Below are 115343 nucleotides of genomic sequence, written 5' to 3'. Positions count from 1 at the left end.
GATTTGGAATGCCACCAATCATTGGCAATGAATATTTTCCGAAATTATCCAGTTATTTTATTAAATCTCAGCTAATGGACCAAATTGAGATTACAGATGGTGGCTCGAGAGATTTGTATGGCATGATCCACCAAGGAAGAATCGATTTAGCGATCCTAGGCTCCACTCAACCAATTATCGATCAAAAATTAGAGATCGAATTACTTTTAGACAAGCGATTCATGATTGTCGTTGCTCCTACTCATCCTTTCGCTGACCGACAAATGATTTCTTTTAGCGACCTAACAGCTGAACAATTCGTTTTATTGAACGAGCATTACGTTCATCCTGCAGCTTTTAAAAAGTTAGCTAAACAGGCACATATTGAACCTAAAGTTGTTTACCAAAGCAATGACTTAGCCATATTGAAAAGCATGATTCGAGAAAATATCGGGATTGGTTTTTTAACTGAAATTGCTATTCACCCTGAAGATCATCTCGTGTCGATCCCTCTTTCCGATCAGCTCCAGCCGCACTTTCTGATTTCACTCGCTAAGCGTACTCAGCAAATTCCGACTCCTTTACAAGAAAATGTGGTTGAGGTCATCCAACAATTTATGAAAACTCAAAAGAAGAACAAATCTTAATTGAATGGCTATTAATAGAAATGAATAATAATTAACACTTTTGAATAAACAATAAATTATGATTGGACGGTAGTCTGCTGGTCCTCTCTAATTGACACCTTAGGTAACATCAGAAAAATTTCGTTTTAAACCCGTAGACTAAACACTAGAACGATCATTCTGCCACAATGAATGTTGTCTCATGATCCCTCTAAAAATCAACAAAAAAAGGATAAGACCTAGGTCTTATCCTTTTTTGATGATCAGCGAAGCCAATTAGATTGCTGTTGTTTCGCCACGGTATACAATACCACGACGTGAGTCTACAGTTACTAACTCGCCATCAGTGATTGTTGAAGTTGCATCTTGTGCACCAACGATTACAGGAATGTCTTGTGCAATTCCTACAACTGCTGCGTGTGAAGTCAATCCGCCTTCTTCAACGATAACTGCTGCTGCTTTTTCAATTGCAGGCATATATTCTTTATCAGTTGTTGGAACAACTAAAACCATGCCGTCTTTTGCTTTTTTGATTGCTTCTTCAGCTGATGAAGCAACAACTGCATTTGCAACGACTGATTTTTGACCAACGCCTTGAGCTTCTAATAATTTTGAACCAATCATTTGAATTTTCATTACGTTAGTTGTTCCACGTTCACCAACTGGTACACCAGCAGTGATCAAGATCAAATCGCCTTCTGAAGCAAAGCCTAAGTCAACTGCTTTTTGAGCAGCTAATTCAAACATTTCGTCAGTTGTTGTTGGTTTTTCAGCAACTGTTGGGTAAACACCCCAGTTAAGCATCAAACCACGTTTTGTACGTTCGTCAAAAGTAACAGCCAAGATGTCAGCATCTGGACGGTATTTTGAGATCATTTTAGCTGTATAACCAGATTCAGTTGCAGCTACGATTGTTTTAACGCCTAAGTTTTTAGCAGCGCGTGCTACAGATAGACCGATTGTTTCAGTCACATCAGTTTTATCAAATTCGTTTAATTGGAAAGTACCTAATTCTGATAATGCATTTTCAGCTTGTTGGTCAATACGAGCCATTGTTGCAACAGCTTCTACAGGGTAGTCACCGTTTGCTGATTCTCCTGATAACATTGTTGCATCAGTTCCGTCAAATACGGCATTGGCAACGTCAGAAGCTTCTGCACGTGTTGGACGTGGGTTTTCTTGCATTGATTCCAACATTTGTGTTGCTGTGATTACTGGGATACCAGCTGCATTACATTTTTTGATAATGCGTTTTTGAACCATTGGAACTAATTCGGCAGGAATTTCAACACCCATGTCACCACGAGCGATCATTACACCATCAGAAACTTTGATGATTTCGTCGATGTTGTCGATTCCTTCTTGTGATTCAATTTTAGGGAAGATTTGAACGTGTGTCATATCTTTTTCTTCTAAAATTTCACGAATATCTAAAACGTCTTGCGCTTTACGAACAAAACTTGCAGCGATAAAGTCGATATCGTTATCTAGACCAAAACGAATATCATCTGCATCTTTAGGAGTAATCCCTGGTAAGCTGATTGAAACGCCTGGTGCATTAACCCCTTTACGAGATCCTAGCATTCCAGCATTCTTCACTTCTACAACTAATTCACGAGTTGCTTCGTCTTTTTCAATGATTTCCATATCGATCAAGCCATCATCGAATAAAATGTGTCCACCTACATGAACGTCTTCAAATAGTCCAGGGTAAGTAACAGCGATTTTTTCTTTTGAACCTACATGTTCAGGATCCATTGAGATACGAGTTTTATCTCCTACTTCAAATTTGATGTATCCTGCACGACCAAAATCAGCTTCAGTTGTGCCTTGAACAGTTGTACGAATTTCAGCACCTTTTGTATCTAAAAGGATACCTACATCTTTACCTGTTTTTTTAACTGCTTCACGGACCATTGTCATACGTGATAATTGTTCTTCATGATCACCATGTGAAAAGTTAAAGCGGAAGACATTTGCCCCAGATTCAATCAATTTAGAAATAGTTTCTACTGAATTACTTGCTGGTCCTAATGTACTAACGATTTTGGTTTTTTTCATTTTACAAAACTCTCCCATTCAATTTTGTTTATTTAAAGCTGGTTAAAGCCTAAATACAAAGATAACAAGCTATACCTATTTTTAACTATAGCTTAAATTTCAAATAACAGGCTTTCAATCTTAGAATGAAAGTGAGTTATTTAAGTCATAAAGTGATAAGTCTGGTTTGTGTTTGTTGCTTTCTAGTGTTTCGATGATATCTGCAGCGACCATTTCATTGTCGCGGATACCCACACATAGACCACCTTTACCTGCACGAAGCAAGTCAACAGCATAAGCACCAAATTTGCTTGCTAACACACGGTCACGTGCGCTAGGTGAGCCACCACGTACTACGTGTCCTAAAATGGATACACGTGTATGGTAATCACCATATTCAGAAAGTTTTTCGGCAAATTCATTTCCGCCCATTACGCCTTCTGCTAAGATGATCAAGCAATGTTTTTTACCACGATCGCGACCTTCTTGGATTTTTTTAGCCACAGATGCCATATCAAAATCATGTTCAGGAATGATAATTTCATCTGCGCCACCGGCAACACCTGACCATAATGCGATATCGCCAGCGTTACGTCCCATTACTTCAATAACAAACGTACGAACGTGTGAAGTTGCTGTATCACGAATGCGGTCGATTGATTCTAAAACTGTGTTGATTGCTGTATCAAAACCGATTGTGAAATCAGTTCCTGGAATATCGTTGTCAATTGTTCCTGGAACACCAACAGCTGGAAATCCACGTCTTGTCAATGCCATTGCTCCATGGTAAGAGCCATCTCCACCGATAACAACTAAACCTTCGATACCGAATTTTTTCAATTGTTCGATCCCTTTTAATTGACCTTCTTCAGTCGCAAATTCAGGGTAACGTGCAGAGTACAAGAATGTCCCACCACGTTGGATTTTATCACCCACATCTGCAACATCTAGACGACGAATATCTCCTGCAACTAATCCAGCAAATCCATAGTTGATTCCATATACTTCGAGCCCTTCATAAATCCCTTTACGAACAACGGCACGAATAGCAGCATTCATTCCAGGTGCGTCTCCGCCACTGGTCAAAATTCCAATGCGTTTCATAATAATCATTCACCTCATTAAAATACTTTATCCTAAGCAATGCTTAGGTTAATAACCTTCTTTGCGTTAACCACGACTAACATTCTAACATTATTTTTAGCAATTGTCTTGATTTACTGATAAAAAAATGAAAAAAAATGAAAGCAAATAGTATATTTTACCGTAAGTTATTTGAAAACAACATTTTCTGGTTGGAGCAAGTAAGCTAATTGACTCTTCAAGCTCTTACTTCCATCGACCCAATAAGCTTCTGCCAGCACTACTTTCCGTTGATTCTTTTCATGGTACATCACGACTGGAATGTACCCAGAATGTTTCTGAAAAATAGTTTGCAATTGTTTCATCGTTTGCGGATTATCAAATTCTTCTTTGATTCGTAAGTAGCAAGTCTGATCTTGATATTGTTCTTCTAATTCTACAGGATCAGCAAAATTTTCGCCAATCAATTGCAACTCTTGGTTGTATTTACTCGTTTCTGTTCGTCCTTGAACAAAGATCACTTTATTCAACTCAAACAATGAACGAAATTGTCGATAGGATTTGGGGAATACAGTGATCGTGATTTCTCCACTGATATCTGTTCCTTCAACAAAAGCCATCAACTCCCCTTTTTTAGTTCTGATTTCACGGATATTTTTAATCATCACTAATACACTGACTGTTTGTTTCGGAATAACTTCAGTAATTAACCGGATTTTTTTAGCTAATTTCAAGCGTTCATAGCCTTCTGTTGGGTGCCCTGAAAGATAAATGCCTAAATATTCCTCTTCTAATTGCAGCTTTTCTTCTAAAGAATAGTCAGCCACTTCTTCTTCTTTTAAAGCCATGATCCCTAGGAGATCTAAGCTTCCACCACTATAAATAATGTTTTGTATTTTTCCTTCTAAATCGAGCATCAATTGTTTTCGATTCGGTGCCAATTCATCAAATACGCCCACTGCTACTAATGACTGGATCAACTCTAATTTTAGCCAGCGTTTATCTAAACGAATCAAGAATTGATCCACTGATTGATAAGCGCCATTTTCTTTTCGATCTTTTAAGATATCCTCAATGAAGTCTTTTCGGACACCTTTGATCGCAGTTAGACCAAAACGAATCTCTTCTGGATTAATCAGCTCAAAGCCATAATAGCTCTGATTAATGGAAGGTGCTGCTAGTTTTAATTTTTTCTTTCTTGCCTCAGCGATGTATTCTTTTAATTTGGTCGTATTGTGTCGAACCGAATTTAGTAAACTAACAAAAAATGCGCCTGGATGGTGGGCTTTGAGGTACGCCATTTGAAACCCAACAAATGAATAAGCAAACGCATGCGAGCGATTGAAACCATAATTGGCAAAACGTTCGATATAGTCATAGACTTCGACCGCTTTTTCTTTCGAATGGCCCTGACTTACTGCCCCACTGACAAAGTGTTCCCGCTCTTTGTCAATCACTTCTTTTTTCTTTTTACTGATTGCTCGACGCAAAATATCCGATTGGCCCAAAGAAAAACCAGCCATCTTTGCAGCGATTTGCATAATCTGTTCCTGATACACGATGACACCATATGTGTTTTTTAAAATAGGCATTAAGGAATCATCAGGATAATGGATCGTTTCTTTTCCTTTTTTGCGGGAAATAAACGTATCGATATTTTGCATTGGTCCTGGACGATATAACGCATTGACCGCCGCAATATCTTCAATTGTTTCTGGTCCTAATCGGCGTAAAACATTGCGAATACCTGCCGATTCAAATTGGAAAACCCCTGTAGTGTCTCCTTGTTGAAAGAGAAAAAGTGTCTTAGGATCATTTAAAGGAATTTGTTTCAATTGAATTTCTTTCTTTTCTACTTTTTTAATAGCTTTCAATGCGTAATCAATGATCGAAAGATTTCGCAATCCTAAAAAATCCATTTTGAGTAGTCCGATTGCTTCCACGTCATTCATCGTATATTGAGTTAAAAATGCTTCATCTGATCCTTTTTGTAATGGAACCAGATCTAATAGATTCTTATCACTGATCACAACACCCGCTGCGTGAGTCGAGACATGTCGAGGCAATCCTTCTAAAATCGAAGCTGTTTTAAATAGTAATTGATTTTTTTCACTTAACTGAACTAACTCCACTAAGGGTTTCGATGTCCGATATGCTTCGGGTAAGGTAATTTTCAACTGATTAGGGATCGCCTTTGACCATCGATTGGCTTCGCTTTGTGATAAACCAAAGACACGAGCCACGTCCCTTAACACCATCTTAGCCGCCATCGTCCCAAACGTTGCAATTTGCGCCATATGGTATTGTCCATATTTTTCTCTGACATAATTCAAGACTTCTTCTCTACGATTATCAGGGATATCCAAATCGATATCTGGCATCGTATAACGTTCTGGGTTTAAGAAACGCTCAAAAAGCAAATCATATTGCAACGGATCGACATCGGTGATCTCCAAGATATATGCAACTAATGAACCAGCCGCTGATCCTCGTCCAGCGCCAGTCACGATTTTTTCTCGATGAGCAAACGCCATGACGTCCCACACGATCAAGAAATAATCATCAAAGCCCATTTGATGGATAATCGACAACTCATATGCTAGGCGCTCTTGATATTCAGGAGTAATTTCTTCGACTCGCTCTGCTAATTTTGCGTGGCACAATTCATCAAGGTACTGACCAGCACTTTTCTGATCTGGTACTGGATAATGAGGTAGCAGCTTTTGATGAAATTGAAATTCAAAGGAAACCGATTGAGCTAAACGTTGCGCACCCTCTAGCGCATCAACCAACTGTGCTTCATTAAACCGTTGGATCATTTCATTTTCAGCAAGTAAAAAACCTGTTTTCGTTTCTATCTTTTGTTGGTTGATTGCTTCCATAGAAAGTTGGCTCCCAGCTCGAAGATGTTTCATCGTCTCAAGCGCAAACAGTTCTTCTTGTCTTAAGCTGGCAATAGGTTGTAATGCACATAAGGAATAATTGTTTTCTGCTAGGAACGTTACCCAACCACTTGGTAGTTCTGAGAAACTTTCAGTGATTCCAACATAAAAATCTTGTCGACCTACTTTTTCTTTGAGTGCTTGCCAATGGGCAGTAAAGGTCTCTGTTTGATTAAATTCAGCTACCACAGAATGTTGGGGAGGAACGACGAAAATCAAATGATCTGATTCTGTAAATTCTGATAATGCGAGACTTTCTTGAATCATTTTTTTACTCGACAGCTTCATCAATTGCTGGTAGCCAACGCCATCTTTCGCATATACCAATAAATCAAAAGCTTGGGACTCATAAGTATAAGTAAGGAGCATGCCGACAATTGGCTTTATTCCTTCTTTGATACATGTTTGATAAAACTCGGGTATCCCATACAGTACATCTTGATCAGTTATTCCTAGGACTGTATAACCTAGTGCTTTTGCCTTTTGGACATAATCTTGGATCCTGATCGTGCTTTGCAACAGCGAATAGGAGGTTTTTGTATATAATTGTGGGAAAAACATGGTCATTCCACCTTTTGTATAGTTAGACAATTAATCAATGCGTTCATTTATCTACTATGAGTATAGGATAAACGACAACGCATTTGTAATCATTCTCTTTGATTTGCATTTTTATTATTTTATCACATGGACTGGTTAAATCATAAAACTTGTTTTTTTACAACTAGCTTTCTTTACATTCAGCAAAATTCTGGTAAACTAAGCTTAGAAAAGAGGTGTTCTTTATGCGATATATCGTCACATTATTTTGGTCATTTGTCTTAGGTCAAGTCGTAGGTTACATTGGTGGGGCTCTTACAAGCGGTGGCTATGATTTTACTTTAACAACGATTATTTCATTGGTTGCAGGCGTTGTTGTCATTTTACTTGGTGCATTGGCAACTCCTAGAAAAGAAGCCTCATCACATTCATAAAAGCCAAATGAGGGTGGGACGCAGTCTCATCCTTTTTATGTATTTTGATAAAATCATTTCGCTTTCCATTAACTTTTTGGAGTGGAAAAGTTAAGCCTGGGACAAAAGGTCGTCCCGGGCTCTTTATCATGCGCAAAAATGAATAATTGTTGTTCCTTGAAATAAGCCTGAATTTCTCAAAACATGAGCGGTTATTTCAACAAATTCTTCCCTAGTGTCATCGGAGTTGCGAGGTTTTAACGAAAGCGACACACGATCTTTTCATCATCTGATCAGAAGCGTTGTCGAAGAACTTTTCTGAAGTTAAATAAAGATAATAAGATATTAGATAAAACAAAGAGACTTGTAGCAATGAACACTGCGCGATAGTTAAAGGCATGCGCAACCGTCGAGCCCACCATCGGTCCAAAGACTTGTCCAAAATTACTACACATTTGATTGTAACTATAGATTCGACTCACTCCTTCTGGCGGCGTGATCTTACTGATGAGTGTATTGATGGATGGCATTAACGCTCCCGTTGAAAAACCAAGAATAAACCGTAAGATCCCCAACTGTAAAGGGGTCGCTACAATAGCCATGGGCAAGTAGCAACAAAAAGATAAGGTTAGCCCTGCAAGCAGTACTTTTTGGTTCCCTATTTTATCCCCTAATTTCCCTAGTTTAGGAGATGAAAAAACTGCAGACACACCTGAAACCGAAACGATTAACCCACTAACAAATAAAATATTTCCTGAATTCCCGCTTAGCTCACGAATATATAAGGTCAAAATAGGACTGATAGTTGTGATACCAATTTGAAGAATCAAAGTGGTCACAAATAATCCGATCAGAATGGATAAATGATCCATTTTGGCAAAGATTTCTTTTGTACTGATCATATCATTTTTTTCTACTGGTTGAAAATCTTCTTTTACCAAGAAAATGGTTAAAAGTGTTGTTACAAGTAATAATACCCCAGTAATCAAGAAAACATTCTCCATACCAAACCACTGTGCCAGCGCACCTCCCATAGATGGCCCGATCAAACTGCCGGCAATCGCTCCAGTCGATAAAGTTCCTAATGCCCAACCACTTTTTTCTTTTGGCGCTTGTGAAGCAATCATCGCAGTCGCGTTAGGAATATAACCTGATAAAATGCCATTTAAAAAACGCATGACCAGTAACCAATACGCATTGGGAACAAAGGCCAACGATCCCATCGTTACCGTCATCCCTGCGGCAGCTCGGATCATCATGAGCTTTCGTCCTTTACGATCTGCCAAATTCCCCCATATTGGCGCTACGATAGCTGAAGCAAAGGCAGTAACAGATATCGCTAGACCGGAAAACAACTCAACTTGATCACTTGGTGTACCCAATTGTTCTACATATACAGGAATAAATGGCATAACTAAACTAAAACTAGCCCCTGTAAAAAAGCAGCCGATCCAAGCCACGAATAAATTTTTCTTCCATTGTATCTTCATTGATCATCCTCATTTCTTTATGTTTCTTTGCAAAAAATTTCTTTTTGAAACAGCATAAATTATGTATTGTTACTATATAGACGAAAGGTTTTGTTCCGAGCAGTACTATCTTCTACTTATTTACTATCTTAACAGTGAAAATCTTATGTTACAAAAAAACACTCTTAACAACTATATAAAATCGTTAAGAGTGCAAATACTACTTTTTTCGAATCATTCAAATGGTGATGGCAAAAAGCGTTTTTTCTTATTAAATTTGTGCTACTTTTTATTGTAAACTTACTCATGTTGCTGTTTCCTGACTTTTTAGCTGGTTCTTTAAGAAAATAGTTCAGCTACCAGTTGGGCTGGTTTACATCGTTGCTAAAATAATAAAGTTAAGGATAAACAAGACCACAACGATCCATAATGGAATTGAAATTTCTTTGAATTTCCCTTTGATTACTTTGACGATCGTGTAAAAAATGAAGCCGACAGCAATCCCATAAGAGATGCTATAACATAATCCCATAAAGATTGAAGCAAAGAATGCTGGTAGTGCTTCTTCCAGGTCAAGCCAATTGATATCTGTGAATGAAGCCATCATCATCACACCAACTAAAATCAATGCAGGTGCAGTTGCTTGAGTTGGAACGATAGAAATCAATGGTGAAAAGAAACTACTTAATGCAAATAAGACTGCAACCACTACTGAGGTCAAACCTGTTCGTCCACCAGCACCGATACCTGCAGCAGATTCTACATAAGTCGTCGTATTTGATGTTCCAAAGATTGCTCCTACAGATGTCGCAATGGCATCGGCAAAGAGCGCTTTATCCATTTTTGTCTTGAAACCTTTGCCATCTTCTAATGCTTCTTCATCTTCTTTTGAGAAGATCCCCGTACGGCGACCTGTTCCAATGAACGTCCCAATCGTATCAAATGTATCCGATAAACTAAACGCAATGATTGTCATGATTACTTGTGGAATCTTTGAAGAATCACTAAATAATGATTGCATCCCCTCTGGTCCAAAAGCAGCACCAAAAGTCGTGCCTAATTCTTTGAATGAACTTCCTAATGAATTAGCTTGCCAATCAATCGTACTTAAATCAACGACCCCCATCATAATCCCTAAGATAGTGGTTGCCACGATCCCGATCAACATCGCACCACGAACATTTTTTACCACCAGGATCGCTGTTAAAATCAAACCGATCACAGCTAATAAAATCGGTGCATTATTGAAGTTGGCTAAAGCTGGAACGATCCCACCATTGATTGTGACATTCGTTGCCTTGCCTCCGTCAACCACCGAACTAGTGATTGCTGCCTGATCAGCTGAAAAAGAGAGAAATCCTGCATTTTTGATCCCAACATAAGCGACAAAGATCCCGATCCCGCCTCCAATCGCATGTTGTAGACTTTCAGGAATGGAATGAATGATCAATTTTCGTATTTTGGTCACAGTAATAAAAATGTTGACCATCCCACAAATAAAGACCATCGCTAAAGCTTGTTGCCAAGAATAACCTAATCCAAAAACTACTGTAAAAGTAAAAAAGGCATTTAATCCCATTCCAGGTGCTTGCGCATACGGTACATTTGCAAACAACCCCATTACCAAAGTACCAATGATCGAAGCGATGATTGTTGCTAAGAACACTGCCTGAAAAGGCATCCCTGATGCTGACAAAATGGTTGGATTTACAAATAAGATATAACTCATTGCAAAGAATGTCGTAACCCCAGCCATGATTTCTGTTGGTACATTTGTCTTATTTTTCTTTAATTGGAAAAACTTTTCCATAAAAAATTTCCACTCCCTGAATTTTTTTGACGTAAAATCAAATAATAAAATAAAATAAGTCAACTATTCCGTTTACGTCGAACAATTATTGATTATAATTATAATTCGTTCGCTTTTCAATAAAATGATTAAAAAAAGCAATAAAAAAATGCTTAATGTTCGTGTTTTACTTTATAAATGGTTATTGAACAAAATGTATCCATTCTCTTTAATTTAAAAAAGACTTCTTTTTCCCTTACATTTGCACCTTGTTAAAAAAAATATATGTGCTAGACTGAAACACATACTAGCATTGAAAGGAATGACATTTTTGAATAGAAAGCTCATTGCCATTGATTTAGACGGAACAACTTTAAATCCCGATTCAATCATTACTTCAAAAACTGAAGAAACATTAAAAAAAGCGATTAACGCTGGTCACCATGTCAGTATTGCTACTGGGCGCCCCTTCCGAATGAGTTATCATTATTATCAGCAATTAGGATTGTCTACACCGATGGTCAACTTTAACGGTGCTTTAGTACATATCCCTAATCAATATTGGGCTCATGAAAAAGAAACCTCGATCGATAAACGCATCGTATTCGAGATTTTAGCTCAAAAACGCCAATTGAATTTAGATTTCATTGCTGCAGAAAATCGTGAAACTTATTTTATTGACAGCTTTGATTTTTTTGATGAAAAAATTTTTGCTGCATCAAATCCTAGCCCTCAAAATTTATTATCGCCTAAAAATCTGACAACTGATCCAACCTCTTTACTGGTTCGAACAGAAAAATGCTATGCTGAACAAGTTTCAGCTGAATTAACCCGTCAATTCGGTCATTTTGTTGATGTTCGTACTTGGGGAGGACCAATGGCTATTTTAGAAATCGTTTCTAAAGGAATTGAAAAAGCCAAAGGCGTTCATCGCATTGCCAATTACCTTGATATCGATCAAAAAGATGTCATTGCTTTTGGTGACGAACATAACGATTTGGAACTATTAGAATATGCTGGCTGGGGAGTTGCAATGAAAAATGGTACCGATCAATTAAAAGGCGTTGCTAACGATGTCACTGAACACACCAACCAAGAAGATGGCTTAGCTACGTATCTAGAAGACTTATTAGCCCTTTAAAATCAAAAAAGACCGTTCCAGAGAAAACAAATTGTATTTCTCTGGAACGGTCTTTTTAGTTGTTGGTCTTTTTATTTTGCCATGAACATATCGTAGTAAGTGTCCATGATTTCTTTTGCAATGACTAGATTCATATGATCTTTTTCATCTAATAAGTTCGGTAGAACGACACTAATTGCAATTTGTGGGTTATCACTCGGACCATAGGCCACGATATTACTATTTACTGTGGTAATATCTGGATGACCTTCAGCTACAGTTTCGGCTGTACCAGTCTTAGCAGACAAATCCATTTTTGCACTAGCTAAAGGTTTAGCTGTCGTATACGCATCTGTTCCATGAACAACTTGATGGAATCCTTCACGAAGGATCGACATATCAGCTGGAGAAATATCAACGGTATCTTCGACTTTTGTTTCCAGCTCTTTTTTCACCGGACCAAGGTTCCCATTTTCATCATTTCCATAGATTCCCTTGACTAAACGAGGTTGGATTCTCTTACCACCATTGGCTACAGTTGAAGCATATTGCGCTAATTGGATCGGTGTATAGGTATCAAACTGACCAAAAGCTAAGTCAGTAAAGTTACCTGGTGTGTACCATTGAGCACCATTATCTGCATTAAATTTCTTCATAAAATCAACAGAACGAGAAATCCCTGGTGATTCATTTGGTAGATCAATCCCAGTTTTTGTTCCTAAGCCAAACTGTTTGAACGCTTTACGTAATTCTTCATAGGCTTTTGACTCTTCATTTAGTGAAGGAAGTCCCATATTTGGTGTATATTCCAATCCCAGCATTTTCAACGCAACTTTGATCATATACGTATTCGATGATAGTTCAAGTGCTTTGACTGCATTGATTGCAATACGCCCGCTTCGATTAAAGACCGAACTCTTTTCAGAAGAGCCTTGTAATTTGATTGGCTCATCGACTAACACTTGGTTACCTGAGATCACATTCGTTTGCCAACCAGCAGTTAACGTACCTGCTTTGACTACTGACCCTGGAGTAAAGGCGCTAGTAATATTCCCCAAAGCATTTTCTGTCAACTCTTTGGACCCTTCTTGGTGACTAAATCCTGTCATAGCCAATATTTCACCGGTTTGTGGATTCATCGCTACTGCATACGCCCCTGGCGAATAAGTCGCTTTTCCACTATCCACTAATTTTTGGTAGTTTGTCTTTAAGATATTTTCGACTTTGGCTTGGAAATCAGCGTTAAGAGACAACATGAGGTTGGACCCTTTTTCACCAGCAAAGATTTCTTTTTGATTCGTTACATTCCCATTACTATCGAGGGTTACTTCATATTGGGTTTTTGTTCCTTGTAAAACATCTTCATATTGCTTTTCAAGGTAACTTTGTCCCACACGATCATTACGAGAATAGCCTTTAGCTAAGTATTCATCTACTTCATCAGCTGGTAAACCTTGTTTTTCTGTTGTCACACTACCTAAAATACTTTTGATTGAGTCAGCAGCCGTGTATTGACGTGTCCAGTCGGTTCCTGTGGATACTCCAGGTAGTTCTGAAGCATGTTCGGAAACAACCGCTAATTCTTGATCAGTCACACCTGAATTTTTGATAAATACCGTGTTCAATTCATACGCACTATTCATGCGTTTAAAAATTGTCGCGATTTTTAATTGTTCTTCATTGAAGTTGATTTCACTATCAGTTACTTTGTCAACTAACGCTTTGTATTGATCGCTGGAATCAAGTTGTTTTTCCTTTGCTGTTAAGCGTTCCGTTGCTTCTTTCAAATGCTTAGGATCAGCTAACCAAAAGTCTTTTTTATCTCGTTCAGTTAAATTTTCATCAACTGGCACATTGATTAATTGATTTAGTCTTGTCGCTACTTTAAGCAGATCCTCTGCCGTCATTTTTGTTCCTCTGGTGAAAGTAATTGCTTGATTCGCTTGGTTCGTCACCAATGGTTTACCTGTCGAATCGTAAATCATCCCCCTCGGAGAACTGGTTTGGATCGTTAGTGTCGATGATGATTTCACTTTGGCTTCCATTGCTTCGCCATTAACGATTTGTAGATAACCTAATCGTGCAATCAATGCGACGAATAATGTAAATATGATGAAAAAAAGAAAATTCAACCGAAAAGGGACATGGGAACGTCGAAATGTTTTGTTTTTCGGCTCTTGTGCACCTTTTTTCAATTTATCCATCCATGAATTGTTTAATAGTTTTTTCATAAACTCTCTCATCATTCCTATCTTTTTCCTACTTACTGTTATGTTTCATTGTACCTAAATTTCTTGAAATAAAAAAGAAGAAACGAAAATCACTAATAAATTCTTTAACTTATTTCAAGTTGATATTCTTTTTTTGTTTCACAGGATAAAATCGTGTCAAGTTTTCAAACAATTCAAACCTTTAAAAAATAAAGTTTTTTATTTAATTCATCATTTTCTTATCGTGAAACACAACAAATGATATTTTTACTGTGGAAAACTTTTTATAATGTTCTTACCGTTTTGAACCAAAGTATCCTTTAATTACTTGTCTGGTTTCACGAACTTTTTCCCCCAACTGTTCATTCTTTGTCATATATAAATAAAAAATAATATCGATAGTAACAAACTGAGCCAGCAAAGAATTTGTAGCAGCGCTTCGATTGGTAATTTCCTTTGGACGTGAGGTTTGTACAACAACATCCGCCAACTTACTTAAAGGATTATTTCCAAATTGCGTTAAAGCAATTACCTCAATGCCTAAATCTTTTGCGATTTCTCCAACTGCTACGACATCCGCGCTACTACCAGAATTGGAGACTAACCATAATACTTTTTTGGTTTCATTGCTTACTAATTGAGGAAGTAAAACATGGATATCTTTTTCAAAAATAATGGGTTTGCCTACTCTAGACCATTTTTGCAAAATGTCTTCCACCACTAAAGATGAAGCGCCCACGCCATATAAAAAGACTGTTTCAGCACTTTCCAGGGTCTCAACCACTTCTTGAATTTTTTCTTCATTTAAAATGTCCACCGTTTCTTTGATTGCCACTTGCGCATTATTTCCCAAAATGTGTTTGATCGAATAAAATGATTCGTTTGGATGAATATCACTGAAGCCTTCAACGATACCGGTTTGTAACTCGGTCGAAATATTTATTTTGAAGTCAGTCAAACTTTGAAACCCAATTTTTTTGGAAAATCGGACAACTGTGGGCGCACTTAACCCAGCAGCTTCTGCTAACTCGTTCGCAGTCATCGTGGGAATTTTTTCTACATTTTTGATGATATAATCAGCGAGCTTTTTTTCAGTTGAAGAATACTCCTCCATCATGCTCTCAATACGGCTAATAACGCTCATTTGTCTCACTTCCTTTTTCTCTTCCAGTCTAGCTAAGTATACCATATCCCACTAATAAGATCGTGACGTCTGACAATAAAATTTTGTCATCATCTGTAAATAAATGTTGGAGAAAAAGTATGAGGCTAAAAAATAATTGATGAGGTTCAGCTACAGCAATAAAGCCCAAGGCAAGCCTTGGACTCTTAGATAAAAGATTAATTTTTCAAGAAGAATGGACGATTGCAGCTCCTGGTTATCCTATCATTCATATGATAGTTGCACTCTTTATCATGAAAATTTTGTTGTCTCACGTTGAATACTCTTGATAGAAGTCACGAGTATTGAACTCCAATTTATAAATGGATGTCATGACATAAGTTTTAGAGTTGGTGTTCCGCATGTGCTGCTCCTAATTGATTCCTAGAAGTTGAGAAGTTCATAGCATGTTGGATTTTCTCACTTATTTGTGCTAGTCTTTCTTCCTTAGTATTCTCGAATGGTTGTATTGATCGACTGAAAAGTTGTTCTGGCATATCATTTCTATTTGACGATCTTGCTAATATTTGTTCCATTGTTAACAACACTTGTTTTTCTTCATATTTTTCTTGCTGTATTTTTTCTACTACTATTTTATTCAAGTCTTGATTCCGCATTTTTTGGCTATTGGAATATAACAGTCGGTTGAAAAACTGCTTAAACAAATTTTTTCTGAGACCAAGTTTTGTCTGCTCTTCATTTCTTTGTTTCATTTTGATTTTCGTTATAGGTAAAATATTCTCCATTTCAGTCTTAGCACGAGGAGCTATTTCGATTTGATTCGTAAAATTACTTTTATGAGGAATCAAAGTTGTTTTGAACGCACGAATTTTTGTTGCCATTCTTTTCCGATCGTTTCTTATGTAACTGATCATTTTTATTCTGAAAGAGCGGTCAAGCTTATGGATTTCCTGGTAAGTATTATTTAGTATTTTCTCAAGCATAGAAAAATCTCGCCTAATCAATTCCAACATTCGTTTAGCGGGACCAACGGACTTCGAATTTTTTTGATTTGTGGATTTATGTTGACTCCTTTGTTTAATCGCATGTTCAATTTTTACGATTAAATTTACTGCTAAGTTCTTTTTTTTACGATTGGCTTGTTTTGACTGCATTTCATTTGTTTGCTCGCTTAACTCATTTTGAGCTACGTTATTTCCTTTTTTATTTAGCCTTTTATTTGTAAAAAAAGTTCCCATTTTCAGCCCTCCTTTTTTCCTTTTCAACCTAATAATAGCATAAGATGAAAGGCTTGCTTATTCATCTTTTCGTAATTTCAGAAAAAAAGATTCTCATTATCGCTTTGTTGTTTCAAATTGCACGATTTAGCTTTAACTCTTAAAAAGATATGGGAGAAGCGTAACAATCCGCTTAGTAAAAAACCGATGGTATCAAAAATCGTTTTCGATTTTCGACACCATCGGTTTGATCTTACATTCTAGGGTAGTCAGGTCACTTTTCCAACTATTGAAATTAACCTTGTCTACTATAATTTTGGACTTCAGCAACCATCGCATCAACGAACATGTTGAGATCTTCTACTGAAGTTTCTTTGCTACCATATCGGCGAATATTGACCGTTGCATCAGCCACTTCTTTATCACCAACGACTAGTTGATATGGTATTTTTTGTGTTTGTGATGCACGAATCTTATAACCCATTTTTTCATTACGATCATCTACTTCGACACGTAGCCCTTTCATTTGTAGACGTTCCTTGATTTCATAAGCATAGTCACTATGCGCTTCAACTGAAACAGGAATGATCGTTGCTTGGATCGGTGCTAACCAAGTTGGGAAAGCTCCTTTGTAAACTTCAGTTAAATAAGCAACAAAACGTTCCATCGTTGAAACGATCCCACGGTGGATAACTACTGGACGATGTGTATTTTCACCATCTTCACCAACATAAGTTAAATCAAAGCGTTCTGGAAGCAAGAAGTCTAATTGGATCGTTGATAATGTTTCTTCTGTTCCTAAAGCTGTTTTGACCTGAACATCCAATTTTGGACCATAGAAAGCAGCTTCTCCTTCTGCTTCGAAGTAATCCAATTCCAATTCATCCATTGCGGCTTTTAACATCACTTGCGCTTTTTCCCACATAGCATCATCATCAAAATATTTATCCGTGTTGTTCGGATCGCGATAGCTCAAACGGAAACGATAGTCTGTAATATTGAAGTCAGCGTAAACTGCGACCATCAATTCCAACGTACGTTTAAACTCATCTTTGATTTGATCAGGACGTACAAAGGTATGCCCATCGTTCAATGTCATTTCACGAACACGCTGTAAACCTGATAGCGCACCTGATTTTTCGTAACGGTGCATCATGCCTAGTTCAGCGATACGGATTGGTAATTCGCGGTAGGAATGGATCGCATTTTTATAGACCATCATATGATGCGGACAGTTCATCGGACGAAGAACTAACATTTCACCATCACCCATATCCATTGGTGGGAACATGTCTTCTTGGTAATGATCCCAGTGACCTGATGTTTTATACAATTCTACATCTCCCATGATTGGTGTGTAGACATGTTGGTAACCTAAGCTGATTTCTTTATCAACGATATAACGTTCAATTGTTCGACGAATCGTTGCACCTTTAGGTAACCAGAATGGTAAGCCTGAGCCAACTTGTGGTGATACCATAAATAGATCTAGTTCTTTTCCTAATTTACGGTGGTCTCTTTCTTTTGCTTCTTCACGTAGACGAATAAATTCTTTTAAGTCTTTTTTATCAAAGAATGCTGTCCCATAGACACGTTGCATCATTTGATTGTTTGAATTTCCACGCCAGTAAGCTCCAGCTACAGATAATAGTTTGAAGACTTGGATACGACCGGTTGATGGGACATGTGGTCCACGGCATAAATCGATAAATTCTCCTTGTTGATAAGCAGTGATTACTTCCTCATCTGGTAATTCACTGATCAATTCTACTTTATAAGGATCACTTGCAAAGATTTCCAGAGCTTCTTCTTTAGAAAGAACTTTACGTTCGATCGGTAAGTTTTCTTTCACGATTTTCATCATTTCTGCTTCGATTGCTGGAAGATCTTCGGCACTGATTTGGTTTTCACCGTTGTCTGTGTCATAGTAAAATCCTGAATCGATTGCTGGTCCGACACCGAAATGGATATTTGGGTACAAGCGTCTCATAGCTTGTGCCATCAAGTGTGCGGTTGAGTGACGTACCAATGCTAATGCATCTTCGTGGTCAGGTGTAACGATCTCGATTGATGCATCTTCTTCGATGCCACGATTCAAGTCAATCAATTGACCGTTCACTTTACCGGCTAATGCTTTTTTAGCTAAACTTTTAGAAATACCTGCAGCAATCTCAGCAGTCGTGATTCCCGCATCAAACTCTTTCACTGCGCCATCTGGAAAAGTAATTTTTATCATTAAAATAGCCTCCTTTGATTTTTTGATTGAATGAGTTGACACCAATAAAAAAGTCCCAGCACCTCATAAAAGAGATACTAGGACGAAAGATTCGTGGTTCCACCTAATTTCGAACGTTTACACGTTCCTTGAGCGTTATAACGGTACGACCGCCTTTGTTTCAACAAAGGTTTCGAAAGTGGTCATCCTTTGGTTTTCTTCTGGAAAAGTTTCAGCCTGGCTTTTCCTCTCTTATCGAAGACTCTCAAATTCAGTTGTCTTTCTCATCAATCAACTATGTGTTTATTTAACCACTAATAAAAAGAAAAATCAAGTGTGGGTGTGACTTATTTTTTCCATTCACCATTTACACCATAAGTGCCTTTTTTCATTTCATTGATAATCACATGGATATGTTCTTTTGGTGCTTGGGTATTTTTATGAACAGCTTCTGTAATATCTTTCATCATATTTTCTAATTGTTCTGGACTACGTCCTTCAACTAGTTCTACGTGTACAAATGGCATTGTCTCGTCTCCTTTTAATGATTGCTATCTTAAATGTAAGTGGTCTTTTCAAACCTTCTTCTATGCTATGATCATACCGCAAAAAAAGCAAAGAGAAAAGGTCTTTTCTGATGTTACGTGTGGGATCGCTCATTTTTAGCCCGCAACGCACTTAAAATCGAAACAGTGTCTACCACTTCTTGGAGAACCGCTCCAAACAAAGCGGGGATTACACCCGTACTAGCAACCAGCATTAAAAAAACACAAATAAAAATACCGATTAAAACAGATTGTTTCGCTACTTTCATCGTATCTCTGGAAATCGTTATAGCAGTAGCAACTTTTGTCAAATCATCTTTTAGTATCACCGCATCAGCACTTTCACTAGCTGCCGTTGATCCGTGTGCGCCCATGGCTATTCCAACATCTGCGATCGTCAAAGCTGGAGCATCGTTGACCCCATCGCCCACCATCGTTACGGGACGTTCACTTTCGGGAATACTCTCAAGGATATTCAATTTGTCCTGCGGCAAACAACGAGCATGAACAGCCGTGAGCCCAACCTCCTTTGCAATTGATTCAGCGATAGCCGGTCCATCCCCTGTGATCATCATCAAATCCGCTACACCCATTGTTTTCAATTGTTCAATCGTTGCTTGTGCTTCTGGACGCAGCACGTCTGAAAATAAGATCGTACCCGAAAAATGGTCATCAATTGCAACATAGATAGCTGTTTTAGTAGATTGGCTTTCTTTGGCACCGACAAATGAAGCTCTGCCAACTTTAACGAAATGTCCATCTACTCTAGCTTGTATTCCTTGCCCCGTGATTTCTTTTAATTCATTCACTGGCAATAATTTTTCGCTATCGACTTCATGGACTAGTGATCGAGCTAATATATGACTTGATTCTTGTTCCGCACTTGCCGCATAGACCAAGAGCGTTTCTGATGTTACACCAGCTTCTGGATGAATACTTGCTACTTCGAGGACCCCTTTAGTGATGGTACCCGTTTTATCAAATGCAACTGTCTTGGTTCGTGCTAATTTTTCCAAGGCAGTTCCTGTTTTGATGACGATTCCGTTTTTACTTGAACGACTCATTCCAGCCACTAAAGCAATCGGTGCAGCTAAAATCAAAGGACAAGGTGAAGCAACAACGAGAACTTCTGCGAAACGAACAGGATTCTTCGTGACCCACCAGGAAATACTTCCGATTAAATAAGCGATCAATGTAAAAGGCACCGCATAGCGATCCGCTAAGCGAACAAAATGAGCTGGTTTTTCTTTTGATTCTTCGACCAATTTAATAATTTGTTGGTATTGACTATCAGCTGCTCTTCTTTCAACGATCATTTGAACGGAACCGTCCCCATTGACTGAGCCAGACATCAGTTCATCGCCTGCTTTTTTTAATACAAGTTTGGCTTCACCCGTTAATGAAGACTCATCAAATTGCGACTCACCTTTCACTACCTTTCCGTCAACGGGCACTAATTCTCCTGGTTTCACCACTAATAAATCATTGATCTCAACAGCTTCTACTGGAATATCTTTCAATTGGTCATTCATCAATTGATGCGCTGTGCGTGGTGTATTGTCCAATAACGTTTGCAATTCTCGACTAGCTTTTTTATTGGCATAGTCTTCCAAACTGTCTCCGCCAGTCAACATGATCAGGATCATCAAACTGGCCCAGTACTCTCCTACCACTAATGTCGCAACAATCGCTGTGATAGCAAGAATGTCCACACCATATTTACCTGAACGTAATGTTTTGATCATTTCAATAAACATAAAGAAAGCCAAAATACCACCCGTGATCGCGATAATCAGAAATGCAAGTGTGGGTCGTTTAAAAATAAATTCGCAAATAAGTGCAGTCATTCCAATCAAAACGGTGATTAAAAATTTTTTAAAATGTGTCATATTGTTCACTCCCTACAATTTTAGGATACTGACTTAGAACTAGAATGAAAACTATTTACACTTAACTGAAAACAACTCTCACTCTCATTGATTTTCTTCTTTCACTTTCCTTCAAACGAATAGTCAAAGATACCTTTTTCTCACTTTTTGTGCTATACTTTTAATTCGTTATTTACGGCGGAAGGAGTAATATACGCAATGAATGAAAGACAACTAGAACAACAACACGTGGATGAAACCATTCAGTTGATCCAGCTTGAACAAAAGCTATTAAACACTAAACAACAATCTCTTACCCAAGAGATGCAAGATTCTACGAAAGACACCGCCAGCCATAAAATCAGAGGTGGGTCTAATGAATCCTTTTATGAATCAGCTGTCGAATACCGCCAACATGAGCAAGAATTGCTTTTAAAATACCATACGCTTGAATCGCAGCAAAAAAGGCTCCAAACGTTAACAGTTATGGAAGACAACCCTTACTTTGCCCGAATCGATTTTAAAGAAGAAACAGACGCAGAGACACTTTATCTAGGAATCGCTTCTTTAAGAGATCTCTCTGAAGAAACAATCGTAATCGACTGGCGTGCCCCAATTGCTAACCTTTATTACGAAGGGGAAATTGGACCAGCCTTCTATGAAACAGATACTGAAAAAATCAATGTTGAATTACTGCTGAAACGTCAGTTTAAAATCTTAGACGGAAAAATTATTTCGATGGTGGATACTTCTGAAGTGATCAACGATGATTTCTTACTAGAGATCCTAGACGATGCCTCAAGTGCGCATATGAAAAATATCGTCTCTACGATCCAAAAAGCCCAAAATGCCATTATTCGTGATACAACAAGTCAAGTGATGTTGATCGAAGGAATCGCTGGTAGTGGAAAAACATCCGCTTTATTACAACGGATCGCCTTTTTACTTTATCACAATCGAAAATGGTTAGATGCCGAGAACGTTTTACTTTTTTCTCCTAATCATCTTTTCTCTGACTATATTTCGACTGTTTTGCCTTCTTTAGGTGAAAGTGGTGTACCTACGCAAACCTTCAAGTCTTATTTGGAACAGTTATTACCTGAATTTTCATTGTTAGAAGAAGAGCAACAAGAAGTTGGTTTTTTATCTGGAGACAAGGACCCGATCCAAACCTTCAAAAGCGGTCTTCAACTAATCCATCAGATTGATCGTTATATCGATCATATTACTGGTTTTGGTCCCTTGTTTAGAGATATGAAAATTAACGGTCGGACGATTTTAGCAAAAGAATCGATCCGCAAATGGTATCAAGAAACCAATGAACTCTTACCGTTACATCAACGTCTCTCCTTGTTGCAAACAAAATTATTAAAAAAATTGGGTGGACTCCAAAAAGATGAGATGCGTCAAAAATGGGTCAAAGAATTAGCAGAAGAACAATTGCAAGACTTATATGCGAATGATCCGAACCTTGAGTATACGGAGCAAAAAGAACAGTCTTTACGGAAAAAACTAGCGAATCAAATCGTGAAGAAAAGATTCCGTCGAATCTACCGCGGAATCAATCAGTTTCAATTTGTCAATTTGACCAAACAATACCTTCACTTTTTACAAACCGTACCTCAGGCGCTGTTGGCTAAAAATGACATTAGCGCAACGATGTGGAACGATCATTCATCCTTATTAAAAGAGAAGCTTCGTCAACGAGAACTACGACAAGAAGATGCAGTATTATTCTTCTTGCTGATGCGTCGCATCCATCCAGTGTCTGTGATGCAAAAAGCTCGCTATATCTTTATCGATGAAATGCAAGATTTCGCTCCCGCTCAGGTAGCTCTTTTACAAGCGATCTATCCAAAAGCTAATCTCACTTTTTGTGGTGATCTAAATCAAAATGTTTTCGGCAATGAAACGATTACTGGCTCTTTGGATCAACTATTTAAAGACCAAGAAATCACACACTTCCAGTTAACGACCAGCTATCGTTCAACAAAAGAGATCACGGATTTTGCGAATCATTTTCTTACTGAGGAAAACCAAGTAGAAACGACGGCTCGCAAAGGTACGCTTCCTTCTATCGTGAAAGGTTCCTCCTTAGAAGAACGATTAAATTGGTTAAAAACTACGCTTGAAACGGCTCAAGAAAATACCCGTTACTGGCGTACCGCAATCATTTGTAAAACACAGACTGAGTGTGAACAACTCTATGAACAGTTGCCCGATTACTTAAAAGATCGTGTCCAATTGATTTCTGATGAAACAGATTTTATGAAACGACAAATCGTCCTACTACCAGCATTCTTGGCAAAAGGGCTCGAGTTTGATCGCGTTTTCTTATGGGGAATCGATGATACAAACTTTGCCACTGACCAAGATCAATTAGTTCTTTACACCATGTGTACAAGAGCCATGCACGAACTCGTTTTAGTTACTTCTGAATCTGAAAGTCCTTTGATTGAATCCATGGACCCAGCATTATATACCACTATCAATATATAAAAATAAAGGGTTGTGACAAAATTTTTGTCACAGCCCTTTATTCTTAATAAACGGTGTTAAAGAAGTAGCTTCAAGAATAAGAAGCTAACCACTTAGTCACAACCTCGCCTTTTAAACAAATGATTCAGTATCTGGATACTTTAATTTAACTAATGAAATAATCATTCGCAATTCTTCTATATTTTCAGGATACTCAGGATCAAAGACTTTACTATGACGCCCAATCCCCCCGTTATCTATCAGCCGATAAATTCGATTCCAATCAATAAACTGTTCGATTGATCGGAAGTTACTGATCGGATAGCCTCCACTATCAAGGATTTCTGATAAACGAAAAGCTAGATAAGCACTGTCGATCACTTTTACTTTTTTAGAATCATATTTTTCATTTTTTTCAATTAAGATTTTTGTTGGTTGATGTTTTAAGCTCCATTCTAACAAACGAAAGAAAGCTTCCATACGATAATTTTCTTCAAATAATCGAAAGGTTGAATCTGAACGTCTAAAAAGTAAAGGGATTAAATAATTTCTTTTATAAATCAACATGGGGACGCGATCAACCATACATTCCAAATAGCGATTAAGGTAACCAGTACCTACGTAATTTCCTAAACGATAACCTTCTACACCATAATGGGCATATTTTTTTGCTAATTTTGAACAGTCCGTGATATTCACAGCTAACTCTTCGATCTTTTGGTAACCGCTTAAAATACGTTCAAAAGGCTCTAAACTAATTTTTGCTTCCATAAAATTTCCCCGCCTACATCCACATTCCTATGTATCATTTTTCCAATAATACGTCTATATCAATAATAACACAGGACGAAACAGAATAAAAAATAAAACATACGAAAAAAAGATAAAATCATTGATTCGTCATAAACTACTGTTTTTTCAGAACGAATAATCTTCTTTTAAGCATAAAAAAATAGTCTGAGAGACGAATCGTCCCAGACTATTAGCAGGTGTAAAAACAAAAAACGGATAAATCGCAAGTCGAAAGCTATCCGATGCTTTCACAACCTTCATTCGTTTTTATCGTTTAGTCTTCCAATGCTACATTATGGAAAACATGTTGAACATCTTCCAACTCTTCCAACGCATCAATCATTTTTTCAAATGTTTCTTGGTCTTCTGGTGAAAGTGTCACTTCATTTTGAGGAATCATTTGGATCTCAGCAATTGAAAAATCAGTGATTCCTTTTTCTTTCAATGCTTCTTGGATACTGTGGAAGTCAGCAACTTCACCATAAACGATGATTTGTCCATCTTCTTCCATGACATCACGTACATCAATCTCTTTATCCATCAAATATTCAAGGATCTCATCTGCATCATCGCCAGCAAAACCAAAAATCGCTGTATTGTCGAACATGTAAGAAACAGCTCCAGAAACACCCATATTTCCGCCGTTTTTACCAAAAGCAGCACGTACATCAGCAGCTGTACGGTTCACGTTGTTTGTTAAGGTATCAACGATGACCATTGAGCCATTTGGTCCGAATCCCTCATAACGTAATTCAGAATAAGTTTCATCTCCCGCACCTTTTGCTTTTTCAATTGCACGGTCAATAATATGTTTAGGTACATTATAAGTTTTCGCGCGTTCAATGACGAAACGTAGTTTTTGGTTAGCGTGTGGGTCTGGATCACCTGATTTTGCTGCTGCATAGATTTCAATCCCGAATTTTGCATAAACTCGGCTATTATTTGCATCTTTTGCGGTTTTTTTCGCTACGATGTTTGCCCATTTACGTCCCATATTCTCACTTCGCTTTCTAATTTTGATCGTTCATTTCTGATAGTGGTTAAGCACAAAAACGTCCTGTTCCATTATACTTGTGAATCTGGATTCTGTGAAGTATTTTTTCTAAATCTAGTCATTTTTTAGGGAGGTGTTTCCTTGTATGATCGATTATAGTCGTCTCTTGGAATAGCTACTCAACAAGCTAGACAAAGAATTTTTTACAAAGCGACATATTCAAAATATTGAACTAAACTTTCATTCAGATTAGTCATTTCACTTTGTTCCCACCAACCAGGTTTATTTCGAAACATAAGGTCTTCTTCCAAAATTTTGTTCAGGTATCGCCCCACCGAGTTGATAGATTTGATCACTCCGAACCAAAAGGTGTGCCAATTCTGCTTCTTTTTTGCCGATTTTTGAGATCAAGGGTATTTCTTTCTTTTCTTTTAAAAACTGTTGTCCTGCCTTGGTGAATCCTAAAATATTCAAGTAACATTTAGCTTGTTGGTCATGGATTTCCTCATGATGGATGTTCAATAATACGTAACAAGCTAAACGTTGGATTCTCGTCCAAGTATATCTTTTCGTCTTGACTAAAGTGACAAATTCCTCGAAAGAACTGGCTTTCTTCGCAGCCGATTGCATTCTCACTTCAAGTCCTTCCGTCATCTGATAGATAGTTTTCAAATTGGCTAGCTCCGTAGAAAGCAAACGATAACGTAACAAGGGCCAGTAATTCGCCCATGTTTGTTGCGAACCTGCTTCGATCATCGCTGCGGTGGCAGCAGGTATAAAATTCGTTACGGAGCGTTGTTCACTGAGCGCTTTGCGAATAGCGGTCGCACTTGCGATGGAGGAACTGCTCCATTCTTCATCGTGATAACCAGCACTTTTTCTGGTAATCGGTACTAATTTCATTGGCTGGGCATACTGGGCATTTTCTTTCGCATAGCTTAACCCTAAAATGTGATTAGGAGAAGAAAAATCGAGAGCGATTTCTGGATAAAGTGTGTTGAACACTGCTGTCATCTTCTGCGGATAGCTCATTCCTTGGTCAGATAAACGTTGAAATTCACGGTCAATCCTTAATTGGTTTTGCTGTACAAATTTCCCAAAAGCTTCGTAATTAAATGTCGACTCTTCTTCTGTACCAAAACAAAGATGTGTACAGCCGAGCATCTGTAATAATCGCACAGCTCCTTTGGCAAAGTAATCTGCTGATTGCACAGACCATTCTATCGGTAGTTCAATGACCAAATCCACTCCGTTTTGGAGGGCAGCAGTTGCTCTGGACCATTTGTCGATAATTGCAGGCTCACCACGCTGTAAAAAATTTCCACTCATCACTGCTATCACGATATCTGCGCCCGTTTGTTCACGAGCCATTTCCGCATGGTAGCGATGCCCATTATGGAAAGGATTATATTCAACAATAATGCCACAAATTTTCATCGCATTTCCTCCATTTCTTAATAGGAATAAAACAAACAGTTCATTCTTTCGGTCAATCCTAAAATGATCAATTTGGTTTTTAACTGTAAAAAAATAAGCAGGAGAAATCGAAAAATCGTTTCTCCTGCTTTTTAAATGACGCTTCAGCTTATTTTTCATCAAGATATTTCTAAAGTATTTTTTTCGTTTTTTAGCAGAAAAACGTCACTATTTGGCGCAGACTTTGTTGATGATTTACTCGTCTTGGCCATTATTCGTTACTTTTATACTATTATAATACTATCTGAAACAACGCGATTCACAGCAGTTTTTTTTGCGATTACACCTCGCGATAAGGTAATATTTCGTATTCAACAAAAGACTTTTTTCGTGTCCTATTCCTTATATGCCACAAAAAAGAGACGTTTTGTATCTTCTTTTGGTTGTTCATCGGTGAAATCACCAAACGCTTCTACCTTAGAAAAGCCACTGTTTTCTAACATTCTTAAATAATTATCCAAAGAATAAGTTTGTTCTTGATGCAGTTCGTCTTCTCGAATAAACTTACCTGCTTCTTCGGGATCTTCCACAAAGAAAGTCAAGAAATGTTCAATACTGTGCTTTACCTTGCCTGGGTAGCTATCCCATAAAAAGGCAAACTGATCATTTTGATAATGGTAACTATATTCAGGAAAAACCGTGTCAATTTGATAGATAGAATGAACATCGAATATAAATCGTCCATTTTCTTCCAGCGCTTGATACACTTCGTCAAATACTTGCTGCACTTCTTGCTCATTCTTCATATAGCACAAAGAATCTGAGAAACATGTGATTGCTTGGTATTGACCAATTTCTGACAGATCAAGCATGTTTCCTTCAACAAATTGGATTGGTGTTTCCTCTTCAAAGGCACGTTGGCTAGCAATCATCAACATCTCTTCTGAAAGATCTAACCCTGTGACATGGTACCCAGCTTTAGCAAAGGCAACAGCTAGAGCACCTGTTCCGCAAGCTAATTCTAAAATATTACATGTTTCACTTGGTAAGTGTCGTTTTGAGAAATCTAACCATTGTTGATATAAGGTTTCATCCATTACCTCATCATAAACGAAAGCAAATGTTTCGTAAGCCATATTAATCGATCCATTCATTTAGGTCAACAAGTGGTGCATCTGACCATAATTTTTCTAAATTATAGAAACTTCTTTCTGGCGCATGGAAAACATGGATGATCAGATCTCCTAAGTCGATCAGGATCCATTTTCCGCCTTCTTTTCCTTCGATACGTTTTACTTCGTAATTGTTTTCTTCTTCTTTTTCAATGATTTCTTCTGTAATTGCATTTAGTTGTCGTTCACTGTTTGCCGAACAAATCATGAAGTAATCTGCTAGTAAAGATACTTCTCTCACATCTAAAGCAACGATATCTTCTGCACGTTTTGAATCGGCAGCTTGCACTGCAATTTGTAGTTGTTCTTTGCTATTTATAGTAATTTCCTCCTAATGGGTAGAGATTATTTTTTAGCTACCCAATGATTATATGTTTCAATTGTTTTTGGATAAATCTGTTGTTCTTGTTCAATCAAGTGAGCTAATGTGTGCTTTGTCTCAAAAGCTACCGCTTCGTCTAAATCAAGCAACGCTATTTCACGCGCATCTTGGACTCCAGGAAACGAGCGACCAGGTTCAATATAATCTGCTACATAGATGATTTTATCTAATAAAGACATTTCAGCCGCACCAGTGGTATGAACTCGAATGGCATGAAGGATCTCTTCATCTGTGATACCAAGCTCTCTTTCAACAAAAGAGGCGCCAACTAAACCATGCCAAATCGCATTTCCATAATGAAGAAGCGCTGGGTCATAGCCATCTCGCTTGATAACTAAAATAAATTCATCATCAGGCCGTTCTTTCGCATAATCATGTGTCAAAGCAGCAATACTAGCTTTTTCTAATGAACAGCCGTATTTGCCGGCAAGGGCAATCGCCGTCTCTTCCACCCCAAGAACATGCTTGAAACGTCGTTCACTCATTCGCATTTGGACTTTTTGCATCAACTCTTCTCTTGAGTAAGTTGTGTATTTATTACTATAGTCCATCTTGATATAGCCCTTCTTTCTCGATATACTCAATGACCTTATCAGGTACTAGATAACGAACGGAACAACCTTGCTGGATCTTCTGCCGTATTTTAGTTGAGCTGATATCAATGGTTGGCACATCGACCCAAATCACTGGGTAAGGCGTTTCGGTTGAGTAACCTGCTCGACGAATACCAACAAAATTGACCATTGTCACTAGTTCATCGATTTTATACCATTTTGGTAGATATTCTACCATGTCGCCACCGATAATAAAATAGTAATCGGTATTAGGGTTGTTTTGTGTCAGAGCTTTCATCGTATCATAAGTATAGCTTTTGCCTTTTCGAGATAACTCGATCGGTTCAATAGCTAAAAAAGGATTATCTGCTATCGCAAGTTCAAGCATGTTTAAGCGATGTTTGGCAGCGATTGTCGTTTTTTCATCCACATGTGGTGGTTGATAAGAGGGCATTAGATAGACCTCATCCAACCCTAAATTTTTCCCTGCCTGTTCTGCCATAACTAAGTGTGCCAGGTGAACTGGATTAAAAGTACCACCTAAAATCCCCACCTGTTTGCGTTTTTCAAAAATTTGAGGCATCTCTTGAGGAAATACTTGAGATTCGACAAAAGCTTCCGCTTGCGATTTCATATTAACCACTCCTTAAATTGCGTTTACTTCTTTAGAGATACGTTGATATTTTTCCTTTGAAGAGGGTTTGTATAATACAAGAACTCGTCCAATGATTTGAACAACTTGACATCTGACTGTTTCTTCTAAAATACCAGCTACCTCTTCAGGAATCTCATCGGTATTTTGTAATAACGTTACTTTGATTAACTCACGTTTTTCCAGCGCTTCTTCAATCTGAACCATCATGGCAGAATTGATTCCACCTTTACCAATTTGAAAAATCGGTTGTAAGTGGTGTGCCTGGCTTCGTAAAAATCTTTTTTGTTTTCCTCTTAAAGTCATATTCTTCCTTCTTCCTTAAATCAAGGCCTTTCGTTTCATCACATTCACACCTTTTGGCGCCCAACCTGCTACGACTGCCGGTTGTGTCACTGTGATCCATCCTAAGCCAGCAAATACGATATCTGTTTTTTCTTTTACCGAAAATTCAAAACGAACCAATTCGGGAAATTCATTTACTTCATCGGGACGAGGTGGTTGTAATAATCCACCGACGTGTTTCACATAAAATTCATCGGCTTTTGCTAATTTCGTTCGATGAATAGTGACATCATTTGAAACATAAGCAATAAATGAACCGCGTTGCCCACTGATAAAATCAAACCTTGCTAAACCGCCGAGAAAGAGTGTCTGTCCTTCATTCAATTGGTATCCTTTAGGCTTGATTTCTTTCGTTGGTGCAATGATTCTTAAATCTTTTTTCCCAAGATAATGCGCCATTTGATGTCGATGGATAATCCCAGGAGTATCAATCAAGAAGTGCCCATCATCTAAAGGAATCTCGATCTTATCTAAAGTTGTCCCTGGAAATTGAGAAGTCGTAATCACATCTTTGACACCTGCTGTGTTCTTGATGATTTGATTGATCAATGTCGATTTACCGACATTTGTCACACCAACGATATAGACGTCACGACCTTCACGATACTCTTCGATTTTTTTGAGTAGATTTTCCATTTCATTCGCTTTTTTTGCGCTTGTCAATAATACTTCAACCGGACGCAATCCAGCTTCATGTGCACGCTCTTTCATCCATTGGATCATTTTTGGTTTCTTCAGTGATTTAGGTAAAATATCCACTTTGTTTCCGACCAAGAGCACCGGGTTATTACCTACAAAGCGATGTAGTCCAGGGATCAAAGAACCATTAAAATCAAAGATATCGACAACATTGACGATCAAGGCATCTTCTTGTCCTAGTTCATTCAGCAGGCGCAAAAAATCATCATCTGTCAGTGAAACATCTTGGATCTCATTATAATGTCTTAACCGGAAACAACGTTGGCAATAGACCTCACCTGATTCTAGTCCTTTTTCTAATGCTGCTTTTGGTGTATACCCTAATTCATTAGGATGGTCGGTTTGGATCGTTGCTCCACACCCAATACACTGTAGTTCTTCGTTCATTCAATTCCACCTCGCCAGCCCATATCAGGATTGTGTGCTAATAAATAGGCCATGATTTTGCGTTCCCAAAAACGATTGAATCGTGTTTTCCAACTATCCGTTTCAATAATTGGTTTAACCAAGATACTTCTGATACCCGAACGATTAGCTGCTCGGATATCTGTCATGATTTGGTCACCAATCATCACAATTTCATCATCTGAAAGATTCAACATTTTTTTTGCTCGATTCATTCCTACGGCTAAAGGTTTTAATGCCCGAGCAACATACGTCAATTCAAATTTATCGATCGCTCGTGCTACTCGTTCAGAGCTATTGTTTGAAACAACCACTACTGGAATACCAGCATTTCTCATTTCTAAGATCCAGTCGAGTAATTCCTCTGTTCCATCAGGATTGTTCCAAGCGATCAACGTATTGTCCAAGTCAGTCAAAACTGCTTTAATCCCTAAGTTTTTTAATTGTGCAGGGGTTATCTTGTAGATGGCATCGACCATCCATGTTGGTTTATATTTTGAAAACATTTTGTCTCCTCATCTGCAAAAAATGAAGGAGCACGAAATGTACTCCTCAGCCCTATATTATACTTCATTCTTTCCAAAAAAACTACCTCTACACCTGAATCCTTCTGAATAAACAACTATTAACCTGAAATGATGAACAGACCGAAGTCACCAAACATTTTTAAAAGAGAAGAAATCATCCGTTTTACTACACTGATAAAATAAAAACTCTCCAAACACGAGAAACTGTTTCGAGAGTTTTTATTCGATTTTTTATTCTTTGGATGTTACTGACTTTTATAATATTTTGGATAAAAATGCGACTGTTCGTGGATGACTGGTTTGTTCAAAAATAGCCGTCGGTGTACCTTCTTCAAGAATGGTTCCTCCATCCATAAATAGAACTCGATCACTAACTTCTTTTGCAAAGCCTATTTCGTGAGTCACAATGATCATAGTCATCCCTTCACGAGCTAATTGCAGCATGATTTCTAACACTTCTCCGACCATTTCCGGATCAAGAGCTGAAGTCGGCTCATCAAATAGCATGACGTCGGGTTGCATGGCTAAAGCTCTCGCAATGGCGACCCGTTGTTGTTGCCCCCCAGATAAAGACTGAGGATAAGTATCGGCTTTTTCTAGCAGTCCTACTTTCTTTAGCAAATCTCTTGCAATCTTTGTTGCTTCTTCTTTTGATTGCTTTTTGACTTTGATTGGTGACAAAGTGATGTTTTCTAAAACCGTCATATTAGGGAATAGATTAAACTGTTGGAAAACCATTCCCATTTTTTCTCTTGTTTTAAAAATATCATTTTGCTTGTCGGTAATTGTCATTCCTTCAAACTTGATTTCACCAGAAGTTGGTATCTCTAATAAGTTGATGCATCTTAGTAAAGTGCTTTTTCCCGAGCCTGATGGTCCTAAAAGTACCACGACTTCTCCTGGATAAATTTCAGCGGAAACGTCTTTCAGTACTTCCTGTTCACCGAATTTTTTATTTAAATGTGTAATTTTGATCAATGATTTGGCCATTTATTTTCACCCTTCATCCTTGGTATCCTTTACCTAATTTTTTCTCCCAGCGATTTAGTAACCGAGAAGTAGCAAACGTCATGATGAAATAAACGGCTGCTGCTATAAAATAAGGCTCTAATGGAACATACGAATTGGATATGACGATTTGCGCCGCTCCCATCAGTTCATTGATTCCGATCGCAGTCAACAGGGAAGAATCTTTAATCAACGTAATAAATTCATTGCCTAAAGGGGGCAAAATGTTTCTTAATGCTTGTGGCAAGATCACGTAACGCATCGTTTGTGCTGGACGCAACCCTAATGAATAGGAGGCTTCTGTTTGACCGTGGTACACTGCTAAGATCCCCCCGCGGATGATCTCTGCAACATAGGCACCAGAATTTAAAGATAACACGATCATTCCTGGAAGCAGGCGACCAAGATCAACAGTTAAAACACCAACTTCCAGATTTTTGGAAGGAAAAAATCCTTGAAGCAATAAAAAGCCGATCATGATCTGTAAAAGCATTGGTGTTCCTCGTAATACTTCGATATAGATATTAGCTAAAACATTCAACGGTTTCTTTTTGGACAATTTTAGCAACGCCATAAGTAACCCGATACCCGTTCCCAAGATCACTGTGACGATCGAAATCATGATTGTTATTCCTGTACCTGATAAAAAATAAGGGAAATATTTATCTAAAAAAGAAAAATCCACTCTGCCTGACCTCTATTCTGCCGCTGTTTTTTCAGCTAATTCGTTATTTTGTTGAATAAATTCTTCAATTTTCCCTTCATCATTCAACTTTTTGATAATTTGGTTTAATTCTTTTTGTAGTTGACTGCTTTCTTTAGGTAACGCAATAGCAAAGGCTTCATCAGGAGCTGGCTCAAGTGAAATATCAGCGATCATCAGATCAGGATTTTGGGCGATATATGATTCGGCGATCGTTTTTTCAACGACTGTCGCAGCTAATGAGCCTTGGTTAACTTCAACGATCATGTTGGGAACTTTGTCGATTGTCACAAGCTTCGCACCTTTCAGTTGCGTCTTAACTAATTCCTCTTGAATGGATCCCTTTTGAGCACCCACATTTTTATCTTTTAGGTCATTCGCATTGCGATAGATTTCTTTATTTTTTTTGTTGATGATCACCACTTGTGGTGGGTTGTAATAATTGTCTGTGAAGTCAAATTGTTGTTTTCTTTCATCTGTGGCAGAAATCGCAGAAATAGCAAGATCTGCTTTACCTTCTTTTAAGGAAGCTAAAACGGTATTGAAATTCATATCTGATACTTCAGCTTTTACTCCTAGTTCTTTCGCGATTGCTTTAGCTAAGTCAATATCAGATCCTACGATTTTATCTTTCCCGTCAACCATCGTATGAAACTCAAACGGCGCGTAATCAGCCGACGTAGCTACTTTTAGTACCCCGCTTTTTTTAATCGCTGCTAACTGATCCTTTTCCTGACCTTGAGCAGTCGTATTGCTGCTGCCACATGCACCTAAAGTCGCTAGTGCAAACAGTACCGTTAACATCCCAAAGAATTTTTTCATGTCATTTTCCTCCTACGTTAAAACTTTTGTATTAAGTGAAGTAATTATAGCATGAAAATTTCAAAAAAAAAGCATTTTTTGTATATTTATTTAAAAAAATGTATTTTAAGGCGAATATATTGTATATAAAACAAATAAAAGAATAATTATTTTAGAATAATTTCCAATAAAATGAAAAAGAGCTAAGAACGAAAAAGTCATCTTAGCTCTTTTAAAGGTGTAACCACAGATAAGGTTAGTTAATCTCCTGCAAGAAGATAAAAGTCATCAAACATTCAAGAAGGAAATTTTGGAAATTCTACTTCTTGATGCGAAACACTCTTTATGTGCAAATAATATTTATCAGAGTTCAATTAGATCTGGGAATCAAATTCCATGTCTGATTACTAGTATTTTTCATTGTTCTACTGATAATAGGATTAAAATCAGTTAGATTATTGTCTTCTAGATCCTATCTACACTCACATTAGAATCCTTATTTTGATAACAAAAACAGCGGGAATCTAGTCCGTTATAACCGCCGTTCACTCTGAGTGTATTCTAGTCTGCAGTTGGATTGTTTGCGCAAAATTCATTCACACTATAGGAATGCTAGTAGAACCTTGCACTTATCCAAAGAAAAGAAACGGAGACAAAAGTAGCATCTTCGGAAAATTAGTCGGAATTAATTGATACTAAACATGTTTGTTTCAACCCCTTCTGTGCTCAACTAAGTTTCCTATTCTAAGTAATTCACAATCAGCTTGTTTGACCAACTAATTATGCAACTGATTAATTCTAAATAATCTTAGAATCATCGTATGGTCTCTAAACAGATCTTATTTTACTAAATATAAACCTCTGTACACATTCCGGTATTCCTCATTTAGCTCAACCTGTTTGAATTTTGAGCGTATCTTAAATCAAGAAAACTGAGACATTGATCAGATTTTTTCTAATCAATGCCCCAGTTTTTAGACTTACATGAATTTGTTTTTTCCTTAATTAACAGAAACTGTTTGGTTTTCAGCCAATAAGTTGCCACTTCCATCATAGAAATTCATTGTTACTTGATCATCAGCTTTGATTAGGTCTGGCTTCACATAATAACTGATTGCCCCATCCTTAAAGCTCCCACCTTTACTGATCAGTTTACCATTGACAAACAAGTGTCCTTGGTGAACTTGGGTATCAGAACCATAGGCTCCTTTGATCGTTTGTGTGCCGATTTTATAAGTCAATTCGTTGATTTCAGCTGTTGGTGTTTGAATAGTGACCCCAATCTCTGATCCCGGAATTTGCTGTCCTCGATTGTTGGCACCCATCAAGACTACCTGATCGTCTTCTGATACTTTAAGGTTTCCTACATAATAACTGAACTTGCCATCTTTGAAGCTACCGCCTTGACTAACTTTTTCGCCATTGACCAATAAGATTCCTTGGTAAACATCGCCGGTGTAGCTTCCTTCGATCACTGTACTGATTCCCACACGATGGGCTTCTGTTAATTGACCCAGTTGTTCTCCTATAGTTACCGGTTGTGGATCACCTAGTGGTGTATCGAATTTATCATAGCCTTGAATCGTTGCTTGATCCCCTGCTTTGATGATTTGAGAGTTCACATAATAGCTAAACTTACCATCTTTATAGGTTCCGCCCCAGCTAACGACTTCTCCGTTCACTACTAGTTTTCCTTTATGGATATCCCCCGTGTAAGTTCCAGTAATGGTTGAATCACCTAGCTTATAAGTGTCCACCTGATCAATTGATCCTGAAGATTCGGAAATCACTTCAATCTCTTTGGAATCCATCAATTTCTTCTCTTTGTTGTAGCCATCTAATACGACTTTGTCGCCGACTTTTAATTTGCCAGCACCGACATAATAACTGAATTGACCATCTTTGAAGCTACCGCCCCAGCTAACAACTTTGCCATTAACGGTTAATCGGCCGAGAGACATATCCCCTGTGTAAGTTCCAGTAATATTGACATCTCCTACATGATATTCTTGTGGTTTCAACTCACTTTTCACTAGTTCTGCCACATAAGTTCCTGCCGTTAAATCCCCAGTTCCGTAATTTGTCATAAAGTCAGCAGGTGAATAGCCTTTGGACTGACCATCTTCACGAATCCAATTTCCTGTCAGCTGATCCCCATCGTTCAATGCTTTCGGTGCTGATAAACCAGTGTCTCCAACCGCTTTAAAGTGATCGCCTAGTGTTAATTTAGCAAGAGGTGTATTCTTAAACATACTTCCCATCGTTGTTACTTTGCTAGTGTCAAAGCTACTTACATCTAGACTTGTTAAGTTATCCATATCGTAAAACATTGTACTCATATCTGTTACATTACTAGTATCAAAGCCACTTACATCTAGGCTTGTTAAGTTCCCCATCTCTCTAAACATCTCGCGCATAGTTGTTACGTTACAAGTATCAAAACCACTTAAATCTAGACTTGTTACGCTACTCATACCGGAAAACATACCATACATACTTGTCACGTTACTAGTATTCCAACCATTTACATCCAAATTTGTTATGTTTTTCATACCCAGAAACATATAACTCATAACTGTGACTTTACTGGTATCAAAGCCACTTACATCTAAACTTGTTACGCCGTTCCTATAAAACATATAAGACATATCTGTTACTTTGCTGGTGTCAAAGCTACTTACATCTAAACTTGTTAAGTTACTCATCTCTTTAAACATCTCGCGCATGTTTGTTACGTTACTAGTATCCAGTTGATTTAACCCTTCAATTTCAGTTAAATTATTAAGATACTTGGATCCGGTAAGATCACTACTAAATAAGTAGGCAGAATCTTCCGGAGCAACTACTTTTCCAGCCAAGACAATTTTCTTGATGGCTGTACTATCCACTTTTTTGCTGTTCCATGGCGATTCTCCATAGCTACTTAACTCACCTGCTTCGATCGTCAATACCCCTGTATTTTCATCAAACATATACGGACTAGTGCCCCACGTGCCTGTTTCAACGGAAACATACGTGCCAGCAGTCAGATCACCGGTGCCATAGTTTTTCATGAAATCTTCTGCTGTATAAACCTTCCCTGTGCCATCTTCTCGCTTCCAGGCAGAAGTAAGTTTTGCATTTTCGGAGCCTGATTCTACAAATTTAAAGGTATCTCCTAGAATTAATTTCTTAAGTGGAGTATCAACAAACATCTCACGCATATCTGTCACTTTGTGAGTGTCAAAGTTGCTTAAATCTAGACTTGTTACACGACTTAAACCTTGAAACATCGTATACATACCTGTTACATTACTGGTATCAAACCCACTTACATCTAGGCTTGTTATGCTACTCATATTTTTAAACATATAATTCATAGATGTTACGTTACTAGTATCAAACCCACTTACATCTAGATTTATTACGCTACGCATATCGGAAAACATACAACGCATATCTGTTACGTTACTGGTATCTAGTTGACTCAACCCTTCGATTTCAGTTACATTCTTAAGTTGCTTACCAGTGTAAGTTGAACTAAACAAATAGCCAGAATATTTTGGAGCCACTACTTTCCCAGACAAGACAATTTTTTTGATTGCTTCATAATCCACTGTTTCGCTGTTCCATGGTGATTTTTCATAGCCACTTAACTCACCTGCTTCGATCGTCAATGTCCCTGTGTTTTCATCAAAATTATACGGACTGGTACCCCACCATCCTGTAGCAGAAACGTACGTGCCAGCAGTCAAGTCACCGGTGCCATAGTTATTCATGAAATCTGCTGCTGTATAAACCTTCCCTTTACCATCTGCTCGCTTCCAGGCAGAAGTAAGTTTTGCATTTTCGGAGCCTGATTCTACAAATTTAAAGGTATCTCCTAGAATTAATTTCTTAAGTGGAGTATCAGCAAACATAGTACCCATATCTGTCACTTTGCTAGTGTCAAAGTTGCTTAAATCTAGACTAGTTAAACTGCTCATACGGCGAAACATATCACCCATATATGCTACGTTACTGGTATCAAAGCCACTTATATCTAGACTGGTTAAACTTTGCATACCGAAAAACATAGAGTCCATCACTGTTACTTTACTGGTATCAAAGCTATTTAAATCTAGACTTGTTAATCTACTCATACTGTCAAACATAAACGCCATTTCTGTTACTTTACTGGTATCGAAGCCACTTACATCTAGACTTGTTACGTTGTTCATACTGTAAAACATAGCATCCATATTTGTTACGTTACTGGTATCAAAACCACTTACATCTAGACTTGTTACGCTGCGCATACCGTGAAACATATACTCCATATTTGTTACGTTACTGGTATCCAGTTGACTCAATCCTTCGATTTCAGTTACATTTGCAAGGTACGAATAAGAAAATAGGCGTCTAGAATCTTCCGGAGCAACTACTTTTCCAGACAAGACAATTTTCTTGATGGATTTAGCATCTACTTTTTTGCTGTTCCATGGTGATTCTTTATAGCCACTTAACTCACCTGCTCCGATCGTCAATACCCCTGTATTTTCATCAAAAGTATACGGACTGGTACCCCACGTACCTGTTATCTCGGAGGTAGCTGCCACGTTCGCTTTTTGCGCTACTTTTGGCGCTTCAGCTGTTGGATTAGTTGCATCCCCTTCACTTTCGGCAGTCGCTGCTGTTGCTTGTTCTTGTTCTGTTGCTTGGTCTTGGGTGTCATCCGTTGTTTCATCAGTTTGTGCTAATGAATCACTAGTTGTAGTGGTTGAATCCGTTGGGTTTACTAACGGCTCTGTGACGTTTTGTATCGTTTGATCGATGACTTCTTTTGCTTCATTCGCCTGTGTTTGTTCAGTAGCAGTTTCAGCTGTTGGTGACAAAGTATCCGCTAATGCCATCGTTGGTGCGATCCCAGCATTTCCCATCACACCAGCCACCGCAAACATCGTTAATAGCTGTTTTTTACGTTTTGCTGTTAATTTTTTCTTACTCATTTTTACTCCTTTTTTGCTCTTATTTTTGATCATTATTTTTTCATCAATACCACTTCATCAGCTTTAGGTGTTTTCTCTGTTTTCAATTGATATCTCTTTCCAATGTCCATTTTGTTACCGAAGCAGACAAAATCGTATGAATCATCTCCCCTGTAGGATTTATTTTACTTGTTCTAATCAAGAGTAAACGCTCAATATTCCCAATTAATATTCTTGAATTTTGATCGTTTACCATAACTGTTTTGTTGTATGTATTTTTTTCATTGATTGAGGAAATCAATCAAGCTTTCTCTACTACTTATCATCTGAAGAAATTTTTCACCTACATGTTACGATTTATGTAAAGGTTCATAAGTGGCAGAATAATCTGCAACCTTTTAGACAGGAGAAAGATTTAAATACATCAAAAAAGGAAGTGGAGACAAAAGTAGTTAGCATCAAGAAATAAGAAGAGATTCCCAAAAATTGACAAGAAACACAAAAACTAGTTTTTTGCTGTTGATTGTTACCTACTTGGTGCTTCTCAAATTTTTGGTAAATTTCAGCAGATTTTCCGAAGACGCTGCTTTTGTCTCATGTTTATTTGTTTTTTAGAGATACTAGATGAGACTGAGACAAGTTCTGTCCCAGTCTCCTTGAAAAATTATAGAGCCCATATTCATGCCAACCAAATGGTAGACACATGATTATATTCAACAGAGCGATTATCGCATTCCCATTTATAAAATCTCTGATGAATGATAGAGGATAATCTCCAATCCTTGTATTCCAATGTTTTTTAAAAAAGCAGACAGGTTAATAAAAAAACTATCAACGTGAACTAACAAAAAATCTGAGACAGAATGAGATTCATTCTGACCCAGATTTGATTTCACACCATTCATCAGTCCTTAATGACAAAGAGTCGAAAAACTCAAAAAGCAATCGACCTCCAAAGCTACTCCTGTCATCTAACAGGAAACGGTGGGTAGGTCGATTGCTTTATTCATTCAATTTGGTGCATAACTGTTTGTTTTATTCTTTATAACTGTTTAAAATTTACGGAATCTTTGATAACGTCGTTCAAGCAACTCTTCAGTGGAAGTTTGACATAGTTCGGTCAATTTTTCAATCAATGATTTTTGTAACATTCGACTGACTTTTTCTTTACTTAAAGCTTGCCCATTTACTGTTTCCGGTATCACACGATCGATGACATCTAATTCTAATAATTCAGCTGCCGCAACTTTCATTAATTCAGCCGCTTCAGCTGCTCGACTACCATCTTTCCACAAAATCGATGCAAAACCTTCAGGAGATAAGACAGCATAAATCGTCTGTTCAAGCATCCAAACTTCATCAGCTAAGCCAAGAGCCAATGCTCCTCCGCTTCCACCTTCACCGATGATGATTGCAATGATCGGTACTTTTAGATCAGACATCTCTAATAGGTTTCTGGCAATCGCTTCTCCTTCACCACGTTCTTCTGCACCGACACCACAATAGGCACCAGCAGTATTAATCAGTGTGATAATAGGACGATGGAATTTTTCTGCCTGTTTCATCAGACGAAGTGCTTTACGATAGCCTTCTGGATGAGGCGAACCAAAATTTCTGCGAATATTTTCTTGAAGGTCTCGTCCTTTTTGGATCCCAATAACTGTGACAGGTTTTCCATCTAATTTGGCAACCCCACCAACGACTGCTTCGTCGTCTCCAAATAAACGATCGCCATGAAATTCTTGAAACCCTTCAAAGATATCTTCAAAAAAATCAAGACTCGTCCAACGATCCTTTTCACGCGCCAGTTGAACGATCTCATGTGCTGTTTTATCCATGATTTATCCAACCTTTCTGCGTATGCATTTCCAACAAATGATGGATCGTTTCTTTTAGTTCTTTTCTAGGAACGATTTGATCAACAAATCCATGGGTAAGTAGAAATTCTGCTTTTTGGAAATCTTCCGGTAATTCTTGTTTGATCGTTTGTTCGATCACTCGTCTACCGGCAAAACCAATCAAGCTTTGGGGTTCAGCCAGGATCACGTCGCCTTCCATTGCAAAACTCGCTGTTACGCCGCCTGTAGTTGGATCGGTCAATACTGTGAGATAAAACAAACCGGCATTGCTATGACGTTTGACAGCTGCTGAGATTTTTGCCATCTGCATCAAAGAAAAAATACCTTCTTGCATTCTGGCTCCTCCAGAAGCAGTGAACAAGACAACGGGTAAGCCAGCTTTTTCAGCCCGTTCAAACAAACGGGTGATTTTCTCCCCTACAACGGTTCCCATACTGCCCATGATGAAATTAGAATCCATGACACCTATCGCAAATGGCAGACCGTGAATCGTTGCTGTTCCTGTCAATACCGCTTCATGCAATCCTGTTTTTGCTTGCATAGTTTGGATCTTTTCTTGATAATCAGGGAAGTTCAAGGGATCTTTCGTTACTAAGTCCGTGTCCCATTCTTCTAAACTTTTTTCATCGATGATCAATGCTAATCGTTGCCAAGCACCAATACGAAAGTTATAACTACAATGAGGGCAAACCTTCTCATCACCAATATCTTTTGTATAAATGATGTGTTTACAATTAGGGCATTTAGCCCACATATTATCTGGAATAGACGGCGCATTCGTTGGTTGTTCTGCTCGATTAGGATTAATTCGAATGTATTTTTTCTTTTTGAATAAAGCCATCTACTCTTCTCCTATCTCTGTTTCAGGTGTCCAGTTCGGTAAAAAATCTTCTTGTAAAAAGGCGGTACTATAGTCCCCTGCGATGACTGCTGGATGACTGATTAAATCCATTTGGAACTCCGCGTTCGTGATCACTCCATCGGTAACCACTTCGCTTAACGCTCGTTGCATTTTCATCAATGCCTCAAAGCGAGTGTCTGCATGAACGATCACCTTAGCGATCATTGAATCATAATAAGGTGGAATCGTATAACCAGAATAAACGGCACTATCAACTCGAACGCCCATGCCTCCTGCTGGTAACAAAAGGTTTTTGATTGTTCCAGGTGATGGTGCAAAATGAAAAGCCGGATTTTCTGCATTGATTCGACACTCAATGGCGTGACCAGAGAATCGCACATCTTCTTGTTTGATTTCCAACGGTTGCCCCGCAGCAATTTCAATTTGTTTTTTTACCAAGTCAATGTTTGTAACCATCTCAGTTACCGGATGTTCGACTTGGATCCGCGTATTCATTTCCATGAAATAAAATTCTCCCGCTTCATCCATTAAAAATTCAATCGTTCCAGCATTTTCATAATTAACCGCTTTGGCTGCACGAACTGCCGCAGCTCCTAATTCTTCTCTTTTATTCTGAGAGATGACCACTGAAGGGGATTCTTCTAATACTTTTTGATTATTTCGTTGAAGAGAACAATCTCGTTCGCCTAAATGAAGGACATGCCCATAATGATCACCAAGGATCTGTACTTCAATATGTCTTGCTGGATAAATGATTTTTTCTAAATACATTTCATCATTTCCAAAAGCCGCTGCTGCTTCTTGCTGCGCAGAAGAAAAATGTTGCGGTAATTCTTCTTTTGATAAAACTTTACGAATCCCTTTTCCGCCACCGCCAGCGGCAGCTTTAAGCATGACCGGATAACCAATCTTATCCGCTACTGTTAGTGCTTCTTCAACTGTTGATAATACGCCATCACTTCCTGGAATAACAGGTACATTGGCTTCTTGCATCAAGCGACGTGCATTGATTTTATTCCCCATCGCATCGATCGTTCGACTCTTTGGACCAATAAAAGCAATATTACATTCTTCACACATAGAAGCAAAACGGCTATTTTCAGATAAGAACCCAAAACCTGGATGAATCGCTTCTGCTTTGGTCACGATGGCTGCACTCAAAACTGCTTGGACATTCAAATAGGAGTCCGTCGCTTTTGCAGGACCAATACAAATTGCTTCATCTGCCAATTGAGTATGCAATGCGTCAGCATCTGCTTGTGAGTAAACAGCAACAGTCTGAATACCAAGCTCACGACAAGCGCGAATAATTCGTACGGCGATTTCGCCACGATTAGCTATCAAAACTTTTGAAAACATAACTCACCTATCCAATCATAAAAGTTAATTCAGCTTCAGCAACTTTTTTGCCATCCACTTTTGCAATTCCTTTACCAATACCAGCAGAAGATTTGATTTTCGTAATTTCTACTTCAAGATACAGTGTATCCCCTGGAGTGACTTTTCGACGGAATTTTGCTTTGTCTAAACCACCAAAATAAGCAGTCTTTCCTTTAAATTGTTCCAAGGATAATAACGCAACTGCTCCTGCTTGTGCCATCGCTTCAACGATCAAAACACCTGGCATCACAGGTTCTTCTGGAAAGTGACCTTGGAAAAATGGTTCGTTGATCGTCACATTTTTCTTTGCAATGATTCGTTCGCCTTCCACCATTTCTTCGACACGATCAATCAGCAATAGCGGATAACGATGTGGTATGATTTCTTTAATTTCTTGAATGTTCATATTGCTCCTCTTTCCTCTTTTGCTTAATTTGGTTGAATTCTAAATAGTGGTTGATCGTATTCAACAACCGCTTCATTTTCAACAAGAATCTCAACGATTTTCCCATCGACTTCGCTTGTGATTTCATTCATCAATTTCATTGCTTCAATGATACAAATCACTTCACCTTTTTTGACACTATCTCCCACTGACTTAAATTGTGGTTTATCAGGGGCAGGTTGTAAGTAGACGATTCCAACAATCGGTGATTTTACCTCGACACCTTCGAAACTTTCTTGTGATGCTTCGACAGATGCTTGAGGTGCTTCACTAACTGGCGTTTGTTGGATTGGTGTTTGAGGTACTACCGTATCTCTAGGCGCTTCTGTAGCTACTGGCATTGGAGCCATTGTTCCCATTCCACGACTAGATTCATTTTTATTCATATATAATTCAAATTGACCTTCTCTTAAATCAAATTCAGTTAAAGTAGATTGATCGAATTGACTGACTAATTCCTTGATCTCATTGATATTCAAGATTATTCCTCCCAGCGTTTCATACACAAGACCGCATTGTGACCACCAAAGCCTAACGAATTGCTCATTGCATAAGTCAATTGCGCTGGTTTGCTTTCATTGATGACAACGTTCAAGTCAATTTCCGGATCTTGTTTTTGGACATTGATGTTTGGTGGAATAAATTGATGTTCCAGCGCCATTAAAGTAGCTAACGCTTCAATCCCTCCAGCTGCACCTAATAAGTGTCCAGTCATGGATTTCGTACTGCTGACATATGTTTCTTTGAATGAATCACCTAATGCCAGTTGGATCGCTTTTGCTTCTGCTTGATCATTAGCGGGTGTACTTGTCCCATGGGCATTGATATAGCCAACATCTTCTGGCTTAATACCCGCTTCATCCATGGCTAATTTCATTGCTTTGGCAGCGCCTGAACCATCTGGTGTAGGAGCAGTCATATGGAACGCATCACAATTAGCGCCGTAACCAACGATTTCTCCATAGATTTTTGCACCACGAGCTTGAGCATGTTCTAAAGATTCGATCACTAAGATACCCGCTCCTTCGCCCATCACAAAACCGTTACGTTCTTCATCAAAAGGAATCGAACCACGAGTAGGGTCTTCAGCATTCGATAGAGCTGTTAGTGCAGCAAAGCCAGCAATTCCCATTTCACAAATTGTTGCTTCTGCCCCACCAGCTAGAATGACATCTGAATAACCATGTTTGATATTGCGGTAAGCTTCACCAATAGCATTCGTTCCACTCGCACAAGCAGTAACGATTGCTGTACAAATCCCTTTAGCACCTACACGTAGTGCAATGTTGCCGGCAGCCATATTTGCAATAGCCATTGGAACAAACATTGGTGAGACACGTTGCGCGCCTTTTTCGTGTAACCGGATCACTTGGTTTTCGATCGTTGGCAATCCGCCGATACCGGAACCAACAATGACACCAAAACGATCTTGATCGATTTTCTCTTTATCTAGACCGCTCATCCCTAATGCTTCTAGTGCTGCATAGATCCCATAAATCGAGAACATGTCCATCCGTTTGCTGTCTTTTTTTACAAAATATTTATCGTATGGAAAATCTTTGACTTCACCTGCTAGTGTGATTCCAGTTTCTGTGGCGTCAAATTTAGTAATAGGAGCAATCCCATTCGTTCCTTTTTGCAAACTATCTAAAAAGCTTTCAGCATCATTACCGATTGGTGAAGTGACACCATAGCCTGTAATTACTACTCGATTCATTATTGTTTTCCTCCTTTTTATCCGTGCATCACGAGACCGCCATCAACATTGATGACCTGTCCTGTGATATAAGGACTCTCTGCTAAGAAAATCGCAGCATTCGCAACATCTTCCACGCTGCCAAAACGTTGCATTGGAATTTGTTTTACTACTTGCTCTTTGACTTTATCAGATAACACTTCGGTCATATCCGTAGCGATAAAACCAGGAGCAATGGCATTACATGTAACACCGCGTGCAGCTGCCTCACGAGCAACAGATTTTGTAAAACCAACGACACCAGCTTTGCTTGCTGCGTAATTTGCTTGTCCGACGTTACCAATCAAGCCTGAAACACTTGACAAGTTGATAATTGCACCTTCACGTTTTTTCATCATTTTCTTTAAAACGTGTTGTGTCATATTGAATGTTCCTGTTAGGTTGATATCTAAACAAGCTTTAAAATCTTCTGCTGACATGCGCATCAATAATTTATCGTTCGTAATCCCTGCATTATTGATTAGAATATCGATTGATCCTAATTGTTTTTCTGCTTCTTCTACCATCAAACCAGCTTTTTCATAATCTGAGATATCGCCAGAAACACCGATGCAGTTCACACCTTGAGCTTTGATCTCATTGATTTTTTCTTCTGGAATTGCTTTTCGTCCATTTAAAACGATGTTTGCGCCTGCTTTTGCAAAAGCTAGCGCCACAGCAGCACCAATTCCTCTTGTGCTACCTGTAATAAATACGTTTTTTCCTGTTAGCTCCATAACATGCCTCCGATACTTGTCATTGTTTCTTCTAAAGTTTGTTGATTTTCTACTCTTAAAACCGGAATCGTTTTATCGATTTTCTTCATAAAGCCACTTAATACTTTACCTGGTCCAACTTCGATCACGCGTTCCACACCAAGTTCTTTTAATTGATGGATGCTTTCATAAAAATGTACCGGCTTCATCACTTGTTGTTCAAGCAGAGTCGGTATCCGATCTTTGTTCATGATTTCAGTTGTCGTATTACTGATGACAGGGATTGCTGGCTCATTAAAAGTGATCGTTTTTAGCTCAACGGCTAATTTTTTTGCTGCTGGCGCTAAGATTGCTGTATGAAACGGACCACTCACATTAAGTGGAATCATTCGTTTGATGCCTTTTTCTTGCATGATTCTTACTGCTTCATCCACTGCTTGTTCTTCACCGCCAATTACGATTTGTTGGGGTGTATTATAATTTGCAGGCGAAACAATTCCTAATCGTTGAGCTTCCAAACAGCTTTCTTCAATCACTTCTACAGGTGCATTCATAACAGCTACCATTTTCCCACTACCAAGTGGTGCAGCTTCAGTCATATAAGCCCCTCGTTTTGCCACTAAAGCGACTGCTTCACTAAATGACAAAGCTCCACTAGCTACTAAAGCGGAATATTCGCCTAAACTTAATCCTAGAGCAGCTTGAGGTGTAATCCCTCTTTCTTTCAACAAACGATAAAAAGCAATGCTGACCGTTAAGATTGCTGGTTGCGTATAAGCGGTTTGATTGAGTCGTTCATTTTCTGAAAAACACAATTCCGCCATATCATAGCCTAGAATATCACTTGCTTCATTAAACGTTTCTTTGACGATAGTTTCTTGATAGAGATCCTGTCCCATGCCTGGATACTGAGCGCCTTGTCCGCTAAATAAAAATGCTGTCTTCATGTATTTTCTCCAATATTTTTAGGATATATGCTCATGTCTTGATTTATTAAAAAGGACCAAGACACTCCTATTTAAGGAAAATGTCCCAGCCCCCAACCTAATCTTAATGATTATGCAGTTTGTTTTTCAACATAAGTTACTAAATCTTGAACTGTTTTGATGCCGTCTTCTGTTTCGATTTTCACGTCAAATTCGTCTTCGATTTCATTAATGATTTGGAATAAATCCAAGCTATCAGCTTCTAAGTCTTCTTGGATGTTTGTTGTTAATTTGATTTCTTCTGTTTCTTTTCCTAACTCTTCTGCAATAATTTCTTGAATTTTTTCGAATACCATACTATATATTCCTCCGATATTGTTTACAATTTTATGTTTTATCAGCTTACAGTTCCATGAGGATACTTCCCCATGTTAAACCTCCACCGTAACCTGTAAATACTACTTTTTGTTTTTTTCCTAAAGTGATTTGCCCACTAGCTACCGCTTCATCTAATAGGATTGGAATACTTGCAGCAGAGGTATTTCCGTATTTATCCATATTGGTTAAGAATTTTTCTTGCGGTATTTTTACCTTGCGTGCAATTTTCTCAATGATTCTAAGATTTGCTTGATGTAAAAGCAGATAATCAACTGACACATTTTGAGTGATGTCTTTAATGTTTTTTGCAACGTCTCTTACAGCAAAATCAAAGATATCTCTTCCTATCATTGATAAATAAAAAGAGCCTTTTGCATCCTTTACATACACCGGTGATCCGTTCGAATGATAGCCAGCTGTGAGTGACGATCCTCGAGTGCCATCTGCTTCCAGATGTTCTGCAATTATTTTCTGCTCTGTACCAGCTTCAAGTAACACACCACCAGCACCATCACCAAACAGGACAGCCGTTGAACGATCAGACCAATCGATTAATTTGGATAATGTCTCGCCACCAATCACTAATCCTTTATTTGAACCGCACCGAATCATTTTCTCTGCCATGCTTAAAGCATAAACAAAGCCTGAACATGCTGCACTAAGATCAAATGCAATTGCATTTGTTGCACCAAGTTTACCTTGAACCTGGACAGCCACAGAGGGTGTCGTAAAATCAGGAGACATGGTTGCTACAAGAATGAAGTCAAGTTCTGTCGGATCGATGTTCTTTTTTTTGATGAGCTTTTCTGCTACTAAATAGCAAAGATCAGAAGTTTCTTGATCTGTGACGCAACGCCTTTGTTTGATACCTGTTCGCGATGAAATCCATTCATCTGAAGTGTCCATCATTTTGGAAAGATCATCATTGGTAATGATTTTTTCGGGAAGGACACTAGCTGTTGCTGTGATCGTTCCAAATTGTTCCATTAAAAATCCTCACTTGTAATCTCGCAAAAAATCATGCAAGTTTTTCAATGCAGCCAGTAAAGCTTGCTGTTCGTCGGTAGCCATGCCATCCAAGATATTTTTGACCATTTCACGATGAAAGTGCTGATGGACACGATATAAAAGTTTGCCTTTTTTTGTCAGTCCTAATTTCACCACTCGTCGATCATCTTCACTTCGAATGCGTTCAACATAGTCTTTCTTTACTAACTTATTGATAGCAGTGGTCAAGGTCCCAACAGTAATCGACAGTTCTTTGGCTACTTCTGAAGTCGTTTTTTTCTTGTACATACCGATTGCCTCGATCGTATGCATCTCTGTAATTGACAAATCTTTGAACTGAGATTTTTTTAATTCAGATTCTTCGATTGTCAAAATATCATTGAAGACACTAACAAGATAATCATTTACTGTTTTCAAATCTGGTTCCATGTTCCACCATCCACTAATTAGTTTGATTATCAAATCATTTGATGTTCAAACTATATCTTAACTTTTTTCAAAATGCAACCTAAAAAGCTCATTTTTTTCGATTATGAACTTTTTCTAAGAAAAAATTCATTTTAAAATCCTATTAAATCAACAATCACCCATTTAAACATTAAAAATATTTCTCAAATAAATATTTTGATTATCAAACTATTTTTACTTAAGACTCAGCAAACGAAAAGGTTGTTCCTTTGCCGTAAATTTGATATAGTATTTTTTGATAAAAAAGGAGAAAGAACGTTGAAAGAAAAAGTAAAAAAACTCCCCTTGCTTCCTGGGGTATACTTGATGAAAGATCATACCGGAACTGTGATTTACGTTGGAAAAGCGAAACAATTAAAAAATCGTGTAAGTAGTTATTTTCGTCATAGTAAACAACATTCAAAAAAAGTTCGCCGATTGATTCATCATATCGCTGACTTTGATTTTGTCGTCGTGGATACTGAATTAGATGCACTATTGTTAGAATGTCAATTAATCCAGTACTACCGCCCTTTTTACAACCGTCAAATGAACTATTTTAGTAACTATAATTATTTACATATTACAAATAATGGTTTTTCCCTTTCAGATATGCCACTTGCCCGTACTTACGGTCCCTTTCGACTTTACAAAAAAATGCCGGCTATTTTACGCATCATTGAAGAAACCTATCAGATGCCGTGGCTATCTGAAATCATCCTTTTAGCTTTAAATACACAATTACCGGAAATGAATCAGTTGTCATTTGAACAAAAGAAAAAAGAGATTCAAAACCTGCTGCAAGGGCGCAATAAAAAACTAATCACTTACTTGAAGAAAAGGCAAAATCATTTTATCGAACAATTGAATTTTGAAAAAGCTGCCCAAATCCAACAAGATATTGAGTTATCGACAGCTTTCATTAAAAGAATACAGACGCAGAAACTATTTCTAAGGACACCTAAAATCACTTTCCATTTACCTCTGGCAGCGGACGAAACGAAACAAAAACATTATTTGATTTGTTACGGTCAACTGGCTGAAACGGCCATTACGTCTAATGATGAATCTCCTTATTTTTATTATGAAAATGCAAAAGCTGGTTTGTCCTTGAAGCGACAGTTGCAAAAAGAAGAAATTGACCCCGTCCTTATACTAATGAGTTACCATAAGAAAATTCTCGCCCAAAATGAATTGTAAAATAAAAAGAAACCTTGAACTACCAAACATTGGTCTACAGTTCACGGTTTCTTTTCGTTGTTTTATCCATTTAACCAATTATTCCCCTAATCTCCTCACTAGCCGAAAAAAATCTAAGGAAAAATAGGCGCCACACGCTTTCACCTGTTCATCGGAGCAATCTCTTGCTGATACGAACGCTTGCGGATAGAACACGCCCATCCTGGTCACTTCAAGAAGACTTCTTACGAACGAAGCTTGATCCATTAAGCTATAAAAAAAGCAGCTCTAAAGCACCAAGAGAAGATTTTCTAAAAAATCCACTCTTGGTTGCTCAGAGCTGAACGCTTCTTTCATGATCTTTTATTGGATCAAGTCATAAATTTCCATTGCAACGATATCGATATTGTCAAATTCATATTGTTGATGTGAATCTGTTTCAGTTAATTCAAATGTTTCAGTTGCTTTGTCATAAGTAACTGTACATTTTTCAACGCCCTCTTTTTCAAAACGACGGACTTGCAGTTCATTATCTGCTGATTCGACCATTGCCTCCAGTCGTTTAATGATTGCAACTAATTGTGAATGTGCCATCGGAGGTCCTCCTTTTCTTATTTCTGTTATATTGTAACAAAAGCACAGACGACTTGCATTGATTTTCTCCAAAAAAAGCGAGTTTTTTAAGATTTTTTTTCTGGGTTCTTTCCTTCAGGCCACCAAAGCTTAATCAATGCTTGAGTACCGTCATTTTCAAATCCCTGATCTGCTAATTGTTCATATAATTTTAAAGCTTGCGTTGTCGCTGGTAACTTCAATGCCATTTTATCTGCTTCATCTAACGCAATTTTCAAATCTTTAATAAAATGTTTAACAAAAAATCCTGGCGTATAATCCTCTTTTAAAATACGAGGAGCATAATTACTTAATGACCAGTTTGCAGCACTGCCTCCTGAGACTGTTTCAATGACTTTTTCAAAGTCAAGTCCTGCTTTTGAAGCATAAGCAAGTAACTCGGTCATGCCTGTCATAGTCCCTGCAATCATGATTTGATTTGCCATTTTCGCATGTTGTCCTTTCCCTGCTGTCCCATGTAAAGTAAAAGTAGATCCCATCACTTGAAACAAAGGTAAAACTTTTTCATAGACACTTTTTTCACCACCAACCATGATTGTCAAAGTGGCATTCTTCGCACCCAGATCTCCACCTGAAACTGGTGCATCTAAAGCAGCTGCACCTTTTTCTGTGGCTGTTTTTGCAATTTTTTCTGCAAGCGTTGGGGTACTAGTTGTTAGATCAACCAAAATTCGATCTTGGACATCCGTTGCAAAGATCCCATTTTTGCCATAGTAAATTTCTTCTACATCTTGGGGATAACCAACCATCGAAAAGATGATCTCACTATTTTTAGTGACATCTTTAGGTGTTTCAGCCCAAATGGCTCCCTTTTTGACTAGCTCATCCGTTTTTGCTTTTGTTCGATTATAGACAGTTACTTCATGTCCTGCGTTCATAAGATGCTCAGTGATTGCGCGTCCCATGACTCCTGTCCCGATAAAACCTAATTTCATATTCGTGACCTCCTAAAAATCAAAAAATCTTTGTCTCTATGCTAAGTATACGCCAGAAACAAAGATTTTTTTAGGATAAATACCTAAATTTATCGTTTAAATGAATTTAATTTGATTTTTATTCTTTCGATGGATGCCTCTTCTTCTTTTCGTTGCATTTCTTTTTCATGATAGATAATCATATCTTCATAAAATTCAATCATCGCTTCGCCAAAGTGCGTAGAGGAAATATCATATAATTTTGATTCCAATACTTTTTGGTCACGAGGGACTTCACTTTTTATATAATCAATAAGTGCTGGTGCGAAATCCTCATCGGTTTCAAATGTTTTCCCAAGGGAGGGATGATCAAACAAACGATTAAGATAAGCATTTCCCTCAATTACACAAGGTGTCCCTGAAGCCATTGCTTCCGTATAAGTTAAACCTTGTGTTTCTGAAGTTGAGGCACTAACAAAGTAATCAGCTGCTTTATAATACAATGCCACATCTTCGTTATCGACTTCTCCAGTAAATTGGACAAATTCATCCAATGCTAGTTCGTTGATTAGCTCTTGCAACTCTTCAAGGTAAGGCCCTTTGCCAACGATCACCATTCGTGCATTGGGATATGCTTTTAGAACTTGGGGAAACCCCTGAACCAATGCTTGAATATTTTTTTCATAAGAGATACGACTTAAAGATAAGATCATTAACTCATCATCTTTGATATTCAGCGATCCTCTGATTTCTTTGATAGCTTTTTGCGTGATTCCTTCCCTTTTAAATTTCTCAATATCGATCCCTGTAGGAATCACTCGAAGTGGTGCGACAACACCATAACTTCTTAATGTATCAATTACTCGTTCACTGGGACAGACAACTCCTGTTGTATGGTTAACAAATAAGCGGGAGAGATATCTGACATGAGATTGACGTATCACTTTGCCTTTAGCAATATAGTGTAGATAATCTTCATACATCGTATGATACGTATGGATCAATGGTATTTTCAGCTTTTTAGCAACCATTTTACCTAAAATCCCTGCACCAAATTCTGTATGAGTATGAATCAGTTCTAATTCAAGTTCCTTCGCTACTAAATAAGCGTACCACATACCTCGTACCACTATTCGCCGATCTTTAAAGGAAACGAATGGAACACTCGGCATACGAATGACATCTTTTTCTATTTTATCAGCATTTGGATCGGTTGTCGTAAAAATATAGACTTCATGTCCATGTTTTTCTAGTTCATTTTTTAAGGTTTTGATCGATGTAGCAACTCCGCTTACCTGCGGAAAATAGGTATCGGTAAAAAAGCCAATTTTCATGATTTTTTGCCTCCAAACTACCCTTTATTATTTTGTCTTTCATTTATGGAAGAATCTGCTTCTTCTAACACTTGTGTATACACCAGTTTCAGTTGCTCACCAATTTTCTCAATACTTCGTGCTTGGGCAGTCTGATATCCGGCTGCCACTAGACTAGGAACTTCTTCTTCCACGATCTTTTTGATCAATACGGTAAATTCTTCATTAGAGCGACCCATGTAACAATTTTTTTTATCTTCTAACCAGCCATCATAGACTGGAATGTCTCGTACAAGAACATTCTGCTTACTTGCTAGTGCCTCTAATACTACAATTCCTTCTGTTTCTTCATAAGATGGGAAGAAAAAAAGGTCAGCGCCTGAGTATGCACCCTCAATAATTTCTCCCCGAATATATCCCGGAAAGATCACATTATCTGGGTGTTCTTCTTTCACAATCTGTCGGATATTTTTTGGGATCGAATACATAGGTACATGTCCAAACCAAATAAATGTATATTCTGGGAGTTTTTTTGCAATTTCTACAAAATCAATGATCCCTTTACGAGCAAAAAAAAGGCCAACACAGATAATCACTTTCTGATCTGGTGATAATTTGAAATAGTCGCGAAATTTTTGTTCTTTGATTGGATCTGGTTGATATTTTTTTAGATCAATCCCATTTGATATCGATTGGATCGGTAAATCTATGCCGTAACTTTCCAGTAATCGTTTAGAATATGGCGTAGGTGTGATGAGATAATCCGCCTTTTGATATAATCCCACTAAATATTTTTTTACTAATGGCGATAATTGATTAGAGCCAATAAATGAGTTACGAAAATCTTCCTCTGTTGAGTGAGCATGATAGACGATCTTCTTGCCGTCTTTTCTTGCTTTATTGACCATATTGTGACTATTGATACCATATGTATTGATGTGTAAGATATCATAGTCATCTTTACTATCTAGCGTGTAGGGAATCCCCATTTCTTTTAGAGCACGTTTTTGGTGGTCAAGCGCTCGTCCAATACCAGATTTCGCAAGTATTTTTTCACTTTCAAAATATAATAATACCTTCACCTTACGTCCTCCTTCATTTATATAGTATAACATAGCGCTGAACCTGTCACTCAAACTTAAGCCCTATTTTAAAATAACTCTATTTTTCATTCCTTATTTTTACCTATATGTAAAAATCCCATTGTAAAAAGCTGATACAGCTACTATCGCTGTACCAGCTTTTACTCGTATTATTATTTTACGTATTCATTTACAAGTTCAACGACTTCTTCCATCGTGTCACATTCTTTCAAAGCACGATCAGCAAGTTCTGCCATCTTCGTTGTATCTAAACGTTTCATTAAACTACGTGTTTTCAAGATTGATGTTGCACTCATTGAGAATTCATCTAATCCCATACCTACAAGTAGCGGAACTGCGGTTTGATCCCCAGCCATTTCGCCACACATACCAGCCCATTTACCTTCAGCATGCGCTGCATCGATCACGTTTTTAATCAAACGTAGGATTGATGGGTTGTAAGGTTGATACAAGTATGAAACACGTTCGTTCATACGGTCAGCTGCCATAGTGTATTGGATCAAGTCATTCGTTCCTACTGAGAAGAAGTCAACTTCCTTAGCAAACTTGTCAGCTAAGACAGCTGCTGCTGGAATTTCGATCATGATGCCGACTTGGATCGTATCAGATACTTCCACGCCTTCATTCAATAATTTTTGTTTTTCGTCTTCAAAGATTGCTTTTGCAGCACGGAATTCTTTAAGAGTCGCTACCATTGGGAACATGATACGTAAGTTTCCATGAACAGATGCACGTAATAATGCGCGCATTTGCGTACGGAACATTTCGTCACCTTGTTCTGACAAGCTGATTCGTAATGCACGATAGCCTAAGAATGGGTTCATTTCATGAGGCAATTGTAAGTAAGGTAATTCTTTATCGCCACCGATATCCATCGTACGCACGACAACCGGTTTACCTTCCATACCTTCAAGAACTGCTTTATATGCTTCATATTGGTCATCTTCAGTTGGGAAATCAGGAGAATCCATGTACAAGAATTCTGTACGGTAAAGACCAACCGCTTCCCCGCCGTTATTATGAACACCAACTAAATCTTTTGGTGTACCAATATTTGCTGCTAATTCAAAATGTTTGCCATCAGCAGTAACAGTTTCAGCATTTTTTAATTTTTCCCATTCTGCTTTTTGAGCAGCGTATTCAGCACCGATTTTTTCAAATTCAGCTTTTTGTTCAGCTGTAGGATCAACGATTACATCGCCTTCAATCCCGTTAACAGCTAACATGTCGCCTTCTTTGACTTTAGCAGTGATTTCTTTTGTACCTACGATCGCTGGGATTTCTAAAGAACGTGCCATGATCGCTGAGTGTGAAGTACGTCCGCCGATGTCAGTTACAAACGCTTTAACAAAATTGCGATCTAATTGAGCAGTATCACTTGGTGTCAAATCATGAGCAACAACAACTACTTCTTCGTTAATCATTGATGGATTTGGTAATGTCACACCTAGTAAATGCGCTAAAATACGTTTCGCAACGTCGCGGATATCAGCCGCACGTTCTTGCATATAAGCGTTGTCTTCCATAGCTTCGAACATACTGATATACATATCAGTTACTTCTTTTAATGCTGATTCAGCGTTTACGCTGTTATCATTAATGTTTTGTTTAATTTGACCAACCATTTCTGGATCAGACAGAACCATCAAGTGTGCGTCAAATACTTGCGCTTCTGCTTCACCTAAGCTTTGCGCTGCTTTTTCACGAATTTGTTGCAATTCTTCAGTAGATTTTGCTAAAGCATCATCTAAACGAGATGCTTCAGCTGCTGTATCTTCTACTGTTGTCTTACTGAATGTTAAATCCGGTTGAACTAGCAGGTAAGCTTTTGCAACGGCAACGCCGTCACTAGCGGCAATCCCTTTTAGCATTTCAACCATTATTCAGATAATCCTTCTTTCTTCATTGTATCAACGATAGCTGCCATTGCGTCTGCTTCGTCAGCACCTTCAGCTGTGATTGTAACGTCAGAACCTTGACCCACACCTAAAGACATAACGCCCATGATAGATTTCAAGTTTACTGATTTACCTTTATACTCTAAGTTTACATCAGAGTTAAATTTGCTTGCTGTTTGTACTAATAATGTAGCTGGACGTGCGTGGATTCCAGTTTCTGCTACTACGTGAAATTCTTTCTTTTCCATATTAATCGGTCTCCTTTAAGTGAGTGTTGTTTTTATGTGAGGGTTTTCTTTTTTAGCAGTTTACTAAGAACACTAATAAGTAGTACCCTTTCATTTGTAAAGATTACCATTTTTTCCCGATAGATACAACAGTTTTCATTTAAATTCAACTAAAAGTGTGGAAAATAATTAGCACTACTTTTAAAAATATGAATACATAGGATAACAACCGTATTCATTCTACCTCACTTCTTTTTTTAGTTGCTTTGATTTTCTTTACTGATCCCTCAGTAAAGAAGCAAACAAAACTAGACTCTGCCAAGCGAAATATCTCCTTCTATTTATCATTTTATCGAAGAACGACTTATTCATTTCTTCATTTATTTTGAAAAACTAAATACTTGCACGCGTCCTAAAATTTAGTATAATTATAGCCAAAGGTCAATAATGGTCAATAACATTTTTTGCCTTTTCAACTTTTGAGTAAATGAGGGTTATTCTTTTACCTTCGTAGTCACGCGTTGTAAAATAGAATGGAAACATGTGAATCATGTGAAAGGACGTGAATCATTTATGCTTTGTCAAAATTGTGGGAAAAATGAAGCAACGATCCACTTATATGCAACAGTAAACGGACAGAGAACGCAACTTGATTACTGCCAAAGTTGCTATCAAAAAATTAAAAATCAACAAAATGGAGGTCTGACTAGTATGGCTCAAAATGATCCTTTTGGTTTTGGCAGCTTGGACGACTTATTCCGCTCCATGTCCCGCCAAATGCAACAGCAAGGAAACTATGAACAAACTCCTCCAACCCAATTTGGTGGTAACAACAACTTTAACGGCGGTCAACCACCGCAACAAGGAAATTCCGAAGGTCTTTTAGGAGAATACGGAATCAACATCACCGAACAAGCTCGTCAAGGTGACATTGATCCTGTGATCGGCCGTGATGATGAAATCAAACGTGTGATCGAGATTTTAAACCGTCGAACAAAAAACAATCCGGTATTAATCGGTGAGCCTGGTGTTGGTAAAACTGCCGTAGTTGAAGGACTTGCACAAAAAATCGTAGATGGCGATGTGCCGCAAAAATTAATGGATAAAGAAGTGATTCGTTTAGATGTGGTTTCTTTGGTTCAAGGAACTGGTATCCGTGGACAATTTGAAGAACGGATGCAAAAATTGATCGAAGAAATTAAGCAGGCTGAAAATGTCATATTATTCATTGATGAAGTCCATGAAATTGTCGGTGCTGGTTCTGCTGGTGATGGGAACATGGATGCGGGAAATATTTTAAAACCAGCTCTAGCTCGTGGCGAACTACAAATGGTTGGTGCCACTACATTAAATGAATACCGCATCATCGAGAAAGATGCAGCTTTAGAAAGACGGATGCAACCGGTTCGGGTCGTTGAACCTTCTGTTGAGGAAACAATCAGTATCTTAAAAGGATTGCAAAAACGCTACGAAGACTACCATCACGTCAAATATACCGATGAAGCAATCGAAGCTGCAGCTATTCTCTCAAATCGTTATGTTCAAGATCGTTTCTTACCAGATAAAGCGATTGACTTGCTTGATGAAACTGGCTCAAAGAAAAACTTAACGATTCAAATCGTTGATCCTAAAACCATTGATAAAAAACTTGAAGAAGCACAGGAACAAAAAATCCAAGCTTCTAAAGAAGAAGACTTTGAGAAAGCCGCTTATTATCGTGACCAAATCAGTAAATTAGAAAAGATGAAAGAACGTCAATTAACGGATGAAGAAACGCCTGTTATCACAGAAAAAGATATGGAAAAAATTGTGGAAGAACGTACGGGCATCCCCGTTGGCGATCTAAAAGAAAAAGAGCAAACACAATTGAAGAATCTTGCGACTGATCTAAAAGCACATGTGATTGGACAAGACGATGCCGTAGATCGTGTGGCAAAAGCTATTCGTCGTAATCGGGTTGGCTTAAACAAGAAAAACCGCCCTATCGGATCATTTTTATTCGTAGGTCCAACTGGTGTCGGCAAAACTGAATTAGCCAAGCAACTGGCATTTGAATTATTCGGTTCCGAAGATTCAATGATTCGTTTTGATATGTCTGAATACATGGAAAAACACAGTGTATCTAAATTGATTGGTTCTCCTCCTGGCTATGTGGGCTATGAAGAGGCAGGTCAACTTACTGAAAAAGTACGTCGTAATCCTTATAGCTTGATTTTATTGGATGAAGTGGAAAAAGCACATCCTGATGTGTTACACATGTTCCTCCAAATTTTGGATGATGGCCGTTTGACTGACGCACAAGGTCGGACAGTAAGCTTTAAAGATACGATCATCATTATGACAAGTAATGCTGGTACAGGTAAAGTCGAAGCAAATGTCGGTTTTGGAGCAGCTCGTGAAGGGGTTACTCGTTCTGTTTTAAACCAACTAAACAATTACTTCACACCTGAATTCTTGAACCGTTTCGATGGAATCATCGAATTTAGTGCGCTATCAAAAGAAAACTTAATGACCATCGTTACCTTGATGCTAGATGAAGTCAATGAAATGTTAGCAGCACAACAACTGCATATCGAAGTGCCGACAAATGTCAAAGAAAAACTTGTTGACTTAGGCTATGACCCAGCAATGGGCGCACGCCCTCTTCGTCGAACGATCCAAGAACAAATCGAAGATGGAATTGCTGAATTTTATTTAGACCATCCTTCAATCCATGAACTAAAAGCAAAATTGGATAAAGAAGAAAAAATTGTGATCACTTCTAAACCAGAACGTTTAGTCAAAGAAACGACAAACGAGCCAACAAACTAAACATCTGACAAAAACTTCGCTTTGCGACTGATAAAAAATGAAGCACCCATGAAAAAGCGACAGCTTTTCTCACGGGTGCTTCATTGCTCAAAGCGGATTTTTGATTGTTTTTTGACAAAAAGCAAAATACTGTTCTTTTCATTAGAAAAAAATTATAATGAAATTAAGTTGTATCTAAAATCTACATAAAAGAGGTGAGCGCCATGAAATTTGTCAATGTAACGAATAGTCATTCACGTTTGGTTTTAAACCAATTGGAAAATACAGATGCTCATATGGTGAAGGTTTACACTGCAGGCAATACAATGATTGTTTACACTGAAGCACCGGAACATAACGAGATTTTACTGATTAATGAAAAACGAAAAATACAACCCAAAGAAATTGAAGAAGTCAAAACGTACTTCCTCAATAAAATCCATGACGCCCTATATCAAGAAAACGAAATCCAAGTAATTGAATTAGATGACTTAGTTGAAATCTCGATTCCGAAACATCATCCCCACACTGAGGTTGCAATGTGATGATTACAAATAAACAAAAAAAAAGAAACCTTTTTTAGAAGGATTGAAGGATAATGTTTGATTTTATCCTTGATCCAGCTCATTTATAGAGCTGGATCTTCTAAGATTGATTGGTTTCTTTTTTTGGTGTTTTTCCTAGCCGAACGATTGCTCTTACTTCGTTAACGATCGATTCATTATGCTCCCAACCTTCAACATCTAACAACCTGCATAAACGCTGCATTTCTAACTTTTTTCTTGCTTTACGTTGTTTTCGTTGCTCCAGTGTTTCCATCCAACTCCCCCTTTTTTCTTTTTATATGTACACATCTTTATTTTAATTCATTTTATTTCAAAGAATTTACCAATTTTTTCTTTAAAATAAAAAAAACTTTCCACCAAAATTGTTGGAAAGTTTTTTTTGCTTTTTTGGTAACCTGTAATCAATGAAATGAGGCTGCGATAGCCTCTAAGATTCGTTGACTTGCGTAACCATCTCCATAAGGATTTTTTGCTTGTGCCATCTTTTCATAAGCCTTTACATCAGTTAACAATTGTTTTGTCTCGTCATAAACTGTCTCTTCGTCTGTACCAACGAGTTTTAAAGTTCCGGCTTTTACACCTTCCGGTCGTTCAGTGGTATCACGTAAGACAAGAACCGGAACACCTAAAGAAGGTGCCTCTTCTTGAACTCCGCCTGAATCAGTTAATATAAGATAACTTTTGGCTGCACAATTGTGAAAATCAATGACATCTAATGGTTCGATCAGCTGAACATTCTCATATTGTCCTAAAATAGTATCAGCTAATTCTCGTACTTTAGGATTTTTATGCATCGGAAAAATAATGGATACATCAGAAAATTCTTCAGCAATCCTTCCTAATGCTTGAAAAACGTTCGCCATTGGCTCGCCTAGGTTCTCACGTCGATGCATTGTTACTAATAATTGTTTAGTGGAGCTGCTCGAAAGATGATCGCTTTTTTGATCCGCCACGATCGTATACCTCATCGCATCGATCGCCGTATTGCCAGTAACGAAGATGTTTGCTTCATCGTGGTGCTCTCTTCTAAGATTATCAGCACTTTCATTGGTTGGCGCAAAGTAGAGATCCGCTAAAACATCTGTGGCTTGCCGATTGATTTCTTCAGGAAACGGTGACCATTTGTTCCAAGTTCGTAATCCTGCTTCGACATGTCCGACTTTAATTTGTTGATAAAATGCTGCGGTCGCTGCAGCAAATGTTGTGGTCGTATCTCCATGAACTAAGACGATATCAGGCTGTTCTGCTTGTAAGATTGGTTCTAATGATAAAAGAACTTTCGTTGTAATAGCGGTGAGTGTTTGATTGACACTCATCACATCTAGATCGTGATCAGGAGTAATTTCAAACACTTCTAACACTTGGTCTAACATTTCACGGTGCTGGCCTGTAACCGTCACGATTGATTCAAAGCGCTCATCTTTTTCCAGCGCTTTGATCAAAGGTGCCATTTTTATTGCTTCTGGACGTGTTCCAAAGATCGACATTACTTTAATCATCATTAAATTCCTCCGGATTATTTAGTTATTCTCTCCCGGCTATTTTCATAGTACTCCCAAAGCACCACCATGTGATGAGCGCTTTACATTAAACTTTTTAATTTGACATTTGGGTACTTGTCAGCAAACCAACGTTCAGCAAATTGGTTTTCGAACAAGAATAATGGCTGATCAAAACGGTCACGTGCCAAGATATTACGACTAGAACTCATCTTCTCATCTAAATCTTCGGGCTCGATCCAACGGGCAATTTTATGACCCATAGGAGACATAATCACTTCTGCATTGTATTCATTTAGCATCCGGTATTGGAATACTTCAAATTGAAGTTGTCCAACTGCGCCAATGATGTATTCTTCCGTCAAATAAGTTTTATAGAGTTGGATCGCACCTTCTTGGACTAACTGATAGATACCTTTATGGAATGATTTTTGTTTCATCACATTTTTAGCAGTGACTTTCATAAATAATTCCGGAGTAAAGGATGGTAACTCTTCATACGCCACCTTCAATTTCCCTTCATAAAGAGTATCGCCAATTTGATAATTTCCTGTATCATAGACCCCGATAATATCCCCTGCTACAGCATTCTCGACATTCTCTCTTGAGTCAGCCATAAACTGCGTCACATTACTTAATTTCAATTTTTTACCTGTTCGTTCTAATTGAACATCCATTCCACGTTCAAAAGTTCCAGAACAGATTCGCACAAAAGCAATCCGATCTCGGTGAGCTGGATTCATATTGGCTTGGATCTTAAAGACAAAACCTGAAAATTCTTCTTCATAAGGACTAACTTCTTGTCCTGATTGTGTTTGATGTCCGTAAGGTGAAGGGGCTAATTCCACGAAGGTTTCTAAAAATGTTTGCACACCAAAATTTGTTAACGCTGAACCAAAGAAGACCGGTGTCTGATCTCCCCAAGCAATTTTTTCTTCATTAAAAGAATCTCCTGCTTCTTTCAACAATTCTACTTCTTCAAGAACTTGTTCATACAATGAATTTTCCGTCAAAGGATGGCCTTCTGGCAGCAATCCTTCTTCATCCAAGGCAACAAGGCGCTCATCATTATAGTTTTCTGGACGATAAAACTCAATACGATTATGGTGGATATCATAGAGTCCTTCTAAGCCTTTCCCCATACCAATCGGCCAATTCATTGGATAAGACTCGATATCGAGCAACTCTTCCAATTCTTCTAAAAGTTCTAATGGTTCGCGACCATCTCGATCTAATTTATTGATAAAGGTAAAAATAGGGATTCCTCTTTTTTTAACGACTTGGAATAATTTTTTTGTTTGAGCTTCAATCCCTTTGGCACTATCGATGACCATAACCGCACTATCGACAGCCATCAATGTCCGATACGTATCTTCAGAAAAATCTTCATGCCCTGGGGTATCTAAGATATTGACTCTTTTACCATGATAATCAAACTGCATCACAGAACTGGTAACTGAGATTCCACGTTGCTTCTCAATTTCCATCCAGTCAGATTTTGCAAAGTTACCAGTCTTTTTCCCTTTGACAGTTCCTGCCTGACGTATTGCGCCACCAAATAAAAGCAATTGTTCAGTAATCGTTGTTTTACCAGCATCCGGATGGGAAATAATCGCAAACGTGCGTCGGTTATCTACTTGTTGTTTTAAGTTAGGGTTATTCATGTTTTACTCCATTTCTGTTACATCATTATCATCTTATTCGTCATCCTGTTCGAGGAATGATCGAACTAGCTATCTCAACTTACCAAGTATATCATGGAAACTATCAAAAAATAAACACTTGTTATGAGTCTTCTCTCTTTCTCTGTTGAATATCATATAAACGACTTTTTCAATAAGAGAAAATAAAGCTTTTCCTGCTACTATAACAACTGAAAACAGATTAAACGAAAAAAGTTGAACTTGGAACAGGCTTTTGTTCCAAGTTCAACTGTCTATTTCAATCATCTACAGACAAATGATTATTTATTTTACCTTGTGTTTTTCATCAGATTACTTGCCTAATTTATTTTGACTCCTCTTAGATTCCTTTCGACCTTTCAATAGGAACAAGCTAACGAATACCACTAATAAAATTGTATATCCTAATTTTTGAATAACTTGGTTATTTTTTTCACCTGTTTTTGGTAATAAACCTTCCTTACCAGTCTCTTCACTAATAGAAGATTTACCTATTTCATTGTTGCCCTCTTGTGTATTTTTACCTTGCTCTGCTTTATTATTGATGTTTTTATCTTCCTCAGAGGATGATGCAGTTTCTTTATTCTCTAATTGTTCGATGGCCTGCACCAAATCGTTCATCACTAGTTCGACTTCGGCTTGCGTAGTATTTGGATCAGCTAACACTGCTTGCGCTGCTTCCAGCGCTTTGCGGAACACTTGCCAACTTTCTGCCGTATAACCACTTGCAACTCGGTTTTGGTTTTCTTCGACCAATTTTTTTAATGCTGTTTTGTCTACTTTAGTTACTTCTTGCAGTTGCTCGATGGCTTTATTCACTGCTTGAATTGCTTCGTCTACTTCAGCTTGCGTAGTATTTGAATCAGCTAACACTGCTTGCGCTGCTTCCAGCGCTTTGCGGAACACTTGCCAACTTTCTGCCGTATAACCACTTGCAACTCGGTTTTGGTTTTCTTCGACCAATTTTTTTAATGCTGTTTTGTCTACTTTAGTTACTTCTTGCAGTTGCTCGATGGCTTTTCTCACTGCTTGAACTGCTTCGTCTACTTCGGCTTGCGTTGCTTTTGGATCTGTTAACACCGCTTGGGCTAATTCCATTGCCTTAGTGAAGACTTTCCAACTTTCTTTTGTATAGTCGCTTTCGTTTCGGTTTTGGTTTTCTTCGACTATTTTTTCTAATGCTGTTTTGTCTACTTTAGTTACTTCTTGCAGTTGCTCGATGGCTTTTCTCACTGCTTGAACTGCTTCATCTACTTCGCCTTGCGTTGCTCTTGGATCTGTTAACACCGCTTGGGCTAATTCCATTGCCTTAGTGAAGACTTTCCAACTTTCTTTTGTATAGTCGCTTTCGTTTCGGTTTTGGTTTTCTTCGACCAATTTTTCTAATGCTGTTTTGTCTACTTTAGTTACTTCTTGCAGTTGCTCGATGGCTTTTCTCACTGCTTGAACTGCTTCATCTACTTCGGCTTGCGTTGCTTTTGGATCTGTTAACACCGCTTGGGCTAATTCCATTGCCTTAGTGAAGACTTTCCAACTTTCTTTTGTATAGTCGCTTTCGTTTCGGTTTTGATTTTCTTCGACTATTTTTTCTAATGCTGTTTTATCTACTTCTGAAGGAACTTTGATAGTAATTGATCTCGAACTTCCTTTTAACCCTTTGCTATCAAATAGAAATGCTCCTGAATCCATGGTAATTTCGGACTCTTTTTCGATAACCTCAATGATCTCTTTCTCAATCGAAAATTCAATCACCTTATTATTTTGAACAGGATTCGCAATTGACAGTCGATAAGTATCATTACTCAATTTTTCTGCAATAATGGATGCAGGTTCAGATACGTGAACAAAAGCTGCCTGTTGATTTCCACTCCAAGCATTCAACATGAGATAGTCTTTTGTCTCAATTGCTTGGATTTCTGGTGTGTTTGCTAACACATTATAGCTTTTATGTTGCGCCATTTCTGCCATTTCTTCTGCTGTCTTTCCAGCAACAGTCAAATACTCATAAGTATCATTTTGAGCGTTACTTCCATGATTTTTGATGATTTTTACAAATTCTTTTGTATATGATTGATCATTGACAAAATATTCGTTGATATCCAAATATTTGCCAGATCGAATTTCTTTTTGAACGTCAACGTTCGACATGGTATTTGGAAAAATGTAACCTAAATTATTGAGTGGATTTGTCGAAGTAAGATTGATCCAAGTAGAATCAGCTGTTTTCTTTTGGATAATTTGCATGTTACTTGAATCCATCATTCGATTATCAAGGATCGTCTCAATTGTCGCATTCGTTGTTCCGCTGATTCCACTGCCTAAATTAATCAATTTATCTTCTAACAAAAACCATGATTTCTTTGCTACCAAATCCATATTTTCATTTTTCTTATCTAAAAACATTCCGACTGCAGCTACTTTGCCATTATTCGATCCTCCCACCCAAGACTGAGGACTCTTTTTACCAGTAGAAGCACCTTCTGCTAACACTTTTGTGTCTATAGTGGTACCTGGTAAGCGATAAGAATCAATAGTGACCCAATAACCTTCATCAAATTGAGCGAGGTCACCGTTATAAAGATAAACCATCCCATCAGCCGTATGCCATCCTTTTTTATTTTCAGTATTTCCAAATTCATAATTTCCAATACGACTAGAGTACATACTTATTCCGAGACTATAACTCTCGTTTTTTTGAAACACCCGATCCATTGAACCATAAACATTCACGAGATTTCGTTCTTCTTTACTAGTTATCGAAGGCTCATTCATGATTTTCTTAAGATCAATCAACGCTTCAAAGTCTCTTGGGTTTTCAAAAAATCATAAAAATAACTACTATGCTCAAGCCATGCTTTAATAGACGAATCAATTTTCTTGCGTAAAATTTCTGGCGAAAATTTCGCTACTAATGTAAGATTGGCGATTGTTTCCTTTCCAGATTCAAATTCAGAGGTAAAGGGATTCGTCCCAGGAGCTCTAGAAATACTTCGTCCTGATACCATTGAGGGCATTTTTCCATTTACCATCAATTGTAAATAACCTTTATCGGTTACTTGAAACAAGTTATTTATATTGTCATCTTTGATTTCCCAATGTGTCCCTTGCAAAATCGTTTGAACTCGTCCAAAGCCTTTCAGCAATTCATTTCCATAACTTCCGTTATATGGGAAATGACTATGTTGGATTAATGAGCCGTCTGAATATAAGCCATCTCCTCCTGTCACCATTTTTAAAACGGATGGAACAGCGCTTTGAACTGCCTCTACTCGGGAATCATTTTCTAATAAAATGGCTGTTCCTAAGACGGTAATAGATATATCTGTTAAGTTCGCTCCTGTAGCCGTATAGCTAGGCCATTGAACTTTAGGATCTTGCGCATAGTGGTTTAAAGGTTCAACAAATTTAGTTAAGATTGCATCATCTTTTTCGATTAAATCATCATGTAATAAAATCAGTGTATCTGTTAATGGCTGTGCTGATCCAATTTGCCAATCCCACCAATTCCCACTCCAGTAAGTTCCATTGTAGTTTTTGGTTTCAATCATAAAATCAATTGCTTTCAAAATTTGCGTAAAAACCTCTTGATTCTTATGTAGTGAACTCGAAGGATCATAATAACCTAATGTCAATTTTTTGATGTTGGTAAATTGAGTGGTGTAGTCTGCTGATAGTGTGTCTGAACTTTTTTTCTCCCACAAATAAGTTCTATTTTCTGACTTATTAAGTGTTTGCCATAATTCTAAACTATCTTTGGCTATTCTCGCTCGATATTTTTTTACGTCCGAATCCTGATCAAATTCTTCATGATCTTCTTTAGATCCTAGCAAGCGTGCTTTCCATCTCTCACGCATTTCACGATACTCTGCTTTTTCTTGAATAACCGTAACTGGAATCGTATCACTTAAATCCGTATTTTTGATTCTCACAGTCACCTTTGCTTCTCCGGTTTTGAGTGCTTTCATTCTTCCTTGACTGTCTACATTGACAATACTAGGATCACTACTGCTCCACTCAATTTGTTTTTCAGGAACTTGGACGCCTGTTGGTGTTAATGTGTAAGTTAATTGTTTAGATCTTTTCTCGCTGATTTCGGCTGAATCAATCGAAAACTTTATCCCATCAGGTAAACGTGCTTGACGATAAGCTTCCATTGAAATAATGCTCGAACCATAATATTGACCATTCGTGTGCTTCCACATTTTTAGTTGTTGGTATTTAATATATCGAGCTGTTACATTCGCTACTTCAATATATTTTTTTGCTTCTTTCCCGCCACTTCCACGCTCCTCCTTATAGATGGATTGATAATTTTGATTGTCGTTAGAAACTAATACCTCATATTCTGGACTCTCCGCATGAAAGTGTAAAACCACCTGACCAATTGTTTTTTCTTCTCCAATATCAACAGTCAGCCACTGATTATCTGTTTTATCCGCTGACCATCTCGTCGATACATCCCCATCAACCGCTTTTTCACCTACAAATTGCGGATATTTCCAATTATCTCCTTGTTTCCCACCTTCTACTCCTGAGTAGGTAACATTCTTTTGAAACAAAAAATCTTCAGTATCTTCAGCACAAACGATTGGACTGTAAAAAGATGTAACAACAAGCGCCAATCCTGTTAAAGCAAAAATGATTGCCTTCTTCATTAAAAAATTCCTCCTTTAGTTAAATAGAATAGTCGATAAAAAATTTTAAGTCGTGAGGCAAAATGAATGATCATCAATTTTTTATCCATTCTTTGCAACTTTTGTACATACTACTTTTACTTGAGAGAACTACCTAATATTCGTTCTTAGTTTTTTAGTTTCAATTGAGATAAATCATTGGAAGAATCGCTCATATCTGCTTATTCGTAAAATATTTAAAATCTGTCTTTCTACTAAAAACACTACTTTACATTTTCCCCACCTCCTCACTGATTCACTTAAACATATAAAAAAATAGGCATGAAAAAACGACGGAAGACTCCGTACGTGTTTTCCATGCCTAGTATAACCTAGTCACATGAAACTTGTGTTTGCGTTTTCATAATACTCTAGCAAAAATTTATTGTCAACCAACAAAACATTTAAATATACTGGTTATATTATGTATAAGTTAACTGGGAGCATAGGATCTTATTGTATGTTTTAGTAATCTTTACAAAAGGGTAAAGCTCTGCCTCTCTTGCTTCTGACTCCCCCTCAACTTAGGGAACCACACTGATTTACGTATCAACTTTGGAAAAAAGAAAAAAACATCCTTGCACAAAATCTCTTCTGTGCAAGGATGAAACATATCTTATCTTCTCGGCTCATTTTCATCAAAATCTTTATAAAATAAACGACGGTCCTCATCTGGTTCCACAATTTCTTCTTTAGGATCATGGAACACCACGCGAATTTTTAAAATTCTAGAACCTTCCATTTCTTCAGAAGTCAAGGTAATGTTGTCTACATCAAATGATAATTTTTCTCCCTCATCAGGGATCATGCCCAAAGCAGTGATTAAATAGCCTGCCATCGTATCGACATCGCTCATGTGCAAGTTACTGTCAAATACTTCGTTGAACTCATCGATCAACATTCGTCCTTGGATCACGTATTCATGTTCAGCAACCTTTTCATATAATTTTTCGACTTCATCTGATTCATCATCAATTTCACCGACGATTTCTTCTAGTAAATCTTCTAAAGTCGCTAAACCAACGACTCCACCATATTCATCCAGTAAAATAGCCATCTGGTTTTGAGTTTTTTTCATTTCGTACAAGAGATCATCAATGAATATTGTCTCTGGTACAAATAAAGGTTCTTGCATGATTTTTTGAATATTTAAATGTTCAAAGCCAAATTTATGAGCAGCTTTCAATAAGTTTTTCGTATGAAGAATCCCAACAACTTTGTCTTTGTCTTCATTATAGACCGGAATCCTTGAATAATTTTCTGATAAAACTTCATTGACATTCTCTTCAACGGAGTCATTGATATCGATCATAAAAGCATCTGTTCGAGGAACCATTACTTCCCTAGCTACTTTGGTATCTAAAGAAAAAACACCTTGCAGCATTTCTAACTCTTCATTATCAAGTACACCTTCAGTTTCCAACATATACCGCATTTCATCTCTCGTCATTTTTGAATCTTCATCATCAAAAGTCATTGGTGTGACACGAGCTAGTAAACTAGTCGATGCAGATAATAACCAGACGAAAGGTTTGGCAACCACACCGATCAGACGGATGATTCCTGAAGTAAAGTTGGCTACTTCTTCTGATTTGTTCAAGGCGATTCGTTTAGGATACAATTCACCAAAAACAATCGATACGTAGGTCAAAATAGCTAAAACAATAATATTGGCAATATTTCTTGCTGCTACACTACCACCTAATAATGGTGCTAATTTTTCTGATAATGTATTGGCTAACGAAGCACCGGATAGGATATTGACTAACGTGATTCCTACCTGGATCGTTGACAGAAAGTTATTTGGGTTCTGCAATATTTTTAAAAGCTTTTGAGATTTAACATCTCCTTCTTCCGCTTTTTGCTCGACTCGATTTTTGTTGATCGAAACAACAGCAATCTCGGAAGCAGCTAAAAAAGCATTGATCAAAGTTAAAATGATCAGTAATAAAATTTGCGCTAACAGCGACTGACTCTCAGGGTCAGCATTCATAATCGCATTCTCTCCTTATATTTTTTAATTTTTTTGTTTACGATAGAAAAAAAGCGTGACTATAAAGATAGCCACGCTAAAATGTTATCACAAAGAATTTTTCTTTGCAATAAAAACAACTATGAAGCAATTAGTCGGAATTGCTGATACGTTATTCCAATGTCGTTGCAATTTTTTTCTTTTTTTCATTTTGCTGGTCTTCTTTAACAATTTTGATGACATAAGAAATAATCGTCTTACAAATGGCATAAAACGGTACACCTAAGAAAATCCCGATCAAACCAGCAATGTTTCCTGCTACTAATAACACAATAATGATCGTTAGCGGATGGATTTTTAATGATTTTCCGATGACATTTGGATAAATCACATTTCCATCCAATTGTTGAACGATCAAGACAACGACACAACAAAGCAGTGCTTTAACAGGATCATTGAATACTGTCACTAAAAATGCTGGAGCTAAGCCTAGGTAAGGACCTAGATAAGGAATCAAATTAGTCAAACCAGCGATGACGCCAAATAAAAAGGCATAATTGACCCCTAGAATCAGATACCCCAAAAAAGTAAATGTTCCGACAAAAAGACATTCAATCGCTTGACCACTAATGTAGTTAGCTAATGTTTTGTTCAATTGACCAAGTAATTCAACAATTTGATCTCTTCTCTTTTCAGGAAAGAATTTCTTGACTGTCGGAACCATTTTTTCTCCATCTTTCAACATATAAAACAAAATAAATGGAGCTGTGATGATCACGATTGTAGCAGAAGCGATCGTACCGACAAGCGATCCTAAGCTGTTTGAAATCCCGCTGAGGAACTGTTGGATAATCTTAGCATAAGAAATATCTAATTGATTCAAATAATGATTGATATCTACTTCTTTGAAGATCGGTAGTTGGGCCATATTATTTAACCAAGTCTCTACACGACTAATAAAGTCAGGAATATTCGATGCGATGGATGAAATTTGTTGGATCAAGCTAGGAATCACGCTGAGCAAAATCCAGATGATCGCTGCGACAAGCAAAAGTAATACGATTGCTACCGCCCAAATGCGTTTGATTTTGATCTTCATCAATAGTTTGACAATAGGATTCAACAAATAATACAAAAACCCAGCAATCAAGACTGGTGCGAATAATGTTGAGAAAAATGTTCCAATTGGTTGAAAGATAAAATTGATTTTTGAAGAAACCAAGATCAACGTGGCGATAATGAGTAATTCGCAAGACCAAAACATCAATTTTGATTGTTTCAATTTTTCAAACAATATACTTCCTCCTTTCGTCTTTTTTACTAGTATATATTATTTGTGTGAAAATTTCTTTTATTCTTACTGATATTTGTTTTTTTATCCACTTTTCATTTTATTTTCTTTACAGTATACTAAACGAATGAAAGGTGGGTTTCGGATGAAAGTCGTTCAAACAAAAGATACATTAAGTGATATTTACCTTGATGCCGTTCGTATTAGAAACCAAGTTTTTGTCAAAGAACAAGGCGTTCCTATAACTAGAGAAATTGATCAAAATGAAGCACATTGCATCCACTTTGTTCTTTATTCAGACCAAAATCTACCTTGTGGGACCGTTCGGCTATTACCATTAGAAAATGGAAAAATGAAGTTACAACGAATGGCGATTCTTGCAGATTATCGTCATCAAGGATTAGGTCAAATTTTAGTAGCTGAAGCTGAAGCTTTCGCCAAAAGTCAAGGATATAATACGATTTTGCTAGGCGCCCAAGCAACAGCTGAGAATTTCTATAAAAAATTAGGATTCACTGCTTATGGAGAACCATTTGAAGATGCTGGTATTGCTCATATCGCAATGAAAAAAGTCTTTTAATTATTGACAGGCTATCAAAGCAAGGATCATCCCTTGTCCTTTTTCTTCCATCATCAGTGTCTATGTTGAAGAACCCATAGCAAAAAAGCAGTAAGCGCAAAACTTTTGCGCTTACTGCTTTTTTTTGTTTACTTGCGCGACAATTGCTTGTAACGGTTATACCAAATATCAATATAGCCTTCGGAGAAAGGGCCCTCACCATTATTGATCCAGTCAACCAAGATCTTCACGTTTTCTTTTAGGATGAAGTCGATATCATTCGGATAATTCATCATTTGGCTATGCATCTCATATTCATCGACATCTAGTAATCGTTTCTCTCCATCAGGAAAAACTTTGATATCTAAATCATAATCAATATACTTCAATGCCTCATCGTCCAGCAAAAAAGGTGAAGCTAGATTACAATAATAGGAAACCCCCTTTTCTCGAATCATTGCTATTACATTGAACCAGTATTTTTTGTGAAAATACACAATTGCTGGTTCTCGAGTCACCCAACGACGTCCATCAGACTCTGTAACTAGAGTATGATCATTGACACCGATCATCGAATGCTCACTTGTTTTTAATACCATGGTATCACGCCACGTTCGATGCAATTTGCCGTCATGTTTGTAACTTTGGATCGTTACAAACTCACCTTCTTTTGGGACTCCCATAGCAACCCTTCCTTACGCAGCATCTCATGCTTTGTGTTTGGGTGTTCATTACACCGACATCGTAATTATTATATCAATAAAAAAGAGCTTTGCCTAGAAAGGATTACTATTGTTTCGATTTTTCTCTAATTGTTCGTTTAATTTTACCTGTACTTTTGGAAAAGCCACGTTATCGAAGTCTTCTGGTAATAACCATTGTGTTATTTCAGTTTTAGGAAATTTGTCATTTGATTGAGAAGGTATTCGGCCGTAAAATAGTAATACGTGCCATTTCAAATGGCTAAAGATATGCGTTACCTCTCCCAAATGCCGCTTTTGCCAAATCAATTGTTCTTTAAAATGAAAGGGTAGCTCCGTTTCTTCTTCTGCAACTTTGTCTTGATCGAATAAGCTTGGTTCATGAGATTGAGCCCATTCAGCTTGCAACCATTCGTATTTCTCTTTTGTGACTTCGACCATCGGGAACGTCCACATGTTTGCTAATAACCTTTGCGTATGTCGTTCCTCAAAATAATAGGCTCCAGCCTCATTTTGAATCGCTGCACACACATAATAGACATCTTTCGGTTTGGCTTTCTTTGTTTTTACTGGAAACGAGGTTTGCTCATTTTTTTTGTAAGCTAAGCAAAATGATTGGATCGGACATGATTCACAATTAGGTGAAGTAGGTGTACAAATGGCCGATCCTAGATCCATCATTGCTTGGTTAAACTCACCAGGATGCTTTTCATCAATGATCTTACGCATCGCCTCATCAAAAATTTTCCGACTAGAAGCTTTGGCGATGTCAGCTTCAATACAAAATAAGCGACTCACGACTCTCATGACATTCCCATCGATTGCTGGTTCTGGCAAACCAAAAGCAATACTTGAAATAGCGCCTGTAGTATAAGGGCCAATCCCTTTCAATGAACTGATTTCTTCTGGTGTTTGCGGCATACGTCCATCAAATTCTGTCATGATCTGTTGGGCAGCAGCTTGGATATTTCGAACGCGAGAATAATACCCCAATCCTTCCCAAGCCTTTAAAAGTTTTTCTTCTGGTGCCGCAGCTAACGCTTCAATCGTCGGAAACCATTCCATAAAGCGATAAAAATAAGCAATTACCGTATCTACACGGGTTTGTTGAAGCATGATTTCAGAAATCCAGATACGATAAGGATCACGATCATAGCGCCAAGGTAGATTGCGTTTTTCTTTCTCGTACCAGCCAACAAATTGCGTTTGAAACTGTGCGATTTCCTCTTCTGTCCATTTTTCCCATTCTTTATTCACTTGCTTCTTCCTTTTCTACGATAAATCGTTGGATCATTTCTAAATCAAATCCTTTTTGATATAAGCTTTGTTTGATTTTTAAATTACGTTTTTTCGGTTCAAATCTCTCATTTTTACGCCATAACTTGTCCCCTTGTGAAACTAATGCTTCATATTCAGCGTCTTCATCCGTTTCTTGTGGTAAATGGGCGATGGCTTGTTGGATCGCCTCTTGGGTGAATCCCTTTGTCATCAAATTTTGTTGAATTTTTCTAAAAAGTTCTTTATGACTTTTCCCATGATTTTTATTGAATAATTTTTCTGCCGTTTGCGATGCTATCGCTATTTGTTCTTCTTCTGGATATTGCAACAGTGCCTGCTCGACGATTTCCGGTTTCAAACCTTTTTGTTGTAATTGCTGAGCTATTTTTTTTGGTCCTTTGTCACTTAGTCGTACATTTGTCCGCACGTAGCTTTCACCATAGACGAGGTCATTGATCAAATCTAATTCCTTTAAACGGTCCACGATCTTATTACGGTCAGCTAGTTCAATCTCTTTTTCTTTCAAATAAGTTCTAATTTCTTTTTCCGAACGCAATTGATAACTCAGATAATTGAGCGCTTGTTGGAGACCAAAGTCAAACCCACTACTTTTCTTGATTTCCTCAATTGTTTCTTCTGTTAATTCTTGTCCCTTTAACAAGCGGTAACGCACCAAGATATCTTCTGAAACCTTCAAAGAATCTCCTTCAGATAATTCGACTTGATAAAATGGACCTTTGCCTTTACTGATCCTAGTAACTGTTATCATTGACTTACCTCCTCGAACGTATATTCTTATCATAACATAGAAAATCCCCATCGCTATTAATAATATGTTAGAATAAAACCACACTATTAGAAAAAAGGAAGATACTTATGACAGAAACCATTGTCAAAAACGGCCAAACCATCCCTTTAAAAATCAAACGACTGGGTATCAACGGTGAAGGGATCGGTTATTTCAAACGTTTGATCATCTTTGTCCCTTATGCACTGCCCAAAGAAGAAGTTCTTGTCAAGATCACGAAAGCAACACCTCGCTATGCGGAAGCTCAGTTAATCAAAGTCAAAAAGCAAAGCAAGGATCGAGTGGTGGCGCCTTGTCCAGTGTATTATGAATGTGGTGGCTGTCAGCTTCAACATTTAGCATATCAGGCACAACTTGATTTCAAAAAAGATTTGCTTATGCAAGCGCTAGAAAAATTCAAACCGGCTGGCTTTCGTTCTTACGAATTACGTCCAACGATTGGCATGGAAGAACCATGGCATTACCGAAACAAAGCACAATTCCAATTAAGAAAAAATAAGAAAACACAACAAATCGAAGCTGGGCTATATCAAGCAAATTCCCATGAACTTGTGCCATTAATCGATTGCTTAGTTCAAGAACCACAGACACAGAAAGTGATGAATACGGTCGTCGAGTTATTGAATAAGTATGACCTTCCTATCTATGATGAACGGAGCAACAGTGGCATTTTTCGGACGATCATGGTACGTGTTGGAATAAAAACGGGTGAATTACAAGTTGTATTTATTACTCGCAGTCAAAAATTTCCACAAAAAAATGCAATCATCCGTGACATTAACCAACAATTGCCAGAGGTTGTTTCAATCATGCAAAATGTTCAACCTGCTAAAACTTCTCTCGTAATGGGCGATGAAACAATCCACCTTTGGGGAAAAGATGCTATTGAAGAACATCTCAATGAAGTTACTTTTGATCTCTCACCACGAGCTTTTTTCCAGTTGAATCCGCAACAAACAGAAGTCCTTTATAATGAAGGAATCAAAGCACTCGCGATCCAACCAAATGAAACGATCGTAGATGCTTACTGTGGTGTGGGAACGATTGGTTTAAGTGTAGCAAAACAAGCGAAAGAAATCCGTGGAATGGATGTGATTCCTCAGGCTATTGATGATGCACGTAAAAACGCTCAACGTTTAGGGTATACTAATACCCATTATGAAGTTGGAACTGCTGAAGATTTATTACCAAAATGGCTTGAAGAAGGATTTGAACCAGATGGGATCATTGTCGATCCCCCTCGTACAGGGCTTGATTCTCAGTTGATTCAATCGATCCTCAACTATCCGCCAACGAAATTAGTATATATTTCCTGCAACGTCTCAACCTTAGCACGAGATCTGGGACAATTAAGTAAGAAATTCAAAGTGGAATATTTGCAGTCAGTGGATATGTTTCCCCAAACGGCTCGATGTGAAGTCGTTGTAAAATTGACTAGAAGATCAAGTGTTACCAACAAAAACTAGCTGAACTTTTTTCGGTACTTTTTCTGCTCGTCTGACTTAACCCAACCTAAGTAAATAAAAAACATCCAAAACACAGAGCTGTGTTTTGGATGTTTTTGTTATGCAATAGTTCATGATTGTCCACTTTTTTAACTCTTACTAATTCAATTTATCCACTAAATATTTACTTTTTGATACTTTTTAATGCACGAAACAATGTCTGGGATTGTCCTTTGAATGACATGACTTGTTCAAATATATCTTCCCCATCATTCAGCATCTTTACGGTGGTCCACCCTAGTGATTCGGTGATGGCACTTGCAACGGTGGCATTGATCGCTGCCCCTGTAACAGTTCCAACTGCTGGTACAAATTTGACAATATTTCCGACAGTACTTCTTCCTAAACTGACTACTACAAGTTCTTTAGAAACACTTTTCCCTAAACTTTCTGACCAAGGTTGTCCAAAAAGTTTATGTAGCCGAGCCATCATAGTCAATTGAACTGGAACTAATAAAAACGCATCTGAAAAAGGGATCGGAGAGCAACCGATGATTGCAGCTGTTAACGAAGCCGCGTGAATGATCCTATGACTTTTTTTGCGTGTCGTTTCATCGACTCCTTTTAAGAAATCTTTAAATACATGATCAAATTTTGCTTGATTTTTTGCAAGGATTTTTTCTGCTACGATTTTCGATTGGTCATAAGCATTAAGGATCACTCTAGCTGATTTTTGTGGCATTTTTTTTAACACTTCAGCAAAGAAAGAGTCAAACTCTTGCTGGTCAAGTGTTTCTTTAGCAAGTGGTGCAACATGATTAGTTTCATCGCTTGTATCTTGCGTATTCTTCTTAAAAAATCTCATCATACTTTTCCCCCTACTAAAAACTACCAATACTCCATTTAATGAAGTATTGTTGTAGCTCTATCATACATTAAACCTTTCCTTAACCAAAATCATTCACTCATGAACAAAAGAAGGTTGAAACAACAATGTTTAGCATCAAGAATTTAGAACGAATTTCCGAAAACTGCTTCTCAAATTTAAAGATGAAAATCTCGAAACAGCTTCTCACGTTTTGAAAAATTCAGGCTTATTTCGAGGAGCTGATGATTGAACACCATTTACACATTTTTAGAAATAAAGAGACTGAAGCAAGTTTTGCCTCAGTCTCCTACACTTGTCTTTGAATAATTGGTATTTCTAGCACATATTCGCTGAAATTGAACCCAAAAGATTCTTATGCTTTATTATTGAATATTCGCATCAATTACTTGATAAAAGGCATTGGTTGTATCACTAATATTCCATACAGCCAAGATCACGTGATAGCCTTTACGATCTTTTGGAATATTGATTGTTTGTTTGACAGTTTGTGGCGGTCTTGCACCTTTGTCATCAATTTTTGATATCAATTCAAAATCACTGATTTTCAATGGTGCATTAGGATTCCAACCAGTTTTAGTGATATAGTAATCCCAAGTACTTGTACTATGCTGCGCAGTTAAAAACCAAGTAATATTCAAGTTGCCAGTATTGATGATATTTTTATGCCATCTAGTTGCTGTTTGCTCATCTAGTGGCTCAAATCCAGTAACCCCAGCACTTGCTATTTTCCCATCGATAAAGGTATTTTTTGGTGCTTCAATACTTTGTGGCTCCCACTCTGCTCGTCCAACATTTTGGTTCAAATTACCAGCTGCTGCAGTTCCGAAATAAGCACGACTTCCAGGTGAGGTAATATAGCCATGAGCATAGCCAGATGCACCAAATCCAAACAAACCTAACATAACAACGCCAACAAACATTAAGATATTAACCTTTTTCATGATGAACCTCCCATTCATTGATAGGTTTATTGTAAGCGCTTTTAAAGAAAGAATCAAACATTATGCTTTTATAACTTTTAATAGATTCTTACCCATAAAGCTTCTGTAATATCTGGTTGCCAGCCACTATTTGATACATGTGCTTGGATACAGCGATAACGATGTCCTTTATAAGTAACGATATCGCCTATTTTATAGGATTTTCCGATAACCCAAGTATCACCTTGCGTACTTTCACTTGTGGTTTTCACTGAGATTGCTTGGCTAAAGTCAGAGGTTCCTACAGCGTTAACTGCTTTAACTTTATAGCTGTAGGTTGTATTTGCTTGTAAATTTTGATCTTTAAATGTATTCGTTGCACTTGTAGCGATGCGAATATTGTTTCGATAAACTTCATAATGAGTGACTTTTTCTTGTGAAGCATTATTAGTCCAGTTTAAAGTCACTGAATTTTGCGTAACATTACTACTAGTTAAATTTACCGGAATTGATGGTTTAGTTAGCGTTTCTACTGGGTCATTTTCTCCACCAGTCGTTCCGTCAGTAAATTGTTGGGCAACAGTTAAGAACTCATATTGATTTTTGACTTGACCTTGACCACCATCGACCATGGCATCACGGTTCATTGACCAATAAGAAACCATCCCGAGTTTTCTTGATTTTGCATGTTGGACGATTTTATTGAACATATCAGTTGTAAAGTATGGATGTGTGTCTCCTTCAAATCCAACGGAAGGGGTTGTTCCTAATTTAGCATAAGCTTGAGCATCAGTTAACGTTTTGTTCGCATAACGTTTGTAGTAATCTTGTAATTGTTTTTTCGTATTGTCCACTGCATCTAGTGAACCTTGCGCATAATCGGGAACAACGCTACCGTAACACATCGTCATGATATTTACGGTAGTTAGATCAACACCTGCCTCAAGATAGGCTTGCAAGACAGATAAACCTGTAGATACCAATCCAAAGTCCATCACTGGTAATGTAAGGGTCACACTAACACCTGTTTCATCTTGGACTTTTTTAATCGCTTTAGCATTAGCTAAATTATGCGCATAATTCATTGCCCCAGCTTCTACGTCGAAATCAACACGAGTTAATCCATAACCATCAATAATTTCTTTATAAGCATTTGCTAAAATGGTTGAATCTTGTGTTGTTTCCCAAAATGCGCCAGAATTTAGACCACCAAATGATACAGCAACATCGCCACCAACTTCTCTTAATTCGCGAATGGATTTTTTGATTCCTTCATATTGCCATTGATCGCTATCACTTTCGCTTAAGCCTCCAAATCCACCCCAGGCCCAGTCGATCTTACCATTTTTAATACCTCTTGATTGCATGAATCCTAAATTGAAGAATTTTTGTCCAGTGCTTTTTGCCACTGCAGCTAAATTAAGCGCTCCGTTATTTGATAGATTGCTGCCTGAAACATATGCCGTCATATCGACAAATGGTGCTACTACTTGATCCGCCCATTTGATTCCTTGACCAACGCCAAAACCAGCTTGCTTGTTCGTACTTTGTTCTGTCGCAAACGCCTCTTCCATATTCAATAATAATGGCGCAATCATCAGACTACAAAGAGCTGCTCCCGCTAACATTTTTTTGATTCTTTTATTTCCCATATCTTCTTCTCCTCTCGTGATCAGTGCTATTATCATCTATTTTGTAATCGATTACATATATTATCTTATCAGATAAATAACATCAAAAATAACAATAAATTTGACAATTAACGTTATTTAATCTAATTGACTGTTTTCTTTAATAATGTTCGGAGTTACAACATTACAACGACAATGCTTTTCTTTATTCAATAAGAGATAGGGGTTAATATTCTAATATAATAACTGATTTAAAATAACTAAACCAAAAGTATAACCTTCCAAATCAAATTCAAGTATGTTTAAAACGTTCATGGTAAACTAGAATTATAGAAAGGAGTTAAAACAATATGGCTATACTGAAAGATTATCGTTTTTGGGTTTGTACTGTTGGCATAGTGATTTTAGGTTTCTTATCGGGGATACTAAGTGGTAATCCAGGTAGTTATTATTATTCACTTGAGCTACCTCCTTTTGCACCACCTAGTTGGATCTTTGGTCCTATGTGGACAGTGCTATATATTTTAATGGGAATTTCGTTATATTTACTATTGGTAATGAAAAACAAAAGGGTCAAACAAAAATTAATTACATTATTTGTTATTCAATTTGTATGTAATTTTATCTGGTCTGCTTTGTTTTTCAACTTGCAAAACACCTTAATTGCTGCACTAGATATTACTTTATTAGTGATCCTTCTCTCCATACTGCTTTATCAACTATGGAACCACTATCGCTTAGTGATGTGGTTACTGGTACCATATTATCTCTGGGTATTATTTGCTACGCTTCTCAACTATTCTATTTTATTTTTAAACTAGTAAAAAAAAAGCATCCGCACAGTCGGTTATGACTGTTGCGAATGCTTTTTTTACTTAATACCCATTTCCATAATTATATCCTTGTTCATTATTTTCTTGTTGGTAAGTTTGTTCATTGTTTTGGTTGTAATTCTGATTGTAGTTCTGATTGCCGTACTGATCATAATTTTGATCGGCGCTTTGATTGTATTCTTGATTATACTCGTTGTACTGATTTGTTGTTTGCGAATTTCCTGAATAAGTTGAATTATTCTCACTTGTCGCAGTCTCGTTCGAATCTTCAGCGGATTGCGAGTCATTGTAGAACATGATAGAAGCATTGTCATTTTTTAAATTAGGTAATGTCTTACTTGGTTTGATGTTTAATTGTTTTTTCAATTCGTTTTGGATACTTAATAAATCATTTTCACCTAAAATTTGATAGTAAATACTATCAATGGTTGCATCTTTACCTTGCAATTGATCTTGTTTGATCGTTTCAAATGCTGGTGTGTAATTAGTTGCTACATCTAGCATATCATCCCAATCTAGGTCAGTTGTGACATTTTTTTCGACCGCTTTTAAAATTTTCCGATAATTGCTGACACCATCTAAACTCAATACTTTATTAACAATTTTAGTAACGACTTCACGCTGTCGTGCTTGACGTCCGATATCCCCCTTAGGATCTTCGTGACGCATCCGTGAATAAGCAAGGCCTTTCTTACCATCTAATACTTGTTTACCTACAGGAACATGAACACCATCTAATGTAAAATCAATTTTATTATTGACTTCCACACCTCCGACAGCATTGATCAAATCTTCCATTCCATCTAAATTAATGGTTACATAATGGTCAATGGGGATATCGAGTAACTGTTCGATTGAGTCCATGGCCATTTCAACGCCTCCAAAAGCATAGGCGTGATTCAACTTATCAACAGTACCATGACCAACGATATTGGTATAGATATCACGGTCTAAGCTGACGATCGTTGATTTTTTTTGTTGGGGATTCACCGTTACCACCATCATTGTATCCGATCTTCCTTGTTCGGTTCTACCTAATCCGCCAGTATCCAGTCCTAACAAAAGGACAGAAAAAGGTTCTTTGTCGTCAATACTCACTTTATCTTTACGCTTTGTTGACTGACGATTCGATCCCTTGGATATTTGATTGACTGTTTGGTTTGCTTCACCCATGAGTTTAATTCCATAAGCTGAGACTCCGCCAATAAAAACAACGAGAATTCCCAGTAAAGCTATTACGACTTTTTGCCACCGCTTCATAATGCACCTCTATCTCACATTTTCTTAAAATATTTTCTCATACAACTAATAAATCAGCAAACTACCTATTTAATCATAATAAAACTTTAAAAAAATAGTCGTGAATAAAAAACTAATTAATATGTAATTTTTTGAATTCTTAATTATCATACCATAGCATCATTACAGAGAAAAGCTTGAATCTAAGTATTTCAAAACGCTTTTATTTTGAAGCACTGAAATGCCTCTTACTCGTTCTCTTTCTTAATTACAATGGTCATCTTGGATCTGTTGTTTTATTTGCAAAAAAAGAAACGATGCCATTCAGCAGACATTGTCTCTTTTTTACAAATTGATACCACCTATTTTATACAGCTTTTAACTGTTTTTTATTAGCGATTTTACGGATGTAACGATCTATATCATGAAAATCACTCCCTGTTACAGACCCCTTCGCTAAAATTAGACTGTCTTCGATTAGTAATTCCTCTAGATAATCACTTAACTCTTGTAAAGTAGCGAACCATTTGAATCGTTGATCTTGTATTTGTTCTTCCTCAAAAATCTTTTTAAAATGCTCACCATAACCTAAGATATGATCTGCTCCACAATGTTCCATCGAATCTTTCAGTGATTCATGGATTACTTGTGCAGTACTTCCTAAGTCAGCAATCTGTCCAAGTACCAAAATACTTTTTCCTTGATAAAAGGTTCGAACTTCATCAAAATAATCGATAGCATTTTTCATCGCAGGCAAAGAAGCATTATGGGTGTCGTCAATAAATGTGAAATTCGTTCCATTCAAGGAAGCATAATTCGTTTTATCGAGAATCTTAGACAATGGCTTAAATGTAGTAAATGCTGGCAGATACGATCGAATGTCGCCTTTTATTTTCCAGACTGTCAATAAAGCAGCAAAAGCATTAGAAATCATACCTGCAGAAGCAACTGACAAGTTCATCGAAAATTCTTGTCCTAAAAAAGAAAATAAAATTTCACAATACTCTCTTTCTTGTCTCGTTTCAATTAAGAAGACATCCTTTGTTTGATCATACAAAGAGTACGTGAGAATCTCTGCTGTTCTTTTTTTGGCTGCTGTCATTAGAATCGCTAGTTCTTCCTCACCAATATCTGTATTGATGATTGCAGTGCCATCTTGCTTCAGTCCTTCAAAAATTTTTGCCTTATGTCGTGCCACTCCGATAGTATCTTTTAATGAACTAAGGTGTGCTTCTCCAATTGAGGTTACAATCGCAATCTCTGGTTGCACTAAATTAGACATTGATCCAGTGTCATAAGAGTTCAACGCATTGACAGAGACTTCTAAGTTCAACATATCTGGCTCACTTACTAGCTTGCTTAGATATAGAGGAATCGCAAAACGAACATTGTGGTTCCCACGATTTTCTAACACTTTTTCATTTTGGAATAAATGTGAAATCATCATTCGTGTGGATGTTTTTCCTGCCGAACCAGTGATCGCTACAATTGGTTGTACATAATTGCTTCGGATTTTCTCTGAAATTTGTAGTAAAAATTCCCAACTATTTTTAACAATAAATTGAGGCGTTCTAACAGCTGGGTCATCAATGGGGATTTCAGTAATGATTAAACCAAACTCATTTTCCCTTCCTTTGATTTGCTCGTTCCCATCTCGCCAAGCCACTGTCTTTCGATTAATGTAACTTCTTCTTTCTGGTGTCAAACAAACAAATGCTGTGGTATTATAATTGGTTCTTTTGTTTAAATGTCCAGAAAAGTACTCAAAGTTGTCAATTATTTGATCAAGATGGTCGTACTTTTGTAAATACGCACCATCGATATCAGCCAATAATTCTTGGATCTTCCACATTCTTTTACACCTACTTTGTTCTAGATTCTCTCTACCATTTTCCTCGTCTTGGTCTTGCTTGATTCACATACCTTGTTGCTGTTTTTTCAATTCTCTGTGGCGAGTCATCTTGGTCTTCTTCCCAAGGATACAACCCCTCTTCATTTTTTTGATACTGACTCCAATCATTTTCTAAAGTTTCTGATTGATGGTCTTTTTTCTTTTTCAGCCGAAACCCTAAATAGGAAAGACCAATCAATGCTAAAGCAGCAAATCGAATATAACCAACCATTATTTTCACTCCTCTTCTCTTTTTAAAGGCATAAGTAATTGATCAAACCAGATAGAAAATGCTCTGCATCATCTATTCTCATACGGAAACGATCATGACGCGCAAAAAAACCATATTTGATCACTTGCGGTTGTTTGAAAAACTGTGCAAACTCTGGAAACATGACTCCTGTTGTGATTTCATGTAACACTCTTTTTTTCATTACCGTATTGATTCGTGCTTTCGTTTCAAAAAATTCGTTCTCTATCGGAAAAAGCTTATCTTTTAAAGGACTTCTTTCTAATTTGCTGATCATTTTTGAGGCTGCTACTAGTAACTCAAGCATGGTTGGATAAGCTGTATCTCGTTGATCGATAAAGTTGATGTTGACCATTGCATTCTTAATACCAAATTCATAGTAAGTATCTTTTTCTTGATATTTAAGCATCTCATTCGTTGCATAACTTAACCAGTGATCATGGTATTTTTGATAATTATTTGCGACAAATTGTTCCATCAATCCTTCACAAATCTCAAAAATCTCAATTTGTTTTAAAATCGCATGTGCTCTTAAGAGGGAAAACAGAATTTCACCATCATAATAAATAATTCTAAAACGCTCTTTTGTCATTAATTCGGCATTCAACACATGGATCGTCTGATCATCTGGAGTGATAAATTTTTCTGAAACAGTCGTGATTAAACGACTAAGGGAACTATGAAAGATGGTCTCTTTAGTCACTTCTGAATATTTTGCTAAAGCCAAGATTGCTGTCGCCTGGGCTCCTAACTTATACTCTACTTCTTTATTCAAGTAATCTTTAATCAACAGCTGACCATTGACTTCAGAAGTAAGATTTTCCAATCCCCATAGTAATCCTTCTTTGACTCGTTGCATCAATTCCTGGTCGGATAAATATTCTGCCGATTCAGCTAATGCGTACAAAGATGAAAAATGGCGAACCGAATTATACCCTTTTAGTAACTGATCATAGCAAGGATAATAGCCATAAATGAATTTACCAGTAGGAGTCAACTGTTTGGTTAAATAATTCGTTCCTTGTTCAATCACTAGTTCCGTAATATCATCAAGATTTTCTGTAGTCACTTCTCTGACTTGATTGCCATTGCCATAATCTTTCAAAGGGAATACTTCACCATTTTCAAAATAGAAGGAGGCTGTTTCAAAAAAATAACACTTTGAACGCTCTAAGTAGCTTAAATCACTTTCTTCACGTCCATATTTACGCTTGACATAGCCACGGTAATTTTGGGAATCAATGTGTAACTCAGGATGATTTTTTCCAACTATATGTGCTTTACTTGGTTTAATGATTGCATTTGCTACTAATTCTTCTTTTAAAAAACTTCTTTTTCTGATTCCATCTATTCGCAAATTAAAATCGATGTAATTATTCCTTTTTATTTTGTTTAACCGTTCTTTGACTTGTTGAAAATCAACTTGCTCTTCTTTCGTCACTACATCCAACCTTAGATACGTTTCTGTCTCAAAATGATAGGTTCGATAAGCTGTTAGAAAATTATTCCAAATTGTTTTTAGATTGTTTCCGTAAAATTCATAAGTCCTACCACGCTTACTAAAATCTCCTACGGATACGATTAATAATTTTTTCTCCGTATGAATGACTACTTTTTCAAGTACTTCTTGGATGGTTGCTAAATCATTTTTATCTGTTTGAACTGGCATAGACTCACCCCTATCAAGAATAAAGAGGTTATAACTACATCCATTATGATTTTTAAATCTATTTCTATAGTTATAACCTCTCCGTTAATTATTAGTTATTCTTTTTATTTCTTTTCATTTTCCAAATACCCATTCCCGAAATCAACGATACTAAGCCACCTAACCAAGAAACAGATGAACTTACCGTATCAGAGGTTTTAGGATACATTTTTAGTGTTGAGCCGTCATGGTAATTCAATGGTTTTGTATGACTTGTCCCACCATAGTGCAAAGGTAATTGTGGTGGATTTGAACCTGATCCACCAGAAGTGTTGATCGGCACCATTCCTGGATCGCCGTTCTGATCCGTATCTGTACCATTTCCTGCACTTCCCATGCCGGCATCCGCATCAGCATCGGCATCCGCATCGGCATCAGCGTCGGCATCGGCATCTGCATCGGCATCGGCATCCGCATCGGCATCAGCATCTGCATCGGCATCGGCATCCGCATCGGCATCAGCATCGGCATCGGCATCAGCGTCGGCATCCGCATCAGCGTCGGCATCCGCATCAGCATCGGCATCAGCATCAGCATCTGCATCAGCATCAGCATCGGCATCGGCGTCAGCGTCGGCATCAGCATCGGCGTCAGCATCTGCATCAGCGTCGGCATCTGCATCGGCGTCGGCGTCAGCGTCAGCATCAGCATCAGCATCAGCGTCGGCGTCAGCATCTGCATCGGCATCAGCATCAGCGTCGGCGTCAGCGTCAGCATCGGCATCCGCATCGGCGTCAGCATCGGCATCAGCGTCAGCATCGGCATCAGCATCTGCATCAGCATCAGCATCAGCATCGGCATCTGCATCGGCATCAGCGTCGGCATCGGCATCGGCATCGGCATCAGCATCGGCATCAGCATCAGCATCGGCATCCGCGTCGGCATCGGCGTCAGCATCAGCGTCGGCATCAGCGTCAGCGTCAGCATCGGCATCGGCATCAGCATCGGCGTCGGCATCGGCATCAGCGTCGGCATCAGCGTCAGCATCGGCATCCGCGTCGGCGTCAGCATCAGCGTCAGCGTCAGCATCAGCATCCGCGTCAGCATCAGCATCGGCGTCAGCATCGGCGTCGGCTTCTTCATCGTCTGGGATCACAGCAGCAGCTGGTAAACTTGGATTGTCATTTTCATCATACGCGATTAATTGGATGTCTTCTAAAGGTGACACATCTGTGGCTGCAATTGGAATCGTAAAGTTTCCATTTTCATCAGCCTGTCCTTCTGCAATCAAATTATTCTCTTGATCATAAATACGAACTGTTGCATTAGGATCTGCCATCCCAGTTACTTCATAACCATCAGTTGAGTTCCCTGTAACTACAACATTATATGGTGGTGTTACTTCAGCAGCTTGATAAAAAACTGGCGAATAGCCATCAGAGCTAGAGGCGATATCGATAGATAAAACATCTGCTTTTACAATATTTCCAACGAAGCCAGCTTCATAAGGAACAGACATATCTACTCCGGCTGCCGCTAAATCACTATAATTAGGATCTTGAATCAATGTCGGAATCGTGACCGTCGTTTCACCTAATACGCTCGCATCAGCTAATGTTCCAATCAATGATGACCCCACACCAACTAAACCTGTTGCAGTAGCAAAAGTAAGATTAAACGCTGGTTTAATCGTTGCGGACAACGCTGTATTGATCGTACCTGCTGCTATCGTACCAAGAGCACCGCTTCCTGCATTCGGTGTCGCTTGGATTGCTTGGACAGCATCATTGATTCCATCTAAAATTTCAGTCAGCCCTTCTCGAATAATTGTTTCTAATGAGCCGTCTAATTCACCATAGATATATTCGTCCCCTTGCATTTGAAGATTCAATGCTACTTCAGCTGACGTCAATGTACTAAGGTTCTCTAATAATGCTAGTTGAGCATACACTTCATCTAAATTGACTGATGCCAACGGGTTAAGGTTAACAATGTTTTCAACAGCAGACACTAGGGTAGTTACCGCCCCATCTACAATCGACAATAGTGGTTGTAGTTCTTCTCCTGGTAACAAAATATCTGTTTGGAAAGTACCCGTCCCATTTGGATTAACTAAACCTTGCATTTCAGTTGGGATTGCTAAAACTGCTCGTCTCGAGCCATTTAGAACACTTAGATCAATCCCATTATTAGCTGAAATAACAAAATCAACATTACGAGTCGTTCCAGCCAATGGAAAAGGTGCACTTGCTGTTGTTCCACTGGTATTAGACGTCGTTAGATTATTGAACAACTGGCCACTAATCAAGTCAGCATATACTTGTTGTGAACCCACAGTAAACAACGGTGTAGCAATTGAAATAGGTGCTGTCCCCAACAGCATCCCTGCAGCAATAGACGTTCCTACTAATAAGTATTTTTTGGATCGACGTTTAGCTCTAGCTTTTTGATCCATACTTTTTTTATAATCCTTTTTCATTTTTTTCCCCCTTAGATGCTTCCATTATTTACTTATGCTTTATCCCCCACTTAATCAATCACTAACAACAATTATTTCCGCTAGGAACTGGCCTCCTTTCTTTTTGTCAAAAAGATATCTTTCTGAAAAAACTTCAGTTAACTTAAGTTACAAAGATTTTAGCAATCGTTAAATTAAAAATCTATTATTAAGTTTTAATCTTTTTAAAATAACTTTATTATTTTAAAAATAAAAAGAAACTGTAGCAATTATGTAAAAATATTGCATAACATTTCGTTTTTATGCTTGGATAAATTATAATGTCATTAAGGAATTTCTCTATATGTCCATTCATGAAAAAAACTAACAGCCCAAATTAAAATAACGTATTTTTCACTTATTTTTTTGGCTATTTTTTATAAAAAATGATTATAATAAATTTTTTTCTCATTTTTCGTAAAAAAAAAATGAAAAAATTTAATAATTTGTCATTCGGAAAATTTCGAGTATAAAAATATAGGAGGGAAAAATAAATGAATTTCTCTGTCATGTTAGAAAGGAATATCCAAGTCCAATTAACGATCTTGGACAACTTATATCGCTCACAAGTTACTTGTACGTTAGAGGAATTATCGAAAACAGCTCATTGTGACAAACGTTCTGTGCTTCATCAATGTGACTATCTTAAGGTTTTATCTGACGATCACATCACAAAAAGTACAAAAGGCTTCACTTTTTCTGGAACGATCAGTGAGTATCAACTATTACTACTAAAAATCTTGGAACATTCCGCCATCTTTCAATTGTTAAAAGACCTTTGTCTTCAACCTAGAGTTGATCTGGTTTCCTTTGCCACAGAGCAAAAGATTAGTATTCCCTCCTTAAGAAGACATCTTACTCGAATCAATCAGTTGCTTACTACCTATCAATTACAATTAAAGACTTCAAAAGGCTTCGTGTATCTCAAAGGTAGTGAACCACAAGTCCGTTATCTTATTTATTTATTTTTGTGGCAATACTATCAAGGGGTCGTTTGGCCCTTTCCAACCGTTGATTTTCATGAAACCTTTGCAGGGATTGAGTATGCTTTTCAGCTGACAAAACAAAAACCAAATAAACTGAAAATGATTGAATGGTGCTTTATTATTGCTATCACTTTCGTCCGATCAGCACAAGGAAATCAGATGAATCAGAGAGAACTTCCTGATTTTACAGAAGAGATTTGGGATAGCTTTGAAGAGATTACCCATTTCCTTAAACGAATGAGCGTGAAAGCCAAGCTCGATCTTTTGGAAGTCCAATTTTTATTTCTTTGGTTACAAGCACGCCCAGCTTTTTATTTAAAAGACGATCACTTAGAACGAGCCATGAAATTCCATCTAAAAAAAGCCACAGCGATCAAACAATTTCAAAATAGTTTCTATAGCTATATTTATGAAATTGGGTTTAAATCTACACAAATCAACGTAAAGAAAAAATTACTAAATAGTACGATCTTTGCCAACGGGATGAGCGGGTTGTTGTTCCACCGATTTTCCACCATTAAATATGACTTATCAGTCTTTGTAGAAGAAAATTACCCAGCATTCAATCGAGAAATCAATCAATTAGCTTCCCAATTCCAAAAACAGCAACAAGAGCTGTATTGGGTACAATCCTGTCATTTGATCGAAGCTTTTATGATCATTACTTCTCCAACATACTTTGATAAAGAAATAAAGATAAAGTACGAAAGTGACTTGCCATTAAGTATTGAACTGAGTTATATGAGTATGTTACAAGAACAATTACGAGTTTACTTAAATGTGGTTTTTACAAATGATCTTTTGTTTGAGCCAGACTTAATCATTCGAACAACCGATATGCCGTTAAAGATCCTGACCTATGAAGAAACAATCCCGTGTTTAGTCGCTCCGACTGATATGTCTAGTGAGCAGATTTATCTATTAAGCCAAAAAATCAAGAAACTAGTCAACGAATAACTAACTTGGGTTTTTATAAAATAAAAAAAAGATGGCAGACGCCATCTTCTTTTTATTATTTGAATAGACCGCTAAGCGGGCTTTTCTTCAACAAGTTATTATAATTTAGTCACTTCAGCAGCTTGAGGGCCACGTGCGCCTTCAACAATTGCAAATTCAACTTCTTGACCTTCTTCTAAGCTCTTGAAGCCGTCTCCTTGAATTGCTGAAAAATGTACGAACACATCGTCTCCGCCGTCTACTGTAATAAACCCAAATCCTTTTTCATTGTTGAACCATTTAACTGTTCCATGTTCCATAAATGTATAGCCTCCAAAAAAGTTCTTGCAAGAAACCTTGCATAAATATTATACCGAATTTAGAAAACGCTCGCAAGACTTGCTCAATTTATTTTTCATTCTTTTTTTTAGGCTTGAAAATGATTATTTGGCAGTTGATAATCGATTGTTTACTTCTTCCCAGTTCACAACGTTCCAGAAAGCTTCAATGTAATCAGGTCGTACATTCTTATATTTCAAATAATACGCATGTTCCCAAACATCTAAACCTAAAATAGGTGTTTTGCCTTCCATTAATGGTGAATCTTGATTGGCTGTTGAAGTGATCGCTAATTTACCATTTTCCATCACTAACCAAGCCCAACCTGAACCAAAACGGCCAGCTGCAGCTTTTTTAAATTCTTCCTTAAATGTTGCAAAATCACCAAAGGCTTCATCAATCGCTTCTTTAATTGCACCAGTTGGTTCGCCACCAGCATTTGGTGCCATGATTTTCCAGAAGAAAGAATGGTTTGCATGTCCGCCACCATTATTACGTACAGCAGTCTTGATATCTGTAGGGACAGCATCCATATCAGAAAGTAGTTCTTCGATTGTTTTTTCACCTAGTTCTGGATGTTTTTCAATCGCTGCATTTAAATTTGTTACATAAGTATTATGGTGTTTGTCATGATGCAAGTGCATCGTTTCTTCATCGATATAAGGTTCTAACGCATCGAATGCATATGGTAAATCTGGTAATGTGTAAGTCATAAAAAAATTCCTCCTCAATGTGTTTGTTCATAGTGTCTACACTACAAAGAGTAACAAAGAGCAAGGAATTCTTCAAAAATTATGCCTACTGTGGATTTTACTTCTCTTTTTCAGGAAGTTCTTCCTCAATAATGGTTGTCCCTTTAAAAATAAACAATTTACTGAAGACATAATTGGCGACTACCACGATGACTTGGGTAATAATCTTAGCCACATAATCATTTGTGTGCATCACCTGAATCAGCAGCAACATGGAACCCATATCCATACCATAAGAAAGAATCCGATAGAACAAAAATTTACTAAATTCAATAACTAAATGGAAAAAATTAGGTGACTTGGAATGAAATACCCATAATTTGTTCGTTACAAAAGCAAATAAAACAGAACAAATCCAAGAAATAGTATTTGCTATCGGCATACTTAGATGGAGCATCTGTAATGCAATTGCAAAAGTAACGATATTCACGACTGTTGCTAAACCACCAAAAAATAGGTAAATAAATATTTCCCAGTAACCTTTTTCTTCTAAAAATTGTCTCACTCGATAATAAAAATTCATCGTTCATCCTACCTTACTAATCAATTCTTATTCATCATACCTTATTTGTCTCTGGTTTTCATCTTTATTCCTTAAATTCATCTTTGTAACTAGCAAATTTTAACATTCTCGTTATTTTTTATAAAAGCAGGTTCTCACATGAACCTTAAAGGAAGATTGCCAATTGGTATTTCCCCTTGTATTTCTTCTAAGACTTCGCTAGAATTGCTAATGATGACATTATGTATAGAAGGAGTAACTATGACAACAAAACAATTAATTATCAGCTCATTCACGCAATTTAAAGAGCTCAAAAATGCTAGAAAAACCCCGTTTGCTAAATCGGTTCTTTATCTTTTGGTCCTTAGCATCATCATGGCTTTGCCTATTTCCTATCAAGTGTTTCAAGTGCTAGAAAACATCAAACAAGATGGTCAGAAAATTGCCACCAAGATTCCAGATTTTTCCATAAAAAACGGGAAAATTGATGCAGCAGATCATGAAGGTTTCATCTATCAAACAAATTCTATCATCTTTACTTTTGATCCGGAAGGCAAACGATCTGAAAAAGATATTACTTCTGACTTAGTCGGAAATTTTCTTAGTGTTGGACTACTAAAAAATAAACTCGTCGTAGCTTTGCCTAATACCGGTACTACTTTTCTAAACAATAACTCACTTGAACTTGACTATAAAAATGATGCCTTAAAAAATCTAACAGGAAAACAATTGCGTACAACCTTAAGTGAAGCAACAATTCCATTTTGGATCAAGATAGTGACTTTCTTAATTTCTATTTATCCAAGCTTTTTGAATTTGATCGTTACTTTACTTTTAGCTAATTTTGCAGCTTATATTTATGCGCGTTTACGTTTGACTGGCGCTTCTTTTCTTGACTGTTTAAAAACGATGATCTATTCAATCACCCTACCAACAGTCTTAGCCACGATCTTAATGATTTTCTTACCGGCTTTTGACACAAGTGCTTTTATCGCAATAGCAGGACTTTTTATTTTTGCACAGGCGGTAAAAGGCTGGCCGAAAAGCCAAATGATGTAGTTCACGAATGTCAAACATAGGAAACGACTTTCTTCGATTAGGCGGCAACGCTAGTCAAAGAAAGTCGTTTTTTAATATCAACTATTTTTCTAAGTAAGGATCAATATCCTTTTTGTAATGCCACTTCATTTATCTTAAGCTCTTGATTTGTGACATAGCTTTTAAGATTGGCTAGAAAGATTGTCATTAACTTATTTTGAAAATCTGAGGTTAAGCCAGCGATATGCGGCGTAATCAATACTTGATCCATTTCCCACAATGGGCTTTTTTCAGGTAATGGTTCTTCTTCAAAAACATCCAATGCTGCAAAGGCGAGTTGTTCTTCATTTAATGCCTGAACTAAATCAGCTGTTTTTAAAGAAGCCCCACGTCCAACGTTGATGAATAACGCATGGGAAGCGAATTTTTTGAATAATTCATAATTAAAGAAGCCCTTAGTCTGCTCTGTCAGAGGCAAAATATTTACAATGATATCCATATCAGCTACTACTTTTTCCACTTCGTTTAAGGAATACGTTTGACTGAATCCTTCTACTGGATGCCCGGTAGTATTTATCCCATAACTGACCATAGAAAAGCTGTCTGCTTTCTCAGCAACCATCTTGCCGATTTGCCCCGTTCCGATGATCAATAATTTTTGTTTTTCTAATGGCTGATACTGGACATGAGTTCCTAACCATTCTTTCTTTGCTTGTGCTTTTTGTGCTTGGAACAGCCCTCGAGAATAGCCTAAAATCACTCCCATGATGTGTTCAGCTATTGATTCACTATGAATACCACTACCATTTGAAAGTAAGATCCCTTTTTCAGAAAATGCCGTTAGTGGTAAAGTGTCTACCCCTGCCGAGATCGAATGTACCCATTTTAACCCTGAAGATGCTAATAGCTCTTTTTCGTATTGGCGATTCCACCCTAAACTAATTTCAACATTCATCAAATCTGTAGGTTCAAGCTCAGTTTTTATGACATAATTAGGCGCTAATTCAGTCATTTTATCAATAAATTCTTGTCTAAATCCTCGATCTAAATAAATAATTTTTTCTGCCATCTTAGTTACGCATCCCTTCTATTACTAATTGTAATCAAGTGTTTCGTGACTCAGTCTTATGAAAAAAGAGGTAAATATAAAAAAGGAGTTTTCCAAGCTAATGGTAGCTAAAGAAACGCTCCTTTGTTTTATTGTTCTTTGAAATGATAAGTTGGCTCATTTAAAGATGCATCATAATCAACAACAAGATCATACCCCTTGAAAAACCAGTCATCTGCTTCTTCAATAAAAAACAGCATCCCGTCAATGGTTTCTTCTTTGATTGGTCGTTCAGGCTGTTCGACAGACATTCCGATAGAAAAACCATCATGTACTTCTGTCTTGCCGTAGACTTTCCCAAAAAAACGAATCCCATAATTTTCAGGGATGGTTACTTCCTCTTCGAACCATTTACGTGCATTATCTGTTACTGATAATTTCATTCCTGCATCTCCTTATTGATTCATTTTATCGTCTAATATATCTACATCTTCGGTTTCCCCAATTACTAATAAATTATCATTTTCTCTGACATATTCATCTGCTGAAGGTGAAACAACGACCGAACGATCAAAGCGTCGAATTGCTACAACTGTTAGATCATAACGTTGCCTAAAATTCAGCTCCGCTAATGTTTTATTAAAAAATTTGGGATTAGAAACTCGAATTTCTGCAAGAGAAAATTGATCCGATAGTTCTAAGTAATCCAATATATTTTTTGAAACAAGATTATGAGCAATACGAATCCCCATATCTCTTTCCGGGTGAACCACACGATCTGCTCCGATTTTTTCTAACACTCTTGCATGATATTCATTTTGAGCTTTAGCTAAGATGTTGGGAACTCCCATCTCTTTGACCATTAATGTAACGAGGATACTTGCTTGGATATCTTCACCGATTGCAATGATCACATGATCAAAATTTCTGATTCCTAGTGAACGCAATGTCATTTCATCTTGTGCATTTGCTACAACTGCATGAGTAGCGATATTCATATATTCATTGACTCGATCTTCATTGCTATCAATAGCTAATACTTCTTGTCCTGCTTCAACTAAGGTTCGGCAAATACTGCCACCAAATCGTCCAAGCCCGACAATTGCAAAATTTTGTTTCACTTGCTTCCTCCCTTACCTATTTTATTTAAGTATAGCAAAGGCTTTCTAAAAACGAAAGTAAGCTTTCTTTTGTAGAATAAACAATTTATTTAACTAATCCATGTTTGAAAGCATAAATAGCTGCTTGCGTTCGATCTTCTACTTCTAATTTTGCTAATATATTTGAGACATGGGTTTTGACTGTTTTTAAAGTAATAAATAATTCATCTGCGATCTCTTGATTGCTTTTTCCTTCTGCTATCAGCATCAGGATTTCATTTTCACGTTTTGTCAATTCTTCATGAAGAATTGGCTCGTTTCTCTTACTTATTTTTTCCATCATTTTTGTTGTTACTTCAGGTTCTAGCACTCGTTCCCCTCTTTGAGTTGCTCTGATCGCATCTGCAATTTCATGAGCGGTAGAAGTTTTTAATAGATACCCAGCTGCACCAGCTTCAATGGCTGGATAAACTTTTTCATCATCGATAAAGCTGGTCACAATAATTATTTTTGCTTCAGGCCAGTCTTTTAAAATAGCTTTAGTTGATTCAATCCCATCCATTTCTTCCATAACAAGATCCATCAAAATCACATCAGGTCGTAATTCCATTGCTTTTTCATAGCCTTCTCGACCATTTTCTGCTTCACCGATCACTTGAATGTCTTCTTGAATCGATAAATAAGAGGATACTCCTAAGCGAACCATTTCATGATCATCTACGAGTAATACTTGTATCATTTTCAATTATGCCTCCTTGATCAAAGGAACTTTGATCTCAATACTGGTGCCTTGTCCTTTAAAACTAATAATTTTAACTGTTCCACCAATACCTGCTACTCGTTCCCTAATATTATTTAATCCATAACTACCTGTTTTCGTTTCGTTCATATTAAACCCGGTACCATCATCAATCACTCGTAACAATAAGTTATTATTGATTTTGTGTAAATAGACTTCTAATTCATTTGCTTTAGCGTGACGTAAGGTATTCGATAATAATTCTTGCACGATACGAAAAAGATGATCTTCAATCGAATTGGACAATTTTACGTCCTCGATCTCCCATTTCAATGAAATTTGAATTTTATTTTGTAGTTCTTTTAATAATTGCTCAATTCCTTGTTTCAAACTCTTCTCCTCCAGATTCACTGGGCGAAGATGAAGTAGGAGCGCACGCATTTCAGATTGAGAAGCATTGATGATATCAGCAACCATACGTAATTGTTTGCGAAATATTTCTGAACTATCTGTTTTTTCGGCTTGTTCTGTTAAAGCAGACATCATCATCATCGCTGCAAATAATTGTTGTGAGACAGAATCATGGAGTTCCCGGGCTAAACGATGCCTTTCTAGTTCTAAGATTTCTTCTCTTGTCTGTCCATCCACATACTGGGGTCTGCTAGTGATAATTTGTAGTTCACTAGAAACTTCAATCATTTTTTCTTTTATTTTGGTTATTTCTTTATCAATATCTTGTACATAAATATCATCATTTGCACTGGGAATGGGTTCATTCAAATGACTAGACTCATAATTACCAGAAGATAATGCTCTTAATTTTTCTTCAATTTTACCATACTTTGCTTTTTGGATAAGTGATACTATCAAAAAAACCACTAATCCGACACCTAAGGCAATAGCAAACAAATGAAAAATCAGCGGCACATACAATAGTCTTGCACTTAAAATGGCACGCCACCAATTCGTTTGGTTACTTGCATAAAAATAAGTGAACAACGAAAACAAGATGATTAAAAAAGAAGCCGCTGAGGCATAGATTGCCATCATTAATTTTGATAATCTGCTCATCATACACGTATCACCTCAACGTCACCAAGTAATGTATTCGTGATGATTTTTAACCGTCTTGGGTTTTCATCATAATCGTTACTATAAATTTTGATGGATTCATTTTTTAATGAAAATTGTTCCTCTTCAAATAAAACATTTCCAACAAGTGTCGCATGCTCTAAACTGATGGCGATCCCTAAAGGTACCAAAATTCTCGTTCTGCCAATTCCTTTTCGCACAATAACGATATTATCATCCTTTGGTAACAATGTATTGCCAAGATCAATGATCGTATCCCCTGAAATTAAAGCAATATTGATGTCATCCCATTCATAAACATCATTACCAATACGTTGATTTCCAAATAATTGTTGTTTTTTTCGTTCATTATTATGTGTTTTTAATTGATCGGTTTGTACCATGATCATCTGTTTCTTTCGCCAAAAGGTATTTTTTGTTAGATCAATCCCAGAAATTTCCACCCCTTTTAGTCCGATAAACAAGATCGCAAATACTGCCATCAACCATAGTGCAGGGCTATTGACTAAACTAAAGAAAACGATCAAACTCCCTATAATCAATTGAAAATTTCGAAATCCAGATCGTGGATATTTTCTTAATGCTAAATATATGTTCAATGCACCAAACAATACGAGAAGAAGTAATTCTACGTTGTTCACAATTTGCCAAACTGCAAATAGTAATAATAAAGCCTCGACTACGATAAAAAAACGCCAAGAACTATTCATCTTTATTCTCCTTTCATGCACATTCTCATTCTATCATAGCTATTTTTTTAGAAATATACTATAGGACTTGAGATGTAAAGTTTGTCCTAAGGCAAATGGTTCTGGACACTCATTCCTTAGAAAAATAAATAAGCCGAAGAATCCCAAAAATCGGAGAAACGATTTTCTGATTCTTCGGCTTATTGCTCAAAGTTGTAGATGTCACAACTTCATTTTTGTTCAAGTATTTCTTATGCTTGCTCTACTTTAACGATTTTAACTAACATATCGCCACCAGGGGTAGCAATCGTTACTTCATCATTGACTAATTTACCAATCAAAGCTTGAGCAATTGGTGAATCATTAGAAATTTTACCAGAAAATGGATCAGCTTCTGCACTTCCTACGATTGTGTATTCTTCTTCTTCACCATCCGGTAATTCAATAAATGTCACTGTCTTACCAATTGATACTTCATCTGCATCAACACCGTCATTGTCAATGATTTGAGCAAAACGAATCATATTTTCGATTGTTGTGATTCGACCTTCAACAAACGCTTGTTCATCTTTAGCAGATTCATACTCTGAGTTTTCAGATAGATCACCAAATCCACGAGCGATTTTAATGCGTTCAATGATTTCTCCGCGTTTAACTGTTTTTAATTGTTCTAATTCTTCTTCTAGTTTGGCTTTGCCTTCTAGAGTCATCGGGTAAACTTTCTCAACCATGTATAACGTCTCCTTCTTGATCTATGGAATACCGCAAAAAGTAATCTTTTGAGGAATATAATCCAAAAAAGATTACCACGCTTTTCCTAAAATGTAAATGTTTTTCTATTTTAAATAAATAGTCGATGATACAAATACTATTCTACGAATTATTGACATATTTATCAACTAATTCCAAATGTTCTTCGTAAGTTTTTGCAAAATAAACATCGCCTTTTTTGATATCTGCCACAAAATAGTAGTAATCATTTTGAGTCGGCTCTAATACGGCTTCGATAGCTGCTTCACTAGGGTTATCAAATGGTCCAGGACCATAGCCTGTGTTCGTATATAGATTATATGGAGAGTCGACAGCCGTATCTTTATAAGAGACCGTTTCTTTGTGTTCTCCCAAGGCATATAAAACAGAGATATCTGATTGTAAAGGCATATCTGCCTTGATACGGTTGAAAAATACTTGGGCGATGTTTTTACGATCGTTTTCTTTAATCCCTTCTTTTTCAACTAATGAAGCCAACGTCAAGACTTCTTGAACCGTCATATTTTTTTGTTTGATGGTTGTAAAATAAGGCTGTAACACGCTATTTGTCTTGTTTACCATCTGAACGACTAAATCTTTCAACGACATTTTTTTGTAGTAATCATAAGTAGCCGGGAACAAATAACCTTCTAAGCGATATTTGACATTTTGAGCTTTGCTCGCACTGTCCAATAAATCTGGGAATTTTTTATACAGCTCATTGAAAAACGTTTCATCTTTCATCAAATCTAAAAATTCTTGTTTATCTTTTCCAGTGACTTTCGCTACTCTAGCAGCAATTTGTTCAATGTCGTATCCTTCGGGTATCACGACTTTGCCATCTGCTACTTTAGTTGGCTCTGAGGTGCCACCTTCTTGCAATTGTTTTCCGATCTCATCCAAAGTCATATTTGGTGCCATTTGATAATATCCAGCTTGAAAGCCAGTCATATTTTTAAATTTAGTATAGTAATTGAACACGATGCCGCTTTTAATCACTTGATCTTGTTCGAGTATCTCACCTATTTGTTTATTTGATGAACCGCTAGGTATTTCAATTTGAACAAGTTGATCATTTTTAGGATCCAATGGTTTCAACCCGCTATCCACATAGCGGTAAATGGTGAATCCAAGGACGCCTCCAATGATTAGCAACGTCAAAACGATCACTAAAATGATTTTACCAACGATTTTTTCTTCTTTTTTTCGCAAATTTTTTCTCTGATTAATGACTGCATTCTTTTCAGCAGATTGGTCTGATCTGTTTTTTTTCTCTTCTGGACGTTGTTTGTTTTCTGACAAAACAACTCCTCCTTACTATCAACTTCGTAACTTCATCTATTATACATGATATTTTGATTGACGTGAATTAATTTATTTAAATATTCTATCAAAATTGTAAGTAGTAAATCAAATAAAAACAGATTAAAATTAATATCAATAAATACAATAGTTATTTTAACTATTAGCGAAAATGAAAGGACCTTATGACACAATGATAAAAAAAGGCAAACATGCAAAAAAAGGGGCATTTCCTTTTTTCTCTATCATTCTAGTATTGCTCAGTATCAGCGTACTTTCCACCGGTATGATTATAGGATGGAGTATTTATACGAAAGAACAAGCTAGAAATGATTCCGATTCACTAAAACCTAAACAGACATTATCGCTTACACCTGAAGAAAAAAAATTATCAGAAAAAATCAACCACCTGTTAATTAAACATGATTACATTGGCTCAATTTATGTAAAGAAAAATAATCATGTGATTTTTGAGCGTGGCTATGGTTATGCGAACAAAGAAAATGATCAGTTAAACCGCCCTTATCTTTACTATCAAATTGGCTCGATTCAAAAAGCGATGACAGCTCTGTTAATTCTCAAACAAGTAGAATTAGGACACCTTTCTTTGAATACGAAATTGGCTAAGTTTTATCCTCAAATTCCGAATAGTCAAAAGATTTCCATTGAAGATCTACTTTATATGAGATCTGGGTTGAAACCTACAGCTAAACCTACTACCCCATTATCAGATACAGAAGTCGTTCAATTTGCGGTTCAACATCTAAAATTAGTTGACTACCATACTTATCGTTATGAACCATTAAACTTTACAATTTTAGCGGGTATTTTAATCAACTTAACTCACCAACCTTATGAAAAATTAGTAGAGAATGAGATTATCAAACCTTTGGATTTGAAACAGACCGCTTTTTATGATCAAGTCAAAAACTCTCCGCATCATGCCCTTTCCTATCAGATGTCTGCTAGTGATGATTACTGGAAGCCATTAACTGAATCGCAAACAGCGATCCATAATGAATTAGGGACTGGAAATATCAGTATGTCGGTGCTTGATTTAAATACGTTTTTCACTAAAGTTTTATCAGGTAAAATGATCCCACAGAAATTACTTTTTACATTATGGAAACCCAGTCCTACTGGCCACCCATATCGTGGTGGTGTCTATTGTGGTAATGATTATGTTTTGGCACAAGGAAACATCAATCGTTTCCATTCAGTCGCTGTTTTCAAACGTGATTTGAAAGATGCGGTTGTCATGGAAAGCAACGACCAATCAGATAAAAAAATAAAATTAACTGCTCTAGACTTGCGAAATCGAATTTATAATTTAATTGAAGGGTCCAAGATATTAGAAGAAAATTAATCCTGAAAACGAAAAAGATTATCGTCCCAAAAATTAAGTACGTCATAGTTCAAAAATTTTTTTATTAAAAAAATCGCCATGCAAAAGTTAAAATGTTATCTGACTTTTGCATGGCGACTGTATTTAGCCGACTATCATAGTTCTATTTCTCAAAGTTTAAGATTTCGTTCCATCCACTTTTCAAGTGTACGAATAAGAACTGTCGACTCTTATTATTCACTATATTTCAGTTTTTAAATAGCTTTTCATACCACTTAATACATCATATTTTGGTAGATAACCAATAGACTGAATCTTAGAAATATCTGCTAATGAATCGTGAATATCTCCTGAACGTTCTGGCTGATATTCTAAAGCTAATTCCGTCTCTAAAATTTGATCAATCGTCTGGATCAATGTTAATAATGTAGTTGCTTTTCCCGTTCCGACATTAAATTGTTCGCCTAAAGCCGCTTCTTTGTTAGCTACCAGAAGTAAAGCTTGGATCACATCATCGATATAGACAAAGTCTCTTGATTGGCTACCGTCTCCATATAAAGTAAATGACGTTTTTTCTCCAGCTAATTGTTTTTTATAACGATCAACTAAGATTGAAATCACACCACTGTAAGGTGAATTTGGGTTTTGGTTTGGTCCGTAAACATTGAAGAAACGAACTGCACTTCCTGGAACATCATATAAATGACAGTAATCCAAAACATATTGTTCAGCTGCAAACTTATCGATTGCATAGGGGGTTAATGGACGAATAATGGATTCCTCTTTTTTTGGTAAAGTTGGTTCATCCCCATAAACTGCTGCTGAAGAACTAAATACGATTCGTTTTAAGTTTGGTTGATATTTCCGGATCAATTCTAACAGCATCAGCACACTTTCAAAATTAACTCGATGTGTTTCTACTGGTCGGGCAACCGAATCTGCCACACTAGCAACTGCCGCTAAATGGAAAATGTAGTCAAATTGATTGGCACGGATGATTTCTTCCATCAATACTGAATCCGCTACATCACCTTCGATGAACGTGATGTTTCTATCCATCTCAAGATTTTCTACTTTTCCCATTGATAAATCATCAACAACAATCACTACATTTTCTTTACCTAAGTGATTGGCTAAGGTAGAACCGATAAAACCAGCCCCACCGGTAATCAATATTTTTTCCACTATTTTCACTCCAATTATTGATTTACATAAAAGATAAGTTTAGTGTAACACGTTTATTCTGAGAATACTATCTTATATATATGCCCTAAATAGAGCGATCATAGACTAATTGTTCCCTTTCCAATAGTTATCTCCTGTCTAACAAGAAAACAATACCATGCATAAAATATTCTAATAGTAGATAATATTTTTCTTATTTAAACGCTGCTTCTTTGTTATTGCCTTGGCAGAAGTTGGTCAAGGATGTATTTCTCTATCACCTTTTGCAAGAATAAGGGACTGTGACAAGTCTTTTGTCACAGTCCCTCACTGTCTTCTTTATATTAATGATCTTTGACTAAGTATCGCAAATCTTTTAAGTCGCTCAAAAAACCACGATGGACAATCACTAAATAAATGATATATATCACAATATAGGCAACCATACTCATATAAGTGCCATCAAACCAAAGATTACTAAAAATGAATAATAAAGTTAGACAGGTTTCTAAAAACATTTTAGCACCAATTTTAATATTCATATCTCTACACAAGAAAAATTCAGCTAAATTACAACGGAATGCTAAACTAGCAAGTATTAATCCGACAGTTAAGTTTAAATTCCCTATGATGAAAATGACGAATAGAGAAAGAAGTAAGGATAAGGTCAACGTCAAGACGTTTACCATTAGAATCGTTTTTTCTTTACGCAATGTCTTCAAATAGGTATTGATTAATAAGGACATTCTTCCTTCATAGATAACGATTGGAAATAAGATCCCCATGAATCTTAAACTAACTTCATATTCAGGTAGCCACATGCCTAAAACGATTTTTGCTGGAATATAAAAAATCAAAATAGCATACGTCAAAGGAACAAATACACCTCTTAGTGTTTGAAACAAAGAAGAGAGACGATCTCGATTTGTTCTTCTTAAAAGCGGGAACATGACGATCCCCACCGCATTGATAAAGGTCAAAAACATATTAGAGATACTTAAAGTAAAAGATAATTTACCAAAAGTCTGGATTGACCATTGTTGTTGAACAAAGAAACGGATCGTACCCATAATTAACATACTAGCAATACTACTCAACATTAATTTGCTACCAATATTAATGTTATCTAAGATTTCAGGTACTAGTTCTTTTAGACCAATCATTTTAACTTGTAGCATATCTTTTATTCGGGTCATTCCCCAAATTGTAATCACTAATTTTGAAATGATATCCATAATGATCAACCAGTAAAATTCCCGCCCACCTGTGGCAAAATATATACCGATTAAGACAACATATAAATAGCGATCATTTCTTGATAACTGTGCATACTCTTTAATCCTATTTGTTGATTGGAAAATATAGAGAATAAATGTTTTAACGATGGTCACTACAGAAACAACAGCTGTCAAAATCAAGATCAGTGCTTGGTATTCTCCAGGCATAAAGAAGTAAGCCCATAAAATAACGAAAATCGAAACAAAAAATTCAAATATCGCTAAATACCAAAACTGTGATCCTAAAGAACGTTTATCAATGTCTTTGTACTCTTCTCCACCGATTTTCAAGTAAATACCATCAATCCAACCAAAATGTAAGAATCCTACATAAGAAGAATAAAAGACATAGAGTTGCCAATAACTATATTCAGTCACTCCTAATAATTTTGGAACAAATAAATTTAAAAGGACAGAAATACCTAATGTAGCAAAGTTAGCTGCTACGGTATAATATAGATTTTTTGCGACAGCTTTTGCTTTATGGTTCATGCTGATACCTCACTTTCCTGACTTATATTTTATAAGATGATAGATATCAGTACCAAAATAAAATTTACGCTTATAGCGGAAGAAAGAAGCAAGAATTGTTGATAACTGTTCCTTTTCTAATATAGCAATACGCATTTCTAGTTCATCAATCATTGACAAGAGCATTTTTTGTTTCTTCTCAAAATCATCTATATCAGTTAAATTAGCTAAATAGTTATTGGCTGCATGTACACGTTGCAATCTTCGTCGTAACGTATTTAGTCTTTTTTGGTAGGCTGTTACTTTGTTTGCTTGGTCAATTTCTTTTTTAAAAGAGCTTTGACCATGTTTACGCCATTCAATCAACGGTTTTCTTAAGAGAAATAACCCATTGCTTAAAACAGCACTTCCCCACATGGACATATCATGGACTGCATTCTCCATTCTTGAAGCATAAAGCATCACATTCGCAATAAAGCTTTGGCGAATAGCATAGACACAGCCTGGACGTCTTAGGAATAAGTTGTTTTCATTAAAAACCACTCGTTCTTCTGATTGTCCCTCTATTTTTTCTGTATCAACCCGTTTTAACTCTTCTGCTAAACCACCTGGCTCTACTAATTCATGATAATCTGATACTAAAACTTGAACTTGTTGATTCGCAAAAGTACGACTCATTTCTTCAATCTTTTTTTCATGCCAAATATCATCTTGGTCACAAGTAAACACAACATCTTTACTTGCTAAATCCAGCAGTTTAAAAAAGTTTTTTCGCCATCCAACGTTTTCTTCATTAACAATCAATTGCCAGGTAGCCTGTAACTGATTTTCTTCAATGAATTTTCGTACAATATTGACTGTCTGATCAGTTGAACAATCATCTTTTATGATAACTTCATCAATTTTTTGAGATTGATTTTTCAAAGAATTGAGCTGTTCTATAATATTTTTTTCGCCATTATATGTAGCCATTACAACAGTTGTTTGCAGTTTTTCACGCATTTACTTCACTCCTTCTAAGATATAGTATTAAAGATGCTACTTTGTTGTTTCGTCTTACTTTTTGTAACCATTTCGAGAGGCTATTTTTCGTAAAAGTTATACGGATGGTGTGTCACGCGTTCATTTTCCGGTGGCATTGTCATGTAATCTCCGTAACGCAATGTAAGAAAATCTCCTCTATTTTTGATAGCCATTACTTTGTGTCCTTCAAATTCGACGTCTTCATATTCAGTAAACCATTGCGTTGGAAAAACACCCCAATCAATATGAATCCATTCTAAATAACCACATGTGTCCGTATCTCCAAATCGGATTTTTTTAGCAGCTTCTTGATATTTTTTTTGCCAATAGACATTATCTCCAATTTTCAATAATTTTTTATGATGAGGATAACGCACTACTAATTTTACGACTGCTTTCAAAAAATCAAAGCTTCGAGCATAAGCTAATCCCAAAGTGTCCATTAAGTTTAGACGATAATTCTCTGTTGTCTCTCTTAAAGCTTGACGTTCTGTAGCAGAATCTGGAATGCCGTCAATAGGAAAAATATCAACAAAAACGCCTAAATCAGGTTCTTCCCCACTAAAAAACTGCTTTGTTTTAGCTACAGTTTTTGGGTCAATCACTTTTGCAAATGGATATCTAAAATTTTCTCTTGTTTCAAAGGACAACAACTTGTAATTTGTATCATTTTTTAAGATCAAAAGCAATTCTTCATAATCTGGTCGGGGCATCACGATATCAATATCATCATCCCAAGGGATAAAACCTTGATGGCGTTCAACACCAATCAGACTTCCATAAAATATGGTATATTTTAGGTTGTTTTCACGACAGATTTTATCAATATAAACTAAAATATCAACTGCTTTTTTTTGTACCTCTGCCATTGTTAATTCTCTCATAAGAAGTCTCCTATATCCAATTAAATTTTTTACTAACGAATGGGAATATTTATTTGCCTTTGATCGTCAAATTGACCAATAATAGAAAATATCCTTGCATCCTTTGTTTCTCTGCAAGGATTTTTCCTATTACCTTAATTATTTTTCCAGTCTGTTCAATTGTTTTTGTTGATCGAAATCATATTGCAGTTTTCCTAAATACAACCAGAAAATAAATGTTGCAGAACGTCTAGTTAGTATAATTTCAGTTATCAATAAACTAGAGACTAAGATGATCAACACAATTTGATTATCTATCAGAAATTCCAGATAATTTTTTTGCTTTGTAGCAAATAGAATCCGCAAAGACTGCCACATTTTTGATAGTAAAAACAGGACAAAAACAATTGTTCCAGAGATACCAGTTGCTGCTAATAGATAGAAAAAGGCACTGTGAGGTGTTTGCCCCGTTTTAGCAATATGAGTCTCTGGGATTTTAGCTTTGGCAATTGCCACAAAACCTTTTGGTGTTGTTCCGAAAATGGGTTCAAGTCGCATCAATTCAGTTGCACTTTTCCATAAAGCAAAACGACTGTTAGAAATATCTTTATTTTCAACAACATCCGGTCTTTCGGTAGTGACCAATTTTTCGTCAGGAATTTTTTTCTCTGAATCTTTTTCAAAAAAGTCAACGACCTTAGGACTTGTGATTTCCACACGGTTTGCTACATTGACGTAACCTGTTTTCATCAATGATACGCCACCAAAAACAACGGCTGAACTAATCGCAGCTAGGACTGTTGCTCCTACTACTTTCAATACTAACGATTGATTTTTTTTCGACTGATAAAATAAGTAAAAGAAGAAAACACCAAAAAAGGCCGCAACTACCAATTGGATCATACCAGATCTTGAACCTGAGAGAGAAATATAGCTAAATTGAACAAACATAACAAAAATAGAAAGAACTTTCACCCATAGCTTTTGATTAAAAATAGCTTTTCTAAGGGCAAAAATAATACAAACCAATGAAATAGTTGTCGCATAGTTTGGATCAACAAAAATCCCATAAAGACGATTTTCAAAAAAACCGATTCGCATGCCATAATACAATGATTTAACTGGCGTAGAAAAACTTACACGAGCAAAAAACAAATAAAGAGAAAATAGGACAAGTGCAGACCAAACAACTAAAAGAATCGTTTCAAACACAGTAAATAGTTTTTTATTATTTTCTCTTCCCACTTCAAATACACAAAAGAAAAAGATACATTGCCAAATAATCAGTTTGATGTTTTCCGTGAAAGCATATTCTCGATTCAACAATGTACTGATTGCTAGAATCACTATAAAAATAATTAACCAATATTCAATTTTTATTTTCTTTTTTTCGAGAATCATTGGTAAAAAGTGGCTAAGGAAAATGATTCCTGATAATAACATGATAATCATCGAAAAGATGGAATCGATTTTTGGTGGTAGTGTGGAATAAACACTAACCATCCGACAGATTAAGACAAGCTCAAAAAAAACAATATAGGGCAATGCTATTTTTTGTCCTATACTATGGAATTGCTTTGAAAATTTAGTAAACATTTTATCCTCCATTAGTATAAAAGATCAATCACCGTAACGGTTAATCTTTAGTTTTAGTTATATGTTTCCTTCTAAATTCTACTGGAAACTTATATAAATGTAAGCTAATCATTAAGAGTAATGTAGAAAACTTACGACTCTTGGTAAATATCTCATTCTCCATAATGAATCGAAAGTTATGTCTTAAATAACTTACGATTTCTTTTGTTTCCGGACGATCCGTTACGTTTGCTACTATAATCTTATCGAGAACTAAAAAGTTAGCAAAACAAACACGTTGATGTGCTGCTTTTTTGATTTCTTGACTTCGGTCTTTGAGCTTTATTTCATTGTTTTCCCAAGCTTCAATAAATTCAAATTGTTTTTCTGAAAAACTTTCTGTATTGATACTTCCAAGACGATGATAATAATAGTACTTTTGTTCAGAATCAATGGCTACTTTGTGGCATTGATTCAATAAATCTACAATAATAAAAGAATCTTCATGATATTTTCCCTCTGGATAGCGGATAGTTGAAAACAGTTCTCGCTTATAGAGTTTGTTCACTGCATGAACAGAGATGATATTTCCTTGTAAAATTAATAATAACGCTTCTTCAGCGGTTACTGTTTTTTTGATTGTGGGTTTGATTATCGGATCTTTTCCCTCGTAGACATCATAAATACCACAGATCGATAAGTCTGCCTCTTCTTTGATGATTGCTTTATATAAAAGTTCATACATATCTTCTGCGATATAGTCGTCACTGTCAACAAAGCCCAAATATTTTCCTTTGGCTACTTCGATTCCCGCGTTTCTTGCACTACTCAATCCACCATTTTGTTTGTGGACGACCCGTACACGAGCATCCTTCTTTGCATAGTCATCACAAATACGTCCACTATTATCAGGTGAACCGTCATCCACTAAAATCAGTTCAAAATCGGAAAAAGTCTGAGCGAGAATGGAATCTACACATTTTTTTAAATATTTTTCAACTTTATAAACAGGTACGATGATACTAATTTCACACATGTATTTCATCCTTAACTAACTGTACTGTATGCTTCAGTGATTCTTCTAGACTAAAGATCGGGAACCAGCCAGTATCTTTAATTTTTTCATTATTTAAAATAGCCGTATTTGCTTTAGAAAAGCCTTGTTGTTCAATTGCATCAGGTAATTCAAAAATGACTTGCTTCCCACTAATTTCAGCAAGTTTTTGAGCAAGCTCTTTTAGATGCAAATCAAAACTGTCATTAGAGATATTATAAGCTTCTCCAATCTGACCGTGAATAAGGAGATGAAGCATCGCTGAAACAGCATCACCTACATAAATATAGGAAAAATACTGGTTTCCTTCACTCTTTAATACAATATCTTCTTCATGCACTGCATTCAAGATAAATTGAGAAGAAGCCTTAGAGTCAGATAACAACATCGTTGGGCCAAATGTACGGCATAATCTTGGAATCACAATATCTAATTGATGCTTCGCAATATATGCCTGACAAAGGGACTCACTGACTCTCTTACCTTCCGGATAGCCGGCACGTAAAGTATTGCAATCAATATAACCACAATAATCTTCCGAAAACTTTTCAACGTCTCCACGATTTTCGCCATAGATCTCTACAGTTGAAAGGAAAAGCACTCTTTTCGGTTCTGTTGCTACAGCATGTTTCAATACTTGTTCTGTACCAGCAAGATTCGTCATAATCGTGCCAATTGGATCGGTTGCATAAGCTTTTGGATGGGTATTGCTTGCACCGTGGATGATATAGTCAGCCTTAATAGAAAAAGGCAACGGATCTGTCACGTCTCCTTCGATGATCTCAAAATTTTGATCAGAGATATACGGAGAGAATCGTTCTTCCAATCTTTGACGATTTCTTCCCATTGCATATACTTTAATATTAACCCCTAAATACTGGTTTGCTAACATTAACGTATCGACTAAAAAAGAACCAATCATACCTGAGGCACCAATCATGAGTAAAGATTGACCATCCAAACTTTTTAAATCAGGAGTATGTTCGACTACCTTCAGCAAATCATCTTTATATAGTGGATTATTTATTAAAGACATCCTCTTCACCTAATCTTTCATTTTTAAATATGCTTTGAAAAGCTCTAAATCATCGGTTGTGGTCAATTTGATATTTTTATCAGAACCAGCCGCAAAATACAAGGTTTCACCTAAGTCCACCATCATCGTATTGGTATAAGATGAGTCTGTCATTCCAATATTTTCTTTGACCGCCCGATTATAAGCAGAAAGTAGTTTACCATATTGGTATGCTTGTGGAGTTGAAACACGTCGTAACGTATTACGATCCACATATTGTTGTGTCGTTTCTTCGGTTTTCTTAATAAAAATCTGTTCATTATACGGTAATGAAGTCACACCATTTCCATATTCCTTACATTTCACAATCACATCTGATAGGACGAGTTCATCCACCAATGGACGGATACCGTCATGAATGATAATTGTGTCATCATCCTCTGAATAATCTTTTAAAAATTGTACACCGTTATTGATTGATTCTTGTCCTTTAGATCCGCCAGTAATCACCCATTGGACTTTACTGATATTGAACTCTTTGATATAAGCCCACATGGTTTCTTCCCAACCTGATTTACATACAACAAGAATTCGATCAATCTGTGGATGGTGTTGGAATGACTCCAATGTATAAATAATGATGGGCTTCCCCTCGATATTAATAAATTGTTTTGGTATATCCTGCCCCATTCGTTTGCCAACGCCACCGGCAATAATTATAGCTGTAATCATATGAGATAAATTCCTTTCTTTTATGTGTATTTATACTAAATAGGTATTGAAAACTTGCCTATTATTTCACTATCCGTTCAATAAAAACCATATTTAACCTTTTACATTTTCTCACAACTGCCAATAACTTTCAATGTTTTCCACTGAGCCTCGGTGAAATATAAGTATTATACAAAAAAACAACACATCAAAAGAATGATAGAACATTCGATTGATGTGTTGATTTATTTATTTTTAGTTTACTTTTTGAACATACTTTTTATTTGCAGTCACATAACCATCAGCTGTTTTTAATCGTGGAAGTCCTGATGGGGTATATTCGATTGATTGGATCTCTACGATCGTTCCTTTGCTAATTGCTGCTCCTTTTTGCGTAAAACTGAGATCTTTATAGTAGTAATCATTCATCAACAGTTGAACTCTTTTAGGATTCGTCACAAAATAATTATCATTTGCATTCGCAGCAGCTGTAACATACCCTTTATTAGCTGTAACATATCCCTTATTGGTTTTTAATCGTGGGATTCCACCAGCTGTATACTCGATACCTAAGACATCGATCACCGTACCTTTCGCAATTGCGGTACTTGGTTGTTTAAAGTCTATGTCAGAATAATAGCGATCATCCCTCAACATAACAATTTTTCTTGGATTTTCGATAAAGTAATTATCACTGTCACTCACTAATTGTGTTACATAACCTCTATTTGCTGTCAAATAGCCTTTTGCCGTTTTTAACCGTGGGATTCCACCACTTGTAAATACCACATTTTGCACTTCAATCAATTCATTTTTAGAGACTGCCTCCCCTTTTTGACTGAAATTGACATCATGATAATACGTATCATTTGTCTTCATGACCACATATCCTGGATTACTATAATAATAGTTTGAGATATTATCTGGCACTTCTTGCACATACTCTTTATTAGCCGTCAAATAGCCATCGGGCGTAAGCAATCGCGGTACTTGACCTTCACGATATACGACACCTGTAACAGATACAAGCGACCCTTTCGTCACTGTTTTTCCTTTATGGAGAAAGTCTGTGTCTCGATAGTAAGTATCATTGGCTTTCATGACGATTCGAACAGGGTTTTTCGTATAGTAATTATCAATTGATGCTACAGTTGCGATCACGTAGTCTCTATTTGCTGTATAAAAGCCTTTATTTGTTTTTAATCGAGGTATCCCACTCTTTGTTTTTTCAATTCCCGTTACTTTGATGACCGTACCGGCTGAGACTGATTCTCCTGGTTTTGTAAACTCGACATCTTGGTAAAAACGATCATTTGTCTGAGCAATGACTTGTCCTGGATTTGTCATATAGTACATATCAGAGATATCACGATACTGTTCGACCAAATTTTTATTCGCAGTCAAATAGCCATTTTTTGTTTTTAATCGGAAAATACCAGAGTCCGTGTAAGCTAAGCTTTCTACTTCCACCACTGTACCTTTCGTGACTTTATTCAAACGTTGGGTAAAAGCTGTATCTGCATAAAAATAATCATCGGTCTTCAAACGGACTTTTTTAGGATTCGTTGTAAAATAAGAATCAATATTGCTTTGAGCCGCTACAACATATGATTTATTTGCTGTTAAATAACCGTGATCTGTAAATAAGCGTGGAATCCCACTAGCGGTTGTTTGAATACTTTTCACAGTAACTAAAGTATTTTCTTTAACAGTCATTCCAGGACTGGTAAAATTCACATCATTGTAAAAACAATCATCCTTCTTGAGGATGACTCTTCCAGGATTGGTCGTATAGTAATTATTTAGATCAGGTCCGGTTCCTGTATTTGGTCTTCCAAAAAAGGAACTGTAAATCATCGACATGTCAAAAGGACGAGATTGATAATTTGCCAAACCTGGGAAATACATTTTAGACGACCACTGCCAAGCGCCATAATCATTGTTCCACTGCATCGATTGTGTTGGAGTATAAGGATATTGTGCGACCCATATACGTTCTTTATTAAAGGGAGCAGGATTGATGTACCCACTATCTAGCCAGCCTCTACTAAGATATAGTGCAGCATTAGAATACCCAAGATTTTTTAGTTGTTGATTAAAAGCCAAAGCATTTTTTTGCGTATCGCGTCCGTTGGAAATCAAGTTTGGGTCTTCTGCGTCATCGAACATGATCGCATTTTTGGGCAAACCGAATTTTGACGCTGCTTGTGCAAAATATTTTGCCTCTGCTTGAGCCGTCTGGACAGATGTATACAAGCTATAATGATAAGCGGACACGCTTAGTCCTGCAGCTTTAGCATTGTTGATTTGACTTTGCGCATACGGATTAGTATAAGATGTTCCTTCAGTGAGCTTGACGGTTACTCCCGTAACCCCGTAACTTTTAATTTTTTGATACTCAGCAACAGAGATTGTTCCATTCCAACTAGCGACATCAATGAAGTCTTTTCTTGGTAAATTAGGATTATCGGCATATACACTATCAGGTTCCCTCATTCTCGTCATAATCCCATACTGACTGCCAGACGGTTGCATGGCATAAGTACCTTTTTTATGGTTTGTCCCTCTTTTCCCGAGTTCAGCATCTTCTCTTGAATCACCTTGACTAGCATCTGGTTGGACCTCGGTAGAATCACTCGTAGAATTGGCGGTCTCGGAACCCGAAGTGCTGGTACTTTCTTGAGTGGGGATTGTCGAGCTGCTGGTCATACTGGATTCTGTCGAAGAAGTCTCAGCCGTAGATGTTTCCGTAGTTGTCGAACTATCCGATTGTTTTGTATCGTTAGTTGTGGTAAGTGTTGCTGAATCAGACGAGTCGTTCATTTGCTTTTCTTCAGTTCCCACTTCATTCATAGCCTTCTGTTCTTGACTAGATTGAGAAGTTTTAGCTATATTTTCAATTGCATAAGTATTGGAAATAGAGCTATTTAATAATAATGTACATAAAAGTACACCAGAAAAAATCCGTTTCATCTCTTTTCTCCTTCATACTGTATCGTTTACTTTGTAAGCTTTTTTAGTATCAACAAGAACAGCTTCATGATGAGGCTGTTGTTCTTCTTCAGGGGGCAATTGCATGTAGTCACCAAAGACCTGTTTCAAATAGCGGTCATACCCAACAGGAATTGGCATTTTTGTCTCTTCAAAGGGAACAACAATCGCTGATTTAAAATCTTCCAAATGGTAAATATTTCCCATATATTTAGGTCCGACACATAATTCTGTGACATAAGGTGTCGATCCGAATGAGTACTTACTCATTTGTTTTTCTGCAAAACGCCAAATCTTATAGCGGATTTTGGGCGAAGAGAACGTACTTAAAAGCACCTTGCTACCTGTTGCCATCATTCCCCCATGTTTTTCGGGCACAACCTGAGAACAAAACAATGCATAAACGAGCGCCCACATTTTTTGGATTTTCCGTTGCGCACTTTTTTCAGGCGCACCGTCCAAAGGAAAAATATCAATCGGTATACCATGAGGAATAGCCATTCCTTCTTGATACGTTTTGACAAATGTGGTATTTGCATCTCGAATGGTCATAAATGAATTATGATCATTGTAATTCTCAGAAGCAACCAATAGCGGATAGCGTTCAACATCAGCATATTTTGGCCATAGTTCTTTTATTTTTTCATAATCTTGTCTAGGCATAAAAAAATCCAAGTCATCATCCCAAGGAATAAAACCTTGATGACGGATAGAGCCAATACAGCCACCGCCACAAAAATAACAAAGTAGGTCGTGTTTATTACAAAAATCGACAAAATATTGAGCGATTTCTAACACTACCTGCTGGACATTTCTTAATTCAGGATCATTACTATACATACTTACAGCTCCCTCTATTTTTATTTTATCATAACTATTTTTTTATCCGAAATAGAATCTGTCTAAATTTGCAAAAAAAGAGTGTGGGTCAAAAGGAAAACCTAAAGACCCAAACTCGAATAAATAGTGTGTTAGAAGAAACTTTTATCCTAACACTTTTATAAATGTGAGAATAAAGCCATGACAGCTGTCACTGCTTTTTTATTTCGATTGAAAAGCAAATGATATCACCCTGCTATTCCGGTCGCTTATTTAATACACTCGTTTTAGTGTTGCCATCAATCCTGGCATCTTTATTTCAACAAAACTTCCGATGCGTACAGCAGTTAAAAAGAATGAACAAGGCAGGTTATACAATTGCTTCGTTACTTTTTTTACTGTAGAGTCGGTGCAAGCAATTTTTTTCGCCTCAACAATAGTTGGATCCATTAATATTTGCTTTGCTTCAGCTTTTTTTTCTTTTGCTGTCCGTGTCGAAGTGCCATAGATAGAAAAGATGACCGACGTCGTTCCTTTTAAATGGAGAGCTGCCATTCCTGGCTTATCGACTTCATTCGTCACTTCATTTGCTAATTGGTAGAACTCTTTGAAGGTACTAAATTTATTGGGACGGTACTGATTCGTGATTCCTTTGCCACCTTCAAATTCATAGATATAAGAAATTTTCGGGTTCATCAGGACATTTTGACAATATTTATAATAATGCAAATTAAAAATACGGTCTTCACAGCTATTGTATCCTTTAAAAAGAAGCTGATTCTGTTTTAAAATATCCCTTCGATAACATTTATTCCAAACTACATACATCAACTGATCGTTCATTAATCGATACATGTCTTTTATAAAACTATCATGACTTTGATAATGATGCTCCGTCACTAAATTTTCTTTTTCTGAAATAATCTGTTCTCCGTCCATCGTTCGAAAGATAAACGAACTAACGATCAAATCGGTGTCTGGATGTTTAGCTAAAAGCTTGTCATAATCAGATAAAACTTCTTTTTTCGGCGTATCATCCGCATCAAAAAATAAGATGTAAGTTCCTTGGGCTTGCATAATCCCTTCATTTCTTGCTAAACCAGGCCCTTGATTAGCCGTTGTGATCAGTCGAAATTTAGGGTCGTTCTCAATAAGTCTCGTAATGATTGCTTCCGTTTGATCTGTCGAACCATCATTGATTAACAAAACTTCATAATCAGTAAAATCAAATTCTTTTAAAGATGCGATCGTACGAGCAATCGTGCTTTCAGCATTATAAATGGGTATGACGATACTAAATTTTGGGTTACTCATTTTTCACTACCTCTCAACTAGCGAAAGATTTTCTCTTTTGGAAAAGCAATCTCTGCCAATGAATGAACATTCTCATCTTCTTCCAAGCCTTGAGAAGACATCTTATCAAAAAGAATTTTAATGGTTTGTAATAATATTTTTAAATCGAGCAATAAAGAATATTTCTTGATGTAAAGTAAATCAAACCGTAATTTACTGTTGTAATCTGATACGTATTTCCCATAAACTTGCGCATAACCCGTTATCCCAGCACGTACATTGTGTCTCAAATAGTAATAAGGATTTTCCGCATTAAATTGATCAACAAAGAAAGGACGTTCTGGTCGAGGACCAACGATCGACATGTCTCCCTTTAATACATTAAAGATTTGTGGTAATTCATCAAAACGAACTGCTCGGATAAATTTACCCACTGGAGTGACACGAGCATCGTTGCTCTTAGCCAAAACAGGTCCTGATTTGGCTTCTGCAGTCGCAGTCATCGAGCGAAATTTATAGATTGAAAATTCTTTTTGATTTTTAGTGATCCGAATTTGTTTATAAATAACCGGACCCGGTGAAGTAACTTTTACTAAAATAGCAGTTAATAACATGAAAGGTGAGGCTATGATCAGTAAAATCAACGAAACGATAATATCAAACAACCGCTTGAATAATTCATATTCTGGTGGAATCCTGAAGCCTGAAGCTTCAATAATACTTTCATCTTCAAAGTTCATGATGTTTGGATTGATCATCGTTAAGTTTTCAAATGTCGTATTGAGAAATAATTTCTTCTCATTTTTTGTCACTAGTTGATAGATTTTTACTTTTTCTGCTTCTTCAATATGTGAAGCCAGATAGACGATATCCATTTGATCAATCATTTTTTTCACATTTTCATAGTAGTGATCGATGACAACCGCTTCTACTTTATGCTTATTATTTTTTTTAGAACTGAAATTTTGTATGGCCGGTGCCACATCTTTTTCTGATCCAACGATCACGACTTTCTTATCACGACTGACTTTCAAGTACAACTTATAGATTAATATTCTGTAAAGACTCAATAAAATGGTCGCTAGCACAAATGACAGTAAAATTACGCCTCGTGGGAAAGCAAACCAGCGTCCAGCAAAGGTGACGACCATGATCCCCAATGTCATTAAGACTTGACCAATAACCGTGACAAACACGATATCGCTGACCGTTCGATTATAAAAAACATATACGCCCAATAAGATATTCAAGGCAATAAATATAACAGAAATAAAGATTGCTGAATGTTGAAAAGTTTCAAAATTCCGCATGGGTATTTCCCCATGAAATTT

General features: G+C 37.0%; 94 protein-coding genes and 1 pseudogene (2 of these 95 running past the window's edge). 13 read left to right on the top strand and 82 right to left on the bottom strand.

Features of this window, described 5'->3' with window-relative positions; translation table 11 throughout:
• A protein-coding gene (locus IGK81_RS04240; RefSeq protein WP_010719639.1) for a LysR family transcriptional regulator crosses the window boundary here: on the top strand, positions 1-626 show its 3' portion. Its footprint begins 277 nt before the window's first position; 626 of the gene's 903 nt are visible here — the last part of the coding sequence; its start codon lies beyond the left edge, outside the window; it ends in the stop codon at positions 624-626.
• A gap of 255 nt (positions 627-881) precedes the next feature.
• Here the strand turns inward: IGK81_RS04240 and pyk are convergent, their stop codons facing one another.
• From pyk to dnaE, 3 genes are all read right to left on the bottom strand, one after another.
• Complete coding sequence (gene pyk, locus IGK81_RS04235; RefSeq protein ID WP_010719640.1) at positions 882-2666, bottom strand: pyruvate kinase; 1785 nt, start codon at positions 2664-2666, stop codon at positions 882-884.
• 120 nt (positions 2667-2786) lie between these two features.
• The gene (gene pfkA, locus IGK81_RS04230) at positions 2787-3749 is read right to left on the bottom strand and encodes a 6-phosphofructokinase (RefSeq protein WP_010719641.1); all 963 of its coding nucleotides are present in this window, start codon (positions 3747-3749) and stop codon (positions 2787-2789) included.
• 167 nt (positions 3750-3916) lie between these two features.
• Positions 3917-7231 (bottom strand): DNA polymerase III subunit alpha, encoded by a 3315-nt coding sequence (gene dnaE / locus IGK81_RS04225; protein ID WP_034700531.1) that lies wholly within the window; start codon positions 7229-7231, stop codon positions 3917-3919.
• A 224-nt stretch (positions 7232-7455) separates the two neighbouring features.
• Between dnaE and IGK81_RS04220 the strand changes: the two genes are divergently transcribed.
• A complete protein-coding gene (locus tag IGK81_RS04220; protein WP_010719643.1) occupies positions 7456-7644 on the top strand; it encodes a YjzD family protein in 189 nt (62 codons plus the stop codon).
• A gap of 272 nt (positions 7645-7916) precedes the next feature.
• On the opposite strand, the gene IGK81_RS04215 is transcribed toward IGK81_RS04220, so the two are convergent.
• Together IGK81_RS04215 and IGK81_RS04210 are read right to left on the bottom strand one after the other, a co-directional pair.
• On the bottom strand, positions 7917-9113 hold the full coding sequence (locus IGK81_RS04215) for a multidrug efflux MFS transporter (RefSeq protein WP_034700532.1): 1197 nt from the start codon (positions 9111-9113) through the stop codon (positions 7917-7919).
• Between the two features lie 352 nt (positions 9114-9465).
• Positions 9466-10902 carry an NCS2 family permease gene (locus IGK81_RS04210; RefSeq protein ID WP_034700533.1) on the bottom strand — a complete coding sequence of 479 codons (1437 nt, stop codon included), beginning with the start codon at positions 10900-10902 and terminating at the stop codon, positions 9466-9468.
• A 310-nt stretch (positions 10903-11212) separates the two neighbouring features.
• Between IGK81_RS04210 and IGK81_RS04205 the strand changes: the two genes are divergently transcribed.
• Complete coding sequence (locus IGK81_RS04205; RefSeq protein WP_301554821.1) at positions 11213-12022, top strand: Cof-type HAD-IIB family hydrolase; 810 nt, start codon at positions 11213-11215, stop codon at positions 12020-12022.
• A 71-nt stretch (positions 12023-12093) separates the two neighbouring features.
• Here the strand turns inward: IGK81_RS04205 and IGK81_RS04200 are convergent, their stop codons facing one another.
• The 6 genes from IGK81_RS04200 to IGK81_RS04175 all read right to left on the bottom strand — a co-directional run bounded on the left by IGK81_RS04200 (position 12094) and on the right by IGK81_RS04175 (position 21200).
• The gene (locus IGK81_RS04200; RefSeq protein WP_010738122.1) at positions 12094-14247 is read right to left on the bottom strand and encodes a peptidoglycan D,D-transpeptidase FtsI family protein; all 2154 of its coding nucleotides are present in this window, start codon (positions 14245-14247) and stop codon (positions 12094-12096) included.
• Positions 14248-14506: 259 nt separating this feature from the next.
• Positions 14507-15355 (bottom strand): MurR/RpiR family transcriptional regulator, encoded by an 849-nt coding sequence (locus tag IGK81_RS04195; RefSeq protein ID WP_034700537.1) that lies wholly within the window; start codon positions 15353-15355, stop codon positions 14507-14509.
• A 362-nt stretch (positions 15356-15717) separates the two neighbouring features.
• A complete protein-coding gene (locus IGK81_RS04190; protein WP_034700538.1) occupies positions 15718-16572 on the bottom strand; it encodes a hypothetical protein in 855 nt (284 codons plus the stop codon).
• Positions 16573-16846: 274 nt separating this feature from the next.
• Positions 16847-18787, bottom strand: a complete 1941-nt coding sequence (gene thrS / locus IGK81_RS04185; RefSeq protein ID WP_034700539.1) for a threonine--tRNA ligase — start codon at positions 18785-18787, stop codon at positions 16847-16849.
• 326 nt (positions 18788-19113) lie between these two features.
• Positions 19114-19293 carry a 2-hydroxymuconate tautomerase gene (locus IGK81_RS04180; RefSeq protein WP_002287649.1) on the bottom strand — a complete coding sequence of 60 codons (180 nt, stop codon included), beginning with the start codon at positions 19291-19293 and terminating at the stop codon, positions 19114-19116.
• Between the two features lie 113 nt (positions 19294-19406).
• Positions 19407-21200, bottom strand: a complete 1794-nt coding sequence (locus IGK81_RS04175) for a heavy metal translocating P-type ATPase (protein ID WP_431393573.1) — start codon at positions 21198-21200, stop codon at positions 19407-19409.
• A 198-nt stretch (positions 21201-21398) separates the two neighbouring features.
• On the opposite strand from IGK81_RS04175, the gene helD reads away from it, so the two are divergent.
• Positions 21399-23678, top strand: a complete 2280-nt coding sequence (gene helD / locus IGK81_RS04170; RefSeq protein WP_034700541.1) for an RNA polymerase recycling motor HelD — start codon at positions 21399-21401, stop codon at positions 23676-23678.
• Between the two features lie 111 nt (positions 23679-23789).
• Here helD and IGK81_RS04165 read toward each other — a convergent pair whose 3' ends face one another.
• From IGK81_RS04165 to fabT, 25 genes are all read right to left on the bottom strand, one after another.
• The gene (locus IGK81_RS04165) at positions 23790-24428 is read right to left on the bottom strand and encodes a hypothetical protein (RefSeq protein WP_010719653.1); all 639 of its coding nucleotides are present in this window, start codon (positions 24426-24428) and stop codon (positions 23790-23792) included.
• A 295-nt stretch (positions 24429-24723) separates the two neighbouring features.
• A complete protein-coding gene (locus tag IGK81_RS04160; protein ID WP_010719654.1) occupies positions 24724-25443 on the bottom strand; it encodes a YebC/PmpR family DNA-binding transcriptional regulator in 720 nt (239 codons plus the stop codon).
• 282 nt (positions 25444-25725) lie between these two features.
• On the bottom strand, positions 25726-26880 hold the full coding sequence (locus tag IGK81_RS04155) for a nucleotidyltransferase (protein ID WP_034700543.1): 1155 nt from the start codon (positions 26878-26880) through the stop codon (positions 25726-25728).
• Between the two features lie 374 nt (positions 26881-27254).
• On the bottom strand, positions 27255-27995 hold the full coding sequence (locus tag IGK81_RS04150; RefSeq protein WP_034700545.1) for a class I SAM-dependent DNA methyltransferase: 741 nt from the start codon (positions 27993-27995) through the stop codon (positions 27255-27257).
• Position 27996: 1 nt separating this feature from the next.
• Complete coding sequence (gene rsfS / locus IGK81_RS04145) at positions 27997-28320, bottom strand: ribosome silencing factor (protein ID WP_010719657.1); 324 nt, start codon at positions 28318-28320, stop codon at positions 27997-27999.
• A 56-nt stretch (positions 28321-28376) separates the two neighbouring features.
• Complete coding sequence (yqeK, locus tag IGK81_RS04140) at positions 28377-28964, bottom strand: bis(5'-nucleosyl)-tetraphosphatase (symmetrical) YqeK (protein WP_010719658.1); 588 nt, start codon at positions 28962-28964, stop codon at positions 28377-28379.
• Positions 28954-29601 (bottom strand): nicotinate-nucleotide adenylyltransferase, encoded by a 648-nt coding sequence (locus IGK81_RS04135; protein WP_034700547.1) that lies wholly within the window; start codon positions 29599-29601, stop codon positions 28954-28956. The genes yqeK and IGK81_RS04135 overlap by 11 nt, the downstream gene beginning before the upstream one ends.
• A gap of 12 nt (positions 29602-29613) precedes the next feature.
• Complete coding sequence (yhbY, locus tag IGK81_RS04130; RefSeq protein WP_010719660.1) at positions 29614-29925, bottom strand: ribosome assembly RNA-binding protein YhbY; 312 nt, start codon at positions 29923-29925, stop codon at positions 29614-29616.
• Positions 29926-29940: 15 nt separating this feature from the next.
• The gene (gene yqeH, locus IGK81_RS04125) at positions 29941-31050 is read right to left on the bottom strand and encodes a ribosome biogenesis GTPase YqeH (protein ID WP_010738128.1); all 1110 of its coding nucleotides are present in this window, start codon (positions 31048-31050) and stop codon (positions 29941-29943) included.
• Positions 31047-31574: a YqeG family HAD IIIA-type phosphatase gene (locus tag IGK81_RS04120; RefSeq protein ID WP_010719662.1), complete on the bottom strand. Its 528-nt coding sequence runs from the start codon at positions 31572-31574 to the stop codon at positions 31047-31049. Before IGK81_RS04120 ends, yqeH begins: the two co-directional genes overlap by 4 nt.
• Before the next feature lie 276 nt (positions 31575-31850).
• Complete coding sequence (locus IGK81_RS04115) at positions 31851-32585, bottom strand: amino acid ABC transporter ATP-binding protein (protein WP_010738129.1); 735 nt, start codon at positions 32583-32585, stop codon at positions 31851-31853.
• Positions 32586-32598: 13 nt separating this feature from the next.
• Entirely contained in the window at positions 32599-33288 is a 690-nt protein-coding gene (locus IGK81_RS04110) for an amino acid ABC transporter permease (protein ID WP_034700549.1), read from the bottom strand.
• A gap of 12 nt (positions 33289-33300) precedes the next feature.
• Positions 33301-34128, bottom strand: coding sequence for a transporter substrate-binding domain-containing protein (locus IGK81_RS04105; protein WP_010719665.1), 828 nt, complete (start codon positions 34126-34128; stop codon positions 33301-33303).
• A 980-nt stretch (positions 34129-35108) separates the two neighbouring features.
• Entirely contained in the window at positions 35109-39074 is a 3966-nt protein-coding gene (locus tag IGK81_RS04100) for a BspA family leucine-rich repeat surface protein (RefSeq protein WP_034700551.1), read from the bottom strand.
• A gap of 1031 nt (positions 39075-40105) precedes the next feature.
• Positions 40106-40891 carry an acetyl-CoA carboxylase carboxyl transferase subunit alpha gene (locus IGK81_RS04095; protein ID WP_010738133.1) on the bottom strand — a complete coding sequence of 262 codons (786 nt, stop codon included), beginning with the start codon at positions 40889-40891 and terminating at the stop codon, positions 40106-40108.
• On the bottom strand, positions 40884-41753 hold the full coding sequence (gene accD, locus IGK81_RS04090) for an acetyl-CoA carboxylase, carboxyltransferase subunit beta (RefSeq protein WP_034700553.1): 870 nt from the start codon (positions 41751-41753) through the stop codon (positions 40884-40886). The genes IGK81_RS04095 and accD overlap by 8 nt, the downstream gene beginning before the upstream one ends.
• The gene (locus IGK81_RS04085) at positions 41754-43133 is read right to left on the bottom strand and encodes an acetyl-CoA carboxylase biotin carboxylase subunit (RefSeq protein WP_010738135.1); all 1380 of its coding nucleotides are present in this window, start codon (positions 43131-43133) and stop codon (positions 41754-41756) included.
• 7 nt (positions 43134-43140) lie between these two features.
• Complete coding sequence (gene fabZ, locus IGK81_RS04080; RefSeq protein WP_010719672.1) at positions 43141-43560, bottom strand: 3-hydroxyacyl-ACP dehydratase FabZ; 420 nt, start codon at positions 43558-43560, stop codon at positions 43141-43143.
• Positions 43561-43583: 23 nt separating this feature from the next.
• On the bottom strand, positions 43584-44078 hold the full coding sequence (accB, locus tag IGK81_RS04075) for an acetyl-CoA carboxylase biotin carboxyl carrier protein (RefSeq protein WP_010738136.1): 495 nt from the start codon (positions 44076-44078) through the stop codon (positions 43584-43586).
• Between the two features lie 2 nt (positions 44079-44080).
• Entirely contained in the window at positions 44081-45316 is a 1236-nt protein-coding gene (gene fabF, locus IGK81_RS04070; protein WP_010719674.1) for a beta-ketoacyl-ACP synthase II, read from the bottom strand.
• A gap of 17 nt (positions 45317-45333) precedes the next feature.
• Positions 45334-46071, bottom strand: coding sequence for a 3-oxoacyl-[acyl-carrier-protein] reductase (gene fabG, locus IGK81_RS04065; protein ID WP_010719675.1), 738 nt, complete (start codon positions 46069-46071; stop codon positions 45334-45336).
• Positions 46062-46997 carry an ACP S-malonyltransferase gene (gene fabD / locus IGK81_RS04060; RefSeq protein WP_010719676.1) on the bottom strand — a complete coding sequence of 312 codons (936 nt, stop codon included), beginning with the start codon at positions 46995-46997 and terminating at the stop codon, positions 46062-46064. Before fabD ends, fabG begins: the two co-directional genes overlap by 10 nt.
• Positions 46998-47107: 110 nt before the next feature.
• Positions 47108-47332, bottom strand: a complete 225-nt coding sequence (locus IGK81_RS04055; protein ID WP_005876288.1) for an acyl carrier protein — start codon at positions 47330-47332, stop codon at positions 47108-47110.
• Positions 47333-47378: 46 nt separating this feature from the next.
• Positions 47379-48341 (bottom strand): beta-ketoacyl-ACP synthase III, encoded by a 963-nt coding sequence (locus tag IGK81_RS04050; RefSeq protein WP_010738138.1) that lies wholly within the window; start codon positions 48339-48341, stop codon positions 47379-47381.
• A 9-nt stretch (positions 48342-48350) separates the two neighbouring features.
• Entirely contained in the window at positions 48351-48791 is a 441-nt protein-coding gene (fabT, locus tag IGK81_RS04045) for a fatty acid biosynthesis transcriptional regulator FabT (protein ID WP_010719678.1), read from the bottom strand.
• A gap of 345 nt (positions 48792-49136) precedes the next feature.
• On the opposite strand from fabT, the gene IGK81_RS04040 reads away from it, so the two are divergent.
• Positions 49137-50009 (top strand): GIY-YIG nuclease family protein, encoded by an 873-nt coding sequence (locus IGK81_RS04040; RefSeq protein ID WP_412003992.1) that lies wholly within the window; start codon positions 49137-49139, stop codon positions 50007-50009.
• A 342-nt stretch (positions 50010-50351) separates the two neighbouring features.
• On the opposite strand, the gene IGK81_RS04035 is transcribed toward IGK81_RS04040, so the two are convergent.
• The 6 genes from IGK81_RS04035 to IGK81_RS04010 all read right to left on the bottom strand — a co-directional run bounded on the left by IGK81_RS04035 (position 50352) and on the right by IGK81_RS04010 (position 56097).
• Positions 50352-50582, bottom strand: coding sequence for a YkuJ family protein (locus IGK81_RS04035; protein ID WP_010719680.1), 231 nt, complete (start codon positions 50580-50582; stop codon positions 50352-50354).
• 86 nt (positions 50583-50668) lie between these two features.
• Positions 50669-51556 (bottom strand): NAD(P)-dependent oxidoreductase, encoded by an 888-nt coding sequence (locus tag IGK81_RS04030; RefSeq protein WP_034700556.1) that lies wholly within the window; start codon positions 51554-51556, stop codon positions 50669-50671.
• Between the two features lie 89 nt (positions 51557-51645).
• Positions 51646-52869: a glycosyltransferase family 4 protein gene (locus IGK81_RS04025; protein WP_010719682.1), complete on the bottom strand. Its 1224-nt coding sequence runs from the start codon at positions 52867-52869 to the stop codon at positions 51646-51648.
• A gap of 17 nt (positions 52870-52886) precedes the next feature.
• The gene (locus tag IGK81_RS04020; protein ID WP_014834761.1) at positions 52887-53930 is read right to left on the bottom strand and encodes a glycosyltransferase; all 1044 of its coding nucleotides are present in this window, start codon (positions 53928-53930) and stop codon (positions 52887-52889) included.
• A gap of 173 nt (positions 53931-54103) precedes the next feature.
• The gene (ptsP, locus tag IGK81_RS04015; protein WP_010719684.1) at positions 54104-55831 is read right to left on the bottom strand and encodes a phosphoenolpyruvate--protein phosphotransferase; all 1728 of its coding nucleotides are present in this window, start codon (positions 55829-55831) and stop codon (positions 54104-54106) included.
• Positions 55831-56097, bottom strand: coding sequence for a phosphocarrier protein HPr (locus IGK81_RS04010; RefSeq protein ID WP_010719685.1), 267 nt, complete (start codon positions 56095-56097; stop codon positions 55831-55833). Before IGK81_RS04010 ends, ptsP begins: the two co-directional genes overlap by 1 nt.
• A gap of 552 nt (positions 56098-56649) precedes the next feature.
• Between IGK81_RS04010 and IGK81_RS04005 the strand changes: the two genes are divergently transcribed.
• Positions 56650-58887 (top strand): ATP-dependent Clp protease ATP-binding subunit, encoded by a 2238-nt coding sequence (locus IGK81_RS04005; protein ID WP_034700562.1) that lies wholly within the window; start codon positions 56650-56652, stop codon positions 58885-58887.
• A 203-nt stretch (positions 58888-59090) separates the two neighbouring features.
• Positions 59091-59411, top strand: coding sequence for a DUF1827 family protein (locus IGK81_RS04000; protein ID WP_010719687.1), 321 nt, complete (start codon positions 59091-59093; stop codon positions 59409-59411).
• Between the two features lie 100 nt (positions 59412-59511).
• On the opposite strand, the gene IGK81_RS03995 is transcribed toward IGK81_RS04000, so the two are convergent.
• The 6 genes and pseudogenes from IGK81_RS03995 to IGK81_RS03970 form a co-directional block, all read right to left on the bottom strand.
• Complete coding sequence (locus IGK81_RS03995; RefSeq protein ID WP_010719688.1) at positions 59512-59685, bottom strand: hypothetical protein; 174 nt, start codon at positions 59683-59685, stop codon at positions 59512-59514.
• A 148-nt stretch (positions 59686-59833) separates the two neighbouring features.
• Complete coding sequence (gene wecB / locus IGK81_RS03990) at positions 59834-60934, bottom strand: non-hydrolyzing UDP-N-acetylglucosamine 2-epimerase (protein ID WP_010738142.1); 1101 nt, start codon at positions 60932-60934, stop codon at positions 59834-59836.
• An 80-nt stretch (positions 60935-61014) separates the two neighbouring features.
• On the bottom strand, positions 61015-62595 hold the full coding sequence (locus tag IGK81_RS03985; RefSeq protein ID WP_034700558.1) for a peptide chain release factor 3: 1581 nt from the start codon (positions 62593-62595) through the stop codon (positions 61015-61017).
• A gap of 330 nt (positions 62596-62925) precedes the next feature.
• Positions 62926-67268, bottom strand: a pseudogene (locus tag IGK81_RS03980) (polysaccharide lyase family 8 super-sandwich domain-containing protein).
• 634 nt (positions 67269-67902) lie between these two features.
• The gene (locus tag IGK81_RS03975) at positions 67903-69279 is read right to left on the bottom strand and encodes a hemolysin family protein (RefSeq protein WP_010738146.1); all 1377 of its coding nucleotides are present in this window, start codon (positions 69277-69279) and stop codon (positions 67903-67905) included.
• 151 nt (positions 69280-69430) lie between these two features.
• Positions 69431-70552, bottom strand: a complete 1122-nt coding sequence (locus IGK81_RS03970; RefSeq protein WP_010719694.1) for an AI-2E family transporter — start codon at positions 70550-70552, stop codon at positions 69431-69433.
• A 142-nt stretch (positions 70553-70694) separates the two neighbouring features.
• Between IGK81_RS03970 and IGK81_RS03965 the strand changes: the two genes are divergently transcribed.
• Positions 70695-71129 (top strand): GNAT family N-acetyltransferase, encoded by a 435-nt coding sequence (locus IGK81_RS03965; RefSeq protein WP_010719695.1) that lies wholly within the window; start codon positions 70695-70697, stop codon positions 71127-71129.
• A gap of 128 nt (positions 71130-71257) precedes the next feature.
• Here IGK81_RS03965 and ntdP read toward each other — a convergent pair whose 3' ends face one another.
• The 3 genes from ntdP to recX form a co-directional block, all read right to left on the bottom strand.
• Positions 71258-71791, bottom strand: coding sequence for a nucleoside tri-diphosphate phosphatase (gene ntdP / locus IGK81_RS03960; protein ID WP_010719696.1), 534 nt, complete (start codon positions 71789-71791; stop codon positions 71258-71260).
• A 93-nt stretch (positions 71792-71884) separates the two neighbouring features.
• Positions 71885-73066 carry an A/G-specific adenine glycosylase gene (gene mutY, locus IGK81_RS03955; protein ID WP_034698908.1) on the bottom strand — a complete coding sequence of 394 codons (1182 nt, stop codon included), beginning with the start codon at positions 73064-73066 and terminating at the stop codon, positions 71885-71887.
• A complete protein-coding gene (gene recX / locus IGK81_RS03950) occupies positions 73059-73856 on the bottom strand; it encodes a recombination regulator RecX (protein ID WP_034698905.1) in 798 nt (265 codons plus the stop codon). The genes mutY and recX overlap by 8 nt, the downstream gene beginning before the upstream one ends.
• Before the next feature lie 107 nt (positions 73857-73963).
• Here recX and rlmD point away from each other — a divergent pair, with 107 nt between their 5' ends.
• Positions 73964-75361, top strand: a complete 1398-nt coding sequence (rlmD, locus tag IGK81_RS03945) for a 23S rRNA (uracil(1939)-C(5))-methyltransferase RlmD (protein ID WP_412003952.1) — start codon at positions 73964-73966, stop codon at positions 75359-75361.
• A gap of 163 nt (positions 75362-75524) precedes the next feature.
• Here rlmD and IGK81_RS03940 read toward each other — a convergent pair whose 3' ends face one another.
• The 3 genes from IGK81_RS03940 to IGK81_RS03930 all read right to left on the bottom strand — a co-directional run bounded on the left by IGK81_RS03940 (position 75525) and on the right by IGK81_RS03930 (position 78801).
• The gene (locus tag IGK81_RS03940) at positions 75525-76205 is read right to left on the bottom strand and encodes a YcjF family protein (protein WP_034698910.1); all 681 of its coding nucleotides are present in this window, start codon (positions 76203-76205) and stop codon (positions 75525-75527) included.
• Positions 76206-76591: 386 nt separating this feature from the next.
• Positions 76592-77170, bottom strand: a complete 579-nt coding sequence (locus IGK81_RS03935; protein WP_010719701.1) for a lytic polysaccharide monooxygenase auxiliary activity family 9 protein — start codon at positions 77168-77170, stop codon at positions 76592-76594.
• Between the two features lie 77 nt (positions 77171-77247).
• Entirely contained in the window at positions 77248-78801 is a 1554-nt protein-coding gene (locus IGK81_RS03930; RefSeq protein WP_034698900.1) for a carbohydrate-binding protein, read from the bottom strand.
• A gap of 329 nt (positions 78802-79130) precedes the next feature.
• On the opposite strand from IGK81_RS03930, the gene IGK81_RS03925 reads away from it, so the two are divergent.
• Positions 79131-79601 carry a TspO/MBR family protein gene (locus IGK81_RS03925; protein WP_010719703.1) on the top strand — a complete coding sequence of 157 codons (471 nt, stop codon included), beginning with the start codon at positions 79131-79133 and terminating at the stop codon, positions 79599-79601.
• A 54-nt stretch (positions 79602-79655) separates the two neighbouring features.
• Here the strand turns inward: IGK81_RS03925 and IGK81_RS03920 are convergent, their stop codons facing one another.
• The 5 genes from IGK81_RS03920 to IGK81_RS03900 form a co-directional block, all read right to left on the bottom strand.
• A complete protein-coding gene (locus tag IGK81_RS03920) occupies positions 79656-80873 on the bottom strand; it encodes an LCP family glycopolymer transferase (protein ID WP_010738153.1) in 1218 nt (405 codons plus the stop codon).
• Between the two features lie 346 nt (positions 80874-81219).
• A complete protein-coding gene (locus IGK81_RS03915) occupies positions 81220-82704 on the bottom strand; it encodes a Mur ligase family protein (RefSeq protein WP_034698897.1) in 1485 nt (494 codons plus the stop codon).
• 31 nt (positions 82705-82735) lie between these two features.
• Positions 82736-82975: a hypothetical protein gene (locus tag IGK81_RS03910; protein ID WP_034698894.1), complete on the bottom strand. Its 240-nt coding sequence runs from the start codon at positions 82973-82975 to the stop codon at positions 82736-82738.
• Positions 82976-82997: 22 nt separating this feature from the next.
• A complete protein-coding gene (locus tag IGK81_RS03905) occupies positions 82998-84662 on the bottom strand; it encodes a hypothetical protein (protein WP_034698890.1) in 1665 nt (554 codons plus the stop codon).
• 91 nt (positions 84663-84753) lie between these two features.
• A complete protein-coding gene (locus IGK81_RS03900; protein WP_431393379.1) occupies positions 84754-87120 on the bottom strand; it encodes an adhesive domain-containing protein in 2367 nt (788 codons plus the stop codon).
• A gap of 512 nt (positions 87121-87632) precedes the next feature.
• On the opposite strand from IGK81_RS03900, the gene IGK81_RS03895 reads away from it, so the two are divergent.
• Positions 87633-89081, top strand: a complete 1449-nt coding sequence (locus IGK81_RS03895; protein ID WP_034698884.1) for a helix-turn-helix domain-containing protein — start codon at positions 87633-87635, stop codon at positions 89079-89081.
• 98 nt (positions 89082-89179) lie between these two features.
• On the opposite strand, the gene IGK81_RS03890 is transcribed toward IGK81_RS03895, so the two are convergent.
• From IGK81_RS03890 to IGK81_RS03880, 3 genes are all read right to left on the bottom strand, one after another.
• Complete coding sequence (locus IGK81_RS03890; protein WP_010719711.1) at positions 89180-89380, bottom strand: cold-shock protein; 201 nt, start codon at positions 89378-89380, stop codon at positions 89180-89182.
• Between the two features lie 123 nt (positions 89381-89503).
• Positions 89504-90112 (bottom strand): superoxide dismutase, encoded by a 609-nt coding sequence (locus IGK81_RS03885; RefSeq protein WP_010719712.1) that lies wholly within the window; start codon positions 90110-90112, stop codon positions 89504-89506.
• Between the two features lie 97 nt (positions 90113-90209).
• The gene (locus IGK81_RS03880) at positions 90210-90674 is read right to left on the bottom strand and encodes a GtrA family protein (protein ID WP_010719713.1); all 465 of its coding nucleotides are present in this window, start codon (positions 90672-90674) and stop codon (positions 90210-90212) included.
• Positions 90675-90914: 240 nt separating this feature from the next.
• Here IGK81_RS03880 and IGK81_RS03875 point away from each other — a divergent pair, with 240 nt between their 5' ends.
• Positions 90915-91712: a DUF1189 domain-containing protein gene (locus IGK81_RS03875; protein ID WP_025480226.1), complete on the top strand. Its 798-nt coding sequence runs from the start codon at positions 90915-90917 to the stop codon at positions 91710-91712.
• 100 nt (positions 91713-91812) lie between these two features.
• Here the strand turns inward: IGK81_RS03875 and IGK81_RS03870 are convergent, their stop codons facing one another.
• From IGK81_RS03870 to mltG, 8 genes are all read right to left on the bottom strand, one after another.
• Positions 91813-92760, bottom strand: coding sequence for a phosphoglycerate dehydrogenase (locus IGK81_RS03870; protein WP_034698881.1), 948 nt, complete (start codon positions 92758-92760; stop codon positions 91813-91815).
• Positions 92761-92888: 128 nt separating this feature from the next.
• On the bottom strand, positions 92889-93182 hold the full coding sequence (locus tag IGK81_RS03865) for a HesB/YadR/YfhF family protein (protein WP_010719716.1): 294 nt from the start codon (positions 93180-93182) through the stop codon (positions 92889-92891).
• A gap of 12 nt (positions 93183-93194) precedes the next feature.
• Positions 93195-93860: a potassium channel family protein gene (locus IGK81_RS03860; protein WP_010719717.1), complete on the bottom strand. Its 666-nt coding sequence runs from the start codon at positions 93858-93860 to the stop codon at positions 93195-93197.
• A gap of 85 nt (positions 93861-93945) precedes the next feature.
• Positions 93946-94578, bottom strand: coding sequence for a response regulator transcription factor (locus IGK81_RS03855; RefSeq protein ID WP_010719718.1), 633 nt, complete (start codon positions 94576-94578; stop codon positions 93946-93948).
• Between the two features lie 6 nt (positions 94579-94584).
• Positions 94585-95652 (bottom strand): two-component system sensor histidine kinase LiaS, encoded by a 1068-nt coding sequence (liaS, locus tag IGK81_RS03850; RefSeq protein WP_010719719.1) that lies wholly within the window; start codon positions 95650-95652, stop codon positions 94585-94587.
• Positions 95649-96380 (bottom strand): cell wall-active antibiotics response protein LiaF, encoded by a 732-nt coding sequence (liaF, locus tag IGK81_RS03845; protein WP_010719720.1) that lies wholly within the window; start codon positions 96378-96380, stop codon positions 95649-95651. Before liaF ends, liaS begins: the two co-directional genes overlap by 4 nt.
• Positions 96381-96610: 230 nt before the next feature.
• On the bottom strand, positions 96611-97090 hold the full coding sequence (greA, locus tag IGK81_RS03840) for a transcription elongation factor GreA (protein ID WP_010719721.1): 480 nt from the start codon (positions 97088-97090) through the stop codon (positions 96611-96613).
• 142 nt (positions 97091-97232) lie between these two features.
• Positions 97233-98411 (bottom strand): endolytic transglycosylase MltG, encoded by a 1179-nt coding sequence (mltG, locus tag IGK81_RS03835; RefSeq protein WP_010738164.1) that lies wholly within the window; start codon positions 98409-98411, stop codon positions 97233-97235.
• Between the two features lie 196 nt (positions 98412-98607).
• On the opposite strand from mltG, the gene IGK81_RS03830 reads away from it, so the two are divergent.
• The gene (locus tag IGK81_RS03830; RefSeq protein WP_374188440.1) at positions 98608-99777 is read left to right on the top strand and encodes a serine hydrolase domain-containing protein; all 1170 of its coding nucleotides are present in this window, start codon (positions 98608-98610) and stop codon (positions 99775-99777) included.
• 219 nt (positions 99778-99996) lie between these two features.
• Here the strand turns inward: IGK81_RS03830 and IGK81_RS03825 are convergent, their stop codons facing one another.
• From IGK81_RS03825 to IGK81_RS03770, 12 genes are all read right to left on the bottom strand, one after another.
• Positions 99997-100941 carry an NAD-dependent epimerase/dehydratase family protein gene (locus IGK81_RS03825; RefSeq protein WP_034698875.1) on the bottom strand — a complete coding sequence of 315 codons (945 nt, stop codon included), beginning with the start codon at positions 100939-100941 and terminating at the stop codon, positions 99997-99999.
• Positions 100942-101264: 323 nt separating this feature from the next.
• Entirely contained in the window at positions 101265-102689 is a 1425-nt protein-coding gene (locus IGK81_RS03820) for a lipopolysaccharide biosynthesis protein (RefSeq protein ID WP_010738167.1), read from the bottom strand.
• 9 nt (positions 102690-102698) lie between these two features.
• Positions 102699-103670 carry a glycosyltransferase gene (locus IGK81_RS03815; protein WP_010719726.1) on the bottom strand — a complete coding sequence of 324 codons (972 nt, stop codon included), beginning with the start codon at positions 103668-103670 and terminating at the stop codon, positions 102699-102701.
• Positions 103671-103750: 80 nt separating this feature from the next.
• Positions 103751-104575 (bottom strand): LicD family protein, encoded by an 825-nt coding sequence (locus tag IGK81_RS03810; protein ID WP_034698873.1) that lies wholly within the window; start codon positions 104573-104575, stop codon positions 103751-103753.
• 138 nt (positions 104576-104713) lie between these two features.
• Complete coding sequence (locus IGK81_RS03805; RefSeq protein WP_034698870.1) at positions 104714-106150, bottom strand: O-antigen ligase family protein; 1437 nt, start codon at positions 106148-106150, stop codon at positions 104714-104716.
• 40 nt (positions 106151-106190) lie between these two features.
• Entirely contained in the window at positions 106191-107165 is a 975-nt protein-coding gene (locus IGK81_RS03800) for a glycosyltransferase family 2 protein (protein ID WP_010719729.1), read from the bottom strand.
• The gene (locus IGK81_RS03795; protein WP_010719730.1) at positions 107158-108219 is read right to left on the bottom strand and encodes an NAD-dependent epimerase/dehydratase family protein; all 1062 of its coding nucleotides are present in this window, start codon (positions 108217-108219) and stop codon (positions 107158-107160) included. The genes IGK81_RS03800 and IGK81_RS03795 overlap by 8 nt, the downstream gene beginning before the upstream one ends.
• Positions 108220-108228: 9 nt before the next feature.
• Positions 108229-108930 (bottom strand): IspD/TarI family cytidylyltransferase, encoded by a 702-nt coding sequence (locus tag IGK81_RS03790; protein WP_010719731.1) that lies wholly within the window; start codon positions 108928-108930, stop codon positions 108229-108231.
• Positions 108931-109164: 234 nt separating this feature from the next.
• Entirely contained in the window at positions 109165-111882 is a 2718-nt protein-coding gene (locus IGK81_RS03785; protein ID WP_034698868.1) for a DUF5776 domain-containing protein, read from the bottom strand.
• A 12-nt stretch (positions 111883-111894) separates the two neighbouring features.
• On the bottom strand, positions 111895-112740 hold the full coding sequence (locus IGK81_RS03780) for a LicD family protein (RefSeq protein WP_010719733.1): 846 nt from the start codon (positions 112738-112740) through the stop codon (positions 111895-111897).
• Positions 112741-112992: 252 nt separating this feature from the next.
• A complete protein-coding gene (locus IGK81_RS03775) occupies positions 112993-114033 on the bottom strand; it encodes a glycosyltransferase family 2 protein (RefSeq protein WP_034698865.1) in 1041 nt (346 codons plus the stop codon).
• Between the two features lie 17 nt (positions 114034-114050).
• Positions 114051-115343, bottom strand: the 3' portion of a protein-coding gene (locus IGK81_RS03770) for a sugar transferase (protein ID WP_010738174.1). It continues 99 nt past the right edge of the window; only the last 1293 of its 1392 coding nucleotides appear in the window; the start codon falls outside the window, past its right edge; it ends in the stop codon at positions 114051-114053.

Origin of the sequence: Enterococcus sp. DIV0703 (genome assembly GCF_051711065.1) — a bacterium.
Classification (GTDB): Bacteria; Bacillota; Bacilli; order Lactobacillales; family Enterococcaceae; genus Enterococcus_B; species Enterococcus_B hirae.
This window is presented reverse-complemented; position numbering and strand designations above follow the sequence as displayed.

Excerpts from the sequence above, each read along its gene's own strand:
- pyk (WP_010719640.1), bottom strand. The coding sequence starts at position 2,666 with ATGAAAAAAACCAAAATCGTTAGTACATTAGGACCAGCAAGTAATTCA.
- pfkA (WP_010719641.1), bottom strand. The coding sequence starts at position 3,749 with ATGAAACGCATTGGAATTTTGACCAGTGGCGGAGACGCACCTGGAATG.
- dnaE (WP_034700531.1), bottom strand. The coding sequence starts at position 7,231 with ATGTTTTTCCCACAATTATATACAAAAACCTCCTATTCGCTGTTGCAA.
- IGK81_RS04220 (WP_010719643.1), top strand. The coding sequence starts at position 7,456 with ATGCGATATATCGTCACATTATTTTGGTCATTTGTCTTAGGTCAAGTC.
- IGK81_RS04215 (WP_034700532.1), bottom strand. The coding sequence starts at position 9,113 with ATGAAGATACAATGGAAGAAAAATTTATTCGTGGCTTGGATCGGCTGC.
- IGK81_RS04210 (WP_034700533.1), bottom strand. The coding sequence starts at position 10,902 with ATGGAAAAGTTTTTCCAATTAAAGAAAAATAAGACAAATGTACCAACA.
- IGK81_RS04200 (WP_010738122.1), bottom strand. The coding sequence starts at position 14,247 with ATGATGAGAGAGTTTATGAAAAAACTATTAAACAATTCATGGATGGAT.
- IGK81_RS04195 (WP_034700537.1), bottom strand. The coding sequence starts at position 15,355 with ATGAGCGTTATTAGCCGTATTGAGAGCATGATGGAGGAGTATTCTTCA.
- IGK81_RS04190 (WP_034700538.1), bottom strand. The coding sequence starts at position 16,572 with ATGGGAACTTTTTTTACAAATAAAAGGCTAAATAAAAAAGGAAATAAC.
- thrS (WP_034700539.1), bottom strand. The coding sequence starts at position 18,787 with ATGATAAAAATTACTTTTCCAGATGGCGCAGTGAAAGAGTTTGATGCG.
- IGK81_RS04180 (WP_002287649.1), bottom strand. The coding sequence starts at position 19,293 with ATGCCATTTGTACACGTAGAACTAGTTGAAGGACGTAGTCCAGAACAA.
- IGK81_RS04175 (WP_431393573.1), bottom strand. The coding sequence starts at position 21,200 with ATGACACATTTTAAAAAATTTTTAATCACCGTTTTGATTGGAATGACT.
- helD (WP_034700541.1), top strand. The coding sequence starts at position 21,399 with ATGAATGAAAGACAACTAGAACAACAACACGTGGATGAAACCATTCAG.
- IGK81_RS04165 (WP_010719653.1), bottom strand. The coding sequence starts at position 24,428 with ATGGAAGCAAAAATTAGTTTAGAGCCTTTTGAACGTATTTTAAGCGGT.
- IGK81_RS04160 (WP_010719654.1), bottom strand. The coding sequence starts at position 25,443 with ATGGGACGTAAATGGGCAAACATCGTAGCGAAAAAAACCGCAAAAGAT.
- IGK81_RS04155 (WP_034700543.1), bottom strand. The coding sequence starts at position 26,880 with ATGAAAATTTGTGGCATTATTGTTGAATATAATCCTTTCCATAATGGG.
- IGK81_RS04150 (WP_034700545.1), bottom strand. The coding sequence starts at position 27,995 with ATGGCTTACGAAACATTTGCTTTCGTTTATGATGAGGTAATGGATGAA.
- yqeK (WP_010719658.1), bottom strand. The coding sequence starts at position 28,964 with ATGGACTATAGTAATAAATACACAACTTACTCAAGAGAAGAGTTGATG.
- IGK81_RS04135 (WP_034700547.1), bottom strand. The coding sequence starts at position 29,601 with ATGAAATCGCAAGCGGAAGCTTTTGTCGAATCTCAAGTATTTCCTCAA.
- yhbY (WP_010719660.1), bottom strand. The coding sequence starts at position 29,925 with ATGACTTTAAGAGGAAAACAAAAAAGATTTTTACGAAGCCAGGCACAC.
- yqeH (WP_010738128.1), bottom strand. The coding sequence starts at position 31,050 with ATGAACGAAGAACTACAGTGTATTGGGTGTGGAGCAACGATCCAAACC.
- IGK81_RS04120 (WP_010719662.1), bottom strand. The coding sequence starts at position 31,574 with ATGTTTTCAAAATATAAACCAACATGGATGGTCGATGCCATCTACAAG.
- IGK81_RS04115 (WP_010738129.1), bottom strand. The coding sequence starts at position 32,585 with ATGGCCAAATCATTGATCAAAATTACACATTTAAATAAAAAATTCGGT.
- IGK81_RS04105 (WP_010719665.1), bottom strand. The coding sequence starts at position 34,128 with ATGAAAAAATTCTTTGGGATGTTAACGGTACTGTTTGCACTAGCGACT.
- IGK81_RS04100 (WP_034700551.1), bottom strand. The coding sequence starts at position 39,074 with ATGAGTAAGAAAAAATTAACAGCAAAACGTAAAAAACAGCTATTAACG.
- IGK81_RS04095 (WP_010738133.1), bottom strand. The coding sequence starts at position 40,891 with ATGGATAAAACAGCACATGAGATCGTTCAACTGGCGCGTGAAAAGGAT.
- accD (WP_034700553.1), bottom strand. The coding sequence starts at position 41,753 with ATGGCTTTATTCAAAAAGAAAAAATACATTCGAATTAATCCTAATCGA.
- IGK81_RS04085 (WP_010738135.1), bottom strand. The coding sequence starts at position 43,133 with ATGTTTTCAAAAGTTTTGATAGCTAATCGTGGCGAAATCGCCGTACGA.
- fabZ (WP_010719672.1), bottom strand. The coding sequence starts at position 43,560 with ATGAACATTCAAGAAATTAAAGAAATCATACCACATCGTTATCCGCTA.
- fabF (WP_010719674.1), bottom strand. The coding sequence starts at position 45,316 with ATGAATCGAGTAGTAATTACAGGCTATGGTGTCACTTCACCAATCGGT.
- fabG (WP_010719675.1), bottom strand. The coding sequence starts at position 46,071 with ATGGAGCTAACAGGAAAAAACGTATTTATTACAGGTAGCACAAGAGGA.
- fabD (WP_010719676.1), bottom strand. The coding sequence starts at position 46,997 with ATGAAGACAGCATTTTTATTTAGCGGACAAGGCGCTCAGTATCCAGGC.
- IGK81_RS04055 (WP_005876288.1), bottom strand. The coding sequence starts at position 47,332 with ATGGTATTCGAAAAAATTCAAGAAATTATTGCAGAAGAGTTAGGAAAA.
- IGK81_RS04050 (WP_010738138.1), bottom strand. The coding sequence starts at position 48,341 with ATGGAACAATTTGGAACGATCACAGCAACAGCTAGTGTCCTTCCCGAA.
- fabT (WP_010719678.1), bottom strand. The coding sequence starts at position 48,791 with ATGGAACCAGATTTGAAAACAGTAAATGATTATCTTGTTAGTGTCTTC.
- IGK81_RS04040 (WP_412003992.1), top strand. The coding sequence starts at position 49,137 with ATGAAAGATCATACCGGAACTGTGATTTACGTTGGAAAAGCGAAACAA.
- IGK81_RS04035 (WP_010719680.1), bottom strand. The coding sequence starts at position 50,582 with ATGGCACATTCACAATTAGTTGCAATCATTAAACGACTGGAGGCAATG.
- IGK81_RS04030 (WP_034700556.1), bottom strand. The coding sequence starts at position 51,556 with ATGAAATTAGGTTTTATCGGGACAGGAGTCATGGGACGCGCAATCACT.
- IGK81_RS04025 (WP_010719682.1), bottom strand. The coding sequence starts at position 52,869 with ATGAAAATTGGCTTTTTTACCGATACCTATTTTCCGCAGGTAAGCGGA.
- ptsP (WP_010719684.1), bottom strand. The coding sequence starts at position 55,831 with ATGGTTGAAATGCTAAAAGGGATTGCCGCTAGTGACGGCGTTGCCGTT.
- IGK81_RS04010 (WP_010719685.1), bottom strand. The coding sequence starts at position 56,097 with ATGGAAAAGAAAGAATTTCACGTAGTAGCAGAAACTGGAATCCACGCA.
- IGK81_RS04005 (WP_034700562.1), top strand. The coding sequence starts at position 56,650 with ATGCTTTGTCAAAATTGTGGGAAAAATGAAGCAACGATCCACTTATAT.
- IGK81_RS04000 (WP_010719687.1), top strand. The coding sequence starts at position 59,091 with ATGAAATTTGTCAATGTAACGAATAGTCATTCACGTTTGGTTTTAAAC.
- IGK81_RS03995 (WP_010719688.1), bottom strand. The coding sequence starts at position 59,685 with ATGGAAACACTGGAGCAACGAAAACAACGTAAAGCAAGAAAAAAGTTA.
- wecB (WP_010738142.1), bottom strand. The coding sequence starts at position 60,934 with ATGATGATTAAAGTAATGTCGATCTTTGGAACACGTCCAGAAGCAATA.
- IGK81_RS03985 (WP_034700558.1), bottom strand. The coding sequence starts at position 62,595 with ATGAATAACCCTAACTTAAAACAACAAGTAGATAACCGACGCACGTTT.
- IGK81_RS03975 (WP_010738146.1), bottom strand. The coding sequence starts at position 69,279 with ATGAATGCTGACCCTGAGAGTCAGTCGCTGTTAGCGCAAATTTTATTA.
- IGK81_RS03965 (WP_010719695.1), top strand. The coding sequence starts at position 70,695 with ATGAAAGTCGTTCAAACAAAAGATACATTAAGTGATATTTACCTTGAT.
- ntdP (WP_010719696.1), bottom strand. The coding sequence starts at position 71,791 with ATGGGAGTCCCAAAAGAAGGTGAGTTTGTAACGATCCAAAGTTACAAA.
- recX (WP_034698905.1), bottom strand. The coding sequence starts at position 73,856 with ATGATAACAGTTACTAGGATCAGTAAAGGCAAAGGTCCATTTTATCAA.
- rlmD (WP_412003952.1), top strand. The coding sequence starts at position 73,964 with ATGACAGAAACCATTGTCAAAAACGGCCAAACCATCCCTTTAAAAATC.
- IGK81_RS03940 (WP_034698910.1), bottom strand. The coding sequence starts at position 76,205 with ATGAGATTTTTTAAGAAGAATACGCAAGATACAAGCGATGAAACTAAT.
- IGK81_RS03935 (WP_010719701.1), bottom strand. The coding sequence starts at position 77,170 with ATGAAAAAGGTTAATATCTTAATGTTTGTTGGCGTTGTTATGTTAGGT.
- IGK81_RS03930 (WP_034698900.1), bottom strand. The coding sequence starts at position 78,801 with ATGGGAAATAAAAGAATCAAAAAAATGTTAGCGGGAGCAGCTCTTTGT.
- IGK81_RS03925 (WP_010719703.1), top strand. The coding sequence starts at position 79,131 with ATGGCTATACTGAAAGATTATCGTTTTTGGGTTTGTACTGTTGGCATA.
- IGK81_RS03920 (WP_010738153.1), bottom strand. The coding sequence starts at position 80,873 with ATGAAGCGGTGGCAAAAAGTCGTAATAGCTTTACTGGGAATTCTCGTT.
- IGK81_RS03915 (WP_034698897.1), bottom strand. The coding sequence starts at position 82,704 with ATGTGGAAGATCCAAGAATTATTGGCTGATATCGATGGTGCGTATTTA.
- IGK81_RS03910 (WP_034698894.1), bottom strand. The coding sequence starts at position 82,975 with ATGGTTGGTTATATTCGATTTGCTGCTTTAGCATTGATTGGTCTTTCC.
- IGK81_RS03905 (WP_034698890.1), bottom strand. The coding sequence starts at position 84,662 with ATGCCAGTTCAAACAGATAAAAATGATTTAGCAACCATCCAAGAAGTA.
- IGK81_RS03900 (WP_431393379.1), bottom strand. The coding sequence starts at position 87,120 with ATGAAAAAGGATTATAAAAAAAGTATGGATCAAAAAGCTAGAGCTAAA.
- IGK81_RS03895 (WP_034698884.1), top strand. The coding sequence starts at position 87,633 with ATGAATTTCTCTGTCATGTTAGAAAGGAATATCCAAGTCCAATTAACG.
- IGK81_RS03890 (WP_010719711.1), bottom strand. The coding sequence starts at position 89,380 with ATGGAACATGGAACAGTTAAATGGTTCAACAATGAAAAAGGATTTGGG.
- IGK81_RS03885 (WP_010719712.1), bottom strand. The coding sequence starts at position 90,112 with ATGACTTACACATTACCAGATTTACCATATGCATTCGATGCGTTAGAA.
- IGK81_RS03880 (WP_010719713.1), bottom strand. The coding sequence starts at position 90,674 with ATGAATTTTTATTATCGAGTGAGACAATTTTTAGAAGAAAAAGGTTAC.
- IGK81_RS03875 (WP_025480226.1), top strand. The coding sequence starts at position 90,915 with ATGACAACAAAACAATTAATTATCAGCTCATTCACGCAATTTAAAGAG.
- IGK81_RS03870 (WP_034698881.1), bottom strand. The coding sequence starts at position 92,760 with ATGGCAGAAAAAATTATTTATTTAGATCGAGGATTTAGACAAGAATTT.
- IGK81_RS03865 (WP_010719716.1), bottom strand. The coding sequence starts at position 93,182 with ATGAAATTATCAGTAACAGATAATGCACGTAAATGGTTCGAAGAGGAA.
- IGK81_RS03855 (WP_010719718.1), bottom strand. The coding sequence starts at position 94,578 with ATGATACAAGTATTACTCGTAGATGATCATGAAATGGTTCGCTTAGGA.
- liaS (WP_010719719.1), bottom strand. The coding sequence starts at position 95,652 with ATGATGAGCAGATTATCAAAATTAATGATGGCAATCTATGCCTCAGCG.
- liaF (WP_010719720.1), bottom strand. The coding sequence starts at position 96,380 with ATGAATAGTTCTTGGCGTTTTTTTATCGTAGTCGAGGCTTTATTATTA.
- greA (WP_010719721.1), bottom strand. The coding sequence starts at position 97,090 with ATGGTTGAGAAAGTTTACCCGATGACTCTAGAAGGCAAAGCCAAACTA.
- IGK81_RS03820 (WP_010738167.1), bottom strand. The coding sequence starts at position 102,689 with ATGAACCATAAAGCAAAAGCTGTCGCAAAAAATCTATATTATACCGTA.
- IGK81_RS03815 (WP_010719726.1), bottom strand. The coding sequence starts at position 103,670 with ATGCGTGAAAAACTGCAAACAACTGTTGTAATGGCTACATATAATGGC.
- IGK81_RS03810 (WP_034698873.1), bottom strand. The coding sequence starts at position 104,575 with ATGAGAGAATTAACAATGGCAGAGGTACAAAAAAAAGCAGTTGATATT.
- IGK81_RS03805 (WP_034698870.1), bottom strand. The coding sequence starts at position 106,150 with ATGTTTACTAAATTTTCAAAGCAATTCCATAGTATAGGACAAAAAATA.
- IGK81_RS03800 (WP_010719729.1), bottom strand. The coding sequence starts at position 107,165 with ATGTGTGAAATTAGTATCATCGTACCTGTTTATAAAGTTGAAAAATAT.
- IGK81_RS03795 (WP_010719730.1), bottom strand. The coding sequence starts at position 108,219 with ATGTCTTTAATAAATAATCCACTATATAAAGATGATTTGCTGAAGGTA.
- IGK81_RS03790 (WP_010719731.1), bottom strand. The coding sequence starts at position 108,930 with ATGATTACAGCTATAATTATTGCCGGTGGCGTTGGCAAACGAATGGGG.
- IGK81_RS03785 (WP_034698868.1), bottom strand. The coding sequence starts at position 111,882 with ATGAAACGGATTTTTTCTGGTGTACTTTTATGTACATTATTATTAAAT.
- IGK81_RS03780 (WP_010719733.1), bottom strand. The coding sequence starts at position 112,740 with ATGTATAGTAATGATCCTGAATTAAGAAATGTCCAGCAGGTAGTGTTA.
- IGK81_RS03775 (WP_034698865.1), bottom strand. The coding sequence starts at position 114,033 with ATGAGTAACCCAAAATTTAGTATCGTCATACCCATTTATAATGCTGAA.